This window comes from Kosakonia arachidis (assembly GCF_900116535.1).
GTDB classification, from domain to species: Bacteria; Pseudomonadota; Gammaproteobacteria; order Enterobacterales; family Enterobacteriaceae; genus Kosakonia; species Kosakonia arachidis.
Map to the genome: position 1 here is coordinate 154,384 of NZ_FPAU01000002.1, position 115,343 is coordinate 269,726.

At 52.8% G+C, this 115,343-nt stretch carries 99 protein-coding genes, 2 tRNA genes and 6 pseudogenes (1 of these 107 running past the window's edge); 34 read left to right on the forward strand and 73 right to left on the reverse strand.

Annotation, left to right across the window (positions count from 1 at the left end):
• On the forward strand, window positions 1-600 hold the 3' end of the coding sequence (flhA, locus tag BM427_RS08860; RefSeq protein WP_090120956.1) for a formate hydrogenlyase transcriptional activator FlhA. 1,476 nt of this gene lie to the left of the window's left edge; only the last 600 of its 2,076 coding nucleotides appear in the window; its start codon lies off the left edge, out of view; the stop codon is at window positions 598-600.
• Between the two features lie 42 nt (window positions 601-642).
• A complete protein-coding gene (locus BM427_RS08865) occupies window positions 643-1,071 on the forward strand; it encodes a TOBE domain-containing protein (RefSeq protein WP_043952460.1) in 429 nt (142 codons plus the stop codon).
• 461 nt (window positions 1,072-1,532) lie between these two features.
• Here BM427_RS08865 and BM427_RS08870 read toward each other — a convergent pair whose 3' ends face one another.
• The 3 genes and pseudogenes from BM427_RS08870 to BM427_RS08880 all read right to left on the reverse strand — a co-directional run bounded on the left by BM427_RS08870 (window position 1,533) and on the right by BM427_RS08880 (window position 3,443).
• Window positions 1,533-1,979: a hypothetical protein gene (locus BM427_RS08870; protein ID WP_090121715.1), complete on the reverse strand. Its 447-nt coding sequence runs from the start codon at window positions 1,977-1,979 to the stop codon at window positions 1,533-1,535.
• Window positions 1,897-2,091 (reverse strand): annotated as a pseudogene (locus BM427_RS25980) (hypothetical protein); the annotation flags it as partial. The gene BM427_RS08870 and the pseudogene BM427_RS25980, both read right to left, overlap by 83 nt.
• A 1,010-nt stretch (window positions 2,092-3,101) precedes the next feature.
• A complete protein-coding gene (locus BM427_RS08880) occupies window positions 3,102-3,443 on the reverse strand; it encodes a nitrous oxide-stimulated promoter family protein (protein ID WP_090120959.1) in 342 nt (113 codons plus the stop codon).
• A gap of 179 nt (window positions 3,444-3,622) precedes the next feature.
• Between BM427_RS08880 and BM427_RS08885 the strand changes: the two genes are divergently transcribed.
• Window positions 3,623-4,231, forward strand: coding sequence for a hypothetical protein (locus BM427_RS08885; RefSeq protein WP_090120961.1), 609 nt, complete (start codon window positions 3,623-3,625; stop codon window positions 4,229-4,231).
• Window positions 4,228-4,749 carry a surface-adhesin E family protein gene (locus BM427_RS08890; protein ID WP_090120962.1) on the forward strand — a complete coding sequence of 174 codons (522 nt, stop codon included), beginning with the start codon at window positions 4,228-4,230 and terminating at the stop codon, window positions 4,747-4,749. The genes BM427_RS08885 and BM427_RS08890 overlap by 4 nt, the downstream gene beginning before the upstream one ends.
• Before the next feature lie 118 nt (window positions 4,750-4,867).
• Here the strand turns inward: BM427_RS08890 and BM427_RS08895 are convergent, their stop codons facing one another.
• From BM427_RS08895 to BM427_RS08925, 7 genes are all read right to left on the reverse strand, one after another.
• Entirely contained in the window at window positions 4,868-8,608 is a 3,741-nt protein-coding gene (locus BM427_RS08895) for a bifunctional nitrate reductase/sulfite reductase flavoprotein subunit alpha (RefSeq protein WP_090120964.1), read from the reverse strand.
• Window positions 8,609-8,626: 18 nt separating this feature from the next.
• A complete protein-coding gene (nirB, locus tag BM427_RS08900) occupies window positions 8,627-11,539 on the reverse strand; it encodes a nitrite reductase large subunit NirB (RefSeq protein WP_090120965.1) in 2,913 nt (970 codons plus the stop codon).
• A gap of 34 nt (window positions 11,540-11,573) precedes the next feature.
• A complete protein-coding gene (locus tag BM427_RS08905) occupies window positions 11,574-12,368 on the reverse strand; it encodes an ABC transporter ATP-binding protein (protein ID WP_090120967.1) in 795 nt (264 codons plus the stop codon).
• Between the two features lie 10 nt (window positions 12,369-12,378).
• Window positions 12,379-13,263 (reverse strand): nitrate ABC transporter permease, encoded by an 885-nt coding sequence (gene ntrB / locus BM427_RS08910; protein ID WP_090120969.1) that lies wholly within the window; start codon window positions 13,261-13,263, stop codon window positions 12,379-12,381.
• A 10-nt stretch (window positions 13,264-13,273) separates the two neighbouring features.
• Window positions 13,274-14,530: a CmpA/NrtA family ABC transporter substrate-binding protein gene (locus BM427_RS08915; protein WP_090120971.1), complete on the reverse strand. Its 1,257-nt coding sequence runs from the start codon at window positions 14,528-14,530 to the stop codon at window positions 13,274-13,276.
• 293 nt (window positions 14,531-14,823) lie between these two features.
• Complete coding sequence (locus BM427_RS08920; RefSeq protein ID WP_090120973.1) at window positions 14,824-16,086, reverse strand: nitrate regulatory protein; 1,263 nt, start codon at window positions 16,084-16,086, stop codon at window positions 14,824-14,826.
• A 65-nt stretch (window positions 16,087-16,151) separates the two neighbouring features.
• On the reverse strand, window positions 16,152-16,739 hold the full coding sequence (locus BM427_RS08925) for a TetR/AcrR family transcriptional regulator (protein WP_090120975.1): 588 nt from the start codon (window positions 16,737-16,739) through the stop codon (window positions 16,152-16,154).
• A 113-nt stretch (window positions 16,740-16,852) separates the two neighbouring features.
• On the opposite strand from BM427_RS08925, the pseudogene BM427_RS08930 reads away from it, so the two are divergent.
• The 7 genes and pseudogenes from BM427_RS08930 to BM427_RS08960 form a co-directional block, all read left to right on the forward strand.
• Window positions 16,853-17,434 (forward strand): annotated as a pseudogene (locus tag BM427_RS08930) (NAD(P)H-dependent oxidoreductase); the annotation flags it as partial.
• Between the two features lie 460 nt (window positions 17,435-17,894).
• Window positions 17,895-19,040: a porin gene (locus tag BM427_RS08935; RefSeq protein ID WP_090120976.1), complete on the forward strand. Its 1,146-nt coding sequence runs from the start codon at window positions 17,895-17,897 to the stop codon at window positions 19,038-19,040.
• Between the two features lie 74 nt (window positions 19,041-19,114).
• Window positions 19,115-19,569: pseudogene (locus BM427_RS08940) on the forward strand (transcriptional regulator ChbR); the annotation flags it as partial.
• A 354-nt stretch (window positions 19,570-19,923) separates the two neighbouring features.
• Entirely contained in the window at window positions 19,924-21,063 is a 1,140-nt protein-coding gene (locus BM427_RS08945; protein WP_090120978.1) for an efflux RND transporter periplasmic adaptor subunit, read from the forward strand.
• Between the two features lie 2 nt (window positions 21,064-21,065).
• A complete protein-coding gene (locus BM427_RS08950) occupies window positions 21,066-24,230 on the forward strand; it encodes an efflux RND transporter permease subunit (protein WP_090120980.1) in 3,165 nt (1,054 codons plus the stop codon).
• 1 nt (window position 24,231) lies between these two features.
• The gene (locus BM427_RS08955) at window positions 24,232-25,671 is read left to right on the forward strand and encodes an efflux transporter outer membrane subunit (protein ID WP_090120981.1); all 1,440 of its coding nucleotides are present in this window, start codon (window positions 24,232-24,234) and stop codon (window positions 25,669-25,671) included.
• Between the two features lie 85 nt (window positions 25,672-25,756).
• Window positions 25,757-26,335 carry a TetR/AcrR family transcriptional regulator gene (locus tag BM427_RS08960; RefSeq protein ID WP_167518563.1) on the forward strand — a complete coding sequence of 193 codons (579 nt, stop codon included), beginning with the start codon at window positions 25,757-25,759 and terminating at the stop codon, window positions 26,333-26,335.
• Window positions 26,336-26,553: 218 nt separating this feature from the next.
• Here the strand turns inward: BM427_RS08960 and BM427_RS26490 are convergent.
• Window positions 26,554-26,830 (reverse strand): annotated as a pseudogene (locus tag BM427_RS26490) (phosphoheptose isomerase family protein); the annotation flags it as partial.
• A gap of 194 nt (window positions 26,831-27,024) precedes the next feature.
• On the opposite strand from BM427_RS26490, the gene BM427_RS08970 reads away from it, so the two are divergent.
• A complete protein-coding gene (locus BM427_RS08970; protein WP_090120984.1) occupies window positions 27,025-28,365 on the forward strand; it encodes a carbohydrate porin in 1,341 nt (446 codons plus the stop codon).
• 44 nt (window positions 28,366-28,409) lie between these two features.
• Here the strand turns inward: BM427_RS08970 and BM427_RS08975 are convergent, their stop codons facing one another.
• The gene (locus BM427_RS08975; protein ID WP_090120985.1) at window positions 28,410-28,853 is read right to left on the reverse strand and encodes an ester cyclase; all 444 of its coding nucleotides are present in this window, start codon (window positions 28,851-28,853) and stop codon (window positions 28,410-28,412) included.
• 118 nt (window positions 28,854-28,971) lie between these two features.
• Here BM427_RS08975 and BM427_RS08980 point away from each other — a divergent pair, with 118 nt between their 5' ends.
• Complete coding sequence (locus BM427_RS08980; RefSeq protein ID WP_090120987.1) at window positions 28,972-29,898, forward strand: LysR family transcriptional regulator; 927 nt, start codon at window positions 28,972-28,974, stop codon at window positions 29,896-29,898.
• A gap of 207 nt (window positions 29,899-30,105) precedes the next feature.
• Here BM427_RS08980 and BM427_RS08985 read toward each other — a convergent pair whose 3' ends face one another.
• Window positions 30,106-30,618, reverse strand: coding sequence for a GNAT family N-acetyltransferase (locus tag BM427_RS08985; RefSeq protein WP_090120988.1), 513 nt, complete (start codon window positions 30,616-30,618; stop codon window positions 30,106-30,108).
• A gap of 526 nt (window positions 30,619-31,144) precedes the next feature.
• Here BM427_RS08985 and BM427_RS25270 point away from each other — a divergent pair.
• Together BM427_RS25270 and BM427_RS08990 are read left to right on the forward strand one after the other, a co-directional pair.
• Complete coding sequence (locus BM427_RS25270; RefSeq protein WP_208809134.1) at window positions 31,145-31,345, forward strand: hypothetical protein; 201 nt, start codon at window positions 31,145-31,147, stop codon at window positions 31,343-31,345.
• 220 nt (window positions 31,346-31,565) lie between these two features.
• Window positions 31,566-31,940 (forward strand): cytochrome b562, encoded by a 375-nt coding sequence (locus BM427_RS08990; RefSeq protein WP_090120990.1) that lies wholly within the window; start codon window positions 31,566-31,568, stop codon window positions 31,938-31,940.
• A 36-nt stretch (window positions 31,941-31,976) separates the two neighbouring features.
• On the opposite strand, the gene BM427_RS08995 is transcribed toward BM427_RS08990, so the two are convergent.
• The 3 genes from BM427_RS08995 to BM427_RS09005 all read right to left on the reverse strand — a co-directional run bounded on the left by BM427_RS08995 (window position 31,977) and on the right by BM427_RS09005 (window position 36,314).
• Window positions 31,977-32,558, reverse strand: a complete 582-nt coding sequence (locus tag BM427_RS08995) for a cytochrome b/b6 domain-containing protein (RefSeq protein WP_090120991.1) — start codon at window positions 32,556-32,558, stop codon at window positions 31,977-31,979.
• A 151-nt stretch (window positions 32,559-32,709) separates the two neighbouring features.
• Entirely contained in the window at window positions 32,710-35,205 is a 2,496-nt protein-coding gene (locus BM427_RS09000; RefSeq protein WP_090120993.1) for a cation-translocating P-type ATPase, read from the reverse strand.
• 176 nt (window positions 35,206-35,381) lie between these two features.
• Window positions 35,382-36,314, reverse strand: a complete 933-nt coding sequence (locus BM427_RS09005; RefSeq protein WP_090120994.1) for a cation diffusion facilitator family transporter — start codon at window positions 36,312-36,314, stop codon at window positions 35,382-35,384.
• A gap of 217 nt (window positions 36,315-36,531) precedes the next feature.
• On the opposite strand from BM427_RS09005, the pseudogene BM427_RS09010 reads away from it, so the two are divergent.
• The 3 genes and pseudogenes from BM427_RS09010 to BM427_RS09020 form a co-directional block, all read left to right on the forward strand.
• Window positions 36,532-36,945: pseudogene (locus BM427_RS09010) on the forward strand (DDE-type integrase/transposase/recombinase); the annotation flags it as partial.
• 741 nt (window positions 36,946-37,686) lie between these two features.
• Window positions 37,687-38,157, forward strand: a complete 471-nt coding sequence (locus tag BM427_RS09015) for a helix-turn-helix domain-containing protein (RefSeq protein ID WP_090120996.1) — start codon at window positions 37,687-37,689, stop codon at window positions 38,155-38,157.
• Window positions 38,158-38,735: 578 nt separating this feature from the next.
• Window positions 38,736-39,791 carry an alpha/beta hydrolase family protein gene (locus tag BM427_RS09020; RefSeq protein WP_090120997.1) on the forward strand — a complete coding sequence of 352 codons (1,056 nt, stop codon included), beginning with the start codon at window positions 38,736-38,738 and terminating at the stop codon, window positions 39,789-39,791.
• Here BM427_RS09020 and BM427_RS09025 read toward each other — a convergent pair.
• Complete coding sequence (locus BM427_RS09025) at window positions 39,733-40,770, reverse strand: helix-turn-helix domain-containing protein (protein WP_090121716.1); 1,038 nt, start codon at window positions 40,768-40,770, stop codon at window positions 39,733-39,735. The two genes, BM427_RS09020 and BM427_RS09025, sit on opposite strands and share 59 nt — an antisense overlap.
• Before the next feature lie 315 nt (window positions 40,771-41,085).
• Here BM427_RS09025 and BM427_RS09030 point away from each other — a divergent pair.
• Window positions 41,086-41,457: pseudogene (locus BM427_RS09030) on the forward strand (IS3 family transposase); the annotation flags it as partial.
• Between the two features lie 190 nt (window positions 41,458-41,647).
• Here BM427_RS09030 and BM427_RS09035 read toward each other — a convergent pair.
• From BM427_RS09035 to BM427_RS09065, 7 genes are all read right to left on the reverse strand, one after another.
• Entirely contained in the window at window positions 41,648-41,884 is a 237-nt protein-coding gene (locus BM427_RS09035; RefSeq protein WP_139234399.1) for a hypothetical protein, read from the reverse strand.
• 296 nt (window positions 41,885-42,180) lie between these two features.
• On the reverse strand, window positions 42,181-43,932 hold the full coding sequence (arsA, locus tag BM427_RS09040; RefSeq protein ID WP_090121000.1) for an arsenite efflux transporter ATPase subunit ArsA: 1,752 nt from the start codon (window positions 43,930-43,932) through the stop codon (window positions 42,181-42,183).
• Between the two features lie 17 nt (window positions 43,933-43,949).
• Entirely contained in the window at window positions 43,950-44,312 is a 363-nt protein-coding gene (gene arsD / locus BM427_RS09045) for an arsenite efflux transporter metallochaperone ArsD (protein ID WP_090121001.1), read from the reverse strand.
• A gap of 47 nt (window positions 44,313-44,359) precedes the next feature.
• Entirely contained in the window at window positions 44,360-44,710 is a 351-nt protein-coding gene (gene arsR / locus BM427_RS09050; protein ID WP_090121003.1) for an As(III)-sensing metalloregulatory transcriptional repressor ArsR, read from the reverse strand.
• A gap of 353 nt (window positions 44,711-45,063) precedes the next feature.
• Window positions 45,064-45,684, reverse strand: a complete 621-nt coding sequence (locus BM427_RS09055; protein WP_090121004.1) for a class I SAM-dependent methyltransferase — start codon at window positions 45,682-45,684, stop codon at window positions 45,064-45,066.
• Window positions 45,685-45,686: 2 nt separating this feature from the next.
• Window positions 45,687-45,950 carry a hypothetical protein gene (locus BM427_RS09060; RefSeq protein WP_090121006.1) on the reverse strand — a complete coding sequence of 88 codons (264 nt, stop codon included), beginning with the start codon at window positions 45,948-45,950 and terminating at the stop codon, window positions 45,687-45,689.
• Between the two features lie 267 nt (window positions 45,951-46,217).
• Window positions 46,218-46,937 carry an SDR family oxidoreductase gene (locus tag BM427_RS09065; protein ID WP_090121008.1) on the reverse strand — a complete coding sequence of 240 codons (720 nt, stop codon included), beginning with the start codon at window positions 46,935-46,937 and terminating at the stop codon, window positions 46,218-46,220.
• 67 nt (window positions 46,938-47,004) lie between these two features.
• Here BM427_RS09065 and BM427_RS09070 point away from each other — a divergent pair, with 67 nt between their 5' ends.
• Together BM427_RS09070 and BM427_RS09075 are read left to right on the forward strand one after the other, a co-directional pair.
• Window positions 47,005-47,640: a TetR/AcrR family transcriptional regulator gene (locus tag BM427_RS09070; RefSeq protein WP_208809133.1), complete on the forward strand. Its 636-nt coding sequence runs from the start codon at window positions 47,005-47,007 to the stop codon at window positions 47,638-47,640.
• 307 nt (window positions 47,641-47,947) lie between these two features.
• On the forward strand, window positions 47,948-48,157 hold the full coding sequence (locus tag BM427_RS09075) for a YdgH/BhsA/McbA-like domain containing protein (RefSeq protein WP_090121012.1): 210 nt from the start codon (window positions 47,948-47,950) through the stop codon (window positions 48,155-48,157).
• Between the two features lie 254 nt (window positions 48,158-48,411).
• Here BM427_RS09075 and BM427_RS09080 read toward each other — a convergent pair whose 3' ends face one another.
• From BM427_RS09080 to oxdA, 9 genes are all read right to left on the reverse strand, one after another.
• On the reverse strand, window positions 48,412-48,969 hold the full coding sequence (locus tag BM427_RS09080; RefSeq protein ID WP_090121013.1) for a histidine phosphatase family protein: 558 nt from the start codon (window positions 48,967-48,969) through the stop codon (window positions 48,412-48,414).
• 4 nt (window positions 48,970-48,973) lie between these two features.
• The gene (locus BM427_RS09085) at window positions 48,974-49,738 is read right to left on the reverse strand and encodes a CbtA family protein (protein WP_090121014.1); all 765 of its coding nucleotides are present in this window, start codon (window positions 49,736-49,738) and stop codon (window positions 48,974-48,976) included.
• Window positions 49,739-49,748: 10 nt separating this feature from the next.
• Window positions 49,749-49,958 carry a CbtB domain-containing protein gene (locus BM427_RS09090; RefSeq protein ID WP_090121016.1) on the reverse strand — a complete coding sequence of 70 codons (210 nt, stop codon included), beginning with the start codon at window positions 49,956-49,958 and terminating at the stop codon, window positions 49,749-49,751.
• A 32-nt stretch (window positions 49,959-49,990) separates the two neighbouring features.
• Window positions 49,991-50,425, reverse strand: coding sequence for a nitrile hydratase accessory protein (locus BM427_RS09095; protein WP_090121017.1), 435 nt, complete (start codon window positions 50,423-50,425; stop codon window positions 49,991-49,993).
• Window positions 50,422-51,081: a nitrile hydratase subunit beta gene (gene nthB / locus BM427_RS09100; protein ID WP_090121018.1), complete on the reverse strand. Its 660-nt coding sequence runs from the start codon at window positions 51,079-51,081 to the stop codon at window positions 50,422-50,424. Before nthB ends, BM427_RS09095 begins: the two co-directional genes overlap by 4 nt.
• A 36-nt stretch (window positions 51,082-51,117) precedes the next feature.
• Entirely contained in the window at window positions 51,118-51,741 is a 624-nt protein-coding gene (gene nthA, locus BM427_RS09105) for a nitrile hydratase subunit alpha (RefSeq protein WP_090121020.1), read from the reverse strand.
• An 80-nt stretch (window positions 51,742-51,821) separates the two neighbouring features.
• Window positions 51,822-53,336 (reverse strand): amidase, encoded by a 1,515-nt coding sequence (locus BM427_RS09110; protein ID WP_090121021.1) that lies wholly within the window; start codon window positions 53,334-53,336, stop codon window positions 51,822-51,824.
• 110 nt (window positions 53,337-53,446) lie between these two features.
• A complete protein-coding gene (locus BM427_RS09115; protein ID WP_244316549.1) occupies window positions 53,447-54,364 on the reverse strand; it encodes a transporter in 918 nt (305 codons plus the stop codon).
• Window positions 54,351-55,397: an aliphatic aldoxime dehydratase gene (gene oxdA, locus BM427_RS09120; protein WP_090121024.1), complete on the reverse strand. Its 1,047-nt coding sequence runs from the start codon at window positions 55,395-55,397 to the stop codon at window positions 54,351-54,353. The genes BM427_RS09115 and oxdA overlap by 14 nt, the downstream gene beginning before the upstream one ends.
• Window positions 55,398-55,695: 298 nt before the next feature.
• On the opposite strand from oxdA, the gene BM427_RS09125 reads away from it, so the two are divergent.
• Window positions 55,696-56,667 carry a helix-turn-helix domain-containing protein gene (locus BM427_RS09125; protein ID WP_090121025.1) on the forward strand — a complete coding sequence of 324 codons (972 nt, stop codon included), beginning with the start codon at window positions 55,696-55,698 and terminating at the stop codon, window positions 56,665-56,667.
• Window positions 56,668-56,728: 61 nt separating this feature from the next.
• Here the strand turns inward: BM427_RS09125 and BM427_RS09130 are convergent, their stop codons facing one another.
• The 5 genes from BM427_RS09130 to BM427_RS09145 all read right to left on the reverse strand — a co-directional run bounded on the left by BM427_RS09130 (window position 56,729) and on the right by BM427_RS09145 (window position 61,972).
• Entirely contained in the window at window positions 56,729-58,093 is a 1,365-nt protein-coding gene (locus BM427_RS09130; RefSeq protein WP_090121027.1) for an EAL domain-containing protein, read from the reverse strand.
• A 592-nt stretch (window positions 58,094-58,685) separates the two neighbouring features.
• A complete protein-coding gene (locus BM427_RS25275) occupies window positions 58,686-58,835 on the reverse strand; it encodes a hypothetical protein (protein ID WP_208809132.1) in 150 nt (49 codons plus the stop codon).
• A gap of 242 nt (window positions 58,836-59,077) precedes the next feature.
• Window positions 59,078-59,983, reverse strand: coding sequence for an alpha/beta fold hydrolase (locus BM427_RS09135; protein WP_090121028.1), 906 nt, complete (start codon window positions 59,981-59,983; stop codon window positions 59,078-59,080).
• Between the two features lie 51 nt (window positions 59,984-60,034).
• Window positions 60,035-60,643, reverse strand: a complete 609-nt coding sequence (locus tag BM427_RS09140) for a TetR/AcrR family transcriptional regulator (protein WP_090121029.1) — start codon at window positions 60,641-60,643, stop codon at window positions 60,035-60,037.
• Between the two features lie 732 nt (window positions 60,644-61,375).
• The gene (locus tag BM427_RS09145) at window positions 61,376-61,972 is read right to left on the reverse strand and encodes a LysE family translocator (protein WP_090121031.1); all 597 of its coding nucleotides are present in this window, start codon (window positions 61,970-61,972) and stop codon (window positions 61,376-61,378) included.
• Between the two features lie 97 nt (window positions 61,973-62,069).
• On the opposite strand from BM427_RS09145, the gene BM427_RS09150 reads away from it, so the two are divergent.
• Entirely contained in the window at window positions 62,070-62,918 is an 849-nt protein-coding gene (locus BM427_RS09150) for a LysR family transcriptional regulator (RefSeq protein WP_090121032.1), read from the forward strand.
• 212 nt (window positions 62,919-63,130) lie between these two features.
• On the opposite strand, the gene BM427_RS09155 is transcribed toward BM427_RS09150, so the two are convergent.
• The gene (locus BM427_RS09155) at window positions 63,131-63,589 is read right to left on the reverse strand and encodes an Arm DNA-binding domain-containing protein (protein WP_244316548.1); all 459 of its coding nucleotides are present in this window, start codon (window positions 63,587-63,589) and stop codon (window positions 63,131-63,133) included.
• Window positions 63,590-63,610: 21 nt separating this feature from the next.
• On the opposite strand from BM427_RS09155, the gene mutS reads away from it, so the two are divergent.
• Window positions 63,611-66,172 carry a DNA mismatch repair protein MutS gene (mutS, locus tag BM427_RS09160; RefSeq protein ID WP_090121034.1) on the forward strand — a complete coding sequence of 854 codons (2,562 nt, stop codon included), beginning with the start codon at window positions 63,611-63,613 and terminating at the stop codon, window positions 66,170-66,172.
• 296 nt (window positions 66,173-66,468) lie between these two features.
• Here mutS and rpoS read toward each other — a convergent pair whose 3' ends face one another.
• From rpoS to cysG, 13 genes are all read right to left on the reverse strand, one after another.
• Complete coding sequence (gene rpoS / locus BM427_RS09165) at window positions 66,469-67,461, reverse strand: RNA polymerase sigma factor RpoS (RefSeq protein ID WP_090121035.1); 993 nt, start codon at window positions 67,459-67,461, stop codon at window positions 66,469-66,471.
• Between the two features lie 123 nt (window positions 67,462-67,584).
• Window positions 67,585-68,637: a murein hydrolase activator NlpD gene (nlpD, locus tag BM427_RS09170; protein ID WP_244316633.1), complete on the reverse strand. Its 1,053-nt coding sequence runs from the start codon at window positions 68,635-68,637 to the stop codon at window positions 67,585-67,587.
• 176 nt (window positions 68,638-68,813) lie between these two features.
• Window positions 68,814-69,440 carry a protein-L-isoaspartate(D-aspartate) O-methyltransferase gene (locus tag BM427_RS09175; protein ID WP_090121037.1) on the reverse strand — a complete coding sequence of 209 codons (627 nt, stop codon included), beginning with the start codon at window positions 69,438-69,440 and terminating at the stop codon, window positions 68,814-68,816.
• Window positions 69,434-70,195: a 5'/3'-nucleotidase SurE gene (gene surE / locus BM427_RS09180; RefSeq protein WP_090121039.1), complete on the reverse strand. Its 762-nt coding sequence runs from the start codon at window positions 70,193-70,195 to the stop codon at window positions 69,434-69,436. Before surE ends, BM427_RS09175 begins: the two co-directional genes overlap by 7 nt.
• On the reverse strand, window positions 70,176-71,225 hold the full coding sequence (gene truD, locus BM427_RS09185; protein WP_090121041.1) for a tRNA pseudouridine(13) synthase TruD: 1,050 nt from the start codon (window positions 71,223-71,225) through the stop codon (window positions 70,176-70,178). The genes surE and truD overlap by 20 nt, the downstream gene beginning before the upstream one ends.
• On the reverse strand, window positions 71,222-71,701 hold the full coding sequence (gene ispF, locus BM427_RS09190) for a 2-C-methyl-D-erythritol 2,4-cyclodiphosphate synthase (RefSeq protein WP_090121043.1): 480 nt from the start codon (window positions 71,699-71,701) through the stop codon (window positions 71,222-71,224). Before ispF ends, truD begins: the two co-directional genes overlap by 4 nt.
• Entirely contained in the window at window positions 71,701-72,411 is a 711-nt protein-coding gene (ispD, locus tag BM427_RS09195; protein ID WP_090121044.1) for a 2-C-methyl-D-erythritol 4-phosphate cytidylyltransferase, read from the reverse strand. Before ispD ends, ispF begins: the two co-directional genes overlap by 1 nt.
• 19 nt (window positions 72,412-72,430) lie before the next feature.
• The gene (gene ftsB / locus BM427_RS09200; protein WP_090121045.1) at window positions 72,431-72,787 is read right to left on the reverse strand and encodes a cell division protein FtsB; all 357 of its coding nucleotides are present in this window, start codon (window positions 72,785-72,787) and stop codon (window positions 72,431-72,433) included.
• A 160-nt stretch (window positions 72,788-72,947) separates the two neighbouring features.
• Window positions 72,948-73,274, reverse strand: a complete 327-nt coding sequence (locus BM427_RS09205) for a DUF3561 family protein (protein WP_090121046.1) — start codon at window positions 73,272-73,274, stop codon at window positions 72,948-72,950.
• A 111-nt stretch (window positions 73,275-73,385) separates the two neighbouring features.
• Entirely contained in the window at window positions 73,386-73,991 is a 606-nt protein-coding gene (gene cysC, locus BM427_RS09210) for an adenylyl-sulfate kinase (protein ID WP_090121048.1), read from the reverse strand.
• On the reverse strand, window positions 73,991-75,418 hold the full coding sequence (gene cysN / locus BM427_RS09215) for a sulfate adenylyltransferase subunit CysN (protein ID WP_090121050.1): 1,428 nt from the start codon (window positions 75,416-75,418) through the stop codon (window positions 73,991-73,993). The genes cysC and cysN overlap by 1 nt, the downstream gene beginning before the upstream one ends.
• Before the next feature lie 9 nt (window positions 75,419-75,427).
• Entirely contained in the window at window positions 75,428-76,336 is a 909-nt protein-coding gene (gene cysD, locus BM427_RS09220) for a sulfate adenylyltransferase subunit CysD (RefSeq protein WP_090121052.1), read from the reverse strand.
• Window positions 76,337-76,345: 9 nt separating this feature from the next.
• Window positions 76,346-77,752, reverse strand: coding sequence for a siroheme synthase CysG (gene cysG, locus BM427_RS09225; RefSeq protein WP_167518590.1), 1,407 nt, complete (start codon window positions 77,750-77,752; stop codon window positions 76,346-76,348).
• A gap of 242 nt (window positions 77,753-77,994) precedes the next feature.
• On the opposite strand from cysG, the gene BM427_RS09230 reads away from it, so the two are divergent.
• Complete coding sequence (locus BM427_RS09230) at window positions 77,995-79,038, forward strand: aminopeptidase (RefSeq protein WP_090121054.1); 1,044 nt, start codon at window positions 77,995-77,997, stop codon at window positions 79,036-79,038.
• A 408-nt stretch (window positions 79,039-79,446) separates the two neighbouring features.
• On the opposite strand, the gene rlmM is transcribed toward BM427_RS09230, so the two are convergent.
• The 4 genes from rlmM to BM427_RS09250 form a co-directional block, all read right to left on the reverse strand.
• Window positions 79,447-80,547: a 23S rRNA (cytidine(2498)-2'-O)-methyltransferase RlmM gene (gene rlmM / locus BM427_RS09235; RefSeq protein ID WP_090121056.1), complete on the reverse strand. Its 1,101-nt coding sequence runs from the start codon at window positions 80,545-80,547 to the stop codon at window positions 79,447-79,449.
• Window positions 80,540-80,935, reverse strand: coding sequence for a DUF423 domain-containing protein (locus tag BM427_RS09240; protein WP_074773136.1), 396 nt, complete (start codon window positions 80,933-80,935; stop codon window positions 80,540-80,542). Before BM427_RS09240 ends, rlmM begins: the two co-directional genes overlap by 8 nt.
• A 39-nt stretch (window positions 80,936-80,974) precedes the next feature.
• A complete protein-coding gene (gene gcvA, locus BM427_RS09245; protein ID WP_007370376.1) occupies window positions 80,975-81,889 on the reverse strand; it encodes a glycine cleavage system transcriptional regulator GcvA in 915 nt (304 codons plus the stop codon).
• A gap of 361 nt (window positions 81,890-82,250) precedes the next feature.
• Window positions 82,251-82,478 (reverse strand): YgdI/YgdR family lipoprotein, encoded by a 228-nt coding sequence (locus BM427_RS09250; protein ID WP_090121057.1) that lies wholly within the window; start codon window positions 82,476-82,478, stop codon window positions 82,251-82,253.
• Window positions 82,479-82,681: 203 nt separating this feature from the next.
• Between BM427_RS09250 and csdA the strand changes: the two genes are divergently transcribed.
• Together csdA and csdE are read left to right on the forward strand one after the other, a co-directional pair.
• The gene (csdA, locus tag BM427_RS09255) at window positions 82,682-83,887 is read left to right on the forward strand and encodes a cysteine desulfurase CsdA (RefSeq protein ID WP_090121720.1); all 1,206 of its coding nucleotides are present in this window, start codon (window positions 82,682-82,684) and stop codon (window positions 83,885-83,887) included.
• Window positions 83,887-84,336 carry a cysteine desulfurase sulfur acceptor subunit CsdE gene (gene csdE, locus BM427_RS09260; protein ID WP_090121058.1) on the forward strand — a complete coding sequence of 150 codons (450 nt, stop codon included), beginning with the start codon at window positions 83,887-83,889 and terminating at the stop codon, window positions 84,334-84,336. Before csdA ends, csdE begins: the two co-directional genes overlap by 1 nt.
• Here csdE and tcdA read toward each other — a convergent pair.
• Complete coding sequence (gene tcdA / locus BM427_RS09265) at window positions 84,321-85,133, reverse strand: tRNA cyclic N6-threonylcarbamoyladenosine(37) synthase TcdA (protein WP_090121060.1); 813 nt, start codon at window positions 85,131-85,133, stop codon at window positions 84,321-84,323. The two genes, csdE and tcdA, sit on opposite strands and share 16 nt — an antisense overlap.
• 69 nt (window positions 85,134-85,202) lie before the next feature.
• Entirely contained in the window at window positions 85,203-86,309 is a 1,107-nt protein-coding gene (gene mltA / locus BM427_RS09270; RefSeq protein WP_090121062.1) for a murein transglycosylase A, read from the reverse strand.
• 205 nt (window positions 86,310-86,514) lie between these two features.
• Between mltA and BM427_RS09275 the strand changes: the two genes are divergently transcribed.
• Window positions 86,515-86,591, forward strand: a tRNA-Met gene (locus BM427_RS09275).
• 48 nt (window positions 86,592-86,639) lie between these two features.
• Window positions 86,640-86,716: transfer RNA gene (locus BM427_RS09280), tRNA-Met, on the forward strand.
• 75 nt (window positions 86,717-86,791) lie between these two features.
• On the opposite strand, the gene amiC is transcribed toward BM427_RS09280, so the two are convergent.
• Window positions 86,792-88,045, reverse strand: coding sequence for an N-acetylmuramoyl-L-alanine amidase AmiC (amiC, locus tag BM427_RS09285; protein WP_090121065.1), 1,254 nt, complete (start codon window positions 88,043-88,045; stop codon window positions 86,792-86,794).
• A 226-nt stretch (window positions 88,046-88,271) separates the two neighbouring features.
• On the opposite strand from amiC, the gene argA reads away from it, so the two are divergent.
• Window positions 88,272-89,603 carry an amino-acid N-acetyltransferase gene (argA, locus tag BM427_RS09290; RefSeq protein WP_090121067.1) on the forward strand — a complete coding sequence of 444 codons (1,332 nt, stop codon included), beginning with the start codon at window positions 88,272-88,274 and terminating at the stop codon, window positions 89,601-89,603.
• A 27-nt stretch (window positions 89,604-89,630) separates the two neighbouring features.
• Here the strand turns inward: argA and recD are convergent, their stop codons facing one another.
• From recD to rppH, 12 genes are all read right to left on the reverse strand, one after another.
• Complete coding sequence (gene recD, locus BM427_RS09295) at window positions 89,631-91,463, reverse strand: exodeoxyribonuclease V subunit alpha (RefSeq protein WP_090121068.1); 1,833 nt, start codon at window positions 91,461-91,463, stop codon at window positions 89,631-89,633.
• Entirely contained in the window at window positions 91,460-95,020 is a 3,561-nt protein-coding gene (gene recB / locus BM427_RS09300; protein ID WP_090121070.1) for an exodeoxyribonuclease V subunit beta, read from the reverse strand. The genes recD and recB overlap by 4 nt, the downstream gene beginning before the upstream one ends.
• The gene (gene ptrA / locus BM427_RS09305; RefSeq protein WP_090121072.1) at window positions 95,013-97,901 is read right to left on the reverse strand and encodes a pitrilysin; all 2,889 of its coding nucleotides are present in this window, start codon (window positions 97,899-97,901) and stop codon (window positions 95,013-95,015) included. Before ptrA ends, recB begins: the two co-directional genes overlap by 8 nt.
• Window positions 97,902-98,053: 152 nt before the next feature.
• The gene (gene recC, locus BM427_RS09310) at window positions 98,054-101,425 is read right to left on the reverse strand and encodes an exodeoxyribonuclease V subunit gamma (protein WP_090121074.1); all 3,372 of its coding nucleotides are present in this window, start codon (window positions 101,423-101,425) and stop codon (window positions 98,054-98,056) included.
• Window positions 101,426-101,437: 12 nt separating this feature from the next.
• Window positions 101,438-101,761 carry a prepilin-type N-terminal cleavage/methylation domain-containing protein gene (locus BM427_RS09315; RefSeq protein ID WP_090121075.1) on the reverse strand — a complete coding sequence of 108 codons (324 nt, stop codon included), beginning with the start codon at window positions 101,759-101,761 and terminating at the stop codon, window positions 101,438-101,440.
• Entirely contained in the window at window positions 101,746-102,153 is a 408-nt protein-coding gene (locus BM427_RS09320) for a DUF2509 family protein (protein WP_090121077.1), read from the reverse strand. Before BM427_RS09320 ends, BM427_RS09315 begins: the two co-directional genes overlap by 16 nt.
• Window positions 102,150-102,713: a prepilin peptidase-dependent protein gene (locus BM427_RS09325; protein ID WP_090121079.1), complete on the reverse strand. Its 564-nt coding sequence runs from the start codon at window positions 102,711-102,713 to the stop codon at window positions 102,150-102,152. The genes BM427_RS09320 and BM427_RS09325 overlap by 4 nt, the downstream gene beginning before the upstream one ends.
• Window positions 102,707-103,168: a prepilin peptidase-dependent protein gene (locus tag BM427_RS09330; RefSeq protein ID WP_090121081.1), complete on the reverse strand. Its 462-nt coding sequence runs from the start codon at window positions 103,166-103,168 to the stop codon at window positions 102,707-102,709. The genes BM427_RS09325 and BM427_RS09330 overlap by 7 nt, the downstream gene beginning before the upstream one ends.
• A gap of 184 nt (window positions 103,169-103,352) precedes the next feature.
• Window positions 103,353-104,147: a thymidylate synthase gene (thyA, locus tag BM427_RS09340; RefSeq protein ID WP_090121085.1), complete on the reverse strand. Its 795-nt coding sequence runs from the start codon at window positions 104,145-104,147 to the stop codon at window positions 103,353-103,355.
• 6 nt (window positions 104,148-104,153) lie between these two features.
• The gene (gene lgt / locus BM427_RS09345) at window positions 104,154-105,029 is read right to left on the reverse strand and encodes a prolipoprotein diacylglyceryl transferase (RefSeq protein WP_090121086.1); all 876 of its coding nucleotides are present in this window, start codon (window positions 105,027-105,029) and stop codon (window positions 104,154-104,156) included.
• A gap of 186 nt (window positions 105,030-105,215) precedes the next feature.
• Window positions 105,216-107,462: a phosphoenolpyruvate--protein phosphotransferase gene (gene ptsP, locus BM427_RS09350; protein WP_090121087.1), complete on the reverse strand. Its 2,247-nt coding sequence runs from the start codon at window positions 107,460-107,462 to the stop codon at window positions 105,216-105,218.
• A 12-nt stretch (window positions 107,463-107,474) separates the two neighbouring features.
• Window positions 107,475-108,005 carry an RNA pyrophosphohydrolase gene (rppH, locus tag BM427_RS09355; RefSeq protein ID WP_090121088.1) on the reverse strand — a complete coding sequence of 177 codons (531 nt, stop codon included), beginning with the start codon at window positions 108,003-108,005 and terminating at the stop codon, window positions 107,475-107,477.
• A 681-nt stretch (window positions 108,006-108,686) separates the two neighbouring features.
• On the opposite strand from rppH, the gene mutH reads away from it, so the two are divergent.
• The 4 genes from mutH to BM427_RS09375 all read left to right on the forward strand — a co-directional run bounded on the left by mutH (window position 108,687) and on the right by BM427_RS09375 (window position 111,695).
• Complete coding sequence (gene mutH, locus BM427_RS09360; protein ID WP_090121089.1) at window positions 108,687-109,382, forward strand: DNA mismatch repair endonuclease MutH; 696 nt, start codon at window positions 108,687-108,689, stop codon at window positions 109,380-109,382.
• Window positions 109,383-109,445: 63 nt separating this feature from the next.
• The gene (locus BM427_RS09365) at window positions 109,446-110,159 is read left to right on the forward strand and encodes a TerC family protein (protein WP_090121091.1); all 714 of its coding nucleotides are present in this window, start codon (window positions 109,446-109,448) and stop codon (window positions 110,157-110,159) included.
• Between the two features lie 147 nt (window positions 110,160-110,306).
• Window positions 110,307-110,525, forward strand: coding sequence for a lipoprotein YgdR (gene ygdR, locus BM427_RS09370; RefSeq protein ID WP_090121092.1), 219 nt, complete (start codon window positions 110,307-110,309; stop codon window positions 110,523-110,525).
• Window positions 110,526-110,654: 129 nt separating this feature from the next.
• Window positions 110,655-111,695 carry an NADP(H)-dependent aldo-keto reductase gene (locus BM427_RS09375; protein ID WP_090121094.1) on the forward strand — a complete coding sequence of 347 codons (1,041 nt, stop codon included), beginning with the start codon at window positions 110,655-110,657 and terminating at the stop codon, window positions 111,693-111,695.
• Between the two features lie 2 nt (window positions 111,696-111,697).
• Here the strand turns inward: BM427_RS09375 and lplT are convergent, their stop codons facing one another.
• Together lplT and aas are read right to left on the reverse strand one after the other, a co-directional pair.
• Window positions 111,698-112,888, reverse strand: a complete 1,191-nt coding sequence (lplT, locus tag BM427_RS09380; RefSeq protein ID WP_090121095.1) for a lysophospholipid transporter LplT — start codon at window positions 112,886-112,888, stop codon at window positions 111,698-111,700.
• Window positions 112,881-115,040 (reverse strand): bifunctional acyl-ACP--phospholipid O-acyltransferase/long-chain-fatty-acid--ACP ligase, encoded by a 2,160-nt coding sequence (gene aas, locus BM427_RS09385; RefSeq protein WP_090121097.1) that lies wholly within the window; start codon window positions 115,038-115,040, stop codon window positions 112,881-112,883. Before aas ends, lplT begins: the two co-directional genes overlap by 8 nt.
• Window positions 115,041-115,343 lie beyond the last annotated feature (303 nt).

A 115,343-nucleotide genomic window follows, 5' to 3' on the forward strand; every position in this document is an offset into this window, starting at 1 on the left:
CTGCTGCGCGTGTTACAGGAGCAGGAGTTCGAGCGGCTCGGCAGTAATAAGCTTATCCAGACCGATGTGCGACTGATCGCTGCCACCAACCGCGATCTGAAACAGATGGTCGCCGACCGAGAGTTCCGCAGCGATCTTTACTACCGGCTCAATGTCTTCCCGATTCATCTACCGCCGCTGCGCGAGCGGCCGGAAGACATTCCGCTGCTGGTGAAAGCCTTAACCTTTAAGATTGCCCGCAAAATGGGCCGTTGCATCGACAGCATTCCGGCAGAAACGTTACGTGTGCTGAGTTCCATGGAGTGGCCGGGCAATGTGCGCGAACTGGAGAACGTCATCGAACGGGCGGTACTGCTGACGCACGGCAATGTGTTGCAACTTTCACTGCCGGAAATCACCGTTCCGCCACTGCCGGTTGCGGAGCCTGCAGAAGTGGCACGCGAAGGCGAAGATGAGTACCAGTTGATTGTTCGCGTGCTGCGCGAAACCAACGGTGTGGTCGCCGGGCCAAAAGGCGCAGCGCAGCGGCTGGGACTTAAACGCACCACTCTTCTTTCGCGCATGAAACGTTTAGGTATCAATAAAGACGCACTGTGTTAAGCTGAAAAAACACTCAATATATCCATACACAATGGAGGCCTTATGGCAGTTTCAGCGCGAAATCAGTTAGTAGGCAAGGTCAGTGCAACCTCTCACGGTGCAGTAAATGATGAAGTGGAACTCACCCTGGACGGTGGCGCAAAACTGGTGGCGATTGTCACCAGCAGCAGCCAGGCGGCGTTGGGGCTGACACCAGGCAAAGAGGCTATTGCACTGATTAAAGCGCCGTGGGTGACGCTGGCGACGGAAGACTGTGGGCTGAAGTTCTCCGCCCGCAATCAATTCGCCGGGAAAGTCACTTCGGTGACCGAAGGCGCGGTCAACGCCACGGTGCATGTGCAGACCGATGCCGGGTTTGAGCTGGTGGCGGTGGTGACCAATGAAAGCGTGCAAGATTTGCAACTGGGCAGTGGTAAACGCGTGATTGCGTTGATTAAGGCGTCGGCGATTTTGATCGCTACACGCGCGTAGGGTAGCGGCACCATCCGGCATTTTTGGAAGATTGTGGAATTATTCCGTTCACCAGAAGGCTGGCAGACACTTACGCTTTATCTCCCGTGAACGGGATAAGGGGAGCTGCCGGGTATTTGGGGGATATCGTGGAATTATTCCGTTCACTATAAATGCTGTAGTTTCAGAAACATGGCATCTCGTGAACGGGATAAGGGGAGCTACCGCGCTCCCCTTATCAATCCCCGCGGCCCCGCGGGAAATCGATGCGTTGCACTACGCTCATCTCCCGAGTGCCCGACGGCGGTCGGCTCAACTCGACGTCGTGTCTCGGTTCGCCTCTGGCCGCCATCCGTGGCGTCCAGACCTTGTCGTTCACTCTTCGATTCGCCGATTTCAGCGGGGACTCACCCCCCTCGCTTCAGCACCTTTATTCATACATAAACAGGCATCGCTGTAAGAACAGTGCAAAAGGCCCCATTTCAGAGTTCGATAATCGTGTCACCCTGTTTTAACCAGCGCGGAGCTTTCATCGTATCAGCAAAAAAATCGACCAGTCTGTACAGCAAATCCCGCACAACGCTTTCAGATTTAGGTGCTAACGTACCGCTCATCAGCAGTTGTGTCAGGGTTTGACAATAGCCACACAATTGGTCGGCTTCCGGCTCAAATAGCGGGAAACAGCCAGGAACATTTTCAACGGTCAGACTGGCTTTTAAATGTTCCGGAACAGGATCAAGAAGCGTAGGTTGCAGCAGGGTAAGACAGGCAGAAAGCCTGCCGCAGAGCGCCATTTTCTGTTGTGGATCGTCGCATTCCGCCAGCGCTTCGGCAAAACGCTCGCAGTTATCTGCAAGCTCGGTGAAATCCGTGCAGTGGCTGAACGGCGTGGTAAATAAGGCGTGAGTCAGGGTTGGGATTGTAGCCATAAGGCAGCCTCCGATAAGTGATAAAAACACCACCACCGGAAATGCTAATTTCACTGGTGGCGGGCTGAACGGAGTTAGCATTACCGGCCTTATCGGAAACCGGCGCACCTTGCGGTGCCCCCGCTCAGCCCACCATTGAGATGAGACAGAACGCTCGACAGTAAAATGTCGCCGATAAGGTTAATCAGGATGCTAAACCCGACGCCTGATTTTGCAGGCGCGGAGAGAACATAGAACTAACACGTACAGGCGGCAAGGGATTATAGCTAACTTGATGAAGGGATTACCATTCCCGGAAGCAGCTTCGCAAAATTAGTGCATAAAAGCATTCAAATTCAGGGTGCCTGCGAGCCAGGCAAGCCCGGTAAGCATTCACGCCACCAGGCATTTCCCGGCAGCGACACCGTTCATGCAATAAACAAGAATGCTAAAGCGATGGTTTTTGTCCCCGCTGAAATCGGCAAGCCGAAGGACAGATGGCAAGGGCTGGACGCCACGGATGGCGGCCAGAGGCGAACCGAGCCATAGACGGCGAGTTGAGCCGACCGCAGACAGATGACCGGGAGGCGAGCGCAGTGCAACGCACCGATTTCCCGCGGGGCCGCGGGGATTGATAAGGGGAGCGCGGTAGCTCCCCTTATCCCGTTCACGGGAGATAACGTGTAAGTATCTGCCAGTCTTCTGGTGAACGGAATAAGTCCTCAATATCCCCAATACCCGCCAGCGACACCGTTTCTTCCAACGAACAAAAAGGCTGAAGCGATGGTTTTTGTCCCCGCTGAAATCGGCGAGCCGAAGGACAGATGACAAGGGCTGGACGCCAGGGATGGCGGCCAGAGGCGAACCGAGACACGACGTCGAGTTGAGCCGACCGCAGACAGATGACCGGGAGGTGAGCGCAGTGCGCAGCACCGATTTCCCGCGGGGCCGCGGGGATTGATAAGGGGAGCGCGGTAGCTCCCCTTATCCCCTTCACGGGAGATAAAGCGTAAGTATCTGCCAGTCTTCTGGTGAACGGAATAATTCCACGATCCTTCCAAAAATGCCGCTCTTCTGGCGAACAGAATAATTCCACAATATTACACATGCCCGATAGAGCCAATTGCCGGGCGGCAACCAAACCTATTTCCGCCGATACCGCTCCGGCAACTCCGGCACCGGGCGCTTATCATCAATCAAATAACGCACCGTCAACACCGGATGTCGCCACAACATGCGAGGCCCCGCCCAGCGCATAATCAGCTTCATCTCTTCACGCTTTGCCGGCTGGTAACAGTGCACCGGGCACTGCTTGCAGGCCGGTTTCTCTTCACCGAACACGCATTTATCCAGCCGTTTTTCCGCATAGGCATACAAATCCGCATAGTGCGATTCGCTGCTGACCGCATCCGGGCAGGCGCGCTGATAAAGGGCAATCATTTTGCGGATAGTCAGTTTTTCTCGCAGGATCCGGGTGCCAGCCATACACGTCACCAATAGTTAAGATGCATAAATAATACACCTTAATAAATGCGCAAAAAACCACACCCGCCGCGTTTTCATGTAAAGGCCAGGCCTCTCATGCCGATACCTGTTACGCACTTCTGCTGATGATGAAAAAATGGAGCCGCAATAACAAACGGCGCATACCCTTAAGGACAACCATGAAATCTTTTTTTCTACACCTGACACTGCTCACGCTGACGATGACGGGAGCCGCAAAGGCGCAAACGCTGACCGAAAGTTTGCTGCGTTGCGACAGCACTTTTTTCAATGAACTCTATAAGCAGCGGGCAACGCTGGCGCACACTGCGCCACTGGTGACGGATAAGCAGCATCACGCCTGGTTTGCCGCGCCGAAAGATGGCTCCGATACCGTTTGGTTTAGCAAGCCGCTGCGCATAAATCAGCTTACTATTTCTGGCTTTGACAGGTCGCAGGAGTCACTGGGCAAATTGGGCGATTATTACTTCTGGGGATGGGTGATCGAAGAGCCCATCTCTGTGGTGATAGCTGCGTTGCCTGATGTTCACTGGCAAAAAGTCACTGACGGCTATTACGGCAATCCGCTGATCAAGCGCGCCGGTGAGACAACATGGCGGGTCAACAAAACCGCCGTCAGCGGTATTGCTCCGGCAGCAGATAGCGTGGAAAAACTCGCTATGCTGGAGGTGAGCGAAGGTAAAACCTTTTTGCGCTGCTCGATTCAAGGCAAGGTCAGCAAGGACGAGTTACTGGCGGTGCGCCCGGATCTGCAAGGAGAGCAAAAATGAAAAAATCTCTGTTTATTGGCTCAGCACTGCTGCTGATGTCCGGCTGCACCAGCCATCCTGGCGCCACCGTTACGCAAGAGGAAACACCACCCAAGCGGGTCGTTAAGTTCGTGACACTCAGCAGCGGCGTCAGCTATCTCGATTTTCGCACCATTTCCCTTTACGACGGCAATCCCTATTTGCGCCGTATTGACGTGATTCATAACTACAACAAAGGCATGCCGGTGAAAAAGAATCCGCTGATGATGATTCGCAGCGAACGCCAAAGCCTGGTTGTAAACTGTGATACACACCAGTTCGCCCATGTACATAAGCTTTTCTTTTCAGAGCATTTTGCCACTGGCGACAAAATCGCCCGCATGAACACGCCAGGACAGTGGCAGGATTATCCGCCAACATCCTTGATCGGACTGACGGCAGGCTTGTTGTGTAAGCTCCCGGCGGATCGCCTGCCCGCAGAGCCCGAACGCGATACGCAAACACCGGATCTGTTAACTGTGTTACAGAACGGAAAATAGTCGTCGGCACAGAATGCTACCGGGCTACAGTGGGCAGATGCCACCGAGCATCGCCCACTGTTGGCTAACGTCACGAATGTCGGCGATTGAAAACCCGCCGTGTCGGCTGCATCTACGCTTAATAGACATCGCGCTGATAGCGATTTTCCCGCACCAGTGCCGCCACCCAGTCGCTGGCCTCATCGGCATTCATGCCGCCAAAGGTTTGCACCACCTGTTTTAGTGCCGCGTCGACATCTTTCGCCATATGGCTGGCATCGCCGCAGACATAAAAACAGGCACCGTCGCACAGCCAGCGCCACAGCTCCGCCCCCTCTTCCACCATGCGATGCTGGACATAGATTTTCTCCACCTGATCGCGGGAAAACGCCGTGCTCAGACGGTGCAGGACGCCGTCGCGCTGCCAGGCTTCCATTTCCTCCTGATACCAGAAATCCGTCGCCGCATGTTGCTCGCCAAAAAATAACCAGTTACGCCCCGCAGCAGCAGTGGCCTGTCGTTCCTGTAAGAAGCCGCGAAACGGCGCGATACCCGTGCCAGCGCCAACCATGATCACCGGTGTTTGCGGATTGGCAGGCAGGCGGAAGTGTGGCGACGAGTGAATAAACACCGCCGCACGGGTCGCGCGATCGGCAAGAAACGTCGAGCAGACGCCGCCACGCTTATTTCCTTCGCCATAACGCACCGTCGCGACCGTTAGCGCCACCTGCTGCGGCGAAACCTGCGGGCTGGAAGAGATAGAATAAAAACGCGGCTGTAAACGGCGCAGCACCGACAACCACGTCTGCGCCGGGGCGCGAACCGGGGACATCTGCAGCAGATCACTAAGCTGGCGTCCCCACAGCCACTGCGATAATTCCCCGGTGTTGTCGAGGCGTGTTTTTAGCTCCGCGTTGCCGGTTTGCTCGCAAACAAATCGCATGATTTCCGGGGTGATGCGCGTGATATCCATCTCGTTGGTCAGCGCTTCACGCAATGTCATTTCGCCTTTATCGCTCAGTTGCACCGGCGTTTGCGCGTCCAGCTCCAGCAGGTGCAGTATCTTATCAACCTCCTGTGGGCAGTTGATTGGCCAGACGCCGAGGGCATCGCCCACTTCGTAGTGCATCCCGCTGCCTTGCAGATCAAAAACAAACTGGCGGATCTCTTTTTGCGCCAACGACGCATTCAACCGCTGGTTCACCACCAGTGGAACAGTTAATGGTTGATGACGGCTAAAGCCGGGCTTTGGTTGCGTTTCGCTGACTTCCGCTATTACCTCACCGAGCAGCGCGCGCTGCACCGCATGCAGCCACTGCTGCGCTGGCGCATTATCGCCCGCATCGCATTCATAACGGGCCACCAGCCGTTGCGCGCCCAGCGCTTCCAGCCGGGCATCAAGCTTGCGGCCAAAGCCGCAAAACCGATCGTAGCTGGCGTCGCCAAAAGCCAGTACGGAAAAGGCAGTGCCGGTGAGTTCAGGCGCGCTGTCGCTTTGCAGCGCCGTCCACAGCGCCGCGCCGTTGTCCGGCGGATCGCCATCACCAAAGGTACTGACGACCAGCAACACATGCGAGGCAGCGGCAATATCGGCCACGCCGACGCTATCCATCTCCCGCAGTTTTATCGCCTGTCCGGCATCGAGAAATTGCCCGGCGCAGCGGCGGGCAAAGGCCTGCGCATTGCCAGTCATCGACGCCCATAAGACCAGCAGCACGCCCGGCGTGGCTTGCGCTGTTACGGCAGGTTTTTCGCTCACTACTGGCTGCTGTGCGCTGCGCATCAGCGCGACGGCGGCATGTTTCAGTTCCGGTTGCAGTGAAATAGGATCGACGGCGTCACTGGTCACCACGTTGATCGCCAGCGTGTCGCCAAACAGATCGTTCCAGTGAAACGGCGCAAAACAGTTGCCGGGGCTGACCCTATCAGTGATCACTGCAGGCAGCGTTGCCCGTCCGCGCCGGGAACGAATATCCACATGATCCCCCGCGCGAATGTTAAGCCGTTCGGCATCCTGCGGTGCGATTTCAACAAACGGACCGGGGTTGAGCTGGTTGAGCATCGGGATCTTCCCGGTTTTCGTCAGGGTGTGCCACTGGTGCTGGACGCGCCCGGTATTCAGCACCAGCGGAAATTCGTCGTCCGGCATCTCCACTGGTGCCAGATCCGGGCGGGCGAAGAATTGCGCCTTGCCGCTGGCGGTAGCGAAACGCACCCGTGCCGTGGTGGCGTGCTGAAGATAACGAATCGGGTGGCGTTGCGCGGTGTCGCCCGGCGGGCATGGCCATTGCAGTGGCATCTCGCGCAGCCGCGCATGGCTGGCACCGCGAATGTCATAGCCGGTATCCGGGTTATACGACTGGCGGATCTCGTCGAAGATTTCGGCGGCACTGGCGTAAGTAAAGCCATCGGCATAGCCCATTTCACAGGCCACGCGGGCGATAATTTGCCAGTCGGCCAGCGCCTCGCCCGGCGGCAAAACCGCCTGTTGCATCAGCGTCATGGTGCGTTCGGAGTTGATCATCACCCCTTCGGCTTCCGCCCACAACGCGCCCGGCAGAAGAATATCGGCATAGCGGTTGGTTTCGGTATCGAGAAATGCATCCTGGGTGATAACCAGTTCCGCCTGTTGTAGGGCAGCAATCACTTTCTGGCGATTGGGCACCGTGGCGACCGGGTTGGTACAGATTATCCAGCAGGCTTTAATTTTTCCGGCGCGCATCTCGTCGAACATCGACACCGTGCCGTGGCCGCTGTCGCTACGCAGTGAACCCGGCGGACGCCGCCAGAGTTGCTCGACAAAGGCCCTCTCTTTTTCTACCAGTAGCGAGCGCTGGCCGGGCAATCCGGCCCCCATATAGCCCACTTCGCGCCCGCCCATCGCGTTTGGCTGCCCGGTCAGCGAGAAAGGGCCGCTGCCGGGGCGACAAATCGCCCCCGTCGCCAGATGCAGGTTGCACAGCGCATTGGTGCTCCAGGTGCCGTGGGTGCTCTGGTTCAGCCCCATCGTCCAGCAACTCATCCACTCAGTGGCTTCGCCAATCCACTGCGCCGCCTGGCGAATGTCCGCCTCTGCAAGCCCGGTACGTTCAGCCACCTGCTGCGGTAAATAGTCCTGCAGGAAATCCGGCATTGCCTGCCAGCCTTCAGTGCAATGTTCAATAAACGCCTCATCAATCTGGCCGTTCTGCACCAGCAAGCCGAGCAGACCATTCAGCAACGCGAGGTCGGTGCCGGGTTTGATCTGTAAAAACAGTGAGGCTTTCTCCGCCGTGGCGGTACGGCGGGGATCGACGACAATGAGCTTAGCGCCTGCTTTAACCCTATCCATCATCCGCAGGAACAGGATCGGGTGGCAGTCGGCCATATTTGCACCGATCACCAGAAAGAGATCGGCGCGATCGAAATCATCATAGGATCCTGGCGGCCCGTCAGCCCCCAACGACAGCTTATAGCCACTGGCGGCACTGGCCATGCACAGGCGCGAATTGGACTCGATATGTTGCGTGCCGATAAACCCCTTTGCCAGCTTGTTCGCCAGATACTGCGCTTCCAGTGACATTTGCCCGGACACATACAGCGCCAGCGCATCAGGGCCGTGGTTATCGATAATGGTGCGCAGCCGTTGTGCGGTTTGCGTGATGGCGCTGTCGATGCCGACCGGCACAGGCTCCTGCTGGCGCGACGTGCGCAGCCATGCACGATCCAGCCGGCCCTCCGCAGTAATCGCCTGCGCGCAGCTTTTGCCTTTGGTGCATAAACGCCCCTGATTGGTGGGGTGCGTTTTATCCCCCACTACATCGATAATGCGCTGGTTTTCCACTTTCATAACCAGCCCGCAGCCTACCCCGCAATAAGGGCACACACTTTTTACATCCATTTTCGCCCCCGTTGCGGCTTATAACGCTTCGGCAATCGCCGGGAAAGTGCTCGCGGTCAGCGGCTGACGATGAACCCAGATATGCCCGTCAATGATGTTGACTGGCCAGACGCGTACCCGCAGCGAGGCGTCGTCGAGGCTGACGCCATCGCACAGCCGGAAACGCTGTTTGTAGAGCGGCGAAATCACGATTGGCTCGCCCTCTTTATCGCCTACCAGACCGCGCGCCAGCACATTGGCTTCACTGCCAGGCTCGCGATTATCCAGTGCAAAAATCTGCGTCTCGCTGGCGGGCAGATGGAACAGCGCAATCTGCTGCTGCCCAAGACGCGCGGCAACCCCGGTGTTGGCCGGAATATCCGCCAGCGCGCCAACGTGAACCCATTCGGCTTCGGCCAGCGGTAGCGTTGTCGCTTTCGCGGATTTCTCCTCGCTTCTGGCCGGACGGATCTGCCCACGCTCTGGCACCATCACCACCGCTTCATCCGGGCGCTCACTGTTGAGGAAACCCCGGAACAACAGACGGTTTTCCGCGCTATCCAGCGTGGTTTTCCATTCGCACTGGTAAGCATCCACCACCTGTTGCATTTCACGCTCCAGCTCCGCGCCAATCTCCAGGCTGTCATGCAGGATCACTTGTTGTAAGTACGCAAGTCCGCCTTCCATATTGTCGAGCCAGGTGCTGGTGCGTTGCAGACGATCGGCGGTGCGGATATAGAACATCAACACGCGATCGATGGTCCGGATCAGCGCTTCGCTGTCGAGATCGCTGGCGAACAAGTCCGCATGGCGCGGCTTCATGCCGCCATTGCCGCAAACATACAGGTTCCAGCCTTTATCGGTAGCGATCACGCCAATGTCCTTGCCCTGCGCTTCAGCGCATTCGCGGGTACAGCCAGAAACGGCCATTTTGATTTTGTGCGGCGAGCGCAGCCCCTTGTAGCGGTTCTCCAGCGTAATCGCCATGCCGGTGGAGTCCTGCACGCCGTAGCGGCACCAGGTGGAACCGACGCAGGATTTCACCGTGCGCAGGGATTTGCCGTATGCATGGCCAGTTTCAAACCCGGCGGCGATCAGCCTCTCCCAGATCGCGGGCAGTTGCTCCAGCCGCGCGCCAAACAGATCTACCCGCTGGCCGCCGGTGATTTTGGTGTACAGGTTATAGTCCTGCGCGACTTCACCAATAGCGATCAAGCCCTGCGGCGTGATTTCGCCTGCCGGAATACGCGGCACCACCGAGTAAGTGCCATCTTTCTGGATATTGGCGAAGAAGCGGTCATTGGTATCCTGCAAGGGCAGATGCTGCGGTTTGAGCAGGTAATCATTCCAGCAGGAGGCCAGCAGGGAACCGACCAGCGGTTTGCACACTTCACAACCGTGGCCTTTACCAAAGCGGCTAATTAGCTCATCGAAGCTACGGATCTCGTGCAGGCGGATCAGGTGATATAGCTCCTGGCGCGACCAGGCAAAATGCTCACAGAGATCTTTTTTCACCTCGACGCCAAGCTGTTGCAGCTCGTGCTCCATCACCTGTTTCAGCAACGGCACGCAACCGCCGCAGCCGGTCCCGGCTTTGGTGCAGCTTTTTATTGCCCCCAGTTCGGTGCAGCCGCTGGCGACCGCCGCTGCAATGTCACCTTTGCTGACGTTGTGGCAGGAGCAGATTTGCGCACTGGCAGCCAGCGCTGCCACGCCGAGGCCTTTCGGCGCATCGCCGGAACGGGCGGGTAAAATCAGCGTTTCCGGCTGTGCAGGCAGCGCCATGCCGTTGAGCATCATTTGCAACAGCATGCTGTAATCGGCGCTGTCGCCAATCAATACCGCACCGAGCAGCCGCTTGCCGTCGGCGGAGACGACAATTTTCTTGTAGATCTCATGCGGGCCGTCGGTCCACTGATAACTCTGGCAACCTTCCGTTTTACCGTGCGCATCGCCAAGCGACGCAACTTCAACGCCGAGCAGCTTCAGTTTGGTGCTCATGTCTGCGCCGGTAAACGGCGTGTCGCGCGCAGCCAGCGTGTCCGCCACGCTGCGCGCCATCTGGTAACCGGGGGCCACAAGGCCGAAAATCTGCCCATTCCACAATGCGCATTCGCCAATGGCAAAAATCGACTCGTCGGAAGTGCGGCATTGGTCATTAATCACGATGCCGCCACGCGGCCCTTTTTGCAGTTGTGCGCTTTCCGCCAGCTCATCGCGCGGGCGAATACCGGCCGAGAAGAGCAGCAAATCGGTTTCCAACCAGCTACCGTCAGCAAAGCAGAGGCGATGCAGCGCCTGCTCACCATCAACGATTTCCCGCGTCTCTTTGCGGGTATGCACCTGCACGCCAAGTGCTTCAATCTTGCGTTGCAGCATCATCGCGCCGCCTTCATCAAGCTGAACCACCATCAGACGCGGGGCAAACTCCACAACGTGGGTTTCCAGCCCTAACTGACGCAGCGCGTTGGCCGCTTCCAGTCCCAGCAATCCGCCGCCGATCACCACACCGCGTTTGGCCTTTTTCGCCTGCACGGCGATAGCGTCCAGATCGTCGAGGGTGCGATAAACCAGGCAGCCAGCACGGTTATTGCCACTGATCGGTGGCACAAAGGCGTAAGAACCGGTGGCGAGCACCAGCGTGTCGTAGTAAGTTTCTGCGCCCTGTTCGTCGCACAAACAGCGACGTTCGCGATCGATAGCGACAATTTTGCAGCCACTACGCAGGGTGATGCCGCTGTCGGCAAAGAAACCGTCGCTAACCAGCGAGAGCGACTCGGCGCTGCGCCCGGCGAAGTATTCCGAGAGGTGGACGCGGTCATACGCAGGCAGACGCTCTTCGCCGAACACTACAATGTCGTAGTGCTGATGCAGTTCGCGTTCCACCAGCTGTTGCAGAAAATAGTGGCTGACCATGCCGTGCCCAATGACGGCTAAAATCGGCTTTTTCATCATCTGAATCCTTATCGAACGAGTGACAGAGACATCAGGCCGCTTTCGGCTGTTTCTCGTACAGAAATTGCAGAACCTGCTGGCGATAGCGCTGATACTGCGCGTCATCGGCCAACGCCACGCGCGAACGCGGATGTTCCAGCGCCACTTCCATAATTTCGCCGACCGTTGCCGCCGGGCCGTTGGTCATCATCATCACCCGATCGGAGAGCAGCACTGCTTCGTCAACGTCATGAGTAATCAGCACAATGGTGGTACGCAGACGCTGCTGGATCTCCATCACCGCATCCTGCAAATGGGCGCGGGTTAAAGCGTCCAGCGCGCCAAAGGGTTCGTCCATCAGCAATACGGCGGGTTTCATTGCCAGCGCGCGGGCAATGCCGACACGCTGTTTCATGCCGCCGGAGATTTCGTGCGGTCGCTTGTTCCAGGCGTGGCTCATCTGTACCAGATCGAGGTTGTGCATAATCCACTCGTGCATCTCGACTTTGCTCATTTCACGGTGAAAAACCTGACGAACCGCCAGCGCTACGTTGTCATAGGAGGTGAGCCACGGCAGCAGAGAGTGGTTCTGAAACACCACGCCACGCTCCGGCCCTGGACCGTCGATTTCGCGGTTATTGCACAGCAGGCCGCCGCTGGTGGGCCGTGTCAGACCGGCAATCAGATTTAGCAGCGTTGATTTCCCACAGCCGGAGTGGCCAATCAGGCTCAAGGTTTCACCGGCGTGGATATCAAAGCTGACGTTATCCAGCGCGAGAAACTCGCCGCTGCGGGTGTTGAATCGCTGGCTGACCTGCTGAACCTGAATAATCGGATTGGTACGCATCGGGGCCTCCTTAGCGGCTGGTATAGTTAAAACGGCTGGCAATCCACATCAGCCCCTGCTCCAGCAGCAGGCCGATCACACCAATCACCACAATGGCGATAATGATGTTTTGCACATTGAGGTTGTTCCATTCGTTCCAGATCCAGAAGCCGATACCGATGCCGCCGGTCAGCATTTCTGCCGCCACAATCACCAGCCAGGCAATGCCAATGGATAAGCGCATGCCGGTAAGAATGCCGGGCAGCGCGGCGGGCAGCAGGATTTTGCGCATGATGGCAAACTCCGAAAGCTTCAGTACCCGCGCAACGTTCAGGTAATCCTGTGGGATCTGCCGCACGCCTTCAGCGGTGTTGAGGATCATCGGCCAGATCGAGCAGATAAAAATCGTCCAGCTTGAGGCAGGTTCCGCACGCTGAAACAGCAACAAACCAATCGGCAGCCAGGCCAGCGGGCTGACCGGGCGCAGCAGTGAGATCAGCGGGTTGAGCATATTGGCGACAAAACGGAAGCGGCCAATCAAAAAGCCCGCAGGAATGCCAACCAGCGCCGCAAGACCAAAACCTACCGCCACGCGCTGCAACGAGGCCAGCACGTTCCAGCCAATGCCCTGATCGTTCGGCCCGGAGATATAAAATGGATCGGCAAAGATCTCCAGCGCCGCCTGCCAGGTTTGCCACGGTGTAGGAAAGTTTTTACTGTTGAGCGCCGCCACCTGCCACAGGCAGATCAACAGGCCAATCCCGAGCAGCCCCGGCAGTACGCGTTGCATCAGCGGGCGTAACAGCGGTGAACGGCGCACTGCTGGTTTGCTGGGCAGCGTTACGATCTCGGCTTCTACACGCGGCTGCACCATTTCTTCGCGGGGAATGGGGATAATTTGTGCCTGGTTTTTCATCAGCGACCTCCTATTTCTTTACGCTAAAGCCGCTGGCATAGGCGACAGGGTTGCTGCCATCCCAGCGAATGCCATCGATCAAGACGCTACTGCGCATGTCGCTGCCCGGTAGCGGGACGTTACCGACTGCAGCAGCGGCCTGCTTGTAGATGTCGATACGGTTAACCTTACGGGCGACGCCGAGGTAATCGGGATCGCTGGTGAGCAGCCCCCAGCGTTTATGCTGAGTGAGGAACCACATGCCGTCAGAGAGCCACGGATAGTTGACGGAACCGTCGTGGAAGAAGCGCATCGCGTGTTCATCCTTCCAGCTTTTTCCCAGGCCGTTTTCGTACTGGCCGAGCATGCGCCCGAGAATGGTTTCCTCTTTGGTGTTGAGGTAAGCGCGCCCGGCAATCACCTGCGCCGTTTCACGGCGGTTATCGTCGGACGCGTCAATCCAGCGCGAAGCCTCAAGAATGGCAGCGGTTAGCGCGCGGGCGCTGTTGGGGTTTTTGGCTACCCAGTCTGCGCGGGTACCGAGCACTTTTTCCGGGTGATCCGGCCAGATATCCTGAGTGGTAGTAGCGGTAAAACCGATGCCATCACTGATGGCGCGCTGGTTCCATGGTTCGCCCACGCAGTAACCGACCATGTTGCCGATCTTCATGTTCATCACCATTTGCGGTGGTGGCACTACTACGCTGCGAATGTCGTTGAGCGGATTGATGCCCGCGCTGGCCAGCCAGTAGTTGAGCCACATGGCGTGCGTGCCGGTGGGAAAAGTCTGGGCGAAGGTGTACGTACCCGCCGGGCTGGCGGCGATATATTTTTGCAGCGTGGCTAAGTCATTAACGCCCGCTTCGTGCAGCTGGTTTGCCAGCGTGATCCCCTGTCCGTTCTGGTTGATGGTCATCAGCGCCGCCATCTCGGTTTGTGGCCCGGAAAGCCCCATTTGTAGGCCGTAAAGTTGGCCGTAGAGAATGTGCGATGCATTCAGTTCACCGGAAACCAGCTTGTCGCGGACTGCGGCCCAACTGGCTTCTTTGCTCGGCACAATGGTGATGCCATATTTTTTGTCGAAGCCTTTAACGGCGGCCATTACCACCGAGGCGCAATCCGTCAGCGGGATAAAACCGACGCGGATTTCACTCAGTTCCGGCGCATCTGAGCCTGCGGCCCATGCGCGATTGATCACCCCAGGCAGTAGCAGGCTGCTGCCCAGCGCCGCGCTGCCCAGTAAAAACTGCCGACGGGAAACCGTCATACCTTTGTTGCCATCGCTCATTGCCACCCTCTTGCTCACCGTTGCGGATGCAAAAAAAAACGGCGTCCATAAGCCAGTGCAAAGCTGCACGCTTATGGACGCCGTTGTCCGGTTGACGCGGCACCGACCGCCATTGGCCGATAGTGCGTCTATGTTAATTTCTTAATGGATAAAGCAAGGGTTGTGCCAGAATGAGTGATATCACTTCAACAGGCGTAATTTAGCGCTTTGCGCAAAATTAACCCGTTTGCAAGGCGCGGATGCCTTACGTTTTCGCACTGCCGGAGAGCACATTTCGCACCCCGGATGTGCAGCTACTCCCTAGGGAGTAGTGGAAAAACATCCGCGACCGCCAGCATCGCACCGGCTATCTCCACCAGCTTTTTGTTCTGATTCATCGCCATGCTGCGCAGGGTTTTATAGGCCTCTTCTTCACTGAGCTGGCGATGCTGCATCAGCAGGCTTTTGGCGCGCTCAATCTGTTTGCGTTCGTTGAGTGTTTCCCGCAGGGCCGCCAGCTCGGTATCCAGCGCCTGTAAGCGGCGCGACTGCTGTTGCACCAGCGTCAGAAGCGAACGCCCGAGCTGTGGACGCACGCCACCGCTCTCCAGCCAGCCATGATTGTCGATAAACACGGAATAGCGGCTCTCTTCTTCTTCCGGCTGCGGCATCAGGCTTTCAATATCGGCTTGTTGCTGATGGCTGGCTTGTTCAGCCGCCGCAATGCGCGCGCGGCAGTGCGCCATCAGCGTCTCCGCCAGCGTATCTTCTTCCTGCTTCATCGCATCAATGCGTTGAGTGGCGAGCGCAAACCAGCGTAAACCGCTGTCCGCCGCAAATCCCTCACGCCCGGTACAGGCAATGCGTCGCAGGCGCTCAAACTGGCTGTCGGTCTGCACCTGCTGCCAGCGCAGTCGGTGTTGCTCATCGGCAAAATCAGCAAAAGTGGCGAAGCAGCGCTCCTGGTGCTCAATCAGATCGAGCAACTTTAGCCGGGTTTCTTCGCTGAATTGACCGGCAGCAAACGCAGCGGCGGCAATCGCTCTCTCCTGCCCGGCAAACTCTTTCCCCTGCATAAAACTGAACATGGCGATCAGCGCACGGGAGATATCCGGTTCAGCGGCGGTATCGGTGAGTTCAAACACCAGCGACAGCAAATGGCGAATAATGTCGTTAAAGAAGCTCATTGCTTGAGGCAGCGGCAGTTTGCGTTGGCGGATTTGTTGGCGTAGCGCGGGCAGCAGGCTGAGCGCATAGATCACGCTGGCAACATGGCTGAACAGGCGGCTGGCCTGCGGGCTGGTTGCGATTTGACTCTCCAGCGTGTCGAGTTGTGCCAGCAGAGGTGCCTGCGCCTGGGCAACATCGCGCTCACGAAGGGAAAGCTCATCGGCAAACTGCCCTTCGCCCGCGCAAAGAAACATATTCGAGGTGCCGCGCTCGCGTTGCAACATATGCACCAGCTGGCTGATTTTGCCTACCAGCTCACCGCGTTGCAGCAGATAACGCAGGCTGTTCAGTTCACACTGGCGTGATGCCAGCAAAAAACGAATGGTGGTTGATGAGTTGGCAATCATGCGTGTACTCCCCGGAAGTCATGCCGGAGTTAATGCAAGCAACGCGCCAGGACGAAAAGTACAGGTTATACGCTTGCCTGAACCATCGCGATAATCACCGCTTCCAGCTCATCTTTGGCTTGCGCTTCGGTTATTGCGCCCTGTACCGCCGCCCATGACACCCCTTCCGCTGCGCCGAGCATGGCCCACAATGCAGCATCACGTAACGGCTGCGCGCAAAATGGCGCGAATAGCGCACGGCACTTCTCAATGAAATCGGCGGCATACTCCCGGCGTATTTTTTCCAGCTCCGGCGTGCCTGCCAGCGCGGCCAGTACGCTGGGCATTTCTCGCCCTTGCAGCAGTACGCATTCGATATAGGCAGTGGCAATCACCGTCGCCCGAGGTGCCAGTTCGGCTTTGGCAGTGCGCAGCGCATCATCCATTTTTTGGTTCTGCCGCTGATCGTATTCACGATACAGCGCGGCCAGCAGACCGGAGCGGCTGGTGAAATGGTCGTAAACCACAGGCTTGGTGACACCGGCGAGTTCAGCAAGATGGCTCAGTGTCAGCGCTTCCGTGCCTTCATCGCGAATGATTTGCCAGGCTACTGCCACCAGTTGCGTAAAACGCGCTTCCCGCGTGAGGCGCTGTCGTGTACCTGTTACGGTCATCCTCTTTCTCCGTTGACAAAGTTATATACCAAAGGTAACTTACCAATGGTAGGTTACCTTTGGTATGTAAGATTACGTCCGTTCATCGCGGATGGCAACCGAGGAGGTTTCGCATGCACGCTTTGATCGTGGTATCACACCCGCATGAAAGTTCATTAACGCACGCTCTGGCGCAGGCCGTCGCTGAAGGTATTCGTCAGCAGGGGCAACACAGCGCGGAAATCGCCGACCTGGCGCGAGAAGGATTTGACCCGCGTTTTTCGGCAGCGGATGTCGCCGCTTTCAATCAAACCGCGCCGCTGCCCGCTGATGTGCTCGCCGAACAGACACGTATCGACAGAGCCGATGCACTGGTGCTGGTGTTTCCTATTTACTGGTGGACGATGCCGGGGCTGCTAAAGGGCTGGATCGATCGCGTTTTTAGCAACGGCTGGGCCTATGCGGATGGCGGCGAAGGTAAAGTGATTAAAAAGCTCGGCCATTTGCCGATCCACCTCGTGGCGCTGGGTGGTGCCGATCGTAGAACCTTCGAAAAGCATGGTTATGCGCAATCCTGGAACACGCAAATCGCGCACGGTATTTTTGATTACTGCGGCGCGCCGGTGCTGACCAATGCCGCGCTGATGCTGCCGGATCTTGGCAGCGCGGAAGCGGCGTTGCAACAGGCAAAGGATATTGGCCGCAACGTTTTTAGCCGCCGCTCTCCGGCGGCTAAATATTTATTTAGGAGAGTTAACAGATCGCTGCGGAATAAGCGCGACAGAATAAGTATTTCACCCGCTATACCGCGAAACACTTAAGGCAAAAAAAACCGAACATGACTGTTCGGTAAGATATTTCAAGCGCGTTAGTACTACCGGATCTCATTATTGTCCGCACGTTTTACTCTCAGTCAGCAACAAAACACTTAACAATCTGTGCTTTTTTTATCGGCGCATATCATTTTTAGCAAAACGAGCTTTTTTGCTTTAAAACGAGAAAAATTACCGCCAGACATGTATTCAACAAAATATAAAGAGATAGAAACCAGGCGTTACTTTTATATACATTTAAATAAATTAAGCGCACAAATCTCTAATTTTTGAAACCGAACTGTCATATTCGCAAATTATTATGCCCGCGCTAATAGTGAGTAGCATTCCCGAGGAAAAATAAATGAATATTAAATTAAAAATGCTGACAGCCTCGATCGGTGCAGCAGTGGCAATGATGTCTTTCGCAGCGCAGGCAGAAATTACTCTGCTGAAACAGGATCCCCAGGCCGGCGACCCGCTGAGCCGTCTGAACTTTACCGTCGGTGGCTCGATCCGCCCTGAGTTCGATGACGCCATGGGCAACAGTGACAAAGGCTCGTACAAACGTAACGGTTATGACGGCGGTACCCGTTTTCGTTTCTCCTCCGATTACTATCTGTTTGATGATATTAGCTGGATTAACTATTACGAACTCGGCGTGAACATTCCGGCGCTTTTTGACTGGGATAATCACTATGCTACAGGTGCGCGGAATACGACCCGCCGCATGCTCTACACCGGGCTGAAAAGCAAAACCTGGGGGACGCTCACCTACGGTCAGCAGAACAGCATTTATTACGATGTCGTGGGTGTGAAAACCGATGTCTGGGATTACGACATGAAGGCCCAGGCTCCTGGCAATGGTATTAACGGTGACTACGACGGCTCTTATCGCTCACGTAATATGCTCAAATATAAGAAGACCGTTGGTGACGCGGATATTTATGCCTCTTACCTGTTCGATGATTCAGACTATCTGCCAGGCAACGGCACACGTTACAAACGTAAAGGCGGCGGTTCACTGGGTGTCGATTATCACCTGACTGACACCCTGACATGGGGTACGGCGTGGAACTACACCCGTGCGGAAATGAGTCTGCCGTCAACGGACGACAGCAAAACGTACGATCAGAATATCCTCGGTACCGCGCTGAGCTGGACGCCGGATAACTGGACCTTATCGTTCGGCGGCGGCTGGTATCAGAACTTCCTGCTGACCAAAAAATCCGACGTGCAAAACTACTTCGCGGGCGATGCCTGGGGGGTTGAATACTTTGCCGGTTATAAAATCCCGGTTGGCCAGTACGCGCTTAAATATGTTCAGCCGTACGTAATGGGCGACCGTCTGCAATATACCACTGGCCGCAACTATCAACGTATTGATAACGGCGTCGGTGTGACTTTCCAACTGGATTATGGTTTCCGTGTCGATTACGAACACGTGTTTACCTCCAGCACCGACAACCTGAGCGATATGAATATCGTGCGTCTGCGCTACGACTTCTGATCCTCGCGGATCCTCCCCCGCGCGTACGTGCGGGGGTTTTCCCCATCTACATTTTTCCGCGTACAGGTGTACTCGCCTCGCGCATTCTGAATGTCGGCATCAGTAAACAGTTCTTTGAACAGCACAATCTGGCGCTGCTGCTCTTCTGCTTTGTCGCTTCGCAGTCCTATCGCACCAGCAACGCCTTTATGGTGTATGCCGAAACGGTTATCGCCTCACTGAATTTCCGCGAAAACGGTCTGGATGCATTTATCGAAGCCGTCGCATTCTACGTGATTAACCGGCTGCGCCACTACCGTGAAGAATCGGTTATTGATGACGTTCCGCAATGGCTGAAAATGACCGTCGAAACAATGCATGATAAAACGCAGTTTGGCGAATATGCGCTGGAAATGCCCCACTATTCGGTGACAGTTATTGCCCGGGAGGCTAGCTACAGCAGCCCAAGCTTAATTATTAAAACCTTTAAGAAATAACTTCATTTACGCCCAATAACTATTGCAAGCAATTAACGGAAATCAATCAGTAACGGTGACGGGCACTTTTCATTGCCACCGTCACAGATGCCGCCTGTGAAGTGATCAACGCCCCCTATATCGTAAGCAGACCGGCACTATGTGAACATTCCACATCACGAATACGCCATTACCGAACGCGGCTACCGGCCCGGCAACTTCCGCGATTGGACATAACGCCCTTTGCGGCGCGCTGCGCCGCATTTTCCTGTGTCTTGATGACACTCTATTTGCCGTACCTGTGGCATGTAAACGTATCCGCCTGTAAGCAAATATCCTTCATATCTTCACTTTTGCCCGTATATTTTTTCGCCTTCGCTTTGCTATCCTCAAAAATGAGAATGAACGTTCATTACCGAGGTTTGCAAATGGCATTGAAAAGAATAATGGTGGCCGTGCTGGCATGTCTGATTGTCGCCTGCGACCAAAAACCGGAAACAAATGCAGGTGCGATGGTTGCGCAGGTTGGCGTGGTCACACTGAAGGCCGAGCCAGTAACGCTATTCAGTGATCTGACAGGGCGCGTCACTGGCACCATGGTTTCTGATGTTCGCCCGCAAGTCGATGGCATCATCAAGAAACGGTTATTTAAAGAAGGAGATGATGTTGTCGCGGGCCAGGTCCTATACGAGATTGACCCGGCAACGTACCAGGCAAGCTACGATGAAGCCGTCGCGCAGTTGCAAAATTCAGTGGCGGTTGTTAACAGCAGCAGACTGAAAGCAGAGCGTTACGCCGCGCTGGTGAAAGAGAATGGCGTATCGCGGCAGGATGCAGACGACGCCATGGCTACCTACAAACAAAACGTGGCTTCCGTCGCCCAGTATCGTGCCGCTGTGGAGAGCGCCAAAATCAACCTCGGTTACACCAAAGTCAAAGCGCCGATTTCCGGCCGCATCAGTATTTCTTCGGTTACGCCTGGCGCACTGGTCACCGCCAGCCAGACCACGGCGCTGGCAACCATCCGTACCCTTGATCCGATCTACGTCGATTTGACGCAATCGAGCACACAACTGCTGAAACTGAAAAAACAGCAGTTGCAGAACAGCGATCACAGGGTTCCCGTTACCCTGACGCTGGATGACGGCAGCCAGTATCAGCATCCAGGTATACTGGAACTGACCGAAGTCTCTGTTGATGAGTCCACCGGCAGCGTGACGCTGCGCGCCGTCTTCCCGAACCCGGAACACGATTTGCTGCCAGGCATGTTTGTGCGCGCCACTGTCACTAACGGTGTGCGCAGCGAAGCAATTCTTGCGCCGCAGCAAGGGATCACGCGTGATGCTAAAGGCAATGGCACTGCGCTGGTGGTGAATAAAGAGAATAAAGTGGAAAGCCGCGAGGTGACTACCGACCGGGTGATTGGCAATAAATGGCTGATAACCCAAGGGCTACAGAGCGGCGACCGGTTAATCACCGAAGGCACCAGCAAAGTGCATGCGGGTATGATAGTGAAAGCGGTGGAAGTCGGCGCTCCCGAATCCAGTGATGGAAACGGAGGGAAGTAATCATGCTGTCTCAGTTTTTCATCCGTCGCCCGATCTTTGCCTGGGTTATCTCGATTGTCATTATGCTGCTTGGCATTATCAGCATTAATAACCTGCCGATTGCCCAGTATCCCGATGTTGCGCCGCCGCAGATCAGTATCTCGGCCACCTATACCGGTGCGTCAGCGGAAACGCTGGAAAACAGTGTTACGCAGGTGATTGAGCAACAATTGACCGGTCTGGACGGTATGCTCTATTTCTCCTCCACCAGTACCGCGTCTACGGGCCAGGTCAAAATCACCGTCACCTTCCAGCAGGGTACCGACCCGGATATTGCGCAGGTGCAGGTGCAGAACAAAGTCCAGCAGGCGGAAAGCCGCTTACCAAATGAAGTCACCGCGCAAGGCGTTACCGTGCAAAAAGCGCAAAGCGACTTCCTACTGGTCATGGCGCTGTATGACAAGACCAACAAAAGCACCTCCTCGGATGTCTCTGACTACCTGGTCAGCAACATGCAGGATGTGTTGGCGCGTGTTAATGGCGTGGGTAACGTGCAGGTGTTTGGTTCGGAATATGCCATGCGTATCTGGATGGATCCGAACAAGCTGGCCGCCTACTCGCTGATGCCTTCCGATGTGGAAAGTGCGCTGGAGAGCCAGAACACCCAGGTCTCATCCGGGCAGTTAGGCGCGCAACCAGCAAGCGGCGAGCAGCAACTGGTCGCTACCGTGCGTTCGCGTTCGCGTCTGCAAACGCCGGAACAGTTCCGCAATATTGTGTTGAAAACCCAAACCGATGGTTCTGTTGTCCGCTTAAGTGATGTCGCCCGGGTTGAAATGGGCAGCGAAGATTACAGTACCAACGTACTGGCCAACGGCCACCCGGCCGCGGGTATTGCCATTCAACTGGCCTCCGGTGCGAACGCCTTATCCACCGCTGAACGGGTTAAAAACACCATCAATGAGTTCCGCACTTCTATGCCTGCCGGTTATGCCATTGACTACCCGCTCGACAGTACCGACTTCGTCAAGATCTCCATTGCGGAAGTGGTGAAAACCCTCGCCGAAGCGATCGCCCTTGTGATAGTGGTGATGTTCCTGTTCCTGCAAAACCTGCGCACCACCTTGATCCCGGCAATTGCCGTACCGGTGGTACTGCTAGGAACCTTCGGCGTGCTGGCGGCCTTCGGCTACTCCATCAATACCCTGACGATGTTCGGGGTAGTGCTCGCCATCGGCTTGTTGGTCGATGACGCTATCGTGGTGGTGGAAAACGTCGAGCGCGTAATGCGGGTTGAAGGGCTGCCGCCACGGCAAGCGACAGAAAAATCGATGAAGGAGATCACGGCGGCGCTGATTGGTATTGCCATGGTGCTCTCCGCCGTGTTCCTGCCAATGACCTTCTTCAGCGGTTCCACGGGGGTGATTTACCGCCAGTTCTCTATCACCATCGTCTCGTCAATGGCGCTGTCAGTGATCATCGCGTTAACGCTCACCCCTGCCCTGTGTGCCACGCTGCTGAAACCGCACAATCATGAAAATGCCGGTAAAGGTTTCTTCGGCGGGTTCAACCGCAGCTACGAGAAATTACAGGGGCGTTACCACCAGCGCATAGCGAAAGTCCTGCATGGCCCGGGCCGTTATCTGGCGCTGTACAGTGTGCTGTTAATTGGCTGCGCGGTGATGTACGTACGTCTGCCGACAGGTTTCCTGCCGACCGAAGATCAGGGCTACATCATGGTGCAGTACATGCTGGCGCCCGGTGCGACGGAGAGTCGCACCCTCGAAGTGCGTAAACAGATCCAGAACTACTTCCAGACCAAAGAGAAAAATAACGTCAACGTCAGCATGCTGATCGATGGCTTCAGCTTTGCGGGTAGCGGGCAGAACACCGGGGTGGGCTTTATCTCGCTCAAAAGCTGGGATCTGCGTAAAGGCGCAGAGAACAGTGCCGATGCGATCGCGAGGCGGGCAATGATGAACCTCGCTTCGATCCGTGATGCGCAGATCTTCGTGCTGACGCCGCCGTCAATAAGCGGCCTGGGCCAGTCGAACGGTTTCACCTTCGAGTTGCAGGCGCGCGGCGGCACCGACCGCGATACGTTGCTGAAACTGCGTAATCAGTTGCTGGCCGAAGCGGCGAAGGATCCGACGCTCTCCAGCGTGCGCCCGAACTCACTGCCGGACTTGCCGCAAGTGCAGGTTGACGTGGATGACGTGAAAGCGCAGTCGCTGGGTGTCTCTATCAGCGATATCAACAGTACTCTCAGTTCGGCTATTGGCGGAACGTATGTGAATGACTTCTCGGATCGTGGACGGGTGAAAAAAGTCTACATCCAGGGCGATGCGGCCTTCCGCAGTAAACCGGAGGATATCGATAGTTGGTTCGTACGCGGCACTGACAGCGATGGCAACAGCACCATGGTGCCGTTCTCGTCGTTTGCTTCTGCACACTGGATTTATGGTGCGGATGCACTCTCTCGCTATAACGGCCTCTCTTCCTATGAGATCCAGGGGCAGGCCTCGCCCGGCAGTAGTTCCGGGGAAGCGATGAACACCATGGAAAAACTGGCCAACGCCCTGCCTGGCGGAGCCACCACCTATGCGTGGAGCGACCTCTCCTATCAGGAACGCCTGGCCGGGAATCAGGCCATGTCGCTGTATGGTATTTCGCTGATTGTCGTCTTCCTCTGCCTGGCAGCGCTGTATGAAAGCTGGTCAGTGCCCTTTTCCGTCATGATGGTGGTTCCACTCGGGGTGTTTGGTTCTCTGTTAGCCATCACGCTGCGTGGGCTGGAGAACGATGTCTACTTCCAGGTGGGGCTGCTGACTATCATCGGCCTGTCGGCGAAGAACGCGATTCTGATCGTGGAATTCGCGGAGGAAAACTACCGGCGAGGCGAAAATCTGATGGCGGCAGCGATTCACGCTGCCACCACACGTTTACGCCCGATCATCATGACATCGCTGGCGTTTACCGCAGGTGTTCTGCCGCTGGCTATCTCAACCGGGGCTGGCGCTAACAGCCGAATCGCCATCGGGACGGGGATTATCGGGGGGACAATCGCCGCTACCTTGTTGGCCATTTTCCTTGTTCCTCTGTTCTTCGTGCTGGTCAGACGCGTATTCCCCTCCGTGCCGGAGGAGTACAAGGCAGCGCGCGAAACGACAGAAAAATCAGGAGAATAAGATGTCAGCAAGAATTTTGGCAGTATGCGTACCGTTTTTGTTGGCGGGTTGTATTTCGCTGGATCCCCATTATGACAGGCCAACTGCGCCGGTCAGCGGCAAGCTTCCTGCCGGGGAGGCTTATGCCTCCCTGAAAGGTATCCAGGGGAATAACTATCGCGATATCGACTGGCAGCAGTACATTCTTGATGCCCGCCTGCGCAAAGTAGTGGCGATGGCACTCGACAGTAGCCGCGACCTGCGGGAAGCGGTCGCCAGTGTGAAATCCGCGCGGGCGCAGTATGGCGAAGAGCGTTCGTCTCTCTTCCCGACCATCAATGCTGGGCTGAATGGTACCCGTGCCCGTTCGCTCAGTAACAGCGGCACCGGGAACCAGACCGCTCTGACCTCCAGCTATGAAGGTGATGCCAGCACCAGTTCCTTTGAGTTGGATCTGTTTGGCAAAAACCAGAGCCTGACGCGCGAGCAGTTTGAAACCTGGCTGGGTACTGTCGAAGGGGCGCGCAGCACTCGCCTGACGGTGCTCTACAACACGGTGGATTATTGGCTGACGCTGGCGGCGGATAAAAGCAACCTGGTGATTGCAAAAGAGACAGCCGAAAGCGCGCGGCAATCGATGGAAGTCACCCAGACGCAGCTTCGTCACGGCACTGCGTCAATGGTGGATGTCTCTTCCGCCGCCACGACGTACCATTCGGCGCTCGCCGATGTGGCGAAATACCAGACCAGCGTGGCGCAGGATAAAAACGCCCTCGATCTGGTGGTTGGGCAGACCGTGCCGGATAACTTGATCCCGGAAAACATTGATGCGGTGGCGAATGCGTTCAAAGAGATCCCGGCGGGTATCTCTTCCGATGTGCTGCTTAATCGTCCGGATGTGCTGGAAGCCGAGCATAATCTGAAATCGGCCAATGCCAGTATTGGCGCGGCGCGGGCGAATTTCTTCCCGAGCATCACACTGACCGCCAGCGGCGGCGCGGCAAGCAGCGATCTGTCGTCGCTGTTTAAACACGGTGCCGGGGTATGGTCCTTCTCGCCAGGTATTTCACTGCCCATCTTTACCGGCGGCTATAACCTTTCTCAGTTGAACTACACCAAAGCGCAGAAAGAGTACTATGTCGCAGCCTATGAGAAATCAGTGCAGACGGCCTTCCAGGAAGTCGCCGATGCGCTGGCGCGTCGCGGTACAATTAACGATCAACTTACCGCGCAGAAAAATAATACTAAAGCGGCCAAAGAGTATTACCGGCTGGCGGATCTGCGCTACCGCACGGGTGTGGACACCTGGTTGAACGCCCTTGATGCACAGCGCACGTTATATACGGCCAGAACCTCGCTGGTCAGCGTACAGCAGGAGTATTACACCAATCTGATTACGCTGTATAAAGTGATGGGCGGCGGTACTGCGCTGAAGGAAAAAACGGCGGAACTGCAACAGTAAAAATCCCCCCCGCCAGGCTAAGAGCCTAATAAGATAGGCTCTAAACTGTCGGGGGCATTTTCTTGACCGGAGCAGGAAGATGGATATGGGGACGAATCAACAACGCAACTGCGCGCGCAAACAGCAAATCATTGAAGCGGCAAAGGTGTGTTTCAGTGAGCACGGCTTTCATGGATGCAGTATGGCCGAGTTATTCAGCCGCTCAGGCTATGGTGCTGGCCAGCTTTATCGTGATTTTCACAGTAAAGAGGCGCTGATTAATGAGGTGGTAAAAAATGTCGCTACGGAATGGCGAGCGTTTTTATTTCGCCAGCTACGTTCTGATACGACGCTGAGCGATCTCATTAATATTGACTCCGTTTTCTGGTCCGGCTGGAGTCAGCGCGAATACTCACTGTTGCTGGAGAGTTATTCGGAAGCATCGAGAAATGAACAGGTGCGAAAAATATTAGCAGATGAAGAAGAACAGACCATAAGTTTTCTGGCCGGAAACAGCGAGATCCTGAATAGCGAAACGCAGCAACCGTTTAGCCGGGTGCAAATTCGCCTGCTGCTGACGCTTATCGATGGCTTTATTTGTCGGGTGGTTTACGATCAGCCACTCAATGAAAATGAACTGCAGCGTCTTAATACGCTGATTTTTGGCAGCCAGCCGATCTCCTGAAAGAAACGGATTTATTTCGCATGCACCGGCTTAGGTTCTGGCAGTACGGAGTATAATTTCGTGACGATTCATTGTCTGGCTCGGAAAATAAATACCCTCATAGAATGGAATGCTAATAACGCCAAGCCACCGCAAAACAAGACAATAGAATTACGACAGTCATCACGCAAATAATCGGCAGCGGCAAAATGAATTAACGAATCGTAAGGCGCTCCGTGTCATTGTGCAAAATCAGCGTGCCGTTTAAACATACTGTTGCTGGATTTGCCAGGCTGCGCCATCAGTTCAAGAATGATCGCGCCACAGGTGATGAAAAGATCTGCCCGAAAGCGGAACCCATCGGCTGGGAAAACGCGCCTTCAGCGCACGCATTCTTCCTCTTTACCGTGCCCGGCAGGGCCAGTACGCAGGTTGCCAGACGGCCAATAGAAGAGTTTGCGCCCAGGTGATCAGTGCCACATCAGCATCGCTTTCCACCGCTTTTTGCGCCAGGTTGAGGGTTATTGCGGCAGGATATCCACAAAGTCATTCACTAAAAACCGCAAATGAAAATACTGTGAAGTTAATTTTGTGCTGATCATCATACTTTTTTAGCAAGATAATTTTACTCGCACAAATTTATAAAACTAAGAATTTTCAATTATTACACTCAAAATTCCTAACAACACCCTTGCCTAAGAATAAATATCATGAAATATATAAAAACAGTGGTGAAACACCCCGTAATATCCGCTTTATCCGGAGCCTTATTCCTTTGTATGCAACCCAGTCTTGCTCATGCTGCAGACGCCTTCAGCGCCGACTCCCCGTGGATGTTTGGCGACTGGGGTGGCACCCGCACCGAGCTACAGAAAGAGGGGATCGATTTCCAGGTGAATTACACCATGGAAGCCGCATCAAACCTGGCTGGCGGCTATAACACCTCAACGACAGCGCGCTACAGCGATCAGCAGGCATTTGGCGTTAATCTCGATCTGCAAAAACTACTCAACTGGCAGGATACCGAGTTCCAGTTAACCATCACCAACCGTGACGGGCAGAATGTTGCCAATCAGGTCGCCGATCCGCGTACCGGCATGCTCTCTTCCCCACAGGAAGTGTACGGCCGTGGGCAGACCTGGCGTCTGACACAGTTCTGGCTACGTAAAGGCTTCTTTGACGATGTGCTGGATGTGAAAGCCGGCCGCGTGACCGTTGGCGAAGATTTCGATAATTTCGACAGTAAGTTCCAGAACCTGGCGTTCGGCAGCGGCCAGGCGGGTAACTGGCGCGGCGATCACTGGTACAACTGGCCGGTATCCCAGTGGGGCGGCCGTGTGCGCATTAATTTCACGCCGGAAGTCTTTATGCAGGTCGGTTTCTACAATCAGAACCCGTATAACTACGATCGCGGCGACGGTTTCCGTTTTGAATTCAGCCCGACAGAAGGCAACCTGGTTCCGGTAGAACTGGGCTGGAAACCGCAGCTCGGTGCGGACAAACTGCCGGGGAACTACCGTATTGGTTACTACTACTCGTCGACCAATGATAATGTTTACGGATCATGGCGCGATGGAAGTTATCAGGATACCGCCCACTCTTACGGCGGCTATATCCTTGCCCAGCAACAACTGACCGCGCAGGGCGGTTCCAGCGATCGCGGTATTACACTAACTGTTCAGGCGGTGATGAATGACCACAAAACATCAAAAACTGATAATTATCAGTCGATTGCGTTGACGTGGAAAGGGCCGTTTGACGCGCGTCCACAGGATGAAATTGGTATCGGCGCAGGCCGTATCCATATCAACTCCTCCTACACCCGCATGCTGGGCGATGAGAACAGCTTCAACGGTGAAACAGACTACAACAGCCTGGCCTATCTGCCGGTTCAGGACGGTTCCGAGTATAACTATGAAATCTATTACAACATTCAGGCGACGAAATGGCTGCAAATTCGCCCGAACCTGCAATATATTTCCGCACCGGGCGCAGTCAGCCAGGTTGATGACGCCTTTGTTGGCGGCGTGACGGCAAACATCAATTTCTGATCCCCATAAAGCAAAAATCCACGCTACGGCGTGGATTTTTGCGCTTAAAACAGAGAAGGAGATTTGCCCAACTGCATAAACAGTCCGAGCCAATCTTCCATATGCCAGGTTTTTGTCACGCGCTCACCGTTAAGTTCATGCATCTCATGCAAACGGATGCGTACAAATTTCCCCGTCGCTTCCATCCCCATAAACGTTCCCTGATGTGTCCCGGTAATCTCCGCGCGCACGGCAATCTTACCGGGAAGCTGCATCAGATCCTGAATGACAATCTGCACATCGGGAAAAGCCGCGATAAAGCTTCTGATGATAGGTTTTAGCCCTTGCGGCCCGTCAGCCTGGCCGGGAGCCAGCGGAATATCCTGCCAGTCTGGCGTCACTGCCTCATCGAGCAGATCGGGGTTTTGCAAGCTAAACGCCTGATAGATTTTTTCCACCGCCTCGCGCTCGCGCGCAAGACGATTTGCCGTTTCATTATGGTCTGACATCACTACCTACCTCACACGCTGACGATTTTGCATTGGTTTATTTGCCGTACGCCGCTAGTATCACATTCGCGATATCAATAAATAAAACAAATATAAAATATAAAGGAGTATTCGTTTTATGGATTTTAGAGGGCTGGATCTGAATCTTCTCGTCGCCTTTAACGCGCTGATGGAGGAGCAGAATGTCACCCGCGCTGCCGGTAAAGCCTCGGTCAGCCAGCCGGCAATGAGCGCCGCGCTTGGGCGCTTGCGCACCCATTTTGCCGATCCGCTGTTTATTCGCAGCGCCAGCGGATTACTGCCTACGGCGAGAGCGAAAGAGATCTATCTGCATGTCGGCCGCGCGCTGGAGGAAATAACCCATTTGCTGGCGCCGGAAGAAGCGTTCAGCCCGCAGAATCGAAGCATGGCCTTCACGCTTGGCATGTCGGAATACCCGTTGATGGTGCTCATGCCAACGATTATGCGCACAGTCAGTCAGCAGGCGCCGGAGGTAACGATCCATGTGCGTACATTTATCGATCGCGATCAGTCCGTGGCAATGCTTGATAGCGGCGAGGTCGATCTGGTTATCGGTATTGCGCCAACCCAGGCAGAAAAACGCATCTTATCGCAGCCATTGATCCGCGATGAGTTTGTCACCCTCGTACGTCGGGACAGTGACGCCGCCCGTGATGGCATGACGCTAGAACATTATCTCGCCATGAAGCATATTCTTGTCTCGCCCGAAGGCAATCACTACGGCCTGGTGGATGAACAACTCCGCAAGCTGGGGCTCAGCAGAACAGTACGCCTGACGCTGCCGACAATGTCGGCGGTCTCGCGGATTATTGCGCAGACCAATTATGTCGCGACGGTGCTTCGTCACAGCGTGCTGGCGGAGGAAGCCAATGACGATATTGTGCTGCTTAAGCCACCGCTGGCGCTGCCGGAGATTGCGTTTGACATACTGTGGCACCACCGCTCAGATGGCGGTAAGGCGCAGCAATGGCTGCGGAAATTAATCCATACGCAATTCCGTGAAGGCGGCGCGCGTGCTGAATGAAACACCGCCCTGATCAGGGCAGCTAACAGAGAGCTACTGGGTTTCCCCTTGTGCTATTAATGTGTGAAATTCCCTCGCCTCGTGACGGCAAAAGCCGGTGATCCCATCTGCGTGATGGGCTAAGCGTTCCCGTAACCGTTGCTGGTTAATGAGATCCGCGACGCTTTGCCCGATAACGAGCTCCGCATCAGACGTTGAGAACATGACTCAATACACTCGTTGCATAGCAACCCGGCGCATCGGTGCCAGCCCGGAGATCGTTTCTGCGGCCAGTAATGCTTTTAGCCGTGGCGAGAGGGCGTCCTCTTGCAGAATTTCGAACCCCAAAGAGGCATAAAAAGGCGCGTTAAAGGGGGCATAACGATCGGTTGTTAACGAGGCGCCGATTAAACCGAGAGTGCTTCCTTCAGCCAGAAGCGCATTGATCAGCCGCCGACCAATTCCCTGCCGCTGCCAGTTCGGATGAACATTTGCTTCCACGATATGCAGCCAGCTCTCCGTAATATAAGCCCCAGCGAAACCAACAGGGATGTCCTCTGCTGCGAATGCCGCGAAGAGGATCCCTTCTTCGCTCAGCCTGCTGAGATCCTCCAGGCTGGTCGCAACCGGATCGCCCGTTACCGCACCGGTGCTGCGCAATGTTTCAAATGAGGCAAGTTCAATTGCCCTGAATGCCGCCAGGTGCTCGCTTTGTGCCGGTTTGAGAGTGATATCTGTCATCGGGTTATCCTTAATCTGAACATTGCAGCCGGGATCGGCAGGTGATGTTAGCCTCTCCTCTTCCGGTTAACTGAGCGGCTGCCGGGAGCATAAAGCGGTGAAATAGTTACCATGTCATGCTGAAGATGAACACTCCACGCTGAGATACACTGACCTGATCCTTATTCCCTCCGACAGCTTTATGTCTCATAGGGGCCAGTAGCTCTGATTTTCACACAAATGACAAGGATCATTGATTAGAGGATCACTCCGAGAAATAGTAGTTTTATTTTTATTTCTATTCTATGCGAGTGCTTTCATTAAGAAAAACTAATGTTAAAAATTAAGGAAAATTAATATTTAATTAAGACGACATTAAGAAATATTAACTTTAAGAAATAAAAAATTAATATTTATTAAACGGAACTATGTTTTTTTGGCTTTTTTGGAGAAATGCATTGAAACAATTAATCGCCTGGCACTATCCTTTATTATGTCGATAAAGCCTGTGTGCGCCAAAGCACATAGACTCACTGAGGAGCTAAGAATGTCTGTAAACAGTATTGGAAGCAATTTAGCAAACACACACTACCAGGTAGATAGTGCGCGTGAAAAAAGCGAATCAAAGTCCCTTCCGGATAACGATCGTGATTCTGACGACGCAGTAAAATCAGTAAGTAAGATGAGTACTCCCTCAGTCAATTCAAGCGGAAGTGTTGTCGGCAGTGTGGTGAATGTTAAAGTTTGATTTTTAATAAACCCCGCAGACTGAATGCGGGCTTCACTTTATGATGCCACTGCATGATTATTATATAAGATGATATGTCATTTATTTTAAATATCAATCATTATCATATCCATTTAACGCTAAACTCTTTTATATTAAGAGTGACTTGAACGCTTTTTATTGACTGTTTTTTTGTTAGTGTAATACTTTATTCTTTATTTTATAATTAAAGGTGAAAATTGTGAAAATAACGGTACCAGTGTTAATTGCTCTGAGCTCAGTGCTTTTTGTGAACGGGAATGCTATGGCAAACTCACCCACGGTAAAAGATTCAATGAAGTTAATGAGTAAAAGCTATCGGGCAGTGATGAAAGACACAAATATTGATTCTTTTAAAAAGGATTTATCTTCCTTTAAACAGTCGGCTCAGGAGGCTCAACACACTTCTGTTGTGGGGAATGATAAAGCCACGTTTGATTCCGGAATGAAACAGTTGTTAGATGAAGTCAATGTGGTTGAGGCGACAGCAGAGCAGAAGGGGCTTGTACCAGCACAGCAGGAAGCAAAGAAACTACGTGATATTATGGGACAGTTTCATACTAAACTGGGTGTTTGATTTATGGTGAGAGGCGGTTCAGCCTCTCACTTCATATTATTTACTTTTCTTATATCCTGATATCATAGTGCGTACCAGATTTTCTTTCGTCAGATAGCTGATAGCCAATACCGCAGTTATATGAATACCAGCCCCCAGCATCGTTAAATTAGCAAAAAAGCTGTGGATGTCTCCCCAGGGAACAATATCAGTGGCACTGGCAATAGCTCCCTGCCAGCCATCAACACTGTCTGATATACTTGCCAGCCAGCCAGTCGCTCCGGTGATAAGCAATCCGGCGAGCAGGCATACAATCATTACCGCACCTGCGGGGTTGTGCCCTTCGTAGTAGGGATGTTCTCCACTCAGTAGTTTTTTGGTGTACTCTTTGAATTCAGTATAAGATGGGATAAAGGAAGAAAATCGTGCATTTTTACTACCAATAATGCCCCATATCAGCCGTGCCAGCACAAAACAGATAATAATATAGCCTGCATAAATATGAAGTGTACTGCCTCTCTGGAATAGCTGTCCTCTGTCTGATAACAAATAGTTGCAGAAAAATAGAATAACAACCGTCCAGTGAAAAACTCTTATAAAGAGATCCCAAACTTTGATTTGCTTGTTGTACATATTCATCGTAACTCCTGTTTGTTTTTCCTTTTTACTATGATTAACCTGTAAAGCTTAGTTTATCCTTAGGAGACGTGTTTTTTTACTCCTTAGAAAAATTAATGCATTGCGAAGTAATCCTGCCAGAAACTTCTGCCCGAGATTAGGTTTCAGATAGTTATGTTTTCATGCAGAATTTTTTCAATATATTGTTATTTAAGAAAAATGCGACGGGTAAAACGGCTATGGCTGCAATGATGGCGATGAGTATCTGGGGAAAAGTGGGAGGGGAAAACCCGAACAGAGTTGAAACCCATGGGATTTCTATGATTGCTGATAGCATGGCTAATGTTCCTGCGCCAATCCACAGGGTGATGGCGGGGACCTGAAGAAAAAGAGTTCTCCATGTTGCATTTTCATCACGGCAGGCGAAAATCAAAAGAAGGTTGGTAATAACAAGAGCAATAAATGCCAGCGTTCTTGCCTGCTCGATAGTATCACCGGCTGAAAGACTTAAGTAATACAGCAGGAACACTGCGATTGTGACAACGCCACCAAGAAGCAGACTCTGTACAATATTGTAACCCGAGATCAGTTTTTCTTTCGCCGGGCGTGGTTTGTCCGTCATCAGTGTCGTTCCTCCTCGCTCTGCTTCAAATACAACAGAGCAAGCTGGGTCAATAACCAGTTCCAGGAATGCAATATGGACAGGAGCAAGTAATAAGGGGTGCCCGAATAAAACAGGGGCAACGGATAAACCAATAATGGGTATATGGACTGCCAGAGTGTAAACCATTGCTTGTCTGAGGTTTGAGTAGATCCGTCTTCCCAGATGTATAGCATCGATGATAGAAGTAAAACTGTCCTCCAGTAACACAAGCGATGCAGCTTCTCTTGCCACATCGGTACCTCGTTTACCCATAGCGATGCCTATATGGGCCGCTTTTAATGCCGGAGCATCGTTCACACCATCTCCTGTCATTGCCACAACTTCACCCTGAGCTTTTAGCGCTTCAACAATTGACAATTTCTGTTGAGGAGTCACCCGAGCAAAGACGTTCGCTGAAAGCTGATTTTCCCATGTCCCGGGCAATAAGAGATCTGCGCCCGTGATTATGGCTTCAGAATCAATTCCAGCCTGTGCAGCGATTGAGCCAGCGGTGCCGGGATGGTCTCCTGTCATCATGATGACCCTAATCCCGGCCTGGTGACATCGGGCAATTGCGGCGAAAATTTCTGGGCGCAGCGGGTCTATGAATCCGATCAAACCAACAAATTCAAAATTAAAATCCTGCTGCCGCTCAGGCCAGGGTTGTGAGGCATCATGTGTTGTCCGGGCCACGCCCAGTACACGTAAACCTTTTTTAGTCAGTTGTTCTGCTTTGCTAAGTATAGCGATGCGTTTCTCGTCAGGAATGCGGCACAATGATGCAATTGCCTCAGGTGCTCCTTTAGAAGCAACACAATCCTGTGTAGCGTCGCCAGATCGCCACACATGGGTCATGGCAAACAGCTCTGATGATAATTCATACTCTTTAACCAGAGACCATGTTGGGTGTAAGTATTCGCAACTGTTGAGGAAAGTGGCTGCAATTTTATGAACCGCTTTCTCCATAGGATCATGAGGCGATATTTCGCAGGCGAGAACCGAATATTCAAGGATCTGATAAAAATTATCTGGCAGGGATTGGCTATCATCTTCCTCCAGGAACATAAGATCCTGCTCTGTGACCAGAGCTGAAACAATCATGTTGTTCTGTGTCAACGTGCCAGTCTTGTCAACACAAAGAATGGTTGTTTCCCCCAGTGTCTCTATCGCATTGAGGTGTCGGGTTAATACCCCATGAGCGGCAATTCTCCTGGCCCCCATAGCCAGAAATATAATCATGATAACCGGGAATTCCTGCGGCAGTATTCCCATCGCCAGAGTTATACCGGCAAGAAGAGCATTTTGCCATCCACTGTTTAAAATCCAGTATCCCCCTGAAAGAAGTGCACAAAGAGCTATCCCGATATAAGCCAGACGGCGAGTCAGTCGCCCAATTTCATCCTGAAGAGGCGATTTTTTGGTAATAATATTTTGTAGCGATTTGCCAATACGTCCCAGTTCAGTATTGCTACCAACAGCGGTAACTTGTATTAATCCTTGACCTCTGGCTACCATGGTTCCTGCAAAAAGTCGGGCCGGTAAATATTTGGAAACAGCCTCTGACTCACCGGTTAGCATTGACTCATCGGTTGCCAGCTCATGCGCCTGCAGGAGTAAACCATCAGCCGGTATCCGCTCCCCTTCAGATATAATGACAATATCATCACGAACGACATCTTTGCCTGGAACAGAAGAGATCTTGCTGTCGCGAATAACCAGCGCTCGTGGATTGGACAGATCTTTTAATACCTCCAGCGCCTTTTCAGTTCTACGCTCCTGAAGAATAGTTACTGACATAATGATCACAACAAAACCCAGGAGGATTAGCGCCTCATGAGGATCACCCATTGCCAGATAGATTGCGCCTGCGCCAATAAGCAGCATAAACATTGGTTCACGACAGACATCACAGGCAATCACCCAAAATGTCCGGCGTTGGCTTACGTTCAGCTCATTCAGCCCATCTTCCTGCTGGCGATGTTCGACCTCTGACATCGTCAGCCCTTTAGGCAGCGCTTTATCCATATCTCTGAACCTCTGCTCAATGTATGCTTATTGAGTGACTCTCTCGCCATCATAAATATGATGGATTGTTGCCTGTTCTTTCCATTTATACATCAATAAATATAGCCACACGTATGCTGAGAGGGCGAAGCATGTGACTCATTCTTATTCAAAAAATACGCTTTCGAGTAATATTTTTATTTATTCTGACCATTGTCACTGTATGGATCTATGTGTGTCATTACATTTAACACATTAAATTTTTCTAACACTGCCTTTCTGGCGTTAACAGCTATGTTATGGCCTTCTCTAACAGAGAGATCACCATTAACTTCCAAATGCACGTCAACAATAACTGAATCGGCCATTTTTCTTGTTTTTAAATTATGTATGCCAAGCACCCCATTAGTTTCCAGTAGGGTTAGCCTTATTTTATCTTCTGTTTCAGCATCAGCGGCTCTGTCCATCAGGTCATGCAGAGCATCGGCTAAGAATGAATATCCCATCTTAGTAATAATAAGACCAACGATTAATGCTGCGATCGGATCAAGAAGTTTGAATCCTGAAATATTTCCAATGATACCTAAGGCCACAACGAGCGAGGATGCTGCATCAGAGCGAGCATGCCACGCATTCGCTATCAGCATGCTTGATTTTACGCGCGTGGCTACGGATAACATGTAGCGGAAAAGTAACTCTTTAAAAGCAATGGCAATTAAAGCAATCCAGAGGGCAGAGATATGGACCTGTGGAATGGTATCCGGGGCATGGATTTTATTGGCTGATGACCATAGCATTCCAATACCAACCACCATCAAAAGAGCACCAAGTATCAATGATGCTCCATTTTCATATCTGTGGTGTCCATAATGATGATCTTCGTCTGGCTCTTTCTTGCTTTTTTGATTTGCGATCAGCACGACAAAATCTGCAATCAAATCTGAGAGTGAATGTATACCATCAGCAATCAACCCCTGCGAGCCGGAAAAAATACCTGTAACAACCTGAATCAATGTCAACAGGCAGTTAACGACTACACTAACCCAGGTGCTTTTTCTCGCAGCCTGAAAACGTTCATGCGAGTCATTATCATGCTCATCATTAACGTTAATGAAATTATTATCTGCCATTTACTGCTCCTGCTGATCGTAGCTAAAAATATTCACATCGTGTACATGTCATTTATCATAAGCAGGAGGATTAAATACCTTTTATTAAAGATGAGCAAGTTTTGACTATGATTATTTTTTCATGTTCAACTTAGCCATTGCTATATTATGGGGCCTTCATTTTATTATTTTTAACGAAAGAATTGTCAGGCATGGATTTATGCCCAGCTCCTCATTGCCTCTGGCTACAGCTGGAGCGCAGAACCCAATCCGATCGGTTGATTTCATGCATGATGCTCAGATTTGTCGTCGCCGTTTTCGAACATTTAGCGTTATTGATAACTTTAATCGTGAGGCGTTGTCGATCGAGCCAGACCTGAACCTGCCGGCCCAGCGAGTGGCCCGGACACTTGACAGGATCGCAGCAAACCGGGGATATCCGGCCATGATTTGCATGAACAATGGTACGGAATGTATCTCTCTGACGCTGGCCGAATGATCAGAAAAACATGGGGTGGAGCCTGAGTTTATCAGGCCAGGCAAACCGACTCAGAATGCTTTCTTCGAACGCTTTAATCGAATATACGGTACTGAAATATTCAATTTTTATTTATTCAGGACTCTGAATGAAGTGCGGGCAATAACGAAAATATGATTGTTGGAATATAACTGCAAACGTCCACATGAATCACTCAATAATCGGACACCGGAATAATATCATATAAAACACCATTTAGACAGATCTCAAAAAGTTCATAAACCTAAAATGGGTATGCTTACAGCCACTCACCATATATGGGTCATGCGCAACGCCATTTTAGTATAAAATTCGTATAGCTTGCCATATACATTTATGTACATAACCTTTATATATAAGGTTATGTACAATAAAGTACACTCTTTGCAATACATTTAAACATGCATTTAAAATGAACTTAAGTTTAAAAGACAGGGCCAGCAATGAATCTCGTGTTATTTTTTTACTTTCTTTTTTTTACTTTCTTTTTTATCTACCCCAATCGTCCTTGAACTCATTAACTTAATGTGCCGGTAGAAAGAAAAAGATATGATAACTATTAAAAAAATAATTATCAATACATAGATTAAAAGCATATTACACCTACTCTAAAAAAATCCATAAATAAAATCCAGGTGAAGTTAAAGCAGGCATGTATAATTTGTCAATAGACCTTATTAATTTAGGACTTACCTCATTTCACATACAGCAACACATTGAGGAAAATCTCAAAATTCAATGAGTTACTGTAAAAAACATAATTTATACATAATTGTATATAACATTTTAAAAAAACATATCTCTCTATTTATAGTTTTATTATTGCTGCCATTAATTAACTTATCGAATTATTACTACCACTACTGAGCAACTGTGATGCTAAGAGACATAAATATTGTTATTAAAAACTACAATTGTAAATACTTTGAAACGGGTATCTATACCCTCATTGATAGAATCTACAATAAATTTAAACTGCAAAGTGAGTATATTGACAAAGTTCATGGCTTTAATGTTATTTTCACACAGGGACATTTTAATCCTTTCCGCATTAGAAACAAAAATGTAATTATAATGCCGGTAACCGTTGACATTCAAACAGTAGAACTTTTGTTCAGGAACTTACGTGAAGGGAGCCCGATCGATTTGAAAGAAGTATCACTGAGCAACTGTGAGAGGAAAATTTTAGTTCTTTTCATTCTTGGAAAAAAAGATGATGAAATCTCCGCCACCCTTTCCATTAACATAAAAACAGTTTCATCACATAAAACTAATATTAAAAATAAAATTTCAGCAAACACACGCATTGATTTATTTTATGCTTTTAATGAGTTTTTTGATCATTAATCATGATGTGTTTGGAAAATGATATGATTAGAGAACTAACGCTGTTGTAAAACCCCCGGCGAAGATAAGACATTGTGCTACCTTCGCCGAATCAGAACTGCGCTACACGGATATTTACTCACGAAAATCTGTCCCCCCCCCCATAATCGTTCAATCCGCTTTTAGCGGTTTTCTGCCATACAGATGACATTACTTTTAAAGCAAATACCGGTTTCTCATTCATCGCTGTCCTCTGTACTGTTAGGTCAGCTGAGTGCCAGAAGTTAATGTAGCTAACGAAATGCTAATAAATAACAGCCGTCACTTTATTGTCCACTGGATTGATTCTTACCCTACATATAGTAGAACGAAGAAAAAACGCAGTGGGAATAGAAAATCCAGGTTTTCTATAGTTAAACAGGCTTTCCATAGGTGAGCATGTCATTCGCAATAGGAGTTATACTCAGGCACCTGGTGCCAGAAATGTACATGAAAAATGCCTTAAAACACTAAATTTACGACCTCAATCGTGTTCCAGGACGCCCGGATACTGAACCTGATATATACAAGTTGCACAATTCATCTCTACAGGATTATTTATGATGTGCATACGCGTTTTTTGTTTATTGTCTGTGTTCCTTTACTGCATACAAGTGCAAGCATCTCCAGGCTTTCGTCAGGTAACGTTATCAGACCCAAAGTCCGAAACGCTAAAGGTGACGGTGTGGTACCCAGCCACTTCTGAGGGAAGACGAGTTGATATAGGAAGTAATCCCGCCTTCATTGGCGTTACGGTAAGCCCCGATGCGCCACCATTACCAGGCGTACATCCTCTCCTGGTTATTTCACACGGATACAACGGAAACTGGCGGAATCTGTCCTGGATTGCTGCAGCGATGGCTGCAGAAGGTTATATTGTTGCCGCCCCGGATCATCCAGGTACGACTACTTTTGATCAGAATCCAATAGATGCTAAAAAGTTGTGGCGACGTCCGCACGATATTTCTCGGGTTATTGATTTCGTCATAGATTCCCCCACACTTTTCGGGGCAACGGACAAGGGCCGAATTGCTGCTTTAGGGCATTCTCTTGGCGGATGGACAGTAATGTCGCTAGCGGGTGCGCGATTTAAACCCTCCCTGTTTATCCGCGATTGTCAAAACCATCCCAAAAGGGGTGACTGCCGGTTAACAGATAAACTTGGCATCAATGAAACACTATCCCTGGAAAAAATATCCGCAAATAACAGGGATGCAAGGATCCGGGCTGTCGTCTCTCTTGACCCAGGATTAGCACCGGGTTTTACACCTCAGAGTCTGAATGCTATTAACATTCCCGTCCTGATTTTAGCTGCACAGGCGGACAAATTGGCAGAATTACCCGCAGAACAAGAGTCTGGATACCTTGCTGCCGAAATGAATCCAAACAGGAGGCAATATGAGATCGTTGAAGGCGCGACACATTTTAGTTTCATGCAGCTTTGTAAACCCGGCGCTGAAAATATTCTAAATGAAGAATCTCCTGGCGACGATATTGTTTGCCAGGACGGCCCCCATGCTAAGAGATCGAATATTCATCAAAATCTGATTCGTAAGATCAGTGCATTCCTGAATTCTGCGCTTGATTATGCTGCATCTTCTGTCGGAACACGGTAGGTGACACGCCAGAAACTCGTAGAAATTCACGATTAAAATTTGATTTAGTGGTGAATCCAGATTCCAACATTATATCTGTCACAGGCAAGGGGGTGTTTAACAACAGTTCCTTTGCCCATTCAATCCTGAAGCCATTGATCCACTGCGATACATTGCACTGGCTCGCGGTATTGACTGCGCCTGAAAGATGCCGTGCTGGTATGCCTGTTTTTCTGGCCAGAATACTCAGTGTTAGATCGGGATTAAGATAAATTTTTGTTTCACGAACTTGTTTCTCGAGTCTACTATAAATCCCCTCAAACTCTCCCGCGGGTACCACAATACTCTCGAGGGGAGTTTCTTCCTGATTATCATTTCCTGATACAGTTGTCCTTCCCGCACTGGCAATAGCTGCGGCGATAAGAGGAAGTAGTGTCATCTGGAAAATAACAATCATACCCGGAGCCTGTTTTCCACCGGTAATGCTGAAGTCAAATGTAACCGCAAGATCTGTCAGGGCCGATATACACAGAAAGCAGCCTGCGAAAAAAGCCATTTTTACCGTATGTGTTGACTCTGCCAGCCGGTTCAGCGTGAAGTTACACTCCCCCTGCCATGCAATATGAAAGAGGCCATATCCGTATCCTGTAAAAATGATAAACAGGATGAAATCAATCGCTGCGGGCCAAACCATCCTGATCAATAATGCAAGGGTTGGGGGTAAAAGCAGCAATACCCAGCGACGCTGCTTACCGGTTTCAGTCATTGAGATGAAACTGTGCCATGCAAGAGGGGGCAGAAGTATTGCCAGGACGGATTGAATGTTCCTGAGCATGGCTGACTCGTATTCCCACCGCAGAGTGCTTACAGAAAGAAGGACTGTGCAGGCAATAAGAAAACGAAGTGTCCCGCTGTGGCGATTTTTTTTAGGAAATAGCGCCATTACTATTAGAATCAATAGCGCAAACACAGTAATAACAGGAAAGGGAACAGAAAACATAACCACAGTACCATCATAAAAATTTACGAGGAATATTTGCACACATGAAGGTAATCTGTCTCCTTCAACGTAATAAAACAGTATGACGTGATTTGTCTGTGGAAGGTTTATCTCATCTCTAACCCCCGAGCCTGTAAGTAATTCTGTGTAACTGTCCACTCTGTAAGTATCCCTGCAAAACGCCCGTAAACAGTACACACTCGGATTCCGCGATGAAGCCCTGAAACTGGCTGAACCGCGCCCGTGAACTCAGCCTGTATGAATCGCAGCGCTACAACTGGTGGAGTAAACAGCAGCAACAGATGGCCTCCTCAGAGCACGAGAATGATGGCGCAACTGGCCTGCGATGCGCGCCAGCTAGCGCTCTGGCGTCGTAAGCGACCGAAAAGGTTATTTTCACACCAACCGTGGTGGCCAGTACTGTTCAGCGGATTACCAGACCCTGCTGAAACGACATAATATGCATGACAGCATGATCGCAAAGGGCTGCTGCTACGATAATGCCTGTGTGGAAAGCTTCTTTCATTCTCTGAAGGTGGAGTGTATCCACGGAGAACGCTTTATCAGCCGGGAAATCATGAGGACGACGATATTAATTATATTGAGTGTAATTAATATCGCTGGCGGCGTCACAGTGACTGTGGTGGCCTCAGCCCGGAACGATGTGAAAACAAAAACCTCGCTTAGGACTGTGTCCACACTACGCGATTAGGATCAGTCAACCAATTTACCTTTATATGGATGACCTGGTAAATATCATTGCATATTTTAGGTGGCAAATACTTATCAGACATAACAATAGAAGGAGCGCATAACATGCCCTCCTTCATTTATACCTGATTCAGTCCTCGAAGATAATTTTCAAGTTACGGATAAATTACTCGAGCTCAGCACCCTCTTTACCGAAGCAGAATTTGATATTTTTAGATGTATCTGGCGTAGTATTTTCATCCAGCCAGTCATCCCAGCTTTTGACAAATTTTTCTACTAATTTCACTGCCGCATCACGAGTCCATAAAGCTGACGAAAAAGTCAATTCCATGACTTTAACATCGACCTGAGTTTTGCATTTATCTTTAGGCGCACTTTTACCGGTATTGTGACTGCGTTCCATGAGCATATACGCTTGTTCAAGCTGAACGACAATATTATTATTCGCTGACTGAATGGAATTCTGTTCTTGATTTTCAACGTATTAGTTAAATCGTCATTGTATATAAAAAAGCAAACAGACAAAAATATCTTTTCAAGACAAACCGCTCATAATATATCAGGAGAAATATATAACTCAAAATATTCCCTGGAGATCAAACAAAACCTTGAATCAACACATTTCTGCAACGACACCGTTGCTAATATAAATACATCCTCCAGACAGGGCAATTCTGCTGCCCTGTCTATGCAAAAAAATTAACTCGTCAACGCCCTGAGTTTTTCAATGCCGGTCGGTTCTGACGCCAATACCGGAACAAGTGCGACACGACTTGCATGCTGGTGTTTTACTGCCTCAATCTGAGGTAATTCCTGCCGCGCTCGCTGGCAAAGCAGGGGTGAGTGAGTATCAGCAATGGAAAGGCTGTTATTGATAATCCAGCCCCACGGATGAATCCCTGCTCTTTCGAGATCGGCTTGCAGGTTTACTGCTTCCAACACAGGTGTGGTTTCCGGGAGCGTGACCAGTAGCACTTTTGTTCGTGCCGGGTCCTGTAGCTGCATCATTGGAGTAGTAAAATGACCTTTGTTCCCCATTTTTTTGGCAATTTCTCGGTGATAGGCCCCGGTTGCGTCCAGCAACAACAGCGTGTGTCCCGTAGGTGCCGTATCCATCACCACAAACCGCTTACCTGCTTCGCGTATCACTCGGGAAAATGCCTGGAAGACGGCTATCTCTTCAGTGCAGGGAGAGCGCAAATCCTCTTCCAGCAGTCGCTTCCCGGCCTCATCCAGATCTCTGCCCTTCGTCTCAAGGATATGCTGGCGATAGCGTTCGGTTTCATCGTGTGGATTGATCCTGCTGACCTGCAGATTATTCAGGCTACCGTTGAGCGTTGTGCTGAGGTGCGCCGCAGGATCTGAGGTGGTGAGATGGACATCAAAACCCCTGTCTGCCAGTCTGACAGCGATGGCAGCAGCCATTGTGGTTTTACCCACGCCACCTTTGCCCATCAGCATAATCAGCCCGTGTTCACTGCGGGCGATATCATCGACCATGCCAGAGAGTGACAGGTTTTCAGGTGGGTGCATGGCATTCGTTACAGGGCACGGTAATGCCTCAGAATGTGTGTTCAGTAGCCCTTTCAATGCAGGCACACCAACCATGTTGAGTGGCTGCAGTAATAAGGTATCTGTCGGTAGCTCAGATAAACCGGCAGAAAGATTTGCCAGTGCCTCCTGCTCCCGTTGCCATATCGCGGCGGCCAGTATGTCGTGTTCTGCTTCAGTTGCCGGTAGAACACCATTAATAACCAGATACTGGCTTTTCAGGCCGATCATAGCCAGTTCTTCATGGGTGCGCGCGACTTCCTGCAGCGTTGATTTTTGTAATCGTGAAACCAGAACCAGGCGGGTACGTTCAGGATCGGATAACGCTTCAACCGCATGCGCATACTGCTCACGTTGCTTTTCCAGACCGGCCATTGGGCCGAGGCAGGAAGCTCCGCCCGGGTTACTTTCAATGAAGCTACTCCAGGCCCCTGGAAGCTGGAGCAAGCGAATAGTATGGCCTGTCGGGGCAGTATCAAAAATAATGTGATCAAAACGGGTCAGCAAGGAAACATCGGTCAATAAGCCGGTGAACTCATCGAATGCCGCAATCTCAGTTGTACAGGCTCCCGAAAGCTGCTCACTGATACTTTTAACAACGTCCTCAGGAAGAAGGCCTTTGATAGGATCAACGATTCTGGCCCGATATTGCTGGGCGGCCTCCTGTGGGTCAATCTCCAGTGCGGAAAGCCCGGGGACAGAATTCACAGGATGGATTGTGTTACCGATAGTCTGATCGAATACCTGGCCAACATTGGAGGCCGGATCGGTACTGACCAGCAAAACCTGCTTACCCAGTTCTGCCAGACGGATAGCCGTGGCGCAGGAAATGGAGGTTTTACCCACACCTCCCTTACCGGTAAAAAAAAGGTAGGGCGGGATATTCTGTAAGAATTTCATATGTCCTCCTGGCATACTCAGCAACAGGATGTATTGCCACCACAGCAACGGGCGGGAGCTAACCCCACTTTCTCCAGCGGAATACCAAACCAGCGAGCCAGTTCAGCGCGTTTTGGGTATCGTCCTGCCATTACCGTTTCACCGTCCAGCAGCAACAGCGGAAGTCCTTCAGCCCCAGAAGCTTCAAGGAATATTTTCACCTTCTCGTTCTGGACGAAGCTCATAGGCTGTTGCGCCAGGTTGTAACGCTCGACTTCTACACCACGCTCTTTCAGCCATTGCACATCCGCAGAAAAATCAACCAGAACCTGATCGACCTCTGAACCACATACGCCGGTACTGCAGCACATTGCCGGGTCAAACACCGTTAACGTTTTCATTCCGAACACCTTATATTCGAAAAATCACATACGTTCAGGCAAATTTTTTAGATACAAATAGCCTTACCGTTACCAGAGCAGTTTGCCGATGCCAGCTTACGGGCGATGGTTTGTACGTCGCCCAGTTGGCTCAACCAGGCTTGCTCAACCACCTGTGCCGCCCATGAAGGAATATGCGGAGATAAGCGGTAATGAACCCACTTACCCTGCTTGCGATCCAGCAATAAACCACTCTCCCGCAGCATTGCCAGATGACGGGATATCTTGGGCTGCGACTGCTCCAGCGCAGTGCAAAGATCACACACGCACAGCTCTCCCATCTCCCGGAGCAGCAGGACAATATCCAGGCGAGTTTCATCGGACAGGTTTTTGAAAAGCTGCAGGGCTGTTAACGGCATTATTCCTCCTTCTCATTTATACACAGGATACTCCCGGGAGGGATAAAATCAAACTTACATACGAAAATTCGAATATATAATAATTAATACCCATAGAAATTATCACACATAGCCCCGGAGATAGCCGACCAAAGGGAAAAAAGCCTTGTACGGAACCGCAAACCTACAACTTCACCAACGTTAATAGCCATGTGAGTTGTAACCCGGGGAAAATAGATTTCACATCCGCTCCTCGCTCACAGCAGACTGCTTCGAGCCCGTAGGAAACATTTAAATAAGAACAGCAGACCTTTATTCTCGCTTTTAACCTGGAATCTCAGATCCTGAAAAGGGGGAAAGCAGCCTATTTAACATTACCGTTTTTTAATCACCGCAAAATAACTTAGCCACTGTTTGCCGGGGGCGTTTTCCGCTGCACCAATTACGGTTTCGGCCTCAAACTCATGCAATGACTCAACGATAAAGCGCTCATGGAAAGTCTCAAAGATCTCATCAGCGTTAATACCTGCATCGATCCCGGTTTCTTTTTTACAGGCCAGAATATAAAGTCGGCCATTATCGCTGAGTAATTTACTCACGATTTCCAGGTAAGCAGCCTTTCTCACCTCATCGCCTGAAAAGATATGAAATAGTCCACTGTCAATAATGGTCTGAAACTTTCGCTCCCAACTGCTAATAGTGAAAAAGTCTTTAACCATAAAGTCGATGTTAAGACCAGCCGACTTCGCCTTAGCGGTAGCACGCTCAATTGCCTCTTCAACAAAATCAATCCCGGTAACCTGTTCGCCACGCTTTGCAAAGTAAACGGCAAGCGTCCCCGTACCACAACCAATATCTAAGATTGGCCCGCGTATATCAGAGGCGTGTTCGATGAAAGGTTTTTGCGGGCGACCGATATCCCATACTGGCTTAGCATTATCCACATAATGCTCTCTGAACCCTGCGTGATGTGCTTTACTGTCGATGATGGTCATGATTATTTCCCTTCCTTGTAGTCACTGATATATGCGTTAGCGCCTTGTGTTCGTGCAGCGTGTTCGTCCGGATTTTTTTCCGCCTGGACTTCGTGATCCATACGCTGGTTATACATATGAATAGCGCCATCTAACGCCCTACGAATAACGGCCCCCAAAGGAACATCGATCCCTAATTCGCCCTCTAATTTTGCCTTCCAGTCTGTAAAAACCTTCAGTTGCTCATCAGTTAATCTTACGGTTACAACATTTTTTTTTGTGCTCATGCTTCCCTCAGCATTCTTTCGCAATCAATGTATACAATCTATACATTGATTGCGAAAGAAGCAATATGTGACTTTTTAAGGATGATCTCTTGCCCAACGTTCGAGGCATTAAACATGATTAACGTAGGGAAGATGAGGCAGATATGACATCAAAAGTAGGCACCCGCAGCTCGCTTAGAGCCAAAACCATCCTCGCGGCATTCTCGCCAGGAAAAGTGGACAGGTGAGCCGGAAAAACACAGGACTGAGATATTTCCGGCTCACAACTTACCAGGGTGTTCTGCCGTCAGGTCCCATAAACTCTCCTGATTCATTTCCTTCCAGCGCAAATTTAACCGGCAGCTTTGCACCCTCGGCTGGCGTCATTGTTCCATAGCCCGTAAGGTCCGTTTTCACAAACCCTGGACTGACGGAGTTAACCGTTATGCCAGTGCCCTTCAGTTCCTCACTCAGTTGAACGGTAAGCATATTCAAAGCGGTCTTGGAGGCATTGTAGCCAATGAACTGTGCGGCGTAATAAGTGGAGGTTGGGTCACCGTTCAGCGTAAGCGAGCCTAAAGAGCTCGACACGTTGACTATCCGGGCAGCGGGTACGGCCTGCAGCAACGGCAGCATTGCCTGGGTGACTGCCAGGGTCCCGATAAAATTCGTTTCCATCACGTGACGGACTGCGTCGATGGCAGCTTTGCTCGGGGGACCATCTGCATGATCAAATACACCGGCATTGTTTACCAGGATATCCAGCTTGCCAAATTCAGCTTTAATCGATGAAGCCGCAGCGGCAATGCTGTCATGCCGGGTGATATCAAGTTCACAGTGTCGAACGGACAAACCCTGAGTCTTCAGCGCATCTGCAGCAGCGTTACCACGCCCAAAGTCCCGCGCCCCCATGATAACAATCACTCCCGCCTGCGCCAGCTGACGTGCAATCTCAAAACCAATGCCTTTATTAGCTCCGGTAACCAGAGCGATGCGTTGCTCATTCATCGATTATTTCCTCCGTATGCGGTAAGGCGTTAATATATGAAGCATCATTCAGCTTTGGAATTCGCTTTTGGCCACATCCAGCCATATCTCGCTGAAGCCCCGCAGAACGCCGCGTCAGGCTCGTGCAACAGTGACAATGGACGCTATTTTTGAAGCCACCATTCAGCTTCTGGTAGCAGACGGCATACATCGTCTCACAACCACTCGCGTCGCCGAGCGGGCAGGCGTGTCCGTGGGAACGATGTATCAGTACTTTCCCCACAAAGAATCTCTGGTTTATGCCCTCAATGAACGTTATTTAGCCGCGCTTGCCGACAGGATAGAAGTCACCTGCCGGAACCAGAATGGCGCGACGGTTAGCGCCATGACTGAGTCATTAATCAGGACCTACTGGGAGGCCAAAACAGAGCGCATTGAAGTGACAAAAGCGCTCTATCGCTCGGTGGCAGAGCTTGATAACCAGCCGCTGATTGACACGTTTGCCAATCGGGTAAACAGCGCGACGAAGGCCATGCTTGAGAGCGCCAGCGACATGAAGTTTCACGATGTCAGCAGCGTCAACCAGACGCTTATCACCGTCATATTTGGCACAGTGCGCAATCTGTTTGAGCAGGATCTGACTCCGGCACGTTCCGGCAACGTGCTCCGGCAGCTCCTCATCATGTGCAACGCCTATCTTGAAACCATCAGAACGGCTGAATAAAAGTGCGGGGTCGCGGCGATGTTTAAGGCCCCTTGATTAAGATAGCGTGCATCGACCCGTTGAATTCACAGCTCATAGCAGACCTGACCTCCGGATATTGGCCATAACCCACGTTGTATGGCCGTTGATGCGCGGCCCCCTGAAACCAGGGCTTCACGCCTCACTTTGGCACCTTCATTTTTGTTCTATTTTTTTGAACAATATCCGCAAATAGTTTTGATTTTAATCACCAGCTTGTCGTCCTATCCTTTATCACATCAGGGCAACAACGCCCTACCACGAACAAAATAACTTAAGGAATACGACCATGAAATCCATCAAAACTTTTGTTGCAGTTACTACTCTCTCCATGATGTCTTTCGGTGCCTTCGCTCAGAGCATCAGTGTGACCGGTTCCACTCTGGAACGCGCGGAAGCTAAAATCGCAGCACAGGCTGCTGAGCAGGGCGCGTCATACAAAATCACCAGTGCGCAGTTCAAAAACAACGTCCATATGACGGCAGAACTGACCAGGTAAGATGGTCGCGGAGGGAACTGCCGAAAAGGTCGCCGTGAGGCGACCCGTTTCGTCCTTCAACAGAAAACCCTCTTGCCCCTGCGGGGGCTTTTTTGCGTCTGTCATCCAGGGAATTTAAAACCGATGACTGCACGTACCGCTAAAAATCAGCAGAACGCATTTCTGACGTATCTCTGGCGAAGACAACAACAAACCAGCCGAAAAGGTCCGCCAGAAACGCGACTCAAGAATCTACGCAATGACTGACTTTACTCTCAACTGAATGGCGTCAGGTTAAGGTGCCATCGCTTTCCATTACTGCGCAACAGCGTCATGCTTAACGGATGAATATCAATCAGTTGAAAGGAACTGGCAGGTGCGTCGAGCAGTTGAATCACTATCGCCCTGATAACCGCAGAGGAAACAATCGCGCACTGACATCCTTGATCCGCTATTCTCTGAGACAGCCATGTTCTCGTGCGCGCCATCACTTGCGCAATGTTTTCTCCTCCTGGCGGTGCGTCCCCGGAAAGCCAGCACTGAAATGCCTCATGCTCCTGCTCAATAATTTGTTTAATCGGGATGCTCGTCCAACTGCCATAACTGGGTTCCATAAGTTCCGGAACGGACTCGCCCTCTAGCCCCAGCTCACATGTTGTCTGCCGTGCAGGCAGATCCGGAGCGGTCCAGATTTTACTGAATGGCCCAACGCATTTCTTTAGCTCATGGACCCGGCTCACGGAAGTTTCAGTAAGAGGAGCGTCAAACGGAAACTGCGAGTTCCTGTTTGCCAGGGTTTCCCCCTGGCAAATCAGTTGCATCACTAAGGCCATGCCGTCAGCATCCTTCGGCCAGATAACGATGCCCAGGCTTACGCAGCGTCCTTTCGGCAAATAAACCAAACAACAACCCCGTTGCGCACCACATCGTTAACTGAGTGCCGAAAGCACTCAGGCGAAAACGCCACAGCAGATCGGCAGAGAAGCCCTCCGGAATCTCATTCACTGCGGGCATCAGCATGCAGGCGGCAATCAGCATCACCATCCCTGCCAACCCTCCCCACAACGCAGCATTCCACCCGCCCAGCCTCTGACTAAGTTGATGGGCGCTCCACGTAACGGTCACGACAATCACAGCGGAAACCAGCAGCATGCTGAAGTAGAGCCCAGTCCGATAGCCAATCGTTGAAGGATCTCCTACCGCAGGAGGGTTAGGAGGGTATTTCAGCCCCGGTATCATGCTCATTATCAGAAACCCGCCCAGCGACAATGACAACGCCAACGCTCTTGCTCCTCGCGGTCCTGTGCGTTGCCAGCAAAACGACCAGACAAGGGCCAGAGCACCACCCATCGCCGCACTGAAGAGGATCATTCCGCTCAGCAGACCTGCACCAGACTGTGTTTTCCGGCTAAAAACTTCGCCACCAGCGTCACCCTCGTGGTGATGCCCACCTTCCCCATTTAACTGCTTGTGGGAAAGGGCTTCTTCAAATGAAATCGCACGATCAATCTGTGGCTCACCGAAGAAACGGGCGAAGCTAAAGGCGATAATGCCGGCAAGGAGCCCGGCAATCATCCCCTGTAACAGCAGTTTTCCCGTCATGGTTTTATCCTCAGTGGCAGGGGAATCCCAGCAGATGCCGGGCATCATGGAAGTATTCGTGTACCTGATTGCCGGAAAAAACGGCAGTGGCCCCCTGCTCTGCCCCGATAAAATAGACAGACAGCATCACCATAAGCGTGATAAATGCAATCCACGGCAATATGGCATTAAGCGGAATAGGTGCCTGCACAACTTCAATTGTATTAGCGGTATGTTCCATTTTTCCTCCTCATTACTGGCTGTGGATAATATTCATGGTTTCATTCTGGCGGATGCCGGGCTGACCGACACGGGAATACGAAGTGCCGGATGGTAATGATTATGTGCTGGCGCGCAGGTCGCACTGGTAAGTACAACCGGCATCCCATGTGGAGTATTCAGATAAGCCTGACGCCATTCATTGACTCGCCGGGCAATATCTTCTTTCCCTGTTAGTTCCAGCGACAGAAGCATTTTTTCTGCGGCAGAGACCCACTGCCGGTAATAGGCATCGTTGATGCTTTCGCCTTGCTGAATCGGGCTGGCTTTTATTTCCTTGCTGAAAACATCCACCCATGCCTTCCAACTGAACTGCCCGGCCTGGTGAAGATAAACGATCAACGAAAAAACCTGCGCCTGCCACGGGTGTTCAAATGGGGCGCAGTCCTCAACAGAGGGAGCAGAGATTGTCCGGATTTCTGAACTCATAGCGCCTCCAGATAGTCGTCCCACAGATCAATTCGCACGGTATCTTTAGGCGGTGCTTTCTCGCCCCATAGCTCAGTTGCGGCAAAGCTCACGCTGTAAACATGCTGAGGATGTTCACCCAAGTTATGAGCCGCCGTATCCGGAGTGATAAATACGCCATGGTCAATCACAATCGTACCGATTTTGCCACGGGCATAGCGCGGCAAGCGGGTATGCCCGGAAGGATTGATATTTTTGGTTCTAACCAGGTCACCAGGTTTAAAGCTGGCCGGCACATCCATCGCTACCCGTGCAGATCCCCCAGTACTGACAACCGCCTGCACCATATCCAGACGCAGCACCGGTGTTTCCGGCGAGGCTGCCAGCGGCTTAACCGCACCGGAAAGCTCATCTGCGGTAATGGCTCCCCTCTCAAGCAGAAGTGTTTCGAAAGCATGCATCCAATGTTCGTAGTAGCTTTCTTCGAGATAATGCGCCGGTTTCATGCGCTCAATGGCATGCCGGAACATATCAACATTGAAATGCCCCCCAACGAACAGAGCGGCAAAAAGCGAAAAGGTACGCCTCTCCCATTCATGATGGAAAGGAGGCTCGTTTTCTTCAGTTATGATGGCGCCCATACCATGCATGCCGCCAAGATCGTGTATCCCGTTCATCTAACCCTCCAAAAAAGTTGAAAGAAATACCGTGTGTTACTTATCACCCGGCTGGAGTGCCAAGCCCGTACCAATCATGGAATCACGGGTTACCAGTTCGACCAGTTGCTCTTCATTCCAGCCCTCAGTCCCGGCAGGTCTTTCCGGCAGAACCAGATAGCGCAACTCAGCGCTGCTGTCCCACACCCGAATTTCCCTGTCCTCGCTGATGTTGAGACCAAACTCGGCCAGAACACTGCGGGGCTCAATGACAATACGCGATCGGTAGGGAGCCGATTTGTACCAGGCGGGAGGAAGGCCGAGTGTTGGCCAGGGATAACATGAGCAGAGCGTACAGACCGTTACGTTATGAACCTCGGGAGTATTTTCAACCACCATCATGTCTTCGCCCTGCACACCTGAGAAACCCAGTTCCGCAATGGCCCCGGTACCATCGGCAAGAAGACGAGCCTTATAATCAGGGTCGGTCCAGGCTTTTGCCACGACAAGCGCGCCGTTCCTCGGGCCAATTCGGTGCTCATACGTGTCGATAAGCTCATCCAGCGCAGCGGGATCTACGAGGCCTTTTTCGGTCAGCAGGGACTCCAGCGCCTTCACGCGAAGCGCAATTTCCTCTGGTGGTTCAGTATGGTCATGGGGGTGTTCGTGGTCGTGAGCCATGATAAATCTCCGGAAAGTTTAATGTCATTGCCGGGCCCCAGGCCCGGCTGTATCGCCCTGAATAGAGGGGCTACAAACGCTTACATCTCCCGCCAGTTACCACTCGCTTCCAGCGCGGCTGCGGCCTGATAGATAGTGCTTTCAGCGTAGTGTCGCCCAATCAGCATCATGCCCACCGGTAGCCCGTCAACCAGCCCGCAGGGTACAGACATGGCCGGATGACCTGTCACGTCCTGTGCTGACGTGTTGCCAATCATCTCGAATGCTCTGGAGATAGATTCGGTAATTGAACAACCCGGTTGTGGCAGCGGTTGGGCCGTCACCGGGACTGTTGGCATAACCAAAAGATCGAAATCACCAAGTGCGCGGTCATAGTCCGCCCGGGCCCGGCGAGCCAGATTCTGTGCCTTTGCGTAATAACGTCCCTTATAGCGCTTCAGTCCATACTGGCCGATGAGCATGCAGATTTTGAGAGAGGGAGAAAGTGTGTCCGCGCTGTCACGCCAGGCCGAATGTTTATCCAGAAGGGATATGTCGTAGAGTCCTTCCCAGTTAAAACCCATTCCATTGCCATGCATCATCTGCATGGTGAGTCCTTCGCATCCAATAGGTGACCACAGCGAGGCGGCAAGCTGATGGCCGGGCACAGAGACTTCACCGACAACGGCACCAAGACTTTCCAGCCGCACCACCGCATTACGGACCTTTTCAGCAAGCTGGGGTTGGAGATTAGGCAACTTGAATCCTTGCGTTACCACCCCGATTTTCAGTCCTCTGACGCCCTTATCAAGTGCCGCGGTATAGATCCCTCCCCGGGAGGTGTACTGCCGCGGATCAAGCCCGTCCGGTCCAGCCATTACCTCCAGCATCAGGGCATTGTCCTTCACAGTCGCGGTAATCGGCCCGGCATGATCGAGGGTGGCTTCGATCGGCATAATTCCGGTATAGGGAACCAACCCGTGTGTCGGCTTCATGCCGTAAACGCCACAAAAAGCTGCCGGAATACGGATGGAGCCCCCCTGGTCGCAGCCTATCGCCATATCCACTTCCCCGGCAGCCACCAGCGCTGCACTCCCCGATGAGGAGCCTCCCGCGCTGTACCCTCTGCGCCAGGGATTATGTACCGGAGCAGGATCTGACGTATGGCTACCGCCTGAGAGGCAGAAATGTTCACAAGTGGCTTTACCAAGAATGGTGGCACCGGCATCAAGGAGACGCGTTACCACGGTGGCATCAAAAGCAGGTATATGGCCCTCAAGCGAGGTTGCGCCGTTCATCATCGGGACGCCTGCCAGGGAAATATTGTCCTTAAGGACCACGGTTTTACCGGTAAGCTTGCCTTCCGGCGCCCCCTGCACCTCGCTTTTGTAATACCAGGCGTTGAGCGGATTTTCTTTGCCCTCAGGGCGATATCCTTTTTCACGCGGATATTCAATTGAGGGGATCTCATCACTTAGCCCATCAATCAGGTCGTAAGCGTCGAGATTGGGCTGCATAAGGGCAAGATATTCTGCCGCCTCACTTTCAGAAAGCTGCAGATGAAGCTCTCGTGCAAGCTGCAGTAACTGGCTGGCATCAGGACGTTCAATAGACATATTTATTCCTTCTATCAAGAATGACTGACGGGATCCTGATCTGAACATATCGCACTGGCACTACCTCGACCTGGCTGAGACGGACAGTGACATGGTCAGGAAAGACAGCGTCAGAAAACACGTGCATAGCGGAGATTTAGCCTGAAATTCTCTTCTGCGCCGTTTTCTACGCGCAGGTCCCTGCCCAGCTGTATCTGGAACTGATCGCGGGGGGTAACAAATTTCGTTGCTGTGATACGGACGTTAGTGGTCTGTGTCGGATTATCTTGCTTGTCACCATCAATAAGGGTTTCACCGCCCCAGGTCTGACCAAAACCCAGGCCGAACGCCAGTGTGGGATCGGGCATATAGCGCCCCATAATCTGGGTTGCCCATGCATTATCCTGCTGAAGGCGGGATGAGGTGGGCCCATAATCGTTATTGTCGCCGTACCAAATGGCGTCTCCAACGACATCCAGAGCCCATTTTTCAGTGAAATATTTCACCCAGGCCGCCTGCAGGTCGACCTTCCAGCGGTTCTCTCCCAGATTTAGCGCATCGTTGTGGTCATAATTGCCGCTCGGCACATAGAGGTAAGGAGCAAAGCCGAAAATATCACCCCCGGCATTCAGTTTTACCTTTAAAGGCACGGTAAGGATTAGATCGCCGGTACCACTGGCTGAGCCGAGAGAAGACGCATCGCCACCGCCTGATATTCGGCCAAAGGGCAACAGGAATTGCGGGTCGAGCGTAGCGGATTCACTGATCTGCAACGTGTGCAGCAGGCGCAGCATGCCAATATCAGAGGTCAAGTTATAGTCAGAGCTGACTGTGTCACCGCGGGAGTGTGCGGAGCCGGTTGAAGCGTGCTGATAATAAAGTAGTCCCACTGTGGTACCGTCGGGAAATTGACTATAGTCGCCGGGCGCCACCTCAACAGCGAGCGCAGGCGCAGAACCAAGCAGTATGGCAGGCAGGCAAAAGCGTAGTGCGTGCATAATGTATCCCCGAAGAATGAAGTGATTGCCGTGTTGTTTAGCGTTGAGCATCACGCAGCATCCCGGTCATCGGATGGCAGTTGATATATTCGAAGGTCTGAAACCGGGCATCTGAAACAGAAACCTCGTGGTAAAGCCTCAGTTTCTGCAATCCGGTTACCACCCGGAAAAACGTGGTGAAGATGCGAAGATGTGTGGGATGTGATTCTGCCCAGCGTTCAAGCCGATCAAGTGAGCGCCAGAAGCCGATATCGTAGGCAATATCCAGCAGATTTCCGTTGATATCCACGTTACGAACAAAGCGGTTGCTGTAACAACCCAGCGACTGACCTTCATCGCGAAGAAAATCCATACCCGCCTGCAAAGGAGGGAGCATTTCTGTGAAGTAAAGCTGACGCTCTGGTTCTTCCGCCTCCATCCAGTCCTGCCCTGAACGAATGAGCGTAATGTTGTCATGCCCTTGCACTACGACCCTGCCGCCAGCCTCAGGATCGCCAGAAATAATCCGCAGTTCATTGTCAGGTTGCATCCAGTCATTCTGGGATGCAGGGATGCGGTCACGTACAGACCCCCAGTAACCATGTTCCTGGATCTCACTACTGATATTATCCATCACCGCGCCGACGCCCGGCAGATCATCCTTAAAGGCATACAGAGTCTCAAACTGTTCCGCCCGTGGGGCGATAATTTCACGGAAATAACCGACGCCATCCACCAGCCGTTCATCTGAAGACCACCAGTTTTCGATCTCCGGCTGACGAACCCAGCGGCAGTACGCAGCCGGCTCCCGCCAGTACCCCACCACGATAAAATTACCGTAGCCCTGGTTATCGGTATGAAAAGAGATGTCATGATTGCCGGGCCCGTTACTCAGGCTAAAAGTCGACACAATGTGCTGCATTGCCCGGACCGCGCTCTCACGATTTTCTTCATGAAATTGCACCCCCAGATAAGCCATAACAACCTGTGTCAGGTCATCATTGGCACGTCCAACAAACATAGGAAAAGGTGGCTGATAGTCGTCGTGAACCCGGCGTGAAAGTGTGCGGGGGCATTGCAGGTGTTTATCAATGGCAGATTCCATAAAGTCTCCCGGATATAGAGTTTCAGCGATGGGTAAATTCACTACTGATACTAAGGAGAAAACTGCCGGATACCTGGCTTAAGCGGACAATCGTCTGGTCAGGAAGGACACATTGCTATTTATTATTGCCGGGGAGTCGTGATGAAATGAAACAGTGCAGCTTTGCCCATTAATAGTGCACTGCTCCACGTTTAACACGTCTGAATATATCTATTATCCATGAAATATCTCTCAAAATTGTCATGGCGCAAATATTGCTTTCAGTTTGAAATAATTCATTCTGCTATGAGGTGTTGCCGTGAACAGTCATTCCACTTCCCGGGATATACGCTATTCAACCGAACATGTTTCAGCGCAGCACCGCTTCGAATACTGGAATGATGTTATTCTTCGTCACTGCATTCCTTCGGATGGCAAACCACCCGCTGATGGCGGGTTTGATGGAGAACTTGCCGTAAGAGAAGTGGGGCTTGTGGATGTGTGCACTCTCACTTCAACACTCCACCACTGGGAGAGAAAATCACGACATCTGAGAACAGGACCGGACGATGATTTATGGCTCGGTTACTTTCGGGGAGGACACGGCCAACTGGAACAGGGAGGGCGAAAAGCGTGTCTGTCGTCTAATGATTTAGTTCTTTATGATGCGGCACAGACGTTTCGGTTCAGCCTTGGGGGCGAAAATAACCACCTGATACGAATTCCCCGGCATCTGCTAGCAGGAAAAGTCTCTGCCAGCGAGACCCTGACTGCCACTATTCTTGATGATTCTCGTCCGGGAATTATTCCTCTGCGTGAGATGATTTACCAGGCAGCTCAAACACCGGTGTTGATAAGTAATCCGGCCATGGCCAGTCGCTTTTCACAAACAATGCTGGATCTACTGGTTCTGAGCCTGGAATTGCAGGATCACAATACAGCAGCTTCAGAACGCGATTTATACGCAAAAATGAGAAACTATATCAGCAGAAATCTTACTAACCCTGAGCTCAGCATAGAGAATATTGCTCTCGCTCATCACGTATCAGTGCGTACGGTTACACGGACCTTTGCACGACATCAAAAAACACCAGCCGCCGTTATCTGGCAAGAGCGGCTTCAAGCCAGCCGTGATGCGCTTGAACAGGGGCGAGTGCGTAGCGTATCTGAGGCTGCACTTGACTACGGATTCTCTGATTTCACGCATTTCAGCCATGCATTCCGTAAAGCATTTGGCGTCACACCGAGCTCGGTCATGAAGCAGCAACGTCAGGTTTTTATAAAATCCTGATAAATTCTCTTCCGTTGTAGGGACATGCCTTAAACGCCAGGTATTAAGATATATACACAGGTCATCCCATGCGAGCGTTATGACGTTCGCAAAATGAAATAAACTCCGCTAAAGGCATGGGGTGTGCATAATAATAGCCTTGTTGAACATCGCAACCCATGGCAAAGACGGTTTCGGCCAGGCTTTGAGTTTCAATGCCTTCGACAACGATGTTCAATCCCACATCATTTGCGATTTCAATGATCTTCTCTAATATCACTCTGTTCTTGTGACTCTGGTCGATGCCTCTTAATAAATTTTTATCAATTTTGACCTCGTCAAACGGCATTTCATTTAAAATGTTCAGTGAGGCATAACCTGAGCCCAGGTCGTCTAGCGACCATAATATGCCTTTCTTCGTCAGGTCATTCATGATCTTATAAATGTACGTTTTATCATAAATAAAAGCGCTTTCCGTTATTTCAAATTTTATAAGCTTGTAGCTTAACGTATTTTTTTTGAATAGTTTAGCGATGGTATCTATGAACTCAGCATCCATAAGCTGGACAGGACTAATATTGACTGAAAGCGTCATGTCTGTGACTTTCTTTCGTATTTCCAGTAAATCATCACCCACACGCTCTAGCATCCAGTACCCAATCGGTAATATTAATCCGGACGCCTCAGCAATCGGAATAAAATGCTCGGGTGATATAAAACCTTTGGTGTGGTGTTCCCAGCGCAGGAGAGCCTCTGCGGAAATGACTTTCCCTTCACGATTGATTTGTGGTTGATAATACACAGAGAGCTGGTTTGCTTTGAGAGATTTTGCAAGCGCCGATGTTAAACATTTTTCATCGGTGTAATTACTTCTGGAAATAAGTAGCATGCCAAAGATCAGGGAAATAGAGGTAAAGTAATTTATAAAAATTCCTTTAGCCATAATATATACGGGAGGACGGAGTATTTCTGTGGTAAAACAGATTCCCGATACGGAATAGACCAAATAAAAAGCAAAAGCGATAAAGGGCATTACTGTTTTGACATAAAACTGCTCATACCGCAGAAATAAAGCACCGCCAACAGCATAGGCGAGAAGATAAGAGTGTGATGAACGGGGTATACCGTCAACAGGATAGTCAGTCAAAGGAATTAAAATACATACAATAAGTATTAGGTGGGAGAATATCAGTACTTTTTTCTTGGTGATCCCAGAGAAGGCCATTCTCATAGCATAACAGCCCACCAGAACAACAGACATACATAAGGCGGCTATATAGGGTTTACCCGCCAATATATAGGCTACGCTCCATCCCGTACCGCCTGCCAGACAAATCACTCCAATAAGAAAAAGCAAGAAAAACTGCCGCCTTGTATGGTTACAACGTGGGAGATTCTGAATGTATGGCTCAAAAAAATACATCGATGAGTTTAATAATATATTCATATTACCCACTGTTCTATTTTTATAATTAAAAGGTAATTCTTCAGTATTTGTACTGATAACGGAGCATAGAAAAAGCCAATGAAAGATTTTCTCTGTGTATTACACCAAGATCCCTTTTAAAAAAATCAATGCTGTAATCTACTATACACCACATTTATTATACCAATAAAAGAGGCTGATTTCTTTCCCGGGAAATGGTAGCTCCTGTTGTACCATACCTCATTGAAACCAGCACAAAGAATCAAAAGACGCTATGCCTTTACCGATGTTTTTAAGAATATCCCCATGCCCTGGAAAAGCTGTTACCGCAGTGTTAGAAGCAAGGGTATAAGCACCGGCAACTGCAGTAAATTACCGCCAAGCCCGACAACAGCGAAACAGATCGTTGTCATGCCACCTGTCTCTTGTCCGCTGGGCTACCACAGGATTCTGGGCAATTTCCAGCAGCCTGGGCGGATTCAATTTCATTTAGTCTTGCGTGAGATGACTGACTTAGCTATAAGCCTGCAGATCCGATCTTCGCTCACAACAAACCTGGCTATCTCTGGATTTGCAGTTTCATATCAGAAACGATACTCAACGTCGCCCCCTCTCACAACTGCGTGGATAGCGCCTGATTAATGCAGCCCTGGCCGATTAACGTGGTACGCACAGCCTCAATAAGCGGGGTATGCGGATCGAGGCCTAAGAAAGCAATCTTCGTTTCATGGCAACGTCCCCCTTGATTAAGATAGCGTTGCATCGCCCCGTTGAACTCACAGGTCATTGCTGACGTAGTGGTGTGTTCAGCGGGAGCAGGTCACAGAGAGGGGAAAACCGATAAGCGCCACGCGGGTTGGAAGGTGCTTCCACGTTCGCTGGATAGTCTTGTTCGACACATGGTTTACTTTGCTTTCTGTCCGCTCCGTGCCAGGTGTGGCCCCCTTCAACACAACGATATTATTAATCGGAGGCCCCCATAAGTACTCAATTATCAGGCTCAATTTAACAAAAAAAGGTTGCCAGCTCCTCAGCCAGTGCCTGCGGTTGCTCATCCGGGATGAAATGACCGCTATGTTTGATAGTGATACCTGTAACATTATCAGCAAACTGCCTTAACGGCGCAGCCATATCGGGGATAGAACCTTGTTCCGCGCTAATAGCCAGCAGTGGAAGTGTCATTTTACATTGCTCACTCAGGGCCCAGTTCTGTGCAGCTGACGTCATTACCTCACGGTATGGCGCCAGGCCGGCACGCAATGCGCCGTTCTGTGTTAGCAAACGTATATACTCCGCCATATCGGCATTGCTAAAGGCCATTGGACTGGCTGCCTTGCGTCGCAGGAACCATTCAAGGTAGACCTCTTCACGTCCGGTAATTAATGCTTCAGGAAGATCGGGTAATAAATGGAAAGCAAAGTGCCATGTTTTCCAAGCCTTATCCGGTGTCACAGGCAGGGCATCGGGCAGGGTTATGCCGGGAATACCCGCATCCAGAAGAGCCAGCTTGATCACCTGCTGGCTGTAGAGCATGGCGTAAGGCCAGGCCACCCAGGCTCCAACATCGTGAGCAGAAAGGTAATAACGATCAATCGCAAGTTTTTGCATCAGGCCCTGTACCTTGCCTGCAAGGGCCTGCGTATCATAGCCGGATTGCGGTTTGTCGGAATCACCTTGCCCAGGCAGATCCAGTGCGATAATCAAATAGCGGTCAGCCAACAGTGCCATTACCTGACGCCAGGCGTACCAGCTTTGCGGAAAGCCAGCTAACATCAACACGACTTCACCCTGTGGATTGCCCCCTCTTACATAGTGCAAACGAACACCATCTATTGTTTCGTAGTAATGGGAAAAGCCTGGCATGTCTGTGACAGGCTGTGACCAGGATGGAACAATTGTCTTGTCGAACATTGAAATCTCCACTTATTTAGGAAATGACCATTTCCTTATTTGGTAAAAATTTTAATCAAGCATTCTGTGAACCGTGGCAATCAGAAGCTCGCCCTCTGCTATATCCTTTATTTTCCCTGCTACACGCATACCCAACACCAGACACAACAGCATGTTAGTCAGCGCTTCAGCATCATGTTGCGGGTTAACCGAGCCGTCCTGCTGACCCTTTTCAATCAGGTGCTGGATAGTTAGCTGATTACGCTGAAGCGCAACATGCACCTGTTCTGCAAGCCCGGCATCAAACTGCTGTAATTCGATGGCGCTGCCGACGACCAGGCAGCCACGCCGTCCTTCAGCATCACTGGCAGATTCAAGATAGAACCGTAGCAGCTCAGCAATTCCTGACCGACCATCAGGCTGTTGCGCCAGTCGCTGGCGTAGCGACTTCATACGCAGCGATGTATAACGCTCAAATGCTTGCAAAAAAAGGTTACGCTTGTCGTGAAAGGCTTTGTAGATACTCCCGGAGGCAAGTTGCATGCCTTTGCTCAGATCGCTGATGGAAGCGTTGTAATAACCCTTTTCACGAAAAACCAGGATGGCAAGGTCAAGCGCCGCATCCACGTCAAACTGCCGGGGACGCCCGCGTTCACGAACTTTTTGTGGTTGCTCTGACATCATCCGCATTATTTTGGAATTGATCGATTCCAAAATTGTTGCATATAATTCAAAAAAATAAAAGGGTAAGGATATATAAGGTTTTAGAGTTCCAACTTCCGCCCCGGCGCACATTATACCCAAAGCATAACCTTCAGGTTGATCACTACCTGCCCGGTTTAGCCCTGAGGACAGCCAAATTGCGATCAGGACAAAAGAGCTTTAATTCATGTTGGCGCTTGCGGCAAGCTTGATCTGAATATATCGGCGTTTGATAACGAGCTGGACGGGCGCGACTATATGTAGAAATGGGGTTTCCCAATATAGTGAACTGCGGCGGAAAGGGCGATGCGGTTTCCCCGTGGGATAAATTCAACACCCCTTTGAACCTTATATGGTCAAGGATATCGCTTCAAGGGGAGGAGGTCATGCGAAAGGGCCTGAAGCCTACAATAAAACGTATCCAACCGCATTTCTGATAAAGACTATGAGGATAATTGAGTCGGGCGTACCGGGCTGGAGATGATGCGCTCGTTTCCGCAAGATCAGCCATAGCACATGGTAGTCAATTTCGCCGGACATCATGACCCGGAAGATATTACCGCCAGTATGGAAAAAAGCGCTGGTGGCCGGAAATTCCCTTCACCCGTTGATTCCACGGCACTGAGCGGACGCGAGTCTACCCTACTCAAACCCCAATGCTGCATTGTGCAACTGCACTCCCGGTGGGTCAGGTTAAAGGGATTAATGATGTCAGAGCCACATCGGAATGACGGAAATAGCGAGTAATCCCCCCAGTATGGTGTTAAGAACATGCCATTGCGCGTCTGTTCGTAACAGACGCGCCAGCAACAGACCGGCAATACACCACAGGGAGAGAGAGAGGATCGCGGCGATACCAAATGAACAACCAAGAGTAAAAACAAGGTACACGGGTTGCGAGGCAATTGAAGCGAATGAAGCGGCTGCCCCCAGGGTCATCGCCCACCCTTTGGGATTGTGCCAAACCAGCCATAGTGCCGCCACGAACGTTGTTGGTCTGGCAACACTTGCATGTAAATGCGGTGGGCCGCTGCGGGTCATCTTCCACGCAAGCCACAGCAAATACAGGCTACCCGCAAGTTTCATGGCAAATTGCAAGGAAGGGAAAGCCAGAATCACGCCGCCTAATCCCGCGGCGGCACAAGCCGCCATCGAGGCAAGTCCCAACGCGATCCCGCACATGAAGGGCATGGATCGATAATAACCAAAATGGGCACCAGATGCAGTGGCTAAGGTGGTGGCACCGCCAGGCGTCACGGTGGAAACAATCACAAACAAAAGCAGTGGGAAATATTCAGCGATTAGCATACAGGCCTCCAGGGTTATGACAGGACTCTACCGTGTCACTATTCATGATGAAAGCTAATGATATGCATGCTTTATATTACGAGTTATAATGCATTGTATGAGCCGAAATCTTGATATTACGCTACTACGTACGTTTGTTGCCGTTGCCGATCATGGCAGCATGACAGCGGGCGGAAACGCCTTACACCTTACACAGAGCGCTGTCAGCCAGCAGGTTGCCCGGTTAGAGGCGTTTTCTGGCGTACTGTTTTTCCGTGGAAAACGAACCCTACGCCTGACGCCTGGTGGAGAACGCTTGCTTGGAAAAGCACGACGCCTGATTACCCTGAACGACGAACTGTGGGCGGAAATGACGGAAGGGCCGCTTGATGGCGTCATCCGGCTTGGTGTCCCGTATGATCTTGTCGGAACGTGGTTGCCGCCTGTCCTGAAAAATTTTGCGGCAGCGCATTCGCAGGTGGATTTACGACTGGTTTGCATGTCATCGCCAGAGCTCCTTGCCGCGATCGCAGCCGGTACGCTCGATCTGGCACTGGTTGAAGAGCCGCCTGGAAAATCCGGAGGGGAATGTCTGTTAGTTGATCGCCTGGTGTGGGTTGGAGCCAAAGGCGGTGCCGCGTTTCTGAAACGTCCATTACCGGTGTCTATGGTTGCGGAAACCTGCGCATTTCGTGCGGTGGTATTGCAGGCGTTGCGAGAGAGAGAAACCACCTGGCAAACGTTGTTTGAAAGCGGCAGTATTGATGCGACGCAAGCTATGGTTCGCGCCGATCTGGCCGTCAGTGTCTGGCTGGCATCAACCATTCCGAGCGATCTGGTCATTCTCCCCTTTGATGAAAATTTACCTGAACTTCCGCTATTTTCTGTCAACCTTTATCACGCCAGGGGGCAGCGCTCGCGTGCAGTGCATGAACTGGCACAACAAATACGCGGCAGACTCAAGTAGTTAGAACAATAGAGCAGCATGCTGTAAGTGAAAATCATCGCGGAAGCTCATGTCATGCTGCCTGAAGTCTGATTGAAACTAAAAGAATATAGTCTCAACCAGGCTGGGTTACACTCTGGTTTCGTGCCTGCCGGCAATCAAGATTATCAATGGAGCCACTCAGAAGTGGAATAGCTGCATCACTATGAGCCCTTCCTAATATTGATGCCAGGTTAATTCAGCCACTTTGGCCTGTTCAACCTCGATTGCGCGCAATTGTTTTCTTGCTTGAGTTCAGTAGCTGGGCATCTTCCGTCCTGACGCACGAGCTTTAATTCGTTGAGTTTGAGACGGGCAGCGGCGAGAGAAGTCTGCGGAAAATTGCCGATTTTAACTTGAGCGAGCTTGCCAGTCAGAGGGCTCGTATAACGGTAGAAAAAAGACTTAACCCCTGTTGCACCGCAGGAGACATGTAAACCACGCTTTTCGCCAATATCTGCTTTATCTTTATCGCCTGGCTTCATCATTTCTATCGTTTTAAACGACAGTGACTTTGCCTCTTGTTTTCCTACCAGAAAGACTCCGTTATCATGCTTACTCTGCATTCCTGGGAAAACCTTCGGAATGCTTGTGAATGAGGCAAGGCGATACGCAATAAGAACGATAAAAATCGCCAGCCCGTTAATATTCAAGCACATGGACATCATAAACTGATGAGTACACTAGAGAATTTCGACGCCCACACCCCAATGATGCAGCAGTACCTGAAGCTGAAAGCCCAGCATCCGGATATTCTGCTGTTCTACCGGATGGGCGACTTTTACGAACTGTTTTATGACGATGCGAAACGCGCTTCGCAGCTTATGGATATCTCGCTGACCAAACGCGGCGCATCGGCAGGTGAGCCGATCCCGATGGCCGGTGTTCCGCATCATGCGGTGGAAAACTATCTGGCGAAGCTAGTCAGTCTTGGCGAATCCGTGGCGATTTGCGAACAAATCGGCGATCCGGCAACCAGCAAAGGTCCGGTTGAGCGCAAAGTGGTACGCATTGTTACGCCTGGCACCATCAGCGATGAAGCGCTGTTGCAGGAGCGTCAGGACAATCTGCTGGCCGCAATCTGGCAAGACAGCAAAGGCTTTGGGTATGCCACGCTGGATATCAGCTCCGGGCGTTTTCGCGTCAGCGAACCGGCCGATCGCGATACAATGGCCGCCGAGTTGCAGCGCACCAATCCTGCCGAGTTGCTCTATGCCGAAGACTTTGCCGAAACGGCGCTGATTGAAGGCCGCCGTGGCCTTCGCCGCCGTCCGCTGTGGGAGTTCGAAATTGATACCGCCCGCCAACAACTGAACCTGCAATTTGGCACCCGTGACCTGGTTGGCTTTGGCGTGGAAAATGCACCGCGCGGCCTGTGTGCAGCCGGTTGCCTGTTACAGTATGTCAAAGACACGCAGCGCACTACCCTGCCGCATATTCGCTCCATCACCATGGAACGCCAGCAAGACACCATCATTATGGACGCCGCGACGCGCCGTAATCTGGAGATCACGCAGAACCTGGCAGGCGGCGTGGAAAATACACTGGCTTCGGTACTTGATTGCACCGTAACACCAATGGGCAGCCGCATGCTGAAACGCTGGCTGCATATGCCGGTCCGCGATACAACAGTGCTGACGGAACGCCAGCAAACCATCGGCGCATTGCAGGATCACTGCGGCGAGCTGCAACCGGTACTGCGCCAGGTGGGCGATCTGGAGCGTATTCTGGCACGTCTGGCGCTGCGCACAGCGCGTCCGCGCGATCTGGCGCGTATGCGTCACGCTTTCCAGCAACTGCCGGAACTGCGCGCGCAGCTGGCGGAAGTGAAAAGCGCGCCAGTGCAGGCGCTGTGCGAAAAGATGGGCGAGTTCAGCGAACTGCGCGAGTTGCTGGAGCGAGCAATTATCGATGCACCGCCGGTGCTGGTGCGCGATGGCGGCGTGATTGCGCCGGGTTATAACGCCGAACTGGACGAATGGCGCGGTCTGGCAGATGGCGCAACCGACTATCTTGACCGGCTGGAGATCCGCGAACGCGAACGCCTCGGGCTGGATACGCTGAAAGTGGGTTATAACGCGGTACACGGTTACTACATCCAGATTAGCCGCGGGCAAAGTCATCTGGCACCGATTCATTACGTGCGCCGCCAGACGCTGAAAAATGCCGAACGCTACATTATTCCAGAACTGAAAGAGTACGAAGACAAAGTTCTGACCTCAAAAGGCAAAGCACTGGCGCTGGAAAAACAGCTTTATGACGAGCTGTTCGATCTGCTGATGCCGTATCTGGCCGACCTGCAACAGAGCGCCTCTGCGCTGGCGGAACTGGATGTGCTGGTGAACCTGGCGGAGCGCGCTTATACCCTGAATTACAGCTGTCCGACCTTTATTGATAAGCCAGGCATCCGCATTACCGAAGGCCGTCATCCGGTGGTCGAGCAGGTACTGAAAGAGCCGTTTATTGCTAACCCGCTGAATTTATCGCCACAGCGCCGGATGTTAATCATCACCGGGCCAAATATGGGTGGTAAAAGCACCTACATGCGTCAGACTGCGCTGATTGCGCTGCTGGCCTATATTGGCAGCTATGTGCCCGCGCAAAAAGTCGAGATCGGCCCAATCGATCGCATCTTTACCCGCGTCGGGGCGGCAGACGATCTGGCCAGCGGACGTTCTACCTTTATGGTGGAAATGACCGAAACCGCCAACATCCTGCATAACGCCACGGAAAACAGCCTGGTGCTGATGGATGAAATTGGTCGCGGAACATCGACCTATGATGGTCTGTCACTGGCATGGGCATGTGCGGAAAACCTGGCGAATAAAATCAAAGCATTGACGCTGTTCGCGACTCACTACTTTGAGTTGACGCAACTGCCGGAAAAAATGGAAGGTGTGGCAAACGTACATCTCGACGCGCTGGAGCATGGAGATACCATCGCCTTTATGCACAGCGTGCAAGACGGCGCGGCCAGTAAGAGTTACGGCCTGGCGGTCGCGGCGCTGGCGGGCGTGCCAAAAGAGGTGATTAAACGCGCGCGCGGCAAATTACGCGAGCTGGAAAGCCTGTCGCCGAATGCGGCGGCCACGCAAATAGACGGCACTCAAATGTCGCTGCTGTCCCCGGCAGAAGAGACCAGCCCGGCAGTAGACGCCTTGGTAAACCTCGATCCGGACAGTTTAACGCCGCGTCAGGCGCTGGAATGGATTTACCGCCTGAAGAGCCTGGTGTAAGGCGCTGATTGCCAGATGGCACTGAAGCAGCTTGGGCGTTTTTACGCTCAGGGATCGAATCCGATCTGCCATTCTGTTCAGTCCGGACTTACATGCGATAACTTATTTCCGCCCGGCAGCAACGGGATCGTTGGCACAATGGGGACAGATCATTTTTCACGCCTTATTATTGGCGATTCGCCAGTATGGCGGTCAGCTTTTCCAGCGCTGATCAGAAAGATGATGAGAAAAGCGTAATAGCCGAAAAGAAAAAGGCCGCGTCGTAAACGAGCGGCCTTTTTGGTTTGAAAGCATGCTTATTCGCGGAACAGCGCTTCGATATTCAGCCCTTGCGTTTGCAGGATTTCGCGCAAACGACGCAGACCTTCAACCTGAATCTGACGAACACGTTCGCGGGTGAGACCAATTTCACGGCCCACATCTTCCAGTGTCGCAGCTTCATAACCCAGCAGACCGAAACGACGCGCCAGCACTTCACGCTGTTTGGCGTTCAGTTCGAACAGCCATTTGACAATGCTTTGTTTCATATCATCGTCTTGCGTGGTGTCTTCCGGACCGTTGTCTTTCTCATCAGCCAGGATATCCAGCAGCGCTTTTTCAGAATCTCCGCCTAATGGCGTATCGACTGAGGTAATGCGCTCGTTGAGACGCAGCATACGGCTTACGTCGTCAACCGGTTTGTCCAGCCGTTCAGCTATCTCTTCCGCACTCGGTTCGTGGTCCAGCTTATGGGACAACTCACGCGCGGTACGCAGATAGACGTTCAGCTCTTTAACAATGTGGATTGGCAGACGAATGGTGCGGGTTTGGTTCATAATCGCCCGCTCAATAGTCTGACGAATCCACCAGGTCGCATACGTTGAAAAACGGAAACCACGTTCAGGGTCAAATTTCTCAACGGCACGGATCAGCCCCAGATTTCCCTCTTCAATCAGATCCAGCAGTGCCAGACCACGATTACTGTAACGACGGGCAATCTTAACCACCAGACGCAGGTTACTTTCGATCATGCGACGGCGGGAGGCAACGTCACCGCGAAGTGCGCGGCGTGCAAAATAGACCTCTTCTTCGGCCGTTAATAGTGGAGAGTACCCAATTTCCCCAAGGTACAGCTGAGTAGCATCTAATACACGCTGGGTGGCACCCTGCGACAACAGCTCCTCTTCCGCCAGGTCATTATCACTGGGTTCCTCTTCTACTAAGGCTTTTTCGTCAAAAACCTCTACTCCGTTTTCATCAAATTCCGCATCTTCATTTAAATCATGAACTTTCAGCGTATTCTGACTCATAAGGTGGCTCCTACCCGTGATCCCTGGGCAAAGCTCCTGAAAACGCCTCATTGTGCTCGTTGCAGCGGCATCTGCGCGCACTGCAACGGCTCGATGGGGAGTCTTCAATAACCTTGCACCGATTCATCGCTGCGGCAAATAGCGCAGCGGGTTAACGGATTTCCCCTTGTAACGAATTTCAAAATGCAAGCGTGTAGAACTGGTTCCGGTACTACCCATGGTAGCTATTTTTTGCCCCGCCTTAACTTCTTGTTGTTCCCGGACCAGCATTGTGTCGTTATGGGCGTAGGCACTCAGGTAATCATCGTTATGTTTAATGATGATCAGATTACCGTAACCGCGCAGCGCGTTACCGGCATATACAACGCGCCCATCTGCGGTCGCGACAATAGCCTGTCCTTTGCTGCCAGAGATATCAACACCTTTATTGCCACCTTCGGTAGCAGAGAAGTTGTCGATAACTTTGCCCTCAGTCGGCCAGAGCCATGAAGCAATCGGCGAGCTGGTTGATGTACTGCTGGCAGTCGGTTCGGTTGTGCTTACAGAAGGTGCCGTAACAGGCGCTGTGATGGTTGTCGCAGGCTTGTTGTTGGGCAACATTTTGTTAGCACTTTGTTCACCTGAATCCTCAGAATACGTAATTGTCGGTTTCGAAGCAACCACTACGCTGGAATTTTGTGCAGGTTTTGAGACTATTCCTTGTGCCGAAGCATCAGCCTGCGTAATGGCATTTCCACCCGTAATTGGCGTTCCAGATGCGTTACCGACCTGCAACGTTTGCCCGACTTCAAGGTTATAAGGCGCAGCGACATTATTACGCTGCGCCAGATCACGAAAATCGTTCCCGGTAATCCACGCGATATAAAATAATGTATCGCCACGTTTAACCGTATAGGTACTACCGCCGGTATAGCTGCCTTTGGGAATATTGCCGTACTGGCGGTTATAGACGATGTGCCCATTAACGGTCTCAACAGGCGTCTGTGCCATCGGCTGAATCTGCGTTGGCTGTGCATTCGGGCGATATACAGGCTGAATTTTCTGCTGCGATGATGTACCAAGTTTTGGTGGAGGCGTAATCAACATTCCAGAACTAGAATTTGAACTGGCGTTACCGCCAACAGAACTGACCGGGGCCGGAGCATTAGTGGAATTTGAACACCCTGCCAGCCACAGCGAAACCAGTGACAATGCCGCAATACGGCTTACGGTGAATTTCGGGCTTCCCGCGCTCATTTATCCCCCAACAATATATAGATAACCAATGACTTAACGATAACCGCGACGTCTTGCGGCAAATATGTCTACCATACGCTGTTACGGTCTGAAAATCTCAGAGAAAACTCTGTAACTCAGGCCAGTTCGCCTCTTATTAGCGGAACAAAGCGCACCGCTTCCACAGTATCAATAATAAATTCGCTTCCGCGCCGACGAACGCGCTTCAACTGTTGCATTTCGTCACCTACGGGCAAGACAAGAAGGCCGCCCTCATCCAGTTGCGACATCAATGCGGCGGGGATCTCCGGCGGTGCGGCGGTCACAATAATGGCGTCAAACGGAGCGCGAACCTGCCACCCCTGCCAGCCATCACCGTGGCGAGTTGAAACATTGTGTAGATCGAGCTGCTTCAGGCGACGGCGCGCCTGCCATTGCAGGCTTTTGATACGTTCAACGGAGCAGACATGGTGTACAAGACGCGCCAGAATCGCCGTTTGATAGCCAGAGCCAGTGCCAATTTCCAGCACCCGTGACGCGGGTGTTAGCTCCAGCAGTTCGGTCATTCGCGCCACCATATAAGGCTGCGAAATGGTTTGTCCCTGACCAATAGGCAACGCAACGTTATCCCATGCTTTGTGTTCAAACGCCTCATCGATAAATTTCTCACGCGGCACTTGCGATAATGCCTCAAGCACCCGCTCATTTTTAATGCCCTGCGCGCGTAATTGATTGAGAAGATCCTGTACGCGTTTACTCACCATTGCGAATCCACCCCGACACGATCCAGCCAGCCTGAAACAACATCATGCGCGCTGTATGCTGTTAAATCTACATGCAACGGCGTGACGGAGACGTAGCCTTCATCCACGGCTGCAAAATCCGTATCCGGCCCGGCATCGCATTTTTCCCCGGGCGGACCAATCCAGTACAGTGTGTTGCCGCGCGGATCCTGCTGAGGAATAACTTGATCGGCCGGGTGACGGCTACCGCAACGGGTAACGCGAATACCTTTGATCTGATCGAGTGGCAGATCCGGCACGTTGATATTGAGTATCCGCCCGGTACGTAGCGGCTCACGGTTGAGCGCACGCAGAAGAGAGCAGGTGACGGCGGCTGCCGTTTCATAATGAGTATGCCCGTTGAGCGAGACGGCCAGCGCCGGAAAACCGAGATGACGCCCTTCCATCGCGGCCGCAACGGTGCCAGAGTAGATCACATCGTCGCCGAGATTCGGACCGGCATTAATGCCGGAAACCACTACATCCGGGCGCGGACGCATCAGCGCGTTCACCCCAAGGTAAACGCAGTCGGTCGGCGTACCCATCTGTACCGCGATATCACCATTTTCAAAGGTAAAAGTACGGAGTGAGGATTCGAGTGTCAGTGAATTGGAAGCACCGCTGCGGTTACGATCGGGCGCGACCACCTGAACATCAGCAAACTCGCGCAGCGCTTTTGCCAGCGTCTGAATTCCCGGCGCGTGGATCCCGTCATCGTTACTCAGCAATATTCGCATAATCACCCGATGTGTTAATAAGTTCTCTGACCACGCTGGTGGCAAAACTTCCCGCCGGCAGCCAGAAACGTAACTCGACGGTGACATCATCCCACCAGTTCCAGCAAAGCTTCTGCGGATAGAGCAGCATCGCGCGGCGCGCGGCTTCTACTTTTTCCCGCACCAACAATGCCTGCAGTTCCGGCGCATCGGCAACCGCCTGTTGCTCAAACGCCAACGCTGCTCGCTGAGCGCCCCAATCGCCGCTGCCCGGCAGCGCGGCGGTAATCATTAAAGCTTTCGCATCGACGCGCGCCTGCAATTCCGCGCGTTCTTCCTCGCTGGCGACAAACCAGCTACCGCGTCCCGCTAATTGTAGCGCATCGCCGTCAACAACTTGATTAAAGTCTGTTTTTTTCAATCGTTCGTTGACGATTTGATTAAACAACGCGCTACGCGCCGCCGACAGCCAGAAACTGCGTTTGTTACGATCGCGGACCGGCGTATCGCTCTGCGCCCAACGTAATGCGCCCTGCAAATTACTGCCGCCAATACCAAAACGCTGAGCACCGAAATAATTCGGCACACCTTTTTCACTGATGGCCTGCAAACGGGCTTCAACATCCACCCGATCGTTCACTTCACGCAGCACTAATATAAAGGCGTTGCCCTGCAATGCGCCCAGCCGCAGCTTGCGCTTGTGGCGGGCATACTCCAGCACTTTGCAACCTTCGAGTTCAAACCCGCTGAAATCCGGCATCTTATTGCCCGGCACACGGGCACACAGCCACTGCTCTGTCACCGCATATTTATCTTTTTGCCCGGCAAAGCTCACCTCACGCGCCTGAATTTTTAGGAATTTTGCCAGCGCATCTGCCACAAAACGGGTGTTGCAGCCATTTTTCAAAATACGCACCAGAATATGTTCACCTTCGCCGTCCGGTTCAAAGCCGAGATCCTCCACAACGACGAAATCTTCCGGGTTGGCTTTGAGGATCCCGCGGCCAGCCGGTTTACCATGCAGCCAGGTCAGGTTTTCGAATTCTGTCATTTTGCCGCCTTCAACAGCAGCGCGACCGCCTCACAGGCAATACCTTCGCCACGCCCGGTAAAACCGAGTTTTTCGGTAGTGGTGGCTTTGACGTTAACATCATCCATATGACAGCCGAGATCTTCAGCAATGAAGACGCGCATCTGCGGAATGTGTGGCAGCATTTTCGGCGCCTGGGCAATGATGGTCACATCAACATTACCCAGCGTATAACCCTTTGCCTGGATGCGTCGCCAGGCCTCGCGTAGCAGCGCGCGGCTATCGGCGCCTTTAAATGCCGGATCGGTATCCGGGAACAGTTTGCCGATGTCGCCCAACGCCGCCGCACCCAGCAGCGCATCGGTCAGCGCGTGCAGCGCCACATCGCCATCAGAATGCGCCAACAACCCTTTCTCGTAAGGAATGCGTACACCGCCGATAATAATTGGGCCTTCACCGCCAAAGGCGTGTACGTCAAAACCGTGTCCAATGCGCATTATGCTTTCTCCTGAAGGTCTGAAAAGGTCAGATAGAATTCTGCCAGCCGTAAATCTTCCGGGCGGGTCACTTTAATATTATCCGCGCGTCCGGCCACCAACTCCGGGTGGAATCCGCAATACTCCAGCGCCGACGCTTCGTCGGTGATCGTCGCGCCTTCATCCAGGGCGCGGGCCAGGCAATCGTGCAGCAGTTGTCGCGGGAAAAATTGCGGCGTCAACGCATGCCATAAATCATTGCGCTCAACGGTATGAGCAATCGCCGTTTTTCCCGGCTCTGCGCGTTTCATGGTGTCGCGCACTGGTGCGGCAAGAATACCGCCGACGCGGCTGGTTTCACTGAGCTGTAACAGCCGGTTTAAATCATCCTGATGTAGACAAGGACGCGCGGCATCATGCACCAGCACCCACTGCGCGTCACCTGCAGCCTTTAAGCCCGCCAGCACCGAATCGGCGCGTTCTGCGCCGCCGTTCACCACGGTAATTTGCGGATGTTGCGCCAGTGGCAGACGGGCAAAGCGCTCGTCGCCTGGACTGACGGCAATAATCACCCGCCTAACGCGCGGGTGGGCAAGCAGCGCATCTACGGCGTGCTCAAGAATGGTTTTTTGGCCAATGGAGAGATACTGCTTAGGACATTCCGTTTGCATGCGGCGGCCGAATCCGGCGGCCGGCACTACGGCACAGACGTCCGGAATTAGTGCTGACATGTCGTAAACCCGGGACTGTTTATCGATTATTTTGTGTGTTTTGATTCTGGTTCTGGTTCTGGTTCTGGTTTTGGTTTTGCGCTGACCCCGGCGTACGCTTTGACGAATCCGGCACCAGACGATAAAACGTTTCGCCCGGCTTAGTCATGGATAATTCGTTGCGTGCGCGTTCCTCAATCGCTTCCTGACCGCCATTGAGGTCGTCAATTTCGGCGAAAAGCTGATCGTTGCGCGATTTTAATTTGGCGTTCGTCGCCCGCTGTGTCGCCACATCTTCGCTGACGCGGCTGTAGTCATGCAGACCATTCTTGCCGAACCACAGCGAATACTGTAGCCAGACTAGTAAAGCCAGCAATAGCAGCGTTAGTTTACCCATCCTGCCCCCTGAAAAACGGCACCATCATCCCATAACTTTTCGTCAGACTCCACTCCGGGGCCGGGCGATGCCGCGCAAGTGCCAGACTTTATCATAAATGTCTTCCGAACCGTAGCCGGACACATTGCCTTAATGAGGGTTACGCTTTGACGTAAGGCCGTTAGCCCAGTAACCACATAAACAGTACGCCAAACATAGCGGCGACCGTCAACAGCGTCGCTAAGCTGCTGTAGAGCAACCGGCCGCCGAGCAGCGAATGCAACGCAATACCGACCACCACGGAGACGGGCATCAACGCGAGGAAAAACGGCCAAGTGTAGAGAAAGAAAAACAGGGTGTTGGAACCATAAATCATAAACGGGATCGCCAGCGCCAGCAGCCATGCAACGAACCCCACTACGGCCCCGGGAAAAGACCATGTGGTTTCGTCGGAGGTCGCAGGGAGTGATTGCGACCGTGTGAGGGTGATGTTCTGACTGTTACGCATATCGGATCCTGTTGCCTGTACGACCAGTAAACAGCAGATACGCGCGCAAATTCAGGAAGCGTAATTTCAACGCCGCGATGCCTGAAGAGGGCGCGTATCGCCAGTACCGTCTCAGGATCTGATAATATCGCTCTCCCGGAGGAGGTCTAATAATTGGCTAACCAAATTTGTTACCAATTGTTCACCCTGCAGGTGTACTTCCGGCGATTCGGGCGCTTCGTAAACCGAATCAATACCGGTGAAATTACGCAGTTCACCGGCGCGCGCTTTCTTGTACAACCCTTTCGGATCTCGCGCTTCGCAAATCGCCAGCGGCGTATCAACAAACACTTCGATGAAACGCCCTTCTCCCAGGCGTTCACGCACCATCTGGCGCTCAGCACGGTGCGGAGAAATAAATGCCGTCAGCACCACCAGCCCGGATTCCACCATCAGTTTGGCCACTTCGCCGACGCGACGGATATTCTCTTTGCGATCGTCATCGCTAAAGCCAAGATCGCTGCATAAACCGTGGCGCACATTGTCGCCATCCAGCAGATAAGTGCTGACACCCACCTTATGCAGCGCCTCTTCCAGCGCGCCAGCGACCGTTGATTTACCGGAACCGGAAAGTCCGGTAAACCACAGCACAACCCCACGGTGGCCGTGGAGTTGCTCGCGTTGCTCAGGGGTTACCGGATGGGCATGCCAGACGACATTTTCATCATGCAGAGCCATTATTTGCCTCCCAGCAGATCGCGCACGCCCCAGTGCGGGAAGTGCTTACGGATAAGCTGGTTCAGTTCCAGTTCAAACGCGCTGAATTCCGAAGCGCTGCCCGGCTGTTCAATGTGAACATCACGCACCATACCCGCGCCGACGGTCACGTTGCTCAGCCGATCGATAAAGATAATACCGCCGGTGACCGGGTTTTGTTGATACGCGTCCAGCGTCAGCGGTTCATCAAAGGTCAAATCAACCAGACCAATGCCGTTAAGCGGCAGGCTCTCCACCTGACGCTGCGTTAAATTGTTGATGTCCACCTGATACTGAATGGTATCGACACGTGCGCGCGTCTTTTTGCCCGCCACTTTGATGTCGTAGCTCTGCCCCGCCTGCAATGGCTGTTCCGCCATCCATACCACATCAAGCGACGCGCGCTGCACGGCTGGCAGCGTTTCCTGCGCATCAAGAATCAGGTCGCCGCGGCTGATGTCGATCTCATCTTTCAGCACCAGCGTAATCGCCTCGCCTGCGGCCGCTTCCTGTAAATCGCCATCAAACGTGACAATGCGGGTAATGGTCGATTCCACGCCTGACGGCAACACTTTGATACGCTGACCAACGCTCACCACGCCGGACGCCAGCGTACCGGAGAAACCACGGAAATCGAGGTTCGGACGGTTAACATACTGCACCGGGAAACGCATCGGTTGGGTGTCCACTACGCGCTGGATCTCCACAGTTTCCAGCACTTCCAGCAGCGTCGGGCCGCTGTACCACGGCATTTTTTCACTCTGGCTGGCAACGTTATCGCCTTCCAGCGCCGACAGCGGTACGAAGCGGATATCCAGGTTACCCGGCAGTTGTTCGGCAAAAGTCAGGTAGTCCTGGCGAATGTTGTCGAAGGTCTCTTCGCTAAATTCCACCAGATCCATTTTATTCACCGCGACTATCAGATGCTTGATCCCCAGCAACGTGGAGATAAAGCTGTGGCGACGGGTTTGATCCAGCACGCCTTTACGCGCATCGATCAACAAAATCGCCAGATCGCAGGTAGACGCGCCGGTGGCCATATTGCGGGTGTACTGCTCGTGCCCAGGCGTATCGGCGATGATAAATTTGCGCTTCTCCGTAGAGAAATAGCGGTAGGCCACATCAATGGTAATGCCCTGTTCACGCTCCGCTTGCAGGCCGTCCACCAGTAGCGCCAGGTCGAGTTTTTCGCCCTGCGTGCCGTGGCGTTTGCTGTCGTTATGCAGCGTGGAGAGCTGATCTTCATAGATCTGGCGAGTATCGTGCAGCAAACGACCGATCAAGGTACTTTTCCCGTCATCGACGCTGCCGCAGGTCAGAAAGCGCAGCAGACTTTTATGCTGCTGGGCGTGCAGATACGCTTCGACGCCGCCCTCGTTGGCGATTTGTTGAGCAATAGTGGTATTCATGGCGGCTCCTTAGAAGTATCCCTGACGTTTTTTCAGCTCCATCGAGCCAGCCTGGTCGCGGTCAATCACACGGCCCTGACGTTCACTGGTGGTGGAAACCAGCATCTCTTCGATGATCTCAGGCAGCGTCTGCGCGGAAGATTCCACCGCGCCGGTCAGCGGCCAGCATCCGAGAGTACGGAAACGCACCATCCGCTGCTCGATCACTTCGCCCGGTTGCAGATCGATACGGTCATCATCGATCATCATCAGCATACCGTCACGCTCAAGCACCGGGCGCTCTGCCGCCAGGTACAGCGGAACGATGTCGATATTTTCCAGGAAGATATACTGCCAGATATCCAGCTCGGTCCAGTTTGAAAGCGGGAACACGCGAATGCTTTCGCCCTTGTTGATCTGGCCGTTGTAGTTGTGCCACAGCTCCGGACGCTGGTTCTTCGGATCCCAGCGGTGGAAACGGTCGCGGAAAGAGTAAATACGCTCTTTGGCGCGTGATTTCTCTTCGTCGCGGCGCGCGCCTCCGAAAGCAGCGTCAAAACCGTATTTGTTCAGCGCCTGCTTCAGCCCTTCGGTTTTCATAATATCGGTGTGTTTAGCACTGCCGTGCACGAACGGGTTAATGCCCATCGCCACCCCTTCCGGGTTTTTGTGTACCAGCAGTTCACAGCCATAGGCTTTGGCGGTATGGTCGCGGAATTCATACATCTCACGGAATTTCCAGCCAGTATCGACGTGCAGTAGCGGAAACGGTAGCGTGCCCGGATAGAAGGCTTTACGCGCCAGATGCAGCATCACGCTGGAATCTTTACCGATGGAGTACATCATCACCGGGTTGGAAAATTCGGCCGCCACTTCGCGGATGATATGGATGCTTTCCGCCTCCAGTTGTCGCAAATGAGTGAGTCGTTTTTGATCCATAACCATTCCTTAAGCCAGTTTAATCACGGAGGCGTCAAAGGCGTCCGTTGCTGTCGTATGCCGGAACCAGGCAAGCTCGTGATGAAGCTGCACCACTTCGCCCACCACCAGCAGGGCGGGCATCGGCGCAACATGCGCCAGTTCCTCGAGTTGTTCTAGTGTGCCGGTAGCAACCTGTTGCTCCGCGCGTGTACCGCGAGATATCACTGCCACTGGCGTGGTTTTATCGCGCCCGTGAGCAATCAGTTGTTCGCTGATCTCTGCCGCTTTCATGGTGCCCATATAAATCGCCAGCGTCTGGTGGCTTTGCGCCAATTGCGACCAGTCGAACGGTACGCTGTCAGCTTTATAGTGGCCGGTGACAAATGTTACCGACTGGGCAAAATCCCGGTGCGTTAGGGGAATGCCTGCATAAGCCGTCGCGCCGGATGCCGCAGTGACGCCCGGCACGACCTGAAAAGGAATGCCAGCTTCCGCCGCAGCCTGCAACTCTTCGCCGCCGCGGCCAAAAATAAACGGGTCGCCGCCTTTCAGCCGCACCACCGTTTTGCCTTCGCGCGCCGCATCCACCAACATGCGGTTGGTCTCATGCTGCGCCACTGCATGGGAACCGGCGCGTTTACCGACGCAGATTTTCTCTGCATCACGGCGGGTCAGCTCCAGCACTTCGTCGCTGACCAGATGATCGTAAAACACCACGTCGGCCTGCTGGATCACCTGTAAACCTCGCAGCGTCAGCAATCCCGCATCGCCCGGCCCGGCGCCCACGAGGATAATCACTCCACTACCCGAACCCGGCTGAGCCAATTCGGCTTCGAGCGCTTTTTCGGCAGCGGGTTCATCTCCGGCGGCCATCAGGCTGGCAAAACGCCCGCGAAAAGCGCTTTCCCAGAAGCGGCGACGTTCATCCGTGGTACGGCGAAAAGCTTTAATCCGCGCACGCCAGCGCCCGGCCACTTCCGCCATACGGCCCAGATTGCCCGGCAGCAGTGCTTCAATCTTTTCCCGCAACAGACGCGCCAGCACCGGTGCCGTTCCGCCAGAGGATATCGCCACCAGCAGCGGCGAGCGATCGACAATTGACGGGAAAATAAAGGAGCACAGCGGCTGGTTATCCACCACGTTGACCAGCTTGTGGCGCGCATTTGCCGCCGCAAAGACGCGCTCATTCAGCGCCGTGTCATCGGTTGCCGCAATGACAAGGAAAACGGCATCCAACTGCACCTCGTCAAATTCGGTCGCCAGCCAGTGAATCGCCTGACTGTCGGCAAGCTGTTGCAGTTGCGGTTCCAGCCGCTGCGCGACAACCTGCACGCGTGCACCCGCGCGACGCAAAAAAGTGATTTTGCGCGCGGCAATTTCGCCGCCGCCAATCACCAGTACCGGGCGGTCTTTTACTTCAGCAAATAACGGCAGGTAATCCACAAAGCAACTCACTTACAGCCAGTAATAGTGCGACTATAGGGGGCGGTTCCGGGCGAATGAAATTACGAATTGGAATGAGTAGTTCCGCAAAGGAATAACGCAGTGGCAATACAAATATCAAAAAGTGCTTAAGCCGAGTATTTTCGGCAGGTTAACAACAAATGAAATTGTGTAAACCCAGTCACAGTTTCATACTAAGCACGTCAAAAAAATTGCTGCATAAAGGACTCTCTATGTTTTCCGCATTGCGCCTCCGTACCGCTGCCCTGGCGCTCGGCGTATGCTTTATCTTTCCGGCTCATGCCAGTACGTCCCACCCTGGTGAATTTGCAGATGAGCAGGCTCGCCACATTGCCACTCTCTTCCCTGGACGCATGACCGGCACACCGGCTGAAATGCTCTCCGCAGACTATTTGCAGCAGCAGTTTGAGCAGATGGGATACCAGAGCGATATCCGCAAGTTCAAAACCCGCTACCGCTATACTACCAAGAATAACCGACAGAACTGGCAAAATGTCACCGGCAGCACGGTGATCGCCGCCCATGAAGGCAAGCTGCCGCAGCAGATCATGATTATGGCGCATCTTGATACATATGCGCCGCACAGCGATGCCGATGTCGATAACAATCTGGGGGGACTGACGCTTCAGGGGATGGATGACAACGCCGCCGCGCTGGGCGTGATGCTGGAACTGGCGCAGGCGATGAAATCCGTGCCGACGCAGTACAGCATCCGCTTTGTCGCCACCAGCGGTGATGAAGAGGGCCATCTTGGCGCGGCAAACATGCTCGCGCGGATGAGCGAGCACGAGAAGAAAAATACCCTGCTGGTGATCAACCTTAATAATCTGATTGTCGGCGACAAGCTCTACTTTAATAGCGGCAAAAATACGCCGGCATCGGTGCGTAAACTGACGCGGGATCGTGCGCTGGCTATCGCCCGCGCTCACGGTATCAGTGCGCTGATAAATCCCGGTCTTAACACGGATTACCCGAAAGGTACCAGTTGCTGTAACGATGCCGAGGTGTTTGATAAAGCGGGGATTCCGGTTCTGTCGGTGGAAGCCACCAACTGGTCGCTCGGTAAGAAAGACGGTATGCAACAACGGGCGAAATCAAAAAGTTTCCCTGATGGCATCAGCTACCACAACGCGCGTATCGATAACCAGCAATTCCTCGATCAAGCCCTGCCCGGCCGTATTGCACACCGTAGCCGCGACGTGATGCGGATTATGTTGCCGTTAACCAAAGAGCTGGCCAAAGCCGCTAATCCGTAAGTGCCCAGGCGTCCTGAAAACAGGGTGCCTTTTCTCCTGGCATAATCGCGCCTGTTTCTCTCACAAAAAGTTTTTGCGATCGTTATCACAGGAGAGTGTGTGAAGCACAGGGGAATGTTCTTTTAAAAAAAGGTAACGCCGTAATCTTTTTGCCCGGAGCGCCCACATCGTGCGGGCCTTCATCGGATGACGAAGAAGAACAGATGAAAGCGGCGCGCTCTGGGATTGAAACATCTACAATGCCGAATTTAAATCCATTCTGCTGAAACGCCAGCGCAGCCGTTATGCTGACGACAAGAGTAAATCAATCATTCGGGAGAAGCGCAGATTGCGCACCTGTATGAGGTGACACATAGTGTCTCTGACAGCAAACTCGCCTGAGCCGGACATTGCCCGGCTCTGCTGTTTTTAACGCTCGTCGCGACGACCGCCAACGGCCGCCCACATACGGCGCACATGTACCGTGACTTCTTCGCGATCGTGGTATAGCTGGCGCGCCTGAATTTGCGCCGCGATATTATGTTCATCCAGCTGCTGCTGGATATAGGCGAGGTTATTTGACACCTCTTCGTAGCGTTTTTTCATCGGCAGCTTCAGGTTGAAAATGGTTTCGCGGCACCAGCCCTGAACCAGCCACTGCGCCATCAGCGCGGCAACTTTCGCCGGTTTCTCCACCATATCGCACACCATCCACGAGATATTACTGCGGTTTGGCCGGTAGCGGAAACCATCTTCCCGTAGCCAGGTGACCTGCCCTGTATCCATCAGGCTTTGCGCCATAGGGCCATTATCCACAGAAGCCACCCACATATTGCGTTTCACCAGTTGATAGGTCCAGCCACCCGGACAGGCGCCGAGATCCACCGCGTACATGCCGTTGGCCAGGCGCTCATCCCACTCGTCCGCCGGAATAAAGACGTGGAACGCCTCTTCGAGTTTGAGGGTTGAACGGCTCGGCGCATCCGAGGGAAACCTCAGTCGCGGGATGCCCATATAGAACGGCGAATTGTTATAGGAATATGAATAACCGGTATAGCAGCAACCTGGTGCAATAAAGAAGATATGTACCACCGGGCGTTTCGGCGAATCATTGCGCGCCAGCACGCCCGCTTCGCGCAGCGCGCCGCGCAGTGGCACGGTGAACTTGCGACAGAACTTCATTAGCTCTTTGCTTTCGTTGGTATCGGCCACCTCGACGCGCAAATCCCCGGATTTCTCCACCACGCCCTGCAACATACCGACGATCGGCGTAATGCGATCTTCCGGCGGCAGATCGCGCAGCAGTTCACCCACGACAAACATCTGGCGGGCGAAAATCAGCGAGCTGAACGGCAGCTCGCGCACCACTTTGTCCGCATCGTTTTCCTGATAGCACTCGAACACGACATAGCCCGAATTCTCTTTTACCCGTGCAAAACCAAACACCTCAAGGCGGCCGGCTTTATCGGTAATTTCGGCTGCGCACTCTTTCTCAAAACCCGGGCGGCACAGCAATACCACTTTATTCATGAACAACGCCCCTACGTTTTAGACGAATTGCGCCAATCAACATCAATGCCCAGCCGATTAAAAAACAAACTCCACCGACTGGCGTAACAAACGCCCACAGGCGTAAATGCGAAAGCGCCAGACAATAGAGGCTGCCGCTAAACAGCACGGTGCCCAGCGCAAGAAAAACACTGCTCCAGTAAAACCAGATACTAATTCGACGCTGCATTGCCACCGCAAGGCCCAGCACGGCCAGCGTGTGGAATGCCTGATATTCGAGACCGGTCTGGATCCAGCTCATCTCCGGCACACCCAAAGATTTACGTAAAACATGCGCGCCGAATGCACCGAGCGCGACAAACACAAAACCGCTCACCGCGGCGAAAATCAACATAAAACGGCTGGTCATGTGAGTACCCTAAAAAGTCATACGCGCCATGCGCGCGCATTAATGTTCATAACGGAAACGGAATTTTTCCTGTTCGCTTGCCGCTTTGGCCAGGATCCACTGACGAAAGGCGGCTATTTTACCCAGTTCTGCCTGACTGTCATGACAAACCAGATAAAACGCATTCTTACTGACCAGAACATCATTAAACGGGCAGACCAGCCGGCCTGCTTCGATTTCGGACTGTGCCATTACGTTATTGGCCAGTGCTATCCCCTGTCCATGGATGGCCGCCTGAAGCACCATAGAACTGTGGCTAAAGATGGGTCCCTGTTGAACGTTAAGGTTAAGACCTAATTGTCGCGTATAAGTTTGCCAGTCGCGACGTGATGCATCGTGCAATAAAGTGTGGTGAGCTAAATCTTCCGGCGTTTTCAGCGCCTTATCGCCCGTCAGCAAAAGCGGAGAACAGACTGGCAGCAAATATTCGGCGTACAATTTTTCGACACGCATCCCGGGCCAGTTACCGCGCCCGTAAAAAATCGCCACGTCGACATCGTCCGCCAGTTTATCTTCCTGACGGTCAACGGCCTGGATACGAACATCGATTCCCGGATAAGTTGAGTTAAAGTCGGAGAGCCTTGGCACCATCCACTGGATGGCAAAACTGGGGAGCAAACTGACGGTCAGCGCGCCTTTTGCGCTGCGCGCCTGTAACTTACGGGTGGCTTCCGTCAGTTGGGAAAATATCTCTTTGATATCCTGAAAATAGCTCTGGCCTTCTTCAGTAAGCAGCAGCGATCGGTTGCGGCGGCGAAAGAGTTTGAGCCCGAGAAAATCCTCGAGAGACTTGATTTGGTGGCTTACTGCGGCCTGCGTCACAAAAAGTTCATCGGCTGCGCGCGTGAAACTTAAATGGCGGGCGGCAGCATCAAAAACGCGTAACGCATTCAGTGGTGGTAATCGCTTGGACATGGTTTTCAGGCTTAGATGTAAAGGCAATTTAACAAACAGGAAACAGTGATTAACCTATTAGTTTTTTTTATCTGAGCTATTATAAATTGTCCGTTGAGCTTCTACCAGCAAATACCTATAGTGGCGGCACTTCCTGAGCCGGAACGAAGAGCTTTTTTTGGAATGCGTGTTCTGAAGGGCTTTTGGCTTAAGGTTGTGATGTTGTGTTGTTGTGTTTGCAATTGGTCTGCTATTCAGACCACGGTAGCGATGCTACCCCTTTTTCACTTCCTGTACATTTACCCTGTCTGTCCATAGTGATTAATATAGCACCGCAAGATTGCGGTGCTTTTTTTTACCCCACGTTCAGCGCTGACTTATCTTACTTATCCAGCGCGACCATCTCTTTCACGTCGGAACGGTTGATCTGCTGTTCGTTGCCGTTAGCGTCTTTATACGAAATCAGACCGGTCTGATCGTCAGTTTTCGGTTTCCCTTCCGAGACGATCGTGCGCCCATCATTGGTATGTAACGCGTAATTAGGACCGGAACAGGCGCTCAGGGCAAAAGTAAACAGACATGCAGAAATAATTGCGGCAGCCTTCTTCATCTTCTTCTCCTTCTGGCAATTAATTGGCAATTAATGCTGTGAAATACTCTTAGTGGAAGAGTCTTAAACACTTACCTAACACTATTTAGCATAACCTGCTTACGTACCCCTGCCAGGACAAACAGACAATTCCGATGGAGCGCAACGTTCTTGCTCCGACAGAAAAATTGCGCGACGATCGCGCTATTGATATGAGGAATCGCATGAACGCATTTAACCCATCGCAATTTCGCGCGCAGTTCCCGGCGCTGGCCGACGCTGGCGTCTATCTGGATAGCGCCGCTACCGCCCTGAAACCGCAGGCGGTAATCGATGCCACACAACAGTTTTACAGCCTCAGCGCCGGTAACGTGCACCGCAGCCAGTTCGCCCAGGCGCAACAATTAACCGCCCGCTACGAAGCCGCGCGTGATCAGGTCGCCGCACTGCTCAATGCGCCCTCCGGCAAAAACATCGTCTGGACGCGCGGCACCACTGAAGCCATCAATATGGTCGCCCAATGCTACGCGCGCCCGCGTCTGCAAGTAGGTGATGAGATCATTGTCAGCGAGGCAGAACATCACGCCAACCTGGTGCCGTGGCTGATGGTGGCACAGCAAACCGGCGCGCGGGTGGTGAAACTGCCGCTCGGCGTCGATCACTTACCGGATATCAACCGACTGCCGTCGCTTATCACCTCACGCAGCCGTATCCTGGCTCTGGGGCAAATGTCGAATGTCACCGGAGGTTGTCCGGATCTGGCAAAGGCGATTGCACTGGCACATGCGGCAGACATGGTAGTGATGGTTGATGGTGCACAGGGCGTCGTGCATTTCCCGGCCAATGTGCAACAGTTGGATATCGATTTCTATGCATTTTCCGGCCATAAACTCTATGGCCCCAATGGTATCGGCGCACTGTATGGTAAAGCGGAATTGCTGGATAAAATGACGCCGTGGCAGGGTGGCGGCAAGATGATCAGCGAAGTAACATTTGATGGCTTCACCACTCAGCCAGTACCTTACAAGCTGGAAGCCGGCACGCCAAATGTTGCGGGCGTTATTGGTCTAAGCGCGGCTCTGGAGTGGCTGAAAACGCTGGATATCGCCCAGGCGGAGAGTTACAGCCGCGGGCTGGCGACGCTAGCGGAAGATAAACTGGCTAAACGTCCGGGTTTCCGCTCCTTTCGCTGCCAGGACTCAAGTCTGCTGGCTTTCGATTTTGACGGTGTACACCACAGCGATATGGTGACACTGCTTGCGGGCTACGGTATCGCACTGCGCGCCGGTCAACACTGCGCTCAGCCGCTGCTGGCCGCACTTGGCGTCACCGGCACCCTGCGCGCTTCATTTGCACCCTATAATACGCAACAGGATGTAGACACGTTGGTACAGGCTGTGGACCGCGCCCTGAAAATATTGGTGGATTAATGACAAGCCCGACTTTTGCCGGACACCCGTTCGGCACAACCGTTACCGAAGAGACGCTGCGCCAGATGTTTGGCGCATTGAACCAGTGGGAAGATAAATACCGTCAGTTGATCATGCTCGGTAAGCAACTGCCTGCTGCATCGGAAGCGCTGAAAGCGCAGGCACGGGAAATTCCCGGCTGCGAAAATCGTGTCTGGCTCGGTTCAACGCTGAACGCGGAAGGAACGATGCATTTCTTCGGCGAGAGCGAAGGCCGGATTGTACGTGGATTACTGGCCGTGCTGTTGACAGCGGTAGAAGGCAAGCGCCCGGACGATCTTATTCACCGCGATCCGCTGGCACTGTTCGATGAACTGGGCTTACGCGCCCAGTTGAGCGCGTCGCGTAGCCAGGGGCTGGAGGCGCTGGCCGCCGCCGTGCAGGATGCGGCTCGTCAAGCGCTGGCCTGACGCTCCGCTTTCGCCATCAGTTTTTTCAGTGTATGGGAGACCGCGATAAAACCAAAGGTCGCGGTCACCATCGTTGCAGCACCAAACCCGGCTGCACAATCCATACGTTTCGGCCCCTCCGCCGTGCTTTTCATTGCACAGACTGAACCGTCTGACTGCGGGTAAACCAGCGCTTCGGTGGAGAATACACAGTCCACGCCGAGCTTCCCTTTACTGTTCTTCACCACGCCAAAATCGCTTTTCAACCGCTCGCGCAATTTTGCCGCCAGCGGATCCTGAATAGTTTTCGCCAGATCGCTGACCTGGATCTGCGTCGGATCGATCTGCCCTCCTGCACCGCCCGTGGTCACCAGTGGGATCTTATTGCGACGGCAGTACGCAATTAGCGCGGCTTTCGGACGTACACTGTCGATCGCATCGATCACATAGCTATAGCCCTGGCTCATCAGTTGCGCAACATTGTCGGCAGTCACAAAATCATCCACCACCGTCACCCGGCACTCCGGGTTGATCTGGCGAATGCGATCTGCCATTACCTCAGCTTTTGCCAGGCCGACGTTATCGCGCAGGGCGTGTATCTGTCGGTTGGTGTTGGTCACACAAACGTCGTCCATATCAATCAACGTGATTGCGCCGATGCCCGTTCGCGCCAGCGCTTCAGCCGCCCAGGAACCCACGCCGCCAATGCCGACTACGCAGATATGCGCATCGGCAAACCACTGCAACGCTTTCTCGCCATATAAACGCGCCGTGCCGCCAAAACGCTGACGCCAGGCATCGCTGATTACTGCTGACATAAAACAGACCTCAAAGAAAACAGAAAACCCTCTTTCGCAAGCGGAAGAGGGTCGCAAAGTTTATCACATTCAGCCGCTGAACACGCCGCCGCGGGTGCCCGCCCCCGGGGCGTTTTTCAGCACCCAGACCCGGCCATAATGGTTATACCAGCCTGCGCGGTGCCCGGCATCCGGGCCTATACCCTGATAGATATCGAAGTGCTGACCTTTGATGGCACCGCCGACATCCAGCGCCACCATCAGACGCAGCTCATACTGACCGTTGAATTTGCCTTTATTGTCCAGTTGCGGCACTTCCGCCAGCAGCGTGGTGCCCGGCGGAATAATGCTGCGATCGGCAGCGACAGAAGCGCGTCCAATTAGCGGCACCGCGCTGGCGCCTTTCACCGGTGCCCAGGATTGTGGTTTAAAGAAGACAAACGACGCATTCTCTTCCAGCAGCGCACGCACTTCCGCTTCACTGTGTTTTTCACCCCATTCGCGGATGGCCTGCATCGACATATCTTCTTTCTTCACTTCGCCGCGATCGATCAACACTTTGCCGATACTGCGGTAAGCATGGCCATTTTTCCCGGCGTAACTGAAGAAGTTAAGCGGGCTACCATCGCCAAAATCAATATAGCCGCTGCCTTGCACATCCATAATAAAGTTGTCCATCAGCGAGTTGCTGTAGGCCAGCACATAGTTGTCGCTGAGCGCGCCGGCATAGATTTCCGCTCGCGATGGTAAACGGCCGCGTTTAGGCGGCATGCGATAAATCGGGTACTGGAACTCGCCCTGGCGCGTGTGACGCGCCTGCACTACCGGCGTGTAATAGCCGGTAAATTGCACGTTTCCGTAGTTATCCGTTCCTTCCATCTGCCATGCGTCAAGGCCGTACTGGCGCAGAGTACGCGTATCGCCGCCCGACATCAGCCAGGACTGAATCTCATTGTAAAGGCCGCTCTGGCTGCTATAGAGGCGCGGAGAGGCGGAACGAATTTGATTAACTTGCTCGGAGAAGTCTCCGGCGTTGATTGGCGCCCCGACGGCGTCAGGTTGATTGACCAGGGAAAAAGGCTGGGAAAACTTTCCGTCTTTATACTGTTGACCGCGATCGGTCGGTTTGGAGGAACAAGCGGCAAGGATTGCGACCATGGCGCCTGTAAGTACGAACTTAGCCCAACGTCCTTTCATTATATCTCGTCTTCTGATTGACCTGCAGCGGGGTGAAGATAACAAACCCTATTCACTAAAGAAATGCGTCAGCACAATCCACCGCCAGATTCGCATAAAAAATGAGCTAATTGTTTTGTTTTTAAACATAATCCCGGTAATTCGTCGAATTAGTCAAAAAAAGGTTGCATCAATAAGTTTGCAGAGTATAGTGCGCATCCACGGACGCGGGGTGGAGCAGCCTGGTAGCTCGTCGGGCTCATAACCCGAAGGTCGTCGGTTCAAATCCGGCCCCCGCAACCAATTAAAATGTGAAAAAGAGAAAAAATGATGGAAGTGTAAACAGACGGACGCGGGGTGGAGCAGCCTGGTAGCTCGTCGGGCTCATAACCCGAAGGTCGTCGGTTCGAATCCGGCCCCCGCAACCAACACAATAAACACCTTAACGGGTGTTTTTTTGTTTTCGCCGTCAGTAAAAAATGGCACCTTTCAGCGCCACTTTGTTATCCCCTTCTTGCCAGCGTCGCGCTATCCGCGAAGTAGGCTTTAATCCCTGCCAGAATCGACTCCGCCACTTCCTGCTGGAATTTGGCCGTCTTCAGCTTACGTTCCTCTTCCACATTACTGATAAATGCAGTCTCGACCAGAATCGACGGAATATCCGGCGCTTTCAGTACCGCAAAACCGGCCTGTTCCACCTTATTTTTATGCAGATTATTAATGTTGCCGAGCTTATTGAGCACGGCTTTGCCGAACTTCAGGCTGTCATTGATGGTCAGCGACTGCACCATATCGAACATAGTGTGATCGAGATAACGGTCGCCGCTTTTACTCACGCCACCAATAAGGTCAGAAGCGTTCTGCGTCTGCGCCAGATACTTCGCCGCCGTACTGGTCGCTCCTTTGGTGGAAAGCGCGAATACTGAAGAACCGCTCGGCTGGCGGCTGGTGAAGGCATCGGCGTGAATCGACACAAACAGATCCGCACGCTGTTTTTGCGCTTTGGCGACGCGCACTTTCAACGGGATAAAGACATCCTCGTTACGCGTCATGTAGGCTTTCATATTGCCTTCTTTCTCGATCAGCGCGTACAGACGGCGGGCGATTTGTAGCACTACGTCTTTCTCGCGGGTACGGTATTTCCCCGTCGCCCCCGGATCTTCACCACCGTGACCGGGATCCAGCATAATGACGATTGGTCGATCGCGCCCCGCCTTACCCGGCTGCGGGCCGCTATCCTGCTCCGGCATCTGCTGTTCAAGATCGCCTTTGTTGTACTCTTCCAGGAGCGCCAGCAACGGATCCTGCACATCTTTCGCATTCACCGGATAGAGATCCATCACCAGCCGCTCTTTGAAGCCGGCGACCGGTGCCAGCGCGAACAGTTGCGGCGCAATATCCTGTTTCAGCTCAAACACCATGCGCACAGTTTGCGGATCAAACTGACCAACGCGCGCAGATTTGATAAAGGGATCATCACCACGAATCTGCGCCCCCATACCTTTAAGCACGGAGTTAAGATGTACGCCTTCCAGATCCACCACCAGCCGGTCAGGGTTACTCAACGTGAACTGCTTGTATTTAATGACCTGGTTAGACTCCACCGTCACGCGCGTATAGGTAGAGGCCGGCCAGACGCGCACCGCCACTACCTGGCTTACCGCTGCCAGGCCAATCTGGCTTACGCTTAATAACCACATGGCCCCCGCCCCTTTTAATAACCTGCGGCGGCTCACCGATGACTGACTTCCCGACATGCCTCTCCCGAGCAATTTTTCGCTAAATAATGCTATTCGTCAGAATTGACCGAAAACTTTAACGAATGATGCATAAACTGTCATCTATTAAAGGGTAAACATCTGTCTGCCCAATGTCTTCGCCGGGGCAATTTTATTGAATGACGACAAAATTTGCACTTGCGCCGGACGTCAGAAAAGAATAAAAATACACAATTTACGAATAATAATGCATTGAGGACAGGCCGTGGTAAGAGAGCGCAGAACCGAACTGGTACAAGGATTCCGCCATTCTGTTCCCTATATTAATGCCCATCGGGGAAAGACTTTTGTCATTATGCTCGGTGGCGAAGCCATTGAGCACGATAATTTTTCAAGTATTATCAATGATATAGGCCTGTTGCACAGCCTCGGCATCCGGCTGGTGGTCGTGTACGGCGCGCGTCCGCAAATCGACGCGAATCTTGCCGAACATCACCATGAACCGATTTACCACAAACACACCCGCGTGACAGATGCTAAAACCCTTGAACTGGTTAAGCAGGCGGCAGGTCTGTTGCAACTCGACATCACGGCACGGCTGTCGATGAGCCTCAACAATACGCCATTGCAGGGCGCGCATATTAACGTGGTCAGCGGCAACTTTATTATTTCACAACCGCTGGGCGTCGATGATGGCGTGGATTATTGCCACAGCGGACGTATTCGCCGTATTGATGAGGAAGCGATCCATCGCCAGCTCGACAGCGGTGCGATTGTGCTGATGGGACCGGTCGCGGTGTCAGTTACTGGCGAAAGTTTTAATCTTACCTCCGAAGAGATCGCCACCCAGCTTGCCATCAAGTTGAAAGCCGAAAAAATGATCGGTTTCTGCTCGTCGCAAGGGGTAATGAACGACGAGGGCTCGATTGTTTCTGAGTTGTTCCCGAATGAAGCGCAGGCGCGCGTCGAGTCGCTGGAAGCACAAGGAGATTACCACTCCGGCACGGTACGTTTCCTGCGCGGTGCGGTCAAAGCCTGTCGCAGCGGCGTGCGACGCAGCCACTTGATCAGCTATCAGGAAGACGGCGCACTGCTGCAGGAGTTATTCTCCCGCGATGGTATCGGTACGCAGATTGTGATGGAGAGCGCCGAGCAAATCCGCCGCGCAACCATCAACGATATTGGCGGCATTCTCGAACTTATCCGCCCGCTTGAACAACAGGGCATTCTGGTGCGCCGCTCCCGCGAGCAACTGGAGATGGAGATCGACAAATTCACCATTATCGAACGCGATAATCTGACCATTGCCTGTGCGGCGCTTTATCCCTTCCCGGAAGAGAAAATCGGCGAGATGGCCTGCGTAGCGGTACACCCGGATTATCGAAGCTCGTCGCGCGGTGAAGTCCTTCTGGAGCGTATTGCCGCACAAGCGAGACAAATTGGCCTGAGCAAATTGTTTGTGCTGACCACACGCAGCATTCACTGGTTCCAGGAACGCGGCTTTACCCCGGTGGATATTGATTCACTGCCGGAAACCAAAAAGCAGATGTACAACTATCAGCGCCGTTCCAAAGTGCTGATGGCCGACCTTACCTGACGCTTGCCCCCGCACGCTGCGGGGGCATTACGCTACGTCGCTAAATAACGCATCTAGCCCACTGCGCCGCTCGGTGCGGGTAGCTATGGCCTGCGCCAGAATACGCTCGTCCGCATAGAGCGACAGTCGCCTGCGTGCACGGGTAATGGCAGTGTAAACCAGCTCACGCGTGACAACCGGTACAAACTGCCCAGGCAGGATCAGCGCCGTATGATCGAACTCCGACCCCTGTGATTTATGCACGGTCATTGCCCACGCCGTTTCATGCTCCGGCAGGCGACTGGGCTGCACGGACTTGATGCTACCATCCGGCAGCGGAAACCAGACGCGGATCCCCTGCCCCTGCTCCAGCGCAATACCAATATCGCCGTTAAATAAGCCCAGTGCTGAATCATTACGCGAGATCATAACCGGACGACCGTGATACCAGCGCGAATGCGCCGGGCGTGAAATCTGCCCTTTACGCAGCAGCGCCTGTTCCAGACGCTCATTCAGCCCGCTAACCCCAAACGGCCCCTCGCGCAATGCGCACAGCAACTGGTATTCGCTAAACGCCGCAATAATTTCTTGCGGCGCGGCGTTACTATGCACCCGCGACAGATAATGGCCATAACCGGCGAGCGCGTCGTCGATCATCGCCCGATACTCTTCTGTGCTCTGCAATGGTTTACGTTCAATATCGCCAAAGCTATGACTAAACACCGCTCTGGTGGCATTTTTATCACCCCGATTGACCGCCGCCGCCAGCTGACCAATGCCGGAATCACTGCCAAAACGATAGCTTTTTTGCAGCAAACACAGGCTATCGCGCAACGTGCTGGCGCAGTGCCCTTCTCCGGCGGGAACCGTTGAGCCGGTTAAGCGCGATAGCTGCGCCGCGCGCTCCGGAGTATAGCCAGCGTTCACCCACGCACAGATATCACCCAGCACCGCCCCGGCTTCTACCGAGGCCAGTTGATCGCGATCGCCAAGAAATATCACCCGGGCCTGCGGCGGCAGTGCATCGATCAATCGCGACATCATCGGCAAATCGATCATTGAAGCCTCGTCGACCACCAGCACATCAAGATGCAGCGGGTTATCCGCATGATGTCGCAGCCGCTGGCTACCCGGCTGCGCGCCAAGCAGACGATGAAGCGTGCTGGCTTCGGCTGGCAGCATCGTTTTCTGTTGTTCTGTCAGATCCAACTGACGCAGCGCATTGCCCAGCGACTCGGTTAACCGTGCGGCAGCTTTGCCGGTCGGCGCAGCCAGACAAATGCGGCATTTGCTACCGTCCACCATCTGTACCAGTGCCGCCAGTAATTTTGCCACTGTCGTGGTTTTCCCGGTTCCCGGCCCGCCGGAAATCACCGAAATACGCCGGGTAAGCGCCACGGCTGCCGCCACTTTCTGCCAGTTTACGTCGCCCGTTGCCGGGAAAAATGTCTCCAGTACCTGCGTCAGCCGTGTTTCATCAACGTCGGGTTGGCTCTGCCGTTCGGCAAAAAATGCCGCCACTTGTCTTTCATTTTGCCACATACGATTCAGATAGAGGCGGTCCCCTATCAGCACCAACGGCGCTGGCGTTTCGCCGTCGCTGACAGCGCGCGATGCCAGCAGCACTTGCCGCCAGTCACCAGGGTTCCCGGCCAGTTCAAAAAGCGGGTTAAAGATCGCTCCTGCGCTGGCATACACTTCTGGCGTCAGGCGCGAAAGTGGTAAACAGACATGTCCCTCACCTGCGTCATGGCTGAGCAGCGCCGCTGCCAGCATCACCGCAGGTTCATCTTCTGTTGCCACCGTCAGAGCGAACTGCACATCGAGCGGGCGCAACAATTTCAGTTCTGCCGCCTCACGTAATCGCGTTGTCATACTCATAGCGCCGCCTCCTGCGTCTCTCCGGCAAATAACGTATCCATCTGTTCGATCAGTGCCGCGTCAGGACGCGTAGTGAAGATCCCCTGCTGCGGGTTTTGCGCTTCAACGCCGCGTAAAAAAAGGTAGATCACGCCGCCGAAATGCTGTTCGTAACGGTAATCCGCAATGCGGTGGCGCAGGTAACGATGCAGCGCCAGGCTATATAACTGATACTGCAAGTCATAGCGGTGCGACTGCATTGCCGTCGCCATCGCCGCCTGCGTATAGGCCTCCGCACTTTCGCCCAGCCAGTTGGATTTGTAATCCAGCAGGTAGTAGCGCCCATCGTGGCGGAAGACGAGATCGATAAAACCTTTCAGCATACCGCGTACATCGCGGAAATCGAGCGGAGGGCACCCTGCCGACAGCGGATCGTAGCGCCGGATTAGCACATCCAGCGCCTGGGCACTCAGTGTCTGCGTCACAGGCAAGTAGAATTCCATCTCAACCTGTTTCTCCTTCTCCGTAAGCTGGCTTAGCGAAATGCCCGTCCCGGTCAGCGGCGCATGCAACACGCTCTCCAACCAGCGGCTCAGTACCGGCTCCCAGTGTTCTTCGTACCCCCCCACCAGCACTCTTTCCGCCATCCATTGCGGCGAGATTGGCTGGGTAAAATCCAGATCTTCAAACAGGCTATGCAAAAAGGTTCCCGGCGCGGCGCCACGCGGAAACTGGTGCGGCGTCAGCTTCAGTTCAGCCATAACCTCATGCTCACCAGCCGCATCGATATCCAGACGCGGCAGCAGTTCCTGGGCGAGGCCATGAGCACGCTGCTGCAAGCCGGAATAGCTGGTCACGCGCCAGTCATCGGCAATTTTCCGCGTCACTTTCCGCGCGTTCAGCACAGGCAGTGGCGTTTGCGGCAACTGCCATCGGGCGCTATCGGCAACGGGCGGTGTGCAAAGGGCAATATCGTCATCGCACAGCGCCTGCAATGCGCGCTGCAAACCCGCTGCATCGAGCGCTTCACCTTTCTGGATCAGCCGCCCAAGCGCGCTCTGATGGAAATCAGTTTCGCCCGTTTTGCCGCCGCGGCGGCGGATCAGTGGCGCGATCCCCAGGCTGCAATGCCAGACCGAACGCGTTAATGCCACATACAGCAGACGCAAATCTTCCGCCAGGCGCTCGGTTTCCGCCAGTTCGACGCTCTCGTCGCCATGGCTTAAATCAAGCATCGCCGCGAACGATTCGCGATCATGATAGAACCCCTGATCCTGGACGCGGAAATTCGCAATAAATGGCAGCCAGACCAGTGGGTACTCGAGACCTTTCGATTTATGGATGGTGACAATTTGCACCAGATGTTTGTCACTCTCCAGACGCAACTGCTCACTGGAGGCATTGGCATTCGGTTCAGCGATGCGCTGCGCCAGCCAGCGTGTAAGTGCATGCTCACTTTCAAGCTGCGTCCCGGCTTCCTGCAACAGTTCGCTGATATGCAGAATATCGGTTAAACGCCGCTCACCACCTGGCGTCGCCAGTAAATTCTCCGCCACATTGCGTGCACTCATCAATGTGCGCAACATCGGCATCACACCGCGTTTTTGCCACAACTCGCGGTAGTGAGAGAACTCCTCAACTTTCTCATCCCACGCCTGTTCATCGAGATTCAGCGCTTCAATATCCTGCGCGGTCAGCCCCAGCATGGAGGTAGCTAACGCGCTACGCAACGTGCTCTCCCGTTCCGGTGCCAACACGGCATGCAATAGCCACAACAGTTCCTGCGCTTCCGGCGTATCGAACACGCTGTCACGGTTAGAGAGATAGACAGAGGGAATATCCAGCAGCATCAGGGCATCGCGAATAAGCGACGCTTCATGGCGGCTGCGCACCAGCACGGTGATATCCGAGGCTCTAACCGGTCGCACTTTCTCATGCTCGCCCTCACCTTCGTACAGCAGCGCCTCACCCTGCTGACCAGCACTCAGCCAGTCGCGGATCTGCGAGGCGCAGAGCTGCGCCATAAAACCCTGGTAATCGCCGACACCAACACCTTCACCCTCCATCAGCCACATTTTCATGGCTGGCTGCATTTCTCCACGAAAGGTGAAGCGCAGACCGGCATTTTTAGCGGCGGATCTAACCGGCAGGAAGGGGATCTGACGAAACATAAAGGCGTCTTCCATCTGCATAAACAGGCGGTTAACGCTGGCGATCATTCCCGGCGACGAGCGCCAGTTGGTATCAAGGGTATAGCGAGCGCTCACTTCGTCGCGCGCTTTCATATAAGTAAAAATATCGGCACCGCGAAACGCGTAGATGGCCTGCTTCGGGTCGCCAATTAACAACAGGCCGCACTCTGTCTGCCCGTGCCAGATACGGCTGAAAATACGGTACTGCTGCGGATCGGTATCCTGAAATTCATCGATCATCGCCACCGGGAAACGTCCACGGATCGCCGCGGCCAGCGCCTCGCCGTTCGGACTACGCAAGGCACTATCCAGACGGCTCAGCATATCGTCAAAACCCAGCTCGCCACGACGACGCTTCTCTTTCGCCACCGCCTCGCGGATTTCACGCATTGCGCTGGTCAGCACCAGATCATCAAGCGTTAGCGGCTGAGCCAGCAGTTCCTCAATAGCAACAAAGAGTGGATGCTCCGGCACAACACCATCCGCTTTGGTGCGTTCGGCAAGGAAAGACTGAGCAAACTTCTCCAGAGCCTCCGGCAGCAGGTAACTGCGCGTCTCCTCCTGCGCCCAGGCAGATACACGCTCAATATACTTTGCCTGATTGCCGCGGTTGAATTTGCGTCGGTCAATGCCGGACGCTTCAATCACCGGCTCCACTTCGGCAACTGCGGCGTTCCACTGCTGCTTGATAGCATCAATCAGAGCGATAATGCGCTGGTGCCGGGAAACCAGCGTTTCATCCGCCGACGGTGGGGATTTGATCTGCGGAGCTTCGCCCTGCAGGTAGCGATCGATCGCCTTCAGTAGTTCCTGTGGCCCTTTCCACGATGCATGAACCGCCTGGGCAATCTCACGAGGCAGCGGGTAGCAGTGACGCCGCCAGAAATCCGCGCAGGCCTGATAGCGCAGCAGGGATTCATCTTCCACCAGTTGCTGTTCAAACAGCATGCCAGATTCGAATGCGTTCAGGCTGAGCATGCGTTGGCAGAAGCCATGAATGGTAAAGACTGCCGCCTCATCCATTTGCCGCTCGGCCAGCATCAGCCAGTATGCCGCCTGCTGCTTATCGGCAATCTCCTCCAGCAAACGGGCATATAAGGGGTTGCTGCTGCTTTCTCGCAGGCAGGCAATGCGTAACTCATGGATATTACTACGGATACGGCCACGCAGCTCTTCGGTCGCGGCCTCAGTGAACGTTACCACCAGCAACTCTTCAACGCTGAGTGGTCGCGGGAAGGCGGCATTACCGCCCAGCCCTAATAGCAGCCGCAAATAGAGTGCGGCGATGGTGAATGTTTTGCCTGTACCCGCTGAGGCTTCAATCAGGCGCTCGCCGGTAAGCGGCAAGCGCAGGGGATCAAGGGTCTCAGCAGTGGTTTCACTCATCTTTCTCGGTCATCTTCGGTAAGGATTGCTGCAGGGCGCTGACGCTGTCCCAGACCTTCCAGCCTTGCGGTTGAGCATATTCCGCTTTCCCGCTCTGGCTACCGGAGATCTGCGACAATATCGCCATGCCTTGCGGCTCTACCACCGCCTGATGGAAGAAGTCGGCAAGTTTCTGCGGCGTCAGCAGTTTTATCTGAGCGACTACTTTATCACGGGAATCGAAGCGCATATTGCCGCGATCGAAATCTTTACTGAGTTTGGAAGCCTCTTCACCTAACGTTTGCGGTGCTTGCACAACTTGTGCAATCACCCCCTGCTGGATTTGAGCAAACTCTTCCGGTTTCATCGCCCGCAGCTTCGCTTCCGCTGTCGGGAAGAAAGCCTTGTAGCGATCCCAAAGATACGCCGGTTGCTTATCATTGCTCTGTAACAGGAAACCCATGCCCCACTGACGACCAATGCTCATCGGGAAAGCAAATACGGCGTAACCAAGCTGTTCCTCAGTGCGTAACTGGTTATAGAACCACGGCTGCACAATTTGCCCCAGCATCGCGCTGTAGGCCGAGCTGCTGAACTCATCAAAACCCGGTGGTACGAACACCGCGGCCAGCGCGGAATCCGTGCTGGTGCCCGCTTTTTCAAAACTCACATTCTGCTGTTTATCAACAATGACGTCCTTGTTACGGCACCACACTGTCCCATTGGCACCCAACTGTTTTTGTACCGCATGTGCAAGGTCTTTCGCCTGCTGCTCGCTAAGGTTACCAACCACAAGGAATTCCGGACGCCCATTGCTTTTCAGTGCATCGCGATAGTGCAAAATGTCCTGCAAGGAGATCGATGGCAACAGCGCACGACGATCTTCACGCTGGAAGTACGGCACCTGCGACAGCATCTGCACCGGCATAATCGCCTGATCGAAGGCTTTACCCTTCTCTGCCGAATCCATCATTTGCGCGTACCAGGATTTGGCCTGAGCAAGCTGTTCTTCCGTCGGTGTATAGCTGAAATATCCGCTCAGCAGCGCCTGGAAGAGCTGTGGCAGGCGCTGGGTATAACCATTGGCATTCAACATCAAGCCATTGTTGGCATTGGTGGAGAAAGTGATCCCGCCGACAGCCGCCTGGTTGCTCAGTTGATCGAGCGCCAGCCCCGCCAGATAGTCATTCAGGGCGAACATCACCTGGCTCTTCGCGGTATCCATCGCCTGTGGATTACGCAGTACCATGCTGACATCCGCCTTCGGTTCGCTGGCAAAATAACGGCTCGGCATATACACCACGCGCAGCGTCGGCTCATCGACAATCAGTTCAGGATGCTCGTACTGCTTCTGCGGTTTGATCAGCGTAAAATCATCCGGAATATAGGGGTTCAGTTCCGGGAATTTCAGCGTAATGTCGCTCGCCCGCTTCTGCCAGTCGGCAAAGGCTTCCGGGGAAATTTTATCGACCTGATAAGGCGCATCGACAAAATAGGCTGTTTTATTGTGCGGCTCATCCGGGCTGATATACCAGATGCGGGCGTTTTGCGGCGTCATTTCGTTAAGACGCGCCTGCACCGCTTTGGCATCAAACTGGTCAGCGATATTTACCGAATCCAGCGTATGTGCAACCGGTACGCGGATCATGGTATCTGCCAACCACTCAACATAATCCATATCGCGGGTAATGGAAGGGTAGCGGAAATCAAGGTCAAGAATATGGGAAAGCTCGTCGAAATAGCGCTTATCGATGCCTTTTTCACGCAACAGTTGCAGATAGCTGAAAATCGCCGCCACTACCTGATCGCGATTCGCCTGACCTTTGTCTGTCAAAGTAGCGGAAATCGCCAGCACGCCGCTGTTGCCATTGACCACTGGATCGGAGTCGCCGCGGATCCCTTCAACCAGCCCCTGGCTTTGTAACCAGTCAGAGAGCGTGCCTGGACTACGATTGCCAATCAGATACGTGATCAACTCATCTGTTTTACTGCGAAACGCAGCGGTGTTGTTAGCGATACGGAACTCAACGCGCAACACTTTGTTCGGCACTGCCGGAACATAGTGAATGATGATACCTTTCTGCGCATCGGTAACGACGGGGACGGTGATTTCCGGCTTTGTGATGTTTTTATTCGGTACGCGGCCATAGGTCTGTACCGCAAGCGTCGCCAGTTCGCTAAGCGGACGGTTGCTGTAGATGACCGCTTTCATCAGGTTCGCAGAGTAGAATTTATCGCGAAATGCCAGCAGCGCCTGGTGTACAGGGCTGCCCGGTTTGTCGCTCAAGGTTTCTAGGTTACCGCCGGAGAAACGCGCAGCCGGGTGCGCCGGGTTTATGGTCTCCGCGCTGACCTGTGCCATCCGCATCCCGTCACGGGTACGCGCCATGGTTAGCTCGGCGTTGACGGCGTTGCGTTCGCGTTCGCCATATTTCTTATCCAGCATCGGGGCGGCAATTGCATCCGCCAGACGATCAACGGCGCCGTCAAGCGCGTTATTTTCCACTTCCAGATAGTAAGCTGTGCGATAAGGTGCAGTACTGGCATTGTGACTGCCTCCATGCAGCTTGAGGTATTCGGCGAGGCTGTCCGGCTGCGGGTATTTTTTGGAACCCATCAGGGTCATGTGTTCCAGGTAATGCGCAAGGCCAGGGTGGGAATCAGGATCCTCAAGCGAACCGATCGGTACAACCAGCGCGGAAAGAGATTTCACCGCCTGCGGATCGGATACCAACAGCACAACCATGTCATTATCCAGACGAATCGCCTGATACTGACGGGTATCTTTATCGCTCTTGCGGATAGTTTCCTGAACCGGTTGCCAACCATTGTCGGCCTGACTGAATGGCACCCAGAGGGCAAAAAACAGGACGAAAACTTTTAACCAGGTGCTGCGGGGCATTCACGAACCTCATCATTAACGTTTCTGGCGGTTCCAGTAACTGTGGAACTGCCAGATATTCTCGCGCTGGCTTTGCCAGCACTCTTGTTATATCAGTCCATGACGGTCGCGCATAATAATGAATGCTTACGGATTGCGCAATTTTTATACTGTCAGTCGGACTGATTATGTCGATAAAGCGGTAACAGGAAACGGCGAGCCTGTTCGGTGATTTCAGCGTAACACTCTGGCTCAAGGGTACGCCACAACCGCTGATACCATATATCTTCACCTTCACCACGAACCATCATATTGCCCTCCCAGGCTTGCAAAAATTTGCTTTGCGCTTTCTGTAGCGTTTCCTCGTCCATTAACATGGCATCATTTGCGGCGTCATAACAGGCTTTTATCCACGCGCCGCCGCTTTCCGGCACTAATAATAGCGGTTTCGTCATCCCTTCCCGGTAACCGTCGATCATCAGCGCCAGAGAATCCATTGCCTGCTCAGGCTTCAGAGGCGGGAATCGCCACTCGCCTTCTTTGCGCACAAACAACCGGCTTTCACCAGTGCCACCGCTGGCACAGTAGACAAGATGCTCAAGCCAAAGTTGTAGCCCCTGAGAAACGCTCAATAAAGAGGGGCGCCAGCGTAACAGGCCATCCGGTTGCACACGTGACAACCAGCCCGTTAAATGAACACCCGCACAGTGAAGATCGATCTCCTGGCTTACGGCAGGCTGACGTTGCTCAATGACGCGACCGGCAAGTTCCTGCATTTCCTGGCACTGTGTTTCCCAGATGATTTCGCCAAAGGCGCCATACGGTAGCAGGCCCGCAGCGCGATAACGGCGGAATAATTTATCGTCGTCCTGCTGCTCGACTAATGTGTTGAGCAGTTCAAGATTCAACTGGTACCGGTCTAAACCGTCAAGGATAAACGGCTCGGCATCAGGGATTTCACTCTCTTCCGGACGGAAATTAACCCGTAAACGTATCTGGAAAAAAGCCCTAACCGGATGCGCCCAGAAGCGTTGAAGCTGATCGAAGGAGAGCGTCTCCAGGGGCTGACTTTCCAGCGTCTGGATAAACGGTGAATGCGCTTCACCCTGCGAACTCGCCGCAGGCAGCCATTCACGGGCATAGCTCTGCCACTCGTCGGTAGTAAAATTCGCCGGATCGAACGGCATACGGGTATGTAAATGCGTGATATGCGCTTTCACCCGGCGCTCGCTGTCATCGCAGTTCAGCGCTTCGTCCCCCGCCAGACAGTGGCTTTGCCCAATGTAATCGACCAGTTCCTGTACCAGTACGGAAGGGAAACGTTCTTTGTTATCCTGGATAGAACGGCCGATATAGCTGATATAGAGTTGCTGCTGCGCCGAAATCAGCGCCTCCAGGAAGAGATAGCGGTCGTCGTCGCGTCGGCTACGATCGCCGCGCTGCGGCTTCTGGCTCATCAGATCAAACCCCAGCGGCGGGAGCGTGCGCGGGTAAACACCGTCATTCATGCCTAACAGGCAAACCACCTTAAAGGGAATGGAACGCATCGGCATCAGGGTACAGATATTAACCGGGCCGGCGAGAAAGCGCTGGCTGATACGCGCCTGATCGAGGCGCTGTGACAGCTCATCACGGAGTAAAGAGAGCGGGATCGCTTCGCCATACTTCGCACCGACGCCCTGAGCAATGATCGCCTGCCACTCCTGCTCGATCAGCGCCAGCGCCGCTTCGGTATCCTGATCGGGCAGGAAAAAGTCATTGAGCATATCGCGGCAAACCGGCAACCACTCCTCCAGCGGACGCGCTTCGGAAAGCCCGCGACGCCAGATATTCAGTTGCATCAGTAGCGTTGCCAGATGCCCTACCAGTTCAGCAATCAGACCACTCGACTCATCGTACGGCAACACGGATTGCCACTCGCCCTGGCGGCTCTCCATCGCATAGCCAATGAGCATACGCGTGAGACCAAACTGCCAGGTGTGCTGCCCGGTCGGCGGCAACTCCAGCTCGCGCACGTTGTCATCATCCATGCCCCAGCGAATACCGGACTCATTAACCCACTGTCGCAGGTAACGCAACCCCTCCTCATTAATGTTAAAACGTGCCGCCAGCACCGGAACATCCAGCAGCGCCAGCACATCTTCAGAAACAAAGCGGCTGTCCGGCAGCGATAGCAGGCTAATAAAAGCCTGCAGAGCCGGATGCGCCTGCCGGGCACGGCGGTCGGAAATGGCATAGGGAAGATAGCGCTCGCCGCTGGCACTGCCGAAAACGGCCTGAATGTAGGGGCTATAACTGTCAATATCCGCCACCATCACCACAATATCGCGCGGCGTTAGTTCCGGATCGGCTTCCAGCATCGCCAGTAAACGATCGTGCAGGATCTCCACTTCACGCTGCGGGCTATGGCAGATATGCACCGTCACGCTGCGATCGTCAGGTGCGAGCGTTCGCTTTTTGTCGCTGTGGGCAAACTCTTTTGCAGTCACACCCGCCACGGCGCTGTTTTGCAACTCCAGAATGTCGTACTTCAGGTTTTGCAGCAGGGAACCGGGCGTGATATCGACAAAAGCATCCAGTTCCTCATAACGATCCATGCCTGCCAGCAGAAAAATGTTATCGCGCCCCAGTTTTCCCCACGAGGCCAGCAGCGGGTTTCCTACATCCTGTTCACCGTCATCGTTAAACAGCCCACTTGCGTTTTGCGTATCGCGAAACAACGGAAACTGACGATCCTCGCGGTGATGGCGGCGCTGGCGGGTAACCAGCTTTGCCAGGAATGCGGGATCTTTGATATCGCCCCAGTAGTAACGGCAGGGATTGGTAAACAGCAGATGAACATCAATGTGCTTACCCAGCGCCTGTAGTGCCTGCAAATAGACTGGCGGCAGTGCAGAAATACCACAGATGAAGACACGGGACGGCAGACCTGCAGGCGGCGTCTGTGCCGATTCGAGTGTATTGATAAAACGTTGATAGAGATTGGCGCGGTGCCAGTGAGGCTGGTCAAGTGCAGCGGTATGTTCCACCAAAGCACGCCAGAGCGGAGCCTGCCACTGTTGCGCCTCACCCAGCCCATCAACGGTTTCGCCCGCTTCCCAGCGGGTCAGCCATTCTGGACGATAGACAAGGTACTGGTCGTAAAGATCCGCCACGCGCGACGAAAGCTGAAACAGTTTGCGTTTGTCATCATCGTCATTCAGGTAGTGACGCAGCATGGCGAACTCTTCGCGCTCCAGCATCTCCGGCAGCAGCGACATTAGCTTCCAGCTCATGCTCTGCTTGCTAAAAGCGCTCTCTTTCGGAATGTCATCGAGCACGCTGACAAACATGTCCCAGATAAAACTCGCCGGGAGCGGAAAAGTGATGTTGGCAGCAATGCCAAACTTTTGTGCCAGCGTCATCTGAAGCCATTGCGCCATGCCGGTGCTTTGCACCAGAACCACTTCCGGTTCAAAGGGATCGTCAAGCCTGTCTCGCTCAACAATAAACTCCATCAATGCTTCCAGCACATCCAGGCGATTGGAGTGGTAAACCCTTAACATAAGCGCTCCTGACTACTGACTGTTCGGGCAAAATAATCGCGTCATCTGCCCCTGCCTGCCCACTGGCGAGGTGATGGTGACGTTGATGCTGACACATCCCTCTGCCGTTGTCTGCCCCCGCTTTACCTGCCAGCCGGGAGGCAAAGGTGGCGCGTCGGGTTGCGCCTGTTGCCATGCATATCGCCATAACTGACGCCACTGGCTGGCGGACCAGAACCCTGACGCCAGCGCCCGATGATAACCGCCCAGAGCGGTAACCACCATCACCATCAGCAGCATCGCCAGCAGTACCTCAGTCAGGCTGAACCCCCGTTGCTTATTCAGGGAAGCTGACATAGCGCCACCTCCTTTAGCGGACAAAAATCACTCCAGCCATGCGGCAGTAAGCGGATATTACTACCGCTTACTGCCGCCAGATGCCACAGAGCATCCTCTTCGTTCGCAACGATCAGCAGCGCGGACTTATCGCTGAAAATGCGTAGGCAACTGCGCCAGTCCGCTCCAGCAGGTTGCCGGCACTGCAACATGGGTTGTGATGGCCATACCTGATGTTGCGCCCACGCCATTGCCGAGTGGATTTCAGCAATATTGCGTAATCCGTGGATCTCCCGATTCACACGCCATAAATGGCTGGAAAGCTGCTGACTCAGGCCATTCAGCATCAGGCTTCCGAGCAGCAGTAGCAGTAATACCAGCGCCAGCGATGACATTCCCCTTTGACGATTCATAAGTTATATCCGGTGATGTCCAGCACCGCGTTCACTGTCGTTCCGGCATCGCTGGGAAGAGAGGCGGCGAGCGCAACAGTAAGTTGCGGGGCATATCCTGGCGTCTGGCGCATAGTCACGTTAAACCGCGAGACGAACATCTGTGCGGGATCGGTCGTTTTTTCCCAGCCCCGTCCGGTACAGGACGTTGCGCCACGCAATGTCTCCAGTGCACCATTTTGCAGGCGAAACCCCGTTTGCTCCGGTTCACTGCTCGCAGAAGATTCCCAGCGTCCGTTGCTGTTGGCATCCCACTGCATTATCACGCACTCACCGCTACTGCTGATAACCAGTGGCTGGCCAGTGCAGTTGCCATTACAGTAGCCCGCCCGCTGTAACTGTTTAGCTACCGCCCAGAGCCGTTGCCAGAGATCGTCTTCCAGCGTCTGGAGACGAGTCTGCTGCAAAACGGCAGCTTGCAGCGCCGGTAAAAAGCGGGCTGAAGCCAGCAGCAATATGCTACCGATAGCCATTGCCAGTACAGTTTCCAGCAGTGAAAAACCCTGTTGACGGTTCAACATTGCGTGTCCTTTACATCCTGACACATTCTGATGCGCCCCCAGGCTGAAACCACGATCCGCCATTCTCCGGCACTGCTACGCACGCGAATATGACCGGGCCATGCGGTGTTGCGCAAACCAAAGAAACCGAGCGATGGCGTCACCTCCAGGAGCGTCACCTCAGGCCAGCCAGGCATAACGGCGAGTGGACCAGGCGTGGCGCAGCCCGCTGAGGGCGTATTGAGCAAGCACCAGACTTCACCTTCTCGAACCGAATAAACCCGTTGCACCTGGTTATGCCAGTTAGCCTCCTCGCGTAACCGCTCCAGAAAGTGGCGAACTTGTAGAGCGGTCTGCCATAACCGTTGTTGCGCCTGCCAGTGCTGCCAGCCCGAAAGCCCCATGCCGCTCAGGATCGCGATCAACGCAACGGCAATAAGCATTTCAATCAGGGTAAAACCCGCTTCGTTTTTCATGACGGCAGTGTGCAAGCGGTGGATGCTCAGGTCGAGGCGGGAAAGGGGAAATTACGCGGCGTGACGCGAGAAAAAAGTGCGTTTGCAGTGGCTTGCACAGCGGTTTCGAACAACGCCGAAAAACCGTTTTTTGATGAAAAAAAACCGGCGCATGACTGCACCGGTTGTGTCATGTTCAGCCAGGTCAGACAGCGACCGGCGCTTTAATTGCCGGGTGCGGATCGTAACCTTCAATGTCGAAATCTTCGAAGCGGTAATCAAATAGCGACTCTGGCTTACGTTTGATCACCAGTTTCGGCAGAGCGCGGGGTTCGCGGCTTAGCTGCAGATGCGTCTGCTCAAGATGGTTACTGTAGAGGTGCGTATCGCCTCCCGTCCAGACAAAGTCGCCCGGCTCCAGATCGCACTGCTGCGCCATCATATGCACCAGCAGCGCATAGCTGGCGATATTGAACGGCAGCCCAAGAAACACATCGCAGGAACGCTGGTAGAGTTGGCAGGAGAGCTTGCCGTCCGCCACATAGAACTGGAAGAACGCATGGCAAGGTGCCAGCGCCATTTTATCCAGTTCGCCGACGTTCCAGGCCGAAACGATAATGCGGCGGGAGTCCGGATCGTTTTTCAACTGGTTGATAACTGTTGAAATCTGATCGATATGGCGGCCATCCGGTGTTGGCCACGCGCGCCACTGTTTACCGTAAACCGGGCCGAGATCGCCCTGCTCGTTGGCCCATTCATCCCAGATGGTGACGTTGTTTTCACGCAGATAAGCGATATTGGTATCGCCCTGCAGGAACCACAGCAGCTCATGGATAATTGAACGCAAATGGCAGCGCTTGGTGGTCACCAGCGGGAAGCCGTCCTGCAGATTAAAACGCATCTGATGGCCAAAAATAGACAGCGTGCCTGTCCCGGTGCGGTCGTTTTTCGGGGTGCCTTCGGTCAGCACCTTTTGCATCAATTCTAAATACTGTTTCATGGTTCCTCAGGAAACGTGTTGCGGCGAACGATGACGGTACGCCCAAAACATCATAATAGCGCCTGCGACAATCATTGGAATGGAGAGGATCTGCCCCATGCTGATGTACTGTACCCATTCGCCGGTAAACTGCGCGTCGGGCTGGCGGAAAAATTCGACAATGATACGGAACGCGCCGTAACCAATCAGGAACAAGCCGGAGACCGCGCCAGTCGGGCGTGGTTTGCGAATAAACAGGTTAAGGATGATAAACAGAACAACCCCTTCCAGCGCCAGTTCATAGAGCTGTGACATATGGCGCGGCAGCACGCCGTAGGTATCAAAGATCGGCTTCCATTCCGGATGCGCTGGCAGCAACGCGATATCTTCTGCACGCGAGCCAGGGAACAACATAGTAAACGGGAATGAGGGATCAACGCGGCCCCATAATTCACCATTGATAAAGTTGCCCAGACGGCCGGCACCCAGACCAAACGGGATCAGTGGTGCAATAAAATCAGAGACCTGGAAGAAGCTGCGTTTAGTACGACGCGCGAATATCACCATCACAACAATGACGCCAATCAGACCGCCGTGGAAGGACATGCCGCCATCCCATACGCGGAACAGATAGAGCGGATCAGCAAGGAATAGCGGAAAATTATAGAACAACACGTAGCCGAGGCGGCCACCCAAAAAGACCCCCAGGAAACCTGCATACAGCAGATTTTCCACTTCGTTCTTCGTCCATCCGCTGCCCGGACGGTTCGCCCGACGCGTAGCCAGCCACATTGCAAAAACGAATCCTACGAGGTACATCAACCCGTACCAGTGCAGGGAGACGGGACCAATCGAAAAAATCACCGGATCAAAATCGGGAAAACGCAGATAGCCACTGTTCATCTGTCACCACAACTTGTTGTTCTTCCGCCGAAAGTGGACAGCGGTTTACATACGCGGCCGCAGTTGGCGGCCGCTCCAAAGGGGCGAATCATAGCATAAGGGGGAAGCATGAGTTGCGCCGAAGTTGTAAAAGATATGTATCGTCAAACAGCCACGCACTTATTTTACATCTGAATAACCAGATGCTTAAATCCCACCGCGGATCAGGCCGCCCAGGCCGCGCCGCTCCATAAAAGCGGCAATCTGATGGCGAACTTCAGCGGTTAGCTGCGCCTCAAGCGCGCGATTTGCCAACACCCGCGCCTCTTCAGCATCAATGCGCCGCAGCAAATATTTGATGCGCGCGACCGAACGCCCGTTCATCGACAGATGGCGATAACCAAGGCCTATCAGCACGGCGACACACATCGGATCCCCGGCCATTTCACCGCACAGGCAAAGATCGATGCCTAAGCGTTCGGCCTCAGTTGACACCATCGACAGCGCACGCAGCACTGCCGGATGCAGGCTGTCATACATTGTCGCTACACGGGTATTATTGCGATCCACCGCCAGAATATACTGCGTCAGATCGTTGGTGCCGATGGAGATAAAATCAACGCGGCTTGCCAGATGTGACAACATAAACACCAGTGAGGGCACTTCCAGCATCACGCCAATACGCGGGCGTGGAATGGCGTAGCCGATCATCTCTTCGACTTCGCGTCCGGCACGTTCAATGAGCCGTTTGGCCTCATCCACCTCGTCAATGCTGGTGATCATCGGCAACAGAATACTAAGGTTACCGGTCGCCGCATTAGCGCGCATCATAGCGCGCACCTGCACGAGGAAAATTTCTGGCTGATCGAGCGTAATACGAATGCCTCGCCAGCCAAGACAGGGGTTTTCCTCACTGATGGGCAGATAGGGCAATTGTTTATCGGCGCCAATATCCAGCGTACGCAGCGTCACCGGCTTGTCGTTGAACATTTGCAGCATACCCTGATACTGCGCCACCTGTTCCTCTTCCGACGGAAAGCCGCTTTGCAGCATAAAGGGAATTTCAGTACGGTACAGCCCGATACCGTCAATACGGCTACCGAGTTTCTCTTCATGCTCCGGGCTTAAGCCAGCATTGAGCATCACTTTCACCCGCTCGCCGCTTTTAAGCTGCGCCGCCAGATTAACATCATCTTCGGCGAGACGGCTGAGCTCATTCTCCTCAGTAATAAGACGCTGGTATTCCTGTAGTAGAACCGGCTCCGGATCCACCAGCAATTCGCCACGATAACCATCGACAATCAGCGTGCGGCGATGCAGCGCAGAGGGCTGAATATCCGCGCCCATCACCGTAGGAATGCCGAGCGCACGTACCATAATCGCGGCATGGGAATTGGATGCACCGTCGCGCACCACCACACCAACCAGCCGATCGTGAGGTAATTCTGCGAGCGTTGTCGCCGAAAGCTCATCGGCGACCAGCACAAAACGCGCCGGCCAGGTATTCGGCCCCTGAATATTGTCATCAAGATGGAACAACAGACGCTGACCGAGAGTCCGCAGATCGCCAGCGCGTTCTTTCAGATAACCATCGCTGAGCGCGGCAAACTGTTCGGCGAAACTTTCAATCACCGTTTTCACCGCCCATTCGGCCACCACGCCTCTGTCCACTTCTTCGAACAGCTCACGGCGCAAACGCGCATCGGAGAGCAGGTGGGAATAGAGATCGAAAATTGCTGCCGTCTCTTTTTGCACACCAGCAGAAAAACGCTTGCTGTAACGACGGAATTCGTTGGCAGCCTCTTCCAGTGCGCTGGTCAGCCTTTCGCGCTCAAGGGCGGTATCCAGCGTCGATGCCGGATAAACTTGCTCCATCAGCGGCAGGGTTTGATCCATCCAGCCTTCCGCAATGGCAACCCCCGGCGAAGCAGGCAGCGCTCGAATACGTGTCTGCCGATACTGGCCAAACAAGGCATTTAATTGTGACTGGGAAAGGATCGCGGCGACCTGGGTTGCCAGTGTGACCAGAAAGGATTCTTCACTTTCATTGTACTGGCGCAACTCACGTTGCTGCACAACCAACACACCAAGCAACTGACGACGCTGAATAATCGGTACGCCGAGAAAAGCGCGAAAACGCTCCTCTTTTACCGCAGGAATATATTTAAAGCTGGGATGTTTCTGCGCATCGGCAAGATTGATGGGTTCTGCCAGCCGACCGACCAGCCCAACGATCCCTTGATCGAATGCGAGCGTCACAGTACGGCCACGCGGCTTTTTTAAGCCGCGCGTCGCCATAAGATAAAAACAGCGCCTGTCGTGATCTGCAAGATAGACCGAGCATACTTCGGTTTCCATCGCCAGACACACGTCGGTAACCAGTATCTCCAGCGCTTCGTTAAGACGCGGCGCGCTGGCAACTTTCTCAACTATTTCTCGCAGTCGGGTGAGCATAATGTGGGTGGCTTAACCTCGTTTACGTCGCCAGGCAGGTGCGTTCTGTGGCTTAGGAGGCGTTTCCTGAAGCGATAACACCGCACTTGCAAACTCTTTCATCACCCGTCGGTAGACATCGCGTTTAAACGAGACTACCTGACGAACAGGATACCAGTAGCTTACCCAACGCCAGCCATCAAACTCAGGGGTGCTACTGGTTTGCATATTGATTTCTGCATCATTACCAATCAACTGCAAAAGAAACCATTTTTGTTTCTGGCCGATACAAACCGGCCTTGTGTCCCAACGCACCAAACGTTTCGGTAACTTATAACGCAACCAGTTACGGGTAGAAGCAAGGATACGAACATCTTTACGACTTAAGCCCACTTCCTCGAACAGTTCCCGGTACATCGCCTGCTCCGGGGTCTCGCCTGGGTTGATTCCCCCTTGGGGAAATTGCCATGAGTGCTGCCCGAAGCGTCTGGCCCACATCACCTGGCCCTGTCGATTACAGATTACGATTCCCACATTTGGGCGGTAGCCATCGTCATCAATCACCGGACTACCTCAAAATAAACCTGAATGACGAGATTGTTTCACACTCCCGGAAAACGGTAAACCACTCTATGACAAGGATACGAACGGATAGCGCTTGAATAACTCACAGTTTGCATAAGAGTTATAAACACCATCCCCCACCTTCGACGGGTTTTATTCACCTTTTCTGTGGATAGAGTTGTGAAAAAGTATGGAATTACCCAGGGAAAACCCGGAACAGTCTGAATAACCTCATTATAAGGTGAAAAAATAATATTCGGTGATTCATTTAGTTAAGTGACTTATCATCGCAATATTGCAGCATAATGTGAGGATGATCACTCATAGGATCCTCCTGCTGATGAAAGATCGAGCAGAGTCGTTTTTATCCACAGATTATGCCAATAAGTTAGGCACATTTTGTGCAGAAATTCGATTTTCATCGTACGTCAAGGCTGTAAATGGAAACAGTAGTGAGTGTTTTCACCAGTTATCCCATTTTTCTGTGGATAACAGGGTGTAAGATCCTGTTCATTGTCAGTGACCAGATTTGGAAAACCTGACAGGTTGTTGCGCAACACATTGCTAAAATCATTAAATTATCTTTTAAATCATTGTGTTGAATAAATTACACTGGAAACGGTAAACTCGCAGACTACGGTGGAAAACTATTGTCTGTTTTTTAATCAAAAGGTTAGTGGCATGCTCACGTTATCTCCCTTCACTTCTCCACCAGAATCCGAGGCCCAGTTACTCGCTCAGGCACAGCGTCTGGCAGGCTATTCGCTTGGCGAACTGGCAGCATTAGTGAGGCTGCCGGTGCCGCGCGATCTGAAGCGGGATAAAGGCTGGATCGGGGTATTACTTGAGCTATGGCTGGGTGCCAGCGCCGGGAGCAAACCCGAGCAGGACTTCGCCGCGCTGGGCGTCGAGTTAAAAACTATTCCCGTGGATAACCAGGGCCGCCCGCTGGAAACCACCTTTGTCTGCGTTGCGCCACTCACCGGGAATAGCGGCGTGGTGTGGGAAACCAGCCATGTCCGGCACAAACTGAAACGCGTGTTATGGATCCCGATTGAGGGGTCTCGCGGGATCCCGGTAGCCGATCGCCGTGTCGGATCGCCGCTGCTCTGGAGCCCTAATGAGGAAGAAGAGCAGCAGTTACGCCAGGACTGGGAAGAGTTGATGGATCTGATTGTGTTGGGTCAGGTCACGCGCATTACCGCCCGTCACGGCGAAGTACTGCAATTACGTCCCAAGGCCGCCAACAGCAAAGCGTTAACGGAGGCGATTGGCGAACATGGGGAACCTATTCTCACGTTGCCTCGCGGTTTCTACCTGAAAAAGAACTTCACCAGCGCCCTGCTGGCTCGCCACTTTTTGCTATCCGGCTATTAATTTTTTGCCACAGATTCGCTGACGCTTATAATTAGCGCTTCTTTTTTTGTAGGACTTTTATTGATGTTATTTGCATGGATCACCGATCCTAACGCCTGGCTTGCGCTCGGTACGCTAACGCTGCTGGAGATCGTGTTAGGGATCGATAATATTATTTTTCTCTCTCTGGTTGTTGCAAAGTTACCTACCGCGCAACGTAATCACGCACGTCGGCTTGGTCTGGCAGCGGCAATGGTGATGCGTCTGTTGCTGCTGGCCTCTATTGCTTGGGTAACAAGACTGACGCATCCGTTATTCACTCTTTTTGATCACAGTGTTTCGGCGCGAGACATGATCCTTTTTCTCGGCGGATTGTTCCTGATCTGGAAAGCGAGCAAAGAGATCCACGAGTCGATCGAAGGTGAAGAGGAAGGGCTGAAAACGAACGTTCACTCTTTTCTTGGCGCTATTGTGCAGATCATGCTGCTGGATATCATTTTCAGTCTCGATTCGGTGATTACTGCAGTGGGTCTCTCCGATCATCTGTTCATTATGATGTCCGCCGTCGTGATCGCTGTTGGCGTGATGATGTTTGCCGCACGTCCGATTGGCGAATTTGTCGATCGTCATCCGTCAGTCAAAATGCTGGCACTGTCGTTTTTGATTCTGGTCGGCTTTACGCTGATCCTCGAAAGCGTTTCAATTCATGTGCCGAAAGGTTACATCTACTTCGCGATGTTCTTCTCTATCGCCGTCGAGTGGCTGAACCTGTTGCGTAACAAGAAAAATCCACTGTAAGTAAAAGGCTTCCCTGGCCGGGGAAGCCTTTTTCATTCTTCTTTATCTGCGCTACACCGCCATTTTCAGAAAATCGCCCTTTTCCATAATGAAACATCACGTTATTACTAAACCAGTGTGTGACGCATGTAATGAGAGGTCTGAGCGATGAAAAAATGGGCGGTGATTATTTCCGCAGTGGGTTTAGCTTTTGCGGTTTCCGGATGCAGCAGCGATTACGTGATGGCAACAAAAGACGGCAGAATGATCCTGACGGATGGTAAGCCGGAGATTGATGATAGTACCGGCCTGGTCAGCTATCGCGATCAGCAAGGCAACAAAATGCAGATTAACCGTGATGATGTCTCCCAGATTATCGAACGCTAAGAAATCCCTTTAAAGGTCAGTGATCTGCTGACCTTTTTGTGAATTTTCCCTTTCCCTTTTGCTTCCCCTCTGCCATGTTTATAGTCCTTTGTCAGGACTACTGACGTTGCATTTTTGAGGAAGCCGGCTATGCAGTATCACCGTATCCCCCACAGTTCGCTGGAAATCAGCACCCTGGGGCTGGGCACAATGACGTTTGGTGAACAAAACAGCGAAGCCGACGCCCATGCACAGCTCGATTACGCCGTCAGCCAGGGAATCAACCTGATTGATGTCGCAGAGATGTACCCAGTTCCGCCACGCCCGGAAACACAGGGTTTAACCGAAACCTATGTCGGCAACTGGCTGGCAAAACGCGGCAACCGCGAAAAGCTGGTTATCGCCTCCAAAGTCAGCGGTCCGAGTCGTAACAATGACAGCGGGATCCGTCCGGATCAGGCGCTCGATCGTAAAAATATCCGCAACGCACTGGATGAAAGTTTAAAACGTCTGCAAACCGATTATCTCGATCTCTACCAGGTTCACTGGCCACAGCGCGCCACAAACTGCTTCGGCAAGCTGGGTTATAGCTGGGTAGAAAGCGCGCCGGTCGTGACGCTGCTGGAAACGCTGGAAGCGCTGACTGAGTTTCAGCGTGCGGGCAAAATTCGTTATATCGGCGTCTCTAACGAAACCGCCTTTGGCGTGATGCGCTATTTGCATCTGGCGGAAAAGCATGAGCTGCCGCGCATTGTCACCATCCAGAACCCGTACAGCCTGCTAAACCGCAGCTTTGAAGTGGGACTTGCGGAAGTGAGCCAGTATGAAGGTGTTGAACTGCTGGCATATTCCTGCCTCGCCTTCGGCACGCTGACCGGGAAATACCTCAATGGGGCGAAACCCGAAGGTGCACGCAATACGCTGTTCAGCCGATTTACACGTTACAGCGGCGAGCAGGCGCAAAAAGCGGTGGCGGCCTATGTGGATATTGCGAAGCGGCACAATCTCGATCCGGTGCAGATGGCGCTGGCGTTTGTCCGTCGTCAGCCCTTCGTCGCCAGCACCCTGCTGGGTGCGACGACGATAGAACAGCTGAAAACCAATGTGGAAAGTCTGCATCTGGATCTGAGCCAGGATGTGCTGGCGGAGATTGAAGCTGTGCACCAGGTATATACCTACCCCGCGCCGTAAACTTACTGGCGGCGCTGCCAGAACCATAGCGCCGCTATCGCCAGAGCAAAAATAACGCCAAAGCCGACGCCCGTTCCCACCACCGGCGCACCGACTTTTACCGCCAGCGAGTACAGACCCAGCATCAGCAGCATTGCCATGTTTTCCCCGAGATTCTGCACGGCAATCGCATTGCCCGCCCCGACCGACGCTTTACCGATCGCCTGTAGCAGCGCATTCAGCGGTACGACAAAAAAACCGCCCAGTATGCCGATCAGCATCAGAACGCCATAAGCAGGCAACAAAGCATGTTGTAACGAAAAGAGCACCACCGCGACGCCAATCAAAACCCCCGCAGGCATACAGCGTGCAACAGTTTCCAGCGTGACCAGCTTCGCCGCCAGCCCCGCACCAACTACAATCCCGACCGCCACCATCGCGTTCAGATAGGTCGGTGTGGCGTTGTCAGTAATACCCAGCGCTACCGGCACCCACAGTACCAACAGGAAGCGCAGCGTCACACCCGCGCCCCAGAACAGGCTGGTGCCGACCAGCGAAAAGCGGGTTTCACCGTTGCACCACAAACTTTTGCAGGCGCTAAAGAAGCTGTGCGTCATCGGCGTAAAACGCCAGGACTGCCCCGGCCGCGCAGCGGGCAGCTTCGGGATCAGCAAATTGGCGACGACCGCGCCCGCATAAACCAGCGCACAAACACCCAGTGCAGCAAGTACATGCCAGTCGGCCAGTACGCCGCCCGCCACCGAACCGAGCAGAATGGCGGCAATAGTTGATGACTCCATCAACCCATTGGCTTTAACCAGCTTATCCCCTGAGGTGATCTCGCCGAGGATACCGTATTTCGCCGGAGAGTAAGCCGCCGCGCCGATACCCACCAGTAGATAGCCGACAAACGGATTCACGCCAAAGCAAATGCTCGCGGCGCCCAGCAGTTTTAAGCCGTTCGCTATCATCATGACCCGGCCTTTGGCGAAACTGTCCGCCACCTGGCCGACGAAAGGGGCAAACAGGATGTACGCACCCACAAATACCATTTGCAGGATCGGCTGGCTCCAGTCCGGGTAAAACTCAACCTTCAGCAACGCCAGGGTGGCAAACAGCAGGGCATTGTCGCCAAATGCCGAAAGGAACTGGGCGGCGATCACCGCCATCATTCCGCGCGACCATAGCGAGGCGTTCATCTCAGGTTTAAGCATCTTGGATTTCCGCCTCGTCAACCATCGTTTTGAGCCTGACAAAATCAGGCTTACCGCTGCCCAGTACCGGTAGTTGCTTGCGATAACGAATGTCGCGCGGTACCGCCAGCTCAGGAATACCCTGTGCACGCGCATGCTGCAGAAGTTTGTCGCGCGTCAACGATTCATCGCTCGTAAACATCACCAGCGCTTCACCTTTGTTGGCGTCACTTTTAATCACCGTGGCATGCATTTTCTCCGGCGACACCGCCAGCGCAAGTTGTTCCACCGTCTCCAGTGAGATCATCTCACCAGCAATTTTGGCAAAACGCTTTGCGCGCCCCTGAATTTGCACAAAACCCTGCTCATCAAAACGTACAATATCACCGGTGTCGTACCAGCCAGCTTCCTGCTCGCCATGAATATTCTCCGCTGACGGCGCTTCCAGCACGCCGGGGTTTTCCACCCGCAGATAACCGGTCATCACGTTTGGTCCTTTCAGTTGCAGGCGTCCGCCCTCTTCAATGCCCGGCACCGCCATCACACGCGCATCCATTCCCGGCAGAATACGGCCAACGGTGCCCGGTTTCGCCGCCATCGGCACATTAATCGAAACCACCGGCGCGCATTCGGTCACGCCATAGCCTTCCAGAATGCGCAGACCGAATTTGTCCTGCCACAACTGGCGCGTGCTCTCCTGTAACTTCTCGGCACCCGCCACGACATACCGCAAACGGAAAAAGTCGTAAGGATTGGCGAAACGCGCATAGTTGCCGAGAAAGGTCGAGGTGCCAAACAGCACGGTACAGTTGCGGTCATAGACCAGCTCAGGTACCACGCGATAGTGCAGCGGGCTGGGATAGAGAAACACTTCCGCCCCCGTCATCAGGGGCGTAAACAACCCTACCGTCAGGCCAAACGAGTGGAACAGCGGCAGTGCCGACATAAAGCGGTCGTCAGCGGTAAAGTCAGCGATAGTTTTGATCTGCTCAACGTTAGCCAGAATACTCTTGTGGCTATGCACCACACCTTTCGGGTTACCTTCAGAACCGGAGGTAAAGAGCACCAGCGCCGGATCCTCCGGTTTCTGCGCCACCTGCGCTTTTAATGGTGTCAGCAAATGGCGGAAAATCCATACTTTATCTTCCAGCTTGATATCGCCTTTCAGATCTTCCAGATAGATCCAGCGCACTTGGGTAAGCTGCTCAGGCAGATGCCAGAGCTTGCCTTTATCTATAAAGGTTCGCGAGGTGAAGATGGTTTTGATTTGCGCCGCCGTGATGGCGCTGCTAAGCCCTTTCACCCCAGCGGTATAGTTCATCATTGCCGGAATTCGGCCACGAGCCATCGCACCAAAAATAACCGCCACACTGATGCCTGCGTTGGGCAGCATCAGACCAATTTTCTCCCCTTGCTCGCTGTATTTTTCCAGGATACGCGCAACGAACAGCGTCTTAGTGAGCAGCTTGCGGTAGCTGTCGGGAGTAAAGTTGATGTCTTCGACGCAGGACTTGTTGGCGCCAAAACGGTACTGCGCGGCAAGGAAAGCCTCAAACAGCGTTTCGCGCGGGCGTACGGCCATGCGCGCTTCCATCATGATTTGGTGCAGCATCTCGCCAGCGATTTTGCGGCGATCGCGGGCACGCGGTGCCTCCGGCATCGGCAAGGATGTCGGCGGCAGAATATGCAGCGTAATGCGCGGGAACAGGCGCTGTTTAACCAGCCCTTTCAGGCGGCTGAAATAAGTCAGCTCTGCGCCATCAATACGCAGAGGTATTACCGTTGCGCCTGATTTGGCGGCGACAAACCCCGCGCCGTCATAGATTTTCATCAGTGAACCTGAGAGCGAAATTCTCCCCTCGGGGAAAATAACCACCGGGCGACCCTGCTCGATCAGGCGCACCAGATATTTAATCGACATTGGTTTAGTAGGATCGAGGGGAACAAAGTCAACGATAGAGCGGATCCAGCGCATATACCACTGGCTGCTGATCGAGGAATAAACCGCAAAAACCGGGCGTACAGGCAGAAACAGCGCCAGCAGGATGCCATCAATAAAGGAAACATGGTTAGGGGTAATTAACACACGTTCTCCGTGTAACGCTTCAGTGCTGCCGGTCAACTGCACCCGGAACAAAACGCGAAACAGCCCGCGAAAAAAGCCCAGTAGCATCTCAACTCCTTTTGCCAGTGAAAATTAGTAAGTTTGCAAATTGTGGCAGATTACACGAGAACGGCCGGAGGAGAAATTCAGAGCAAAAAAAAACCTGCGCGTCCGCGCAGGTTGGTGCAAGAAATGAGTACGAAGAGCGTACCGAATAAATCACCAATCAATACCTCTGGGATCTTGATTCTGGCGTTAACGCGGGCATACCGCCAGCGGGAAAAAGCAAGGGAATGAGCCGAAGTGAAACGAGGTATGTCGATTCACTCTGCTTGTTACAACGCGGGCAAAAAAAAACCTGCGCATCTGCGC

Excerpts from the sequence above, each read along its gene's own strand:
- BM427_RS09080 (WP_090121013.1), bottom strand. The coding sequence starts at position 48,969 with ATGGCCTTAGTGATGCAACTGATTTGCCAGGGGGAAACCCTGGCAAAC.
- BM427_RS09090 (WP_090121016.1), bottom strand. The coding sequence starts at position 49,958 with ATGGAACATACCGCTAATACAATTGAAGTTGTGCAGGCACCTATTCCG.
- lgt (WP_090121086.1), bottom strand. The coding sequence starts at position 105,029 with ATGAACAGTGGCTATCTGCGTTTTCCCGATTTTGATCCGGTGATTTTT.
- BM427_RS09060 (WP_090121006.1), bottom strand. The coding sequence starts at position 45,950 with ATGAGCACAAAAAAAAATGTTGTAACCGTAAGATTAACTGATGAGCAA.
- BM427_RS08915 (WP_090120971.1), bottom strand. The coding sequence starts at position 14,530 with ATGAGCGATGGCAACAAAGGTATGACGGTTTCCCGTCGGCAGTTTTTA.
- rlmM (WP_090121056.1), bottom strand. The coding sequence starts at position 80,547 with ATGAATAAAGTGGTATTGCTGTGCCGCCCGGGTTTTGAGAAAGAGTGC.
- surE (WP_090121039.1), bottom strand. The coding sequence starts at position 70,195 with ATGCGAATATTGCTGAGTAACGATGACGGGATCCACGCGCCGGGAATT.
- ntrB (WP_090120969.1), bottom strand. The coding sequence starts at position 13,263 with ATGAAAAACCAGGCACAAATTATCCCCATTCCCCGCGAAGAAATGGTG.
- BM427_RS09365 (WP_090121091.1), top strand. The coding sequence starts at position 109,446 with ATGTTATTTGCATGGATCACCGATCCTAACGCCTGGCTTGCGCTCGGT.
- BM427_RS09240 (WP_074773136.1), bottom strand. The coding sequence starts at position 80,935 with ATGACCAGCCGTTTTATGTTGATTTTCGCCGCGGTGAGCGGTTTTGTG.
- BM427_RS08925 (WP_090120975.1), bottom strand. The coding sequence starts at position 16,739 with ATGACCGTAACAGGTACACGACAGCGCCTCACGCGGGAAGCGCGTTTT.
- nthA (WP_090121020.1), bottom strand. The coding sequence starts at position 51,741 with ATGGCTCACGACCACGAACACCCCCATGACCATACTGAACCACCAGAG.
- truD (WP_090121041.1), bottom strand. The coding sequence starts at position 71,225 with ATGACAGAATTCGAAAACCTGACCTGGCTGCATGGTAAACCGGCTGGC.
- mutS (WP_090121034.1), top strand. The coding sequence starts at position 63,611 with ATGAGTACACTAGAGAATTTCGACGCCCACACCCCAATGATGCAGCAG.
- ygdR (WP_090121092.1), top strand. The coding sequence starts at position 110,307 with ATGAAAAAATGGGCGGTGATTATTTCCGCAGTGGGTTTAGCTTTTGCG.
- BM427_RS09140 (WP_090121029.1), bottom strand. The coding sequence starts at position 60,643 with ATGTCAGAGCAACCACAAAAAGTTCGTGAACGCGGGCGTCCCCGGCAG.
- BM427_RS09005 (WP_090120994.1), bottom strand. The coding sequence starts at position 36,314 with ATGGCAGATAATAATTTCATTAACGTTAATGATGAGCATGATAATGAC.
- BM427_RS09320 (WP_090121077.1), bottom strand. The coding sequence starts at position 102,153 with ATGAATCGTCAAAGGGGAATGTCATCGCTGGCGCTGGTATTACTGCTA.
- BM427_RS09230 (WP_090121054.1), top strand. The coding sequence starts at position 77,995 with ATGTTTTCCGCATTGCGCCTCCGTACCGCTGCCCTGGCGCTCGGCGTA.
- thyA (WP_090121085.1), bottom strand. The coding sequence starts at position 104,147 with ATGAAACAGTATTTAGAATTGATGCAAAAGGTGCTGACCGAAGGCACC.
- BM427_RS09085 (WP_090121014.1), bottom strand. The coding sequence starts at position 49,738 with ATGACGGGAAAACTGCTGTTACAGGGGATGATTGCCGGGCTCCTTGCC.
- BM427_RS25270 (WP_208809134.1), top strand. The coding sequence starts at position 31,145 with ATGTCTGTAAACAGTATTGGAAGCAATTTAGCAAACACACACTACCAG.
- recD (WP_090121068.1), bottom strand. The coding sequence starts at position 91,463 with ATGAGTATGACAACGCGATTACGTGAGGCGGCAGAACTGAAATTGTTG.
- nthB (WP_090121018.1), bottom strand. The coding sequence starts at position 51,081 with ATGAACGGGATACACGATCTTGGCGGCATGCATGGTATGGGCGCCATC.
- BM427_RS09325 (WP_090121079.1), bottom strand. The coding sequence starts at position 102,713 with ATGTTGAACCGTCAACAGGGTTTTTCACTGCTGGAAACTGTACTGGCA.
- lplT (WP_090121095.1), bottom strand. The coding sequence starts at position 112,888 with ATGCTTAAACCTGAGATGAACGCCTCGCTATGGTCGCGCGGAATGATG.
- cysD (WP_090121052.1), bottom strand. The coding sequence starts at position 76,336 with ATGGATCAAAAACGACTCACTCATTTGCGACAACTGGAGGCGGAAAGC.
- BM427_RS08955 (WP_090120981.1), top strand. The coding sequence starts at position 24,232 with ATGTCAGCAAGAATTTTGGCAGTATGCGTACCGTTTTTGTTGGCGGGT.
- tcdA (WP_090121060.1), bottom strand. The coding sequence starts at position 85,133 with ATGTCAGCAGTAATCAGCGATGCCTGGCGTCAGCGTTTTGGCGGCACG.
- ispD (WP_090121044.1), bottom strand. The coding sequence starts at position 72,411 with ATGTCAGCACTAATTCCGGACGTCTGTGCCGTAGTGCCGGCCGCCGGA.
- BM427_RS25275 (WP_208809132.1), bottom strand. The coding sequence starts at position 58,835 with ATGCAACGCTATCTTAATCAAGGGGGACGTTGCCATGAAACGAAGATT.
- BM427_RS09025 (WP_090121716.1), bottom strand. The coding sequence starts at position 40,770 with ATGTTTTCTGTTCCCTTTCCTGTTATTACTGTGTTTGCGCTATTGATT.
- BM427_RS09375 (WP_090121094.1), top strand. The coding sequence starts at position 110,655 with ATGCAGTATCACCGTATCCCCCACAGTTCGCTGGAAATCAGCACCCTG.
- BM427_RS08985 (WP_090120988.1), bottom strand. The coding sequence starts at position 30,618 with ATGACAGATATCACTCTCAAACCGGCACAAAGCGAGCACCTGGCGGCA.
- cysC (WP_090121048.1), bottom strand. The coding sequence starts at position 73,991 with ATGGCTCTGCATGATGAAAATGTCGTCTGGCATGCCCATCCGGTAACC.
- csdE (WP_090121058.1), top strand. The coding sequence starts at position 83,887 with ATGACAAGCCCGACTTTTGCCGGACACCCGTTCGGCACAACCGTTACC.
- BM427_RS08950 (WP_090120980.1), top strand. The coding sequence starts at position 21,066 with ATGCTGTCTCAGTTTTTCATCCGTCGCCCGATCTTTGCCTGGGTTATC.
- BM427_RS09095 (WP_090121017.1), bottom strand. The coding sequence starts at position 50,425 with ATGAGTTCAGAAATCCGGACAATCTCTGCTCCCTCTGTTGAGGACTGC.
- csdA (WP_090121720.1), top strand. The coding sequence starts at position 82,682 with ATGAACGCATTTAACCCATCGCAATTTCGCGCGCAGTTCCCGGCGCTG.
- recB (WP_090121070.1), bottom strand. The coding sequence starts at position 95,020 with ATGAGTGAAACCACTGCTGAGACCCTTGATCCCCTGCGCTTGCCGCTT.
- BM427_RS09205 (WP_090121046.1), bottom strand. The coding sequence starts at position 73,274 with ATGCGTAACAGTCAGAACATCACCCTCACACGGTCGCAATCACTCCCT.
- arsA (WP_090121000.1), bottom strand. The coding sequence starts at position 43,932 with ATGAAATTCTTACAGAATATCCCGCCCTACCTTTTTTTTACCGGTAAG.
- BM427_RS09115 (WP_244316549.1), bottom strand. The coding sequence starts at position 54,364 with ATGCTCAACGCTAAACAACACGGCAATCACTTCATTCTTCGGGGATAC.
- BM427_RS09065 (WP_090121008.1), bottom strand. The coding sequence starts at position 46,937 with ATGAATGAGCAACGCATCGCTCTGGTTACCGGAGCTAATAAAGGCATT.
- BM427_RS08995 (WP_090120991.1), bottom strand. The coding sequence starts at position 32,558 with ATGAATATGTACAACAAGCAAATCAAAGTTTGGGATCTCTTTATAAGA.
- BM427_RS09055 (WP_090121004.1), bottom strand. The coding sequence starts at position 45,684 with ATGACCATCATCGACAGTAAAGCACATCACGCAGGGTTCAGAGAGCAT.
- BM427_RS09075 (WP_090121012.1), top strand. The coding sequence starts at position 47,948 with ATGAAATCCATCAAAACTTTTGTTGCAGTTACTACTCTCTCCATGATG.
- BM427_RS08870 (WP_090121715.1), bottom strand. The coding sequence starts at position 1,979 with ATGGCTACAATCCCAACCCTGACTCACGCCTTATTTACCACGCCGTTC.
- BM427_RS08945 (WP_090120978.1), top strand. The coding sequence starts at position 19,924 with ATGGCATTGAAAAGAATAATGGTGGCCGTGCTGGCATGTCTGATTGTC.
- arsR (WP_090121003.1), bottom strand. The coding sequence starts at position 44,710 with ATGCCGTTAACAGCCCTGCAGCTTTTCAAAAACCTGTCCGATGAAACT.
- ptsP (WP_090121087.1), bottom strand. The coding sequence starts at position 107,462 with ATGCTCACCCGACTGCGAGAAATAGTTGAGAAAGTTGCCAGCGCGCCG.
- ftsB (WP_090121045.1), bottom strand. The coding sequence starts at position 72,787 with ATGGGTAAACTAACGCTGCTATTGCTGGCTTTACTAGTCTGGCTACAG.
- BM427_RS09130 (WP_090121027.1), bottom strand. The coding sequence starts at position 58,093 with ATGAATATATTATTAAACTCATCGATGTATTTTTTTGAGCCATACATT.
- BM427_RS09020 (WP_090120997.1), top strand. The coding sequence starts at position 38,736 with ATGATGTGCATACGCGTTTTTTGTTTATTGTCTGTGTTCCTTTACTGC.
- mutH (WP_090121089.1), top strand. The coding sequence starts at position 108,687 with ATGCTCACGTTATCTCCCTTCACTTCTCCACCAGAATCCGAGGCCCAG.
- rpoS (WP_090121035.1), bottom strand. The coding sequence starts at position 67,461 with ATGAGTCAGAATACGCTGAAAGTTCATGATTTAAATGAAGATGCGGAA.
- BM427_RS08935 (WP_090120976.1), top strand. The coding sequence starts at position 17,895 with ATGAATATTAAATTAAAAATGCTGACAGCCTCGATCGGTGCAGCAGTG.
- BM427_RS08885 (WP_090120961.1), top strand. The coding sequence starts at position 3,623 with ATGAAATCTTTTTTTCTACACCTGACACTGCTCACGCTGACGATGACG.
- BM427_RS09330 (WP_090121081.1), bottom strand. The coding sequence starts at position 103,168 with ATGAAAAACGAAGCGGGTTTTACCCTGATTGAAATGCTTATTGCCGTT.
- cysN (WP_090121050.1), bottom strand. The coding sequence starts at position 75,418 with ATGAATACCACTATTGCTCAACAAATCGCCAACGAGGGCGGCGTCGAA.
- BM427_RS08970 (WP_090120984.1), top strand. The coding sequence starts at position 27,025 with ATGAAATATATAAAAACAGTGGTGAAACACCCCGTAATATCCGCTTTA.
- BM427_RS09000 (WP_090120993.1), bottom strand. The coding sequence starts at position 35,205 with ATGGATAAAGCGCTGCCTAAAGGGCTGACGATGTCAGAGGTCGAACAT.
- BM427_RS09135 (WP_090121028.1), bottom strand. The coding sequence starts at position 59,983 with ATGTTCGACAAGACAATTGTTCCATCCTGGTCACAGCCTGTCACAGAC.
- BM427_RS08980 (WP_090120987.1), top strand. The coding sequence starts at position 28,972 with ATGGATTTTAGAGGGCTGGATCTGAATCTTCTCGTCGCCTTTAACGCG.
- BM427_RS09250 (WP_090121057.1), bottom strand. The coding sequence starts at position 82,478 with ATGAAGAAGGCTGCCGCAATTATTTCTGCATGTCTGTTTACTTTTGCC.
- BM427_RS08895 (WP_090120964.1), bottom strand. The coding sequence starts at position 8,608 with ATGGATGTAAAAAGTGTGTGCCCTTATTGCGGGGTAGGCTGCGGGCTG.
- aas (WP_090121097.1), bottom strand. The coding sequence starts at position 115,040 with ATGCTACTGGGCTTTTTTCGCGGGCTGTTTCGCGTTTTGTTCCGGGTG.
- BM427_RS08865 (WP_043952460.1), top strand. The coding sequence starts at position 643 with ATGGCAGTTTCAGCGCGAAATCAGTTAGTAGGCAAGGTCAGTGCAACC.
- BM427_RS09315 (WP_090121075.1), bottom strand. The coding sequence starts at position 101,761 with ATGTCAGCTTCCCTGAATAAGCAACGGGGGTTCAGCCTGACTGAGGTA.
- BM427_RS09015 (WP_090120996.1), top strand. The coding sequence starts at position 37,687 with ATGCTAAGAGACATAAATATTGTTATTAAAAACTACAATTGTAAATAC.
- BM427_RS09175 (WP_090121037.1), bottom strand. The coding sequence starts at position 69,440 with ATGGTGAGTAAACGCGTACAGGATCTTCTCAATCAATTACGCGCGCAG.
- BM427_RS09150 (WP_090121032.1), top strand. The coding sequence starts at position 62,070 with ATGAGCCGAAATCTTGATATTACGCTACTACGTACGTTTGTTGCCGTT.
- recC (WP_090121074.1), bottom strand. The coding sequence starts at position 101,425 with ATGTTAAGGGTTTACCACTCCAATCGCCTGGATGTGCTGGAAGCATTG.
- nirB (WP_090120965.1), bottom strand. The coding sequence starts at position 11,539 with ATGAAAAAGCCGATTTTAGCCGTCATTGGGCACGGCATGGTCAGCCAC.
- BM427_RS08960 (WP_167518563.1), top strand. The coding sequence starts at position 25,757 with ATGGGGACGAATCAACAACGCAACTGCGCGCGCAAACAGCAAATCATT.
- arsD (WP_090121001.1), bottom strand. The coding sequence starts at position 44,312 with ATGAAAACGTTAACGGTGTTTGACCCGGCAATGTGCTGCAGTACCGGC.
- BM427_RS08975 (WP_090120985.1), bottom strand. The coding sequence starts at position 28,853 with ATGTCAGACCATAATGAAACGGCAAATCGTCTTGCGCGCGAGCGCGAG.
- mltA (WP_090121062.1), bottom strand. The coding sequence starts at position 86,309 with ATGAAAGGACGTTGGGCTAAGTTCGTACTTACAGGCGCCATGGTCGCA.
- ispF (WP_090121043.1), bottom strand. The coding sequence starts at position 71,701 with ATGCGCATTGGACACGGTTTTGACGTACACGCCTTTGGCGGTGAAGGC.
- BM427_RS09035 (WP_139234399.1), bottom strand. The coding sequence starts at position 41,884 with ATGGAACGCAGTCACAATACCGGTAAAAGTGCGCCTAAAGATAAATGC.
- amiC (WP_090121065.1), bottom strand. The coding sequence starts at position 88,045 with ATGTCGGGAAGTCAGTCATCGGTGAGCCGCCGCAGGTTATTAAAAGGG.
- oxdA (WP_090121024.1), bottom strand. The coding sequence starts at position 55,397 with ATGGAATCTGCCATTGATAAACACCTGCAATGCCCCCGCACACTTTCA.
- BM427_RS08890 (WP_090120962.1), top strand. The coding sequence starts at position 4,228 with ATGAAAAAATCTCTGTTTATTGGCTCAGCACTGCTGCTGATGTCCGGC.
- BM427_RS08920 (WP_090120973.1), bottom strand. The coding sequence starts at position 16,086 with ATGATTGCCAACTCATCAACCACCATTCGTTTTTTGCTGGCATCACGC.
- BM427_RS08880 (WP_090120959.1), bottom strand. The coding sequence starts at position 3,443 with ATGGCTGGCACCCGGATCCTGCGAGAAAAACTGACTATCCGCAAAATG.
- gcvA (WP_007370376.1), bottom strand. The coding sequence starts at position 81,889 with ATGTCCAAGCGATTACCACCACTGAATGCGTTACGCGTTTTTGATGCT.
- ptrA (WP_090121072.1), bottom strand. The coding sequence starts at position 97,901 with ATGCCCCGCAGCACCTGGTTAAAAGTTTTCGTCCTGTTTTTTGCCCTC.
- BM427_RS08905 (WP_090120967.1), bottom strand. The coding sequence starts at position 12,368 with ATGCGTACCAATCCGATTATTCAGGTTCAGCAGGTCAGCCAGCGATTC.
- BM427_RS09110 (WP_090121021.1), bottom strand. The coding sequence starts at position 53,336 with ATGTCTATTGAACGTCCTGATGCCAGCCAGTTACTGCAGCTTGCACGA.
- BM427_RS09145 (WP_090121031.1), bottom strand. The coding sequence starts at position 61,972 with ATGCTAATCGCTGAATATTTCCCACTGCTTTTGTTTGTGATTGTTTCC.